The following is a 112,506-nucleotide window of genomic DNA, read 5'->3' as shown; positions in this document are numbered from 1 at the left end:
AACTGACGCTCCTGGATATCGCGACCTACCGCGCGCAGTTCCTCGAGCTCCATCGATCCGCGCCAGTACGCCTCGAGCGCACGCTTGAGCTCTCGGTGCGGACCGATCCTCGGGTATCCGAGAACGCTCGACCCGAATCCATCGGTGACGTTGACCATGACCGCCGATACTCCCTTTCGATCACACGCTGCGCTCGACATAACACCGGATGCGCAAGCGCGCCCGGCAACAGCAGCTTAGGCCGCGAGAGCGACCCTTCGCCGTTCCCCCTGCAAACACCCCGGAAAAGGCCGAAGGCCACCGGCATCGCGTCTCAGCTGATGTCGGTGGCCTCCGGCGAGCAAACTTCTACTTGCCGTACTGGTAGAACCCGGCTCCGGTCTTCTTACCGAGCAGACCGGCTTCCACCATGCGCATCAGCAGCGGCGGGGCGGAGTAGAGCGGCTCCTTGAACTCGGAGTACATCGAGTCCGCGATGGACTTCACGGTGTCGAGGCCGACGAGGTCGGTCAGCGCCAGCGGGCCCATCGGGTGGGCACAGCCGAGCACCATCGCCTTGTCGACGTCGTCCTTGGTGGCGAAGCCCGACTCGACCATCCGGATGGCCGAGAGCAGGTACGGCACCAGCAGCGCGTTGACGACGAAACCGGAGCGGTCCGCCGAGCGCACGATCTGCTTGCCCAGGATCTCGGCGGCGAACTGCTCGGCGCGCTTGGCGACCGGCTCGCTGGTCTTGAGCGTGGTGACCAGCTCGACCAGCGGCAGCACCGGCACCGGGTTGAAGAAGTGCAGACCGACCACGCGTTCGGGGTTCGCGGTGGCGACGGCGATCTTCATGATCGGGATCGAGGAGGTGTTGGAGGCGAGCACGGCGTTGGGGTCGGTGACGACCTTGTCCAGCTCGCTGAAGATGGCCGTCTTGACCTCTTCGTTCTCGACAACGGCCTCGACCACCAGCTGACGGTCGGCGAAGTCGCTGAGATCGGAGGTGAAGCGCAGCCGCCAGGCCGCCTGCTCCCGCTCGCGTTCGGTGATCTTGCCGCTGCTCACGCCACGGTCCAGCGAACGCAGGATCCGGGCGCGGCCCGCAGCGGCGAGTTCACGGGTGGTCTCGTAGACGAGGACGTCGACGTGCGCGCGTGCGCACACCTCCGCGATGCCGGCGCCCATCTGTCCGGCGCCGATGATGCCAACGCGCTGAATCTTCTCGCTGCTGCTCACGTCCCGCTCCTGCTGTGTGTCTGGCTGTGGGGTGGCTGGGGAGGTCATAGCGACCAAAGTATAGGGATGCCCTCCCACGCCAGGGCTGTATGGCGTGGGAGGGCGTACACCCCTACCGGAGTAGAGGAAAGGTGTTGCCGGTCAAAGCAACCCCGAGGGGGATCAGTGGAACTGACCCTCTTCGGTGGAGCCCTTCAGGGCGGCGGTCGACGTGTTGGGGTCGACGGTGGTGGCGATGGTGTCGAAGTAGCCGGCACCGACCTCACGCTGGTGCTTGATGGCGGTGAAGCCACGCTCGGCGGCAGCCTTGAACTCGCGCTCCTGCAGGTCGACGAACGCGGTCATGCCCTCGCGAGCGTAGCCGTGCGCCAGGTCGAACATGCCGTAGTTGAGCGAGTGGAAGCCCGCCAGGGTGATGAACTGGAACTTGAAGCCCATCGCGCCGAGCTCACGCTGGAACTTCGCGATGGTCGCGTCGTCCAGGTGCTGCTTCCAGTTGAACGAAGGCGAGCAGTTGTAGGCCAGCAGCTGGTCCGGGAACTCGCTGCGAACCGACTCGGCGAACTTGCGCGCGACCTCGAGATCCGGGATACCGGTCTCCATCCAGATGAGGTCGGCGTAGGGGGCGTAGGCCTTGGCACGCGCGATGCAGGGCTCGATGCCGTTCTTCACACCGAAGAAGCCCTCGGCGGTACGGGTGCCGTCCAGGAACTCACGGTCGCGCTCGTCCACATCGGAGGTGATGAGGGTGGCGGCCTCGGCGTCGGTGCGGGCGATGATCACCGAAGGCACGTCGGCGACATCAGCAGCGAGCCGGGCAGACGTCAGAGTGCGGATGTGCTGCTGGGTGGGGATCAGCACCTTGCCACCGAGGTGGCCGCACTTCTTCTCCGAGGCGAGCTGGTCTTCCCAGTGCACACCGGCGGCGCCGGCCACGATCATGGCCTTCTGCAGCTCGTAGGCGTTCAGGGCGCCACCGAAGCCGGCCTCGGCGTCGGCCACGATCGGGGCCAGCCAGTTCTTGACCGACTCGTCGCCCTCGACCTTGGAGATCTCGTCGGCGCGCGACAGCGCGTTGTTGATGCGACGCACGACCGCGGGAACCGAGTTCGCCGGGTACAGCGACTGGTCCGGGTAGGTGTGGCCGGACAGGTTGGCGTCACCGGCGACCTGCCAACCGGACAGGTAGATGGCCTTCAGGCCGGCGCGAACCTGCTGCACGGCCTGGTTGCCGGTGAGGGCGCCCAGCGAGTTGATGTAGTCCTCGTTGTTCACGAGGTCCCACAGGATCTCCGAACCGCGACGGGCGAGGGTGTGCTCCTCGACGACGTTGCCCTGCAGCTTGGAAACCTGCTCGGCGGAGTAGGTGCGGGTCAGGCCCTTCCAACGCGGGTTGGTGTCCCAATCCTGCTGGATTTCCGCTGCGGTCTTCGGGGTGCCGGGGAGAGACATCTCTTGACTCCACTTCCTCGTGTGGTCGGTGCTCCACGCAGTCGGCGTGCGAATCAACCGGTGGCTGAACGCTTTCGGTTGCACATCTCGTACTGCTGGAGCAATTTGCAGGCTTGCTAGGACTTACTAGGGCCCAAGGGGTGTACTTCCAAACAATGGCACACCCAGAAATGGCCGTCTACCTGTTGGTTGTGTGAATCTCAGCTAGTTTTGCCGACGCGTTTGCTAACTTTGCGAAATTAGCGGGCTAATTGCAAGGACTCCGCCTACCAGCGAGTAGGGCTGACCTGGAGTTTTAGCATAACGCTCGTACTGTTAGCGATCATCAGGTGGGCGCGCGCCGACACTCCCGAGCCTGGCAGTCTGTGAGTCGTTTCACACACCACGCCGGACACGAATGATGTGCGTGTCGTCACTCGATTCGGTCACGACGCGGGTAGTGATCCCCTCGCCTCCGGAAGTGGACACTCATCCACCGAGGCGAGAGAGTGGGCCCATGAGGATTCCGAGGATCGCGGCGGCATCGCTGACCGTGTTGGCGGCGGCACTGAGCCTGGCGCCGGTGGCGAGCGCGCAACCGACCGAGGCGGCAGGCACCGTCGTCGGCGTCGAGTCACTGTCGGCCGCGGCCACCCTGCCCGGATCGGCCCGCGCCGAACGCCTGCTCTACCGCTCGACCACCGCGGGCGACCAGCCGACCACCACCAGCGCGGCCGTGTACTTCCCCGCGGGCGAGGCTCCGCAGGGCGGCTGGCCGGTGATCGCGTGGGCGCACGGCACCGTCGGACTCGGCGACGACTGTGCCTACAGCGTGGCCGGGCCCGCCGCGGTCGAGCGGGACTGGGCCTACCTCGGCACCTGGTTGCAGCAGGGCTACGCGATCGTGGCCGCCGACTACGCGGGCCTCGGCGGACCCGGCGAACATCCCTACCTGAACGGCATCGCCGAAGCGCACAACGTGGTCGACGGGGTCAAGGCCGCGACCGAGCAGTACGCGTCGCTGTCGAACAAGTGGGCCGTGGTCGGCCAGTCCCAGGGCGGCGGCGCCGCGGTGTTCACCGCCCGCTACGCCACCGAATTCGGCGGTCCCGACCTGGACTACCGCGGCGCGGTCGGCACCGGCGTGCCCGCCTACATCGAGGACGTCATCGGGCTGATCGGCCCCGGCGTGCCCCCGATCGCCCTGAGCTCGCACCTCACCGCGTACGTCCTCTACATCCTCAGCGGCCTGCGCACCTCCTACCCCGACCTGGACATCGACGGCCTGCTCACCGACACCGGCCGCACCTGGCTCGCTCGCGCGCAAACCGGCTGCATCGGCCCCCTCGGCGACGAACTGGCTGCCGCGAAGCCCTCGGTCGGCAGCATGTTCGCCCGCCCGCTGTCGTCGATCCCCGACGTCCACGGCCTGCTCACGCGCTACATGGGCCTGCCCGAATCCAGCTTCGACCGCCCGCTCTTCCTCGGTCAGGGCCTTCGGGACACCGACGTGGTCACCCCCGAAACCCTCCGCTACGCCGCGGTCCTTCAGGTCAACCGCCAGCCCGTCACCTTCCGCACCTACCCCACCGACCACGACGGCACCGTCAACGCCTCCCTGGTCGACTCCCTCCCCTTCGTCAGCGCGTTGTTCGCCTGACGCCGAGCCCGACCGCGGCCCCGCGCTACGCCAAGTAGCGTGGGGCCGTTGCGGTTTCGATACGTAGAGTCGCAAGGGTGAGAATTATTCGATCCGCCGCCCTGGCCGCTTTCGTGCTGCTGCTCGCACCGGCTTTCGCGCACGCCGACCCGCCGCCGCCGATCTTCACCCCGGAAGAGCAGTGCGAGACCACTCGCACCCTGGTCGACAATGTCCGCGCCGCGAAACCGGATGCGACGCCGGAGGAGATCGCGGACGCGTTCGTCAACTACATGGACTCCATGGGCGCCTACAACCGCGTTCCGCAGGCCAAGGAATCCGATCGCCAGATCACGCTGAGCAATATCGAACGCTGCGGTTTGGCCTAGGCGCCGACGTCGACCCCCGTGCGGGGTCGACGTTTCGCATCAGTTGCCCAGGAGTCGGACGCCCGCCGGATGCACCTTGCGCCAGTGTTCGGCGATGTCGATGCGCCGGGTTATCCACACCCGGTCGTGGGATTGGACGTGGTCGAGGAAGCGTTCCAGGGCGGCGGTGCGGGCGGGACGGCCCGCGATACGGCAGTGCAGGCCCACGGAGAGCATTTTCGGGGTGTCCTCGGCCCCTTCGCGGTAGAGGACGTCGAAGGCGTCGCGCAGGTGGGCGTAGAACTCCTCGCCGTTGGCGAAGCCCGCCGGGGAGGCGAAGCGCATGTCGTTGGTGTCGAGGGTGTACGGAACCACCAGGTGGTTATGGCCGCGCACCTCGGTCCAGTAGGGCAGGTCGTCGGCGTAGGAGTCGGAGTCGTAGACGAAACCGCCCTGTTCGACGACCAATTCGCGGGTGTTCGGGGAGTCGCGGCCGGTGTACCAGCCCAGCGGTGCGGAGCCGGTGAGCTCGGTCAGGATGCGGATCGCCTCGGCCATATCGGCGCGTTCGATATCGCGATCGATCAGCTGATAGGACTTCCATTGCAGGCCGTGGCAGGCGATTTCGTGGCCGAGTTCGGAAAAGGCCGCCACGGCTTCGGGATTGCGTTGCATGGCGCGCGCCACCGCGAAGACGGTGAGCGGCAGGCCGCGCCGTTCGAAGGCGCGCAGCACCCGCCACAACCCGGCGCGCGAACCGTATTCGTAGAGCGATTCCATGCTCATGTGCCGGTTCGGGAACGCATCGGCGGGTGTCATCTCGGAGAGGAAGGTCTCCGAATGCGGCGAACCGTCGAGGACGTTGTTCTCCCCGCCCTCTTCATAATTCAGCACGAACTGCACGGCGATCTGCGCGTCGTCGGGCCATCGCGGGTCGGGCGGATTCGGCCCGTACCCGATGAAATCACGACTCATGCGGAGAGCTCCCCGTAGAGGCGTAGCCGCGCGAGCCCGCCGTCGGGGTAGATATCGAGGCGCACCTCCACGACCGAGGCGGCCGCGGGCTGTAGCGCGAACCGGTGGCGGGTATCGGGCAGCAGGTCGGTGCGTGGCAGGAGCTCGACTTCGGTTCCGTCACTGGTGAATCCGGTGAGCGAGGCCGCGCCGGGGCTGTTGCCGAGGAAGCAGGAGGTGTCGATCTCGGCCAGCCGGATCGCCCCTGGCCCGGCGAGTTGGATTCGTACCCAGTCGTTTCCATCGTCGCGGCGGCGGGCCGTCTCCCAACCGTCGCCCATTTCCCTGGCCAGGCCGGGGTAGAGCATCTGGTTGGGCGAGCTATAGAACCGGTTGGAGCAGTCGAGCACGAGGGCGCCGTTCTCCAACGCGGCGAGATCGAGTGGGCCGAGGCCGAGCAGCGCGGGATCGGGGCGACCTTCGCCGTGCACGCGCAGGCGGGCGACGCCGCCGTCCGGATGCATGGTGAGTTTCACATGGGTCCAGCGGTTCTCGTCGTCGACGGCGAACGGATTGCGGCTGTCGCCACCGACCTTGACGCGGTCGAGCAGGGTCACCCAGTCGGTGCGGGCGGCGATCTCCTCGGCGGGCGGATAGCCCTCGATCGCCAGCGCCGACAGCGACACCTCGGGCGGGAAGTTGCCCTTGAACCAGGCGGTGTCGACCACGACGCCACGGATCACGCCGGGTACGCCGAGGCGCACGACGGCCGAGTCGTCGCCGGGCTTGCCGCGGTGCCTACGGGTCTCCCAGCCGTCGTAGACCTGGCCCTTGTGGCCGAACGTCGCCGGCTGGTACTCCGACGGACCCGGGCTGACCAGGTTCTCCTTCTCCGCGAAGAATTCGTCGTTGGCCCAGATCACGGAACCGCCGAGGGTGCGGACGGCCAGATCCGGGAGCAGGGTGAAATCGTCGCTGCCGGTGAATCGGCTCACGGGTGCCTCCTGGGGTCGAGTGCCATATTATTGGTATACCGCTATTCGTGGCGGTCGTGTCACGTCGCGCGCACCCGTCGAGCGGCGAGATCGAGCAGAACCTCGCTGGTCAGGCCCGATGCATCGGCCAGCAGCTCGGCCTCGGTGAACGCACCGGCACGCAGGCCGCGCAGCACGGTGCTCGCCAAGGCCTCGGCGGTCGCCGGCTCGTCCATGACGCCCCCACCACGCCGGTCCAGGTAGGCGATCAGGCGCGGCACCGCCACCTCGGACGCGCCGCGGAAGAAGTCGTAGGTGGCGAGCCAGCGGGTGATCAGGTGGCCGGGGTGCATGTCCCAGCCCTGGTAGTAGCCACGACGCAGGGCCCGGTCGACCAGGCGGTGGTGGTTGGCCATGGCGCCTTCGGGATCGACGTCGGGGACGATCTGGGTCGAGCCGTCGCAGATCCACACCCCCGTCTGCGCGGCGGCGACCTGCATCACCGACTTGGCGTAGTCGGCGGCGGGATGATCGAGGGCCTGATCGGTGGCCGCGATGCCGCAGGCGGCGGTGTAGTCGTAGGTACCGAAATGCAGCGCGCTACAGCGGCCGTCGGCCAGGTGGATCATCTTGACGATGGGCACGGTGCCGTCGGGTGCGACGATCGCCTGCGGGCTCTCGATCTGGAGCTCGAAACGCAGCGACCGTTCGGGCAGGCCGTGGCCGCGCTCGAGTCCGGTGCACAGGTCGACGATCGCCGACACCTGTTCGGCCGCACGGATCTTCGGCACCGTGAACACGAATCCGGGCAGCGCGCCACCCGCCCCGTCGAGGACGAGTTCGAGGGTGCGCAACGCGCGCCGACGTTCGTTCGCGGCCAGCCCTTTCGTCCGAACACCGAACGAGACCGGTGCGCCGGGCTTGTCGGCCCACGCCGCCAGCGCCTCGCCCGCCGCCTTCGCGGCCGCGTCCTCTTCGTCATCGGCCCGGAATCCGTAGCCGTCCTCGAAGTCGATGCGCATGTCCTGCACCGGCCGGTCCGTGAGTTGGCGTCGGACGGCCGGGAGCGAACCGGTGACGTCGAGACCGACGAGGAAGTCGGCGTGGCGATGCAGCAGCTCCAGGGCGGCGGCACCCCACTCGGCGGGGGTCTGTGCGGTGGCCCGGTCGGCCGGAACGTAGGCGGTGTGCACGGGCTGCACCCGGTCACCCGCTCCTGGGTAGCGCACGCGTAGTTCGGCGTCGACGGAATCGAGCACCGAATCGATGCGGGCTCGAATATGTTCGGGCAGGCGAGTATTCACCCGGCGGTTCCTTCCTCGATGGCCCGCCACACACGGTCGGCGGTCATCGGTAATCGGTAAGGGCGGACACCGACGGCGTCGCGGATCGCGTTCGCCAGGGCGGGGGCCACCGGGTTGTAGGGGGACTCACTCATCGATTTGGCACCCAGCGGGCCCAATTCGTCACTGGTTTCGGCGAAATAGACCTCGGTGCGGGGCAGATCGGCGAACTGCGGAATGTGATAGTGGCGCAGCGTCCGCGTGGTCACCACGCCGGCTTCGGACCGCATGTCCTCGTAGAGCGCGGTCCCGAGCGCCTGGGCGACGCCGCCTTCCACCTGCCCACGCAGCTGCACCGGATTGAGCACCGTGCCCGCGTCGGCGACCTGGACCGACTGCAATATTCGCACCGCACCGGTCGCGGGCCGAACCGCCACGCGGAACGCGTGGACATTGAAGCTCACCGAGCGCGGGGTGCCCGCGTGGGTGCCGTGGGCGATGAGCTCCCCATCGGCGAGCAGTTGCGCCGCGGTGAGCAGCTCGTCGCCGCAGCGCACGCCGCCCGCTTCGAGCAGACAATCGCGTTCGGGGTGACCGCTCACCTTCGCCGCCCTGGCCAGCAGCATCGCGTGCAGTTCGAGCGCCGCCGCGTAGGAGGCTTTGCCCGCGACCATGGTGCCGGTGGAGCCGAACGCGCCGGTGTCGTGGCCGACCACGTCGGTGTCGGACTGGCGGATCACGATCCGCTCGGCGGCGGTGGCCAGTGCCGTCGCCGCGAGCTGGGCGTGGACGGTGGTGGTGCCGTTGCCGAATTCCGCGGTGCCGACGCCGATTTCGTATCGGCCGTCGGAGCGCAGGCTCGCCGTGGCATCGGCATGGTGCCCGCGCGGGGGCACGGTCGCGATCATCGCCACCGCCATCCCCTCACCTACCTGCCAATCCGGTCCGGGCGCGGCGACGCCGTTGCCGCGAAGCAGCGCCCGCTGGGCGGTGTCGAGGCACTGGTCGAGACCGTAGCTGCCGAAAGTCAGGTCGGACTCGTCGATTTCGGCGGCGGTGAACTGGTCGCCCGGGATCACCACGTTGCGACGCCGGAATTCGAACGGGTCGATGCCGAGTTCGCGGGCCAGTTCGTCGATCGCCGATTCGACGCCGAAGATCACCTGGCCGAGCCCGTAGCCGCGGAACGCGCCGGAGGGAACGTTGTTGGTGTACACCGCCTGTGCGTCGACCCGCTTGTTCGGGCAGCGGTAGACGGCCACCGATTCGCCGACGGAATGGAACATCACGCCCGCGCTGTGGTTGCCGTAGGCGCCCGCGTCGGCGAGCACGTCCACCGCGAGCGCGGTCAGGATGCCCGCGTCGTCGGCGGCCGCGGTGACCGCGACCCGCATCGGATGACGGCATGTGGCCGAGGTGAATTCGTCGGTGCGAGTGAATTCGTAGTGCACGGGATGCCCGGTACGCAGGACAGCCAAGGCGATCAGGTCCTCGGCCAGCATCTCCTGCTTCGCCCCGAAGCCGCCGCCGACGCGAGTCGCGAACACCCGCACGCGGTCCCGGTCCAGCCCGAACAGGTGGCAGAGTTCGTCGCGCACCAGGAACGGCACCTGTGTGCTCGAGCGGACGACGAGCCTGCCCGCGTCATCGAGCCAGCCGATCCCGCCGTGGGTTTCCAAGTGCACATGCTGCACGCGCGGCGAATTCCACACGCCGCTCACCACTTTCGCGGCCTGCTCGATACCCGCATCGACATCACCGACACCACCGTGGATCTCGGCGATCAGATTGCGTCGCGCGTCGGCGATCCGTGCCGAGTCCGGCTTGTCGGCGTGCAGCAACGGCGCGCCGTCGGCCAGCGCCGCCTCGGGCTCGAATACCGCGGGCAGCGCCTCGTACTCCACGTGCAGCGCCCGCACTCCCGCACGTGCGGCATCCAGCGTCTCCCCCACCACCGCGGCTACCCGCTGCCCCGCGAACCGGACCGTGCTGTCGAGCACGAAGGTGTCGTCCGGATCGTCCTCGCGCAGTTCGTGGCGAGCCGTGGAGAACGCGGTTCGCGGACCATCCACATGCGTCAACACCGCGTGCACACCCGGCACAGCCCGCGCCGCGGCCACGTCGATGGAGACGATCCGCGCATGCGCGTGCGGACTGGCCAGCACAGCCAGATGCCACGGAGCCACCGGCGGCATCTGCGCTCCGGCTCCCGGAACCACATCCATCGTGAAGGCCTCCCCACCCCGCACGATCCGCGCCCCCGCGGGCGCCCGCACCCCGTCCCCGATCTGCCCGGGCCGATACTTCCGCCGCATCACCCCACCGACGCGCGCCGCCGCTCCCAACACGGCGGACACCCCGACTTCCGGTCCCTCCTCGGCGGACACCGTGGTGACCTCGCCGGTCGGTCGCCCGCCCGTCACGTACGACTCGACACCCGGCCCCGCCGCGACGACCGACCCTGTCACGGACCGTGCGCCATCCGGCTTGGAAACACTCGCCGTGTCATCGAGAGGTCGCTGCTCCGCGAGTTCAGCCAGGCCCTCGGTCACCGACTCGACAGTTGTGCACAGTGCTGCACAGGGTGCGGCCAAGGCGTCGGCAATGGCGCGATATCCCGTGCAGCGGCACAGGTTTCCCTTCAGCAGCTCGGCGCTTTCGGCATCAGCGACGGCCTGAGCAGGCAAGTTGTCCACAGCTGTGTCGGGACGGGCAGCGGCCAGACCCGATGCTGTCACCACCATTCCGGCGGTGCAGAAACCACATTGGAAGGCGGCGTTCTCGACGAAGCTGCGCTGCACCGCGTTCGGGTCGTCGGCATCGCCGAGTCCCGCTGCCGTCGTCACCGTCCGGTCGGCGGCGCGGTGGGCCGGGATCAGGCAGGAGTGGACTGGTTCGCCGTCGAGCAGCACCGAGCAGGCTCCGCAGTCGCCGGAGTCGCAGCCCTTCTTGACCGCGAGCTCGCCGTGTTCGCGCAGCAGCGTGCGCAGGCACTGGCCTGGCCGCGCGGTCACTTCGACCGCGCGGCCGTCGATATCGAGCCTCATGAACCACCTCCGTGTTCCGTGGTCAGCACGATGCGGCCGCGCAGGCCGCCTCGGGCCAGTCGGGTGTGCGCGTCGGCGGCGTGCTCGAGCGGCAGGGTGTCGGCCACGCGCAGGGCGAGGTCGTAGCCGGCGAGCGTGGCGAGAGCGGCGCCGTCGGCGCTGATCCATGCGTGGTGAACGCGGATGCCGCGCAACGGAATCGGGTCGGCGCCGCCGACGACGGTGACGAAAGAGCCCCGGTTGCGCACCGCGGCAAGGGCTCCGGCGCTCAGGCCCGCCGTGTCCAGGACGGCATCCACACCACCGGGCACCAGCGCACGGACCGCCTCGGCCAGGTCTGGCGTCTCCCGCGGTAGCACCCACTTCGCACCGAGTCCGCGCACGAAGTCGGCGTCCTCGGCGCCGACCTGTGCGATCACCCTGAGCCCACGCCATCGCGCGGCGATCTCGACCGCGAAACCGCCGACCGCACCGGCCGCGCCGGTCACCAGCACACTGTCGCCTTCGGCGAGATCGAGCAGGTCGAGCGCCTGAAAAGCGGTGAGCCCGTTGAGCGGTAGCGTCGCGGCCTCCGCCGCAGAGCGGCCGACGGGAGCCGCTGCCACCGCCGACGCGTCGAGCACGAGGTAGTCCGCGTAGCTGCCCAGCGACCGGTCGAGCAGATCACGAAGCCCGATCACGGGCTGCCCCACCGCGAAACCGGTCACCCCGGCGCCGATCTCGTCGATCTCGCCCGCCACGTCCCAGCCGATCCCGGTCACCGGTCGCGGCGCCATCAGACCGGCTTCGACCAGCGCACCCGCCCTGGTCACCGCGTCGACCGGGTTCACCGCGGCGGCCGACACCCGGATCCGCACCTGACCTGGCCCCGGAGCGGGCACCGGCACCTCGACGAGTTCGAGGGCTTCCGGTCCGCCGAAGGTATGGACGACAACTGCGCGCATGCTGATTTCTCTCTTCCGTAGGTACTGACCGAACCTAGGGAGAGCTACTCTCTATCGGGAAGTACGCACTGTGAAGTGCGTACCGCACGCGAGGGAGAGCGATGGGCACGCGGACCGCCGCCGAGCGCCGCGCCGAAGCGGGCGCGGCCTACAACGCCTACGTGGCCGAATGCCCGGCGCGTCAGCTGCTGGACCGGATCGGCGACAAGTGGGTGAGTCTGGCGATCATCGCCCTGGCAGACGGTTCGCTGCGCTACAGCGAGCTGAACCAGCGGCTGGCGGGCGTGAGTCAGAAGATGCTCACCCAGACCCTGCGCAATCTCGAACGCGACGGCCTGGTCACCCGCACCGTGCTGCCCGAGGTGCCGGTTCGCGTCGAGTACCGGCTGACTCCGCTCGGCGAGGACTTGCTGCCGGTGATGCGCACGATCAAGGGCTGGGCCGAGCAGCACATGGATCGGGTGCTCGCCGCTCGCGCCGCCTACGATGCGACTCGCTGAACTCACGACGCCTCCCTGAGTTCGGCGGCCACCTCGGCGGCCAGCAGCCCGGTCACGTGCTCGCGCCAGTCCGGCGCACCGTGGGGATCGTCGAACCACACGTCGGCATCGATATCGGCCAGCGCGTCGTTCAGCTCGGATGACGAAGGGACGGAGTCGAAGTCGAGGACGATCGGGCGAACGGTCGCCGCGGTGATGGTGATCGCGCACCGGTCGTCGGTCCCCTGCCTGCCCATCACCACCGACCCGGAACGCCCGAGCGGAGCCAAGGCCACCTTGCGAAAGCTGGTGCGCGCCACCAGGCTCGAAGCGGGAACGAGGAACGAGCGCACGACAGCGCCCGATCCCAGCAGGTTCTCCCCCGGTCCGGTGACGAAGTCGCGCAGCGAGATTCGACGCTCGCCACCGCCACGCGGCCAGATCACCGCGGTCGCGTCCAAGGCGACGAGCGCGCCGAGCACCGCGCCGGCGGGCAGTGACAGACACACGTTCCCGCCGACCGTCGCCGTGCGCCAGATCTTGTGCGAGGCCAGCAGTGCCCGGCAGGACTGCGCGAACAAGGCCGTCCCCGGCCACTCCGGCCGCATGGTCGCCGTGCCGAGTTCCCGGCCGGGACGGGCGCCGGCGAACTCCGCCAGCGTGCAGGTCGCGGCGATCTCCAGCCCCGGTGCGGACTCGGTCAGCGGCGCCCAGCCGAGGGTGGTGATGTCGACGAGCGTGTCGAGATGATCGTGCGGTTCGGAGAACAGGTGAGTACCGCCCGCCAGCACCGCGCTTCCCGCTCCGACCTGCGCCAGATCGGCGCGTTCGCGGGCGAGAACAATCTCGGAAACAGTGTCCAGATCCACGTTCACCTCGCTAACCTCACCGGCCACAGTAGGGGCCGGGAGTTGCCACGATGTTGCACGAAACCCGCGCCAGATTGCGCCGCGGTTAACCCGGTGTACGCCATCCAGTGTGCGCCGATCCGGGCAAAACCGCAGATCAGCACGCCGAAGCGCGCGTTGCATCAGCACACGCCCCGGCCGGGCCGCATCACGCACCGGCGAGCAACGTCGCCTGCGCCCGGGCCACGTCGGCCCCGACCGATCCCTCGTCCACCGTCAGCACGACATCGTCGCGAACGACCTCGCGCCCGTTCACCAACAGCGCGGCCAGCGGCGGCGCCGATCCCAGAATCAGCGCGACAACGGGATCTTCGATGCCCGCGTGCGCGGCCGTATCCAGCCGCCACAGCGCCAGATCCGCCAGTTTGCCCGGCTCGATGGACCCGATCTCCTCGGCCCGCCCGAGTACCCGCGCACCACCCATGGTCGCCAGTTCCAGCGCCGTACGCACCGTCATCGCCCGTGGACCGCCGATCGCCCGCGCGTACAGCAGCGCGTTGCGCGGTTCCTCGATCATCGAACTCGACTCGTTGCTGGCCGCACCGTCGACCCCGAGGCCGACGGGGACACCGGCCGCCACCAGGTCGGCGGTCCGCGCGATCCCCGCGCCCAACCGGCCGTTGGAGGTCGGGCAGTGCGCGATCCCGGTCCCGGTGCGAGCCATCGCCGCGATCGCCGGGTCGTCGAGGTGCACGGCGTGGGCGTACCAGACGTCGTCGCCGAGCCAGCCCAGCCGCTCCATGTACTCGGCGGGCGTGCACCCGAACTTCTCCTGGCAGAAGTCCTGCTCGTCGAGGGTTTCGGCGAGGTGCGTGTGCAGCCGGACGCCCGCGGAACGGGCCAGCGCCGCGGACTCGCGCATGAGATCGGCGGTCACCGAGAACGGCGAGCAGGGGGCCAGCGCTACGCGCACCATCGCGTCGAAGGACGGGTCGTGCCAGTCCCCGATGGCCGCCGCACTCGCGGCGAGGATGTCGTCGATCGACTCGACCACGGTGTCCGGCGGCAGCCCGCCCTTGCTCTGGCCGAGGTCCATCGACCCGCGCGCCGGGTGGAAGCGCAGCCCCACCTCGGCCGCCGCGCCGATCTCGGCGGCGAGCAGGTCACCGCCGCCGCGCGGGAACACATAGTGGTGATCCGACGACGTCGTGCACCCGCTGCGCGCCAGCGAGACCAGCGCGCCGGTGGCCGCGGTCCGCACCGATTTCTCGTCGATCCGCGCCCACACCGGATACAGCGTGGTCAGCCACTCGAACAGCGTGTTGTCGGCGGCGAGCCCACGGGTGATCCATTGGTACAGGTGGTGATGGGTGTTGACCAGCCCGGGAGTGAGCACGCAGCCACGTCCGTCGATGCGCGCGACCTCCGGGCCGAACGCGGGCGGGTCCCCCGCACCGACGGCATCGATCTTGTTGCCGCGCACGGTGACCCAGCCGTCGCGATACTCGGTGCCCGCCGCGTCGACGGTCACCACCGCACAGCCGTGGATCAGCAGATCGGGCGCGCTCATGGCTGCCACGCGATCCCCGCATCGGGCGCGTCCGCGCGCGCCAGGGTGGCGTGGATCGAGCCGTACGGCCGGTCGGCCGCCCAGAAGACCTCGCCCTTGTTCTCGATGTCGAACCGCGCGAGGTCGTAGTCGAAGTGATGCTTGTTCGGCGCCGACAACCGGATCTCGGCCAGCATCGGAAAACGTTCCAGCGCGGCCGTTCCCATCGCGTACAGCGTCTGCTGCAAGGCCTTGGAGTACGTGGTCGCGAAGAGCTCCAGCAGTGTGGCGCGGATTCCGGCGTACACCTCGTCCCAGTCGAATCCGCCGGTCTCGACGAACCGCCACTGGACCACCAGCGAACTGGCGAGCACGCGATCGTGGGTCGGCGCGAGGGTCGTGTACTCGTCGGTGAGGAAGTCGGCGAATTCCGATCCGGTCGACTTGAGCAGCACCAGGTCCTTGATCCCGCCGATCACCCACCGCTGCTGCTCGGCGCCCTTGCCCGCCACGGTCACCGCGGCCGTCCGAACCTCGGGCCCTTGGCGCACCCAGGTGTGATCGTGTTCGGCACCGTCGACCGAAACCCGCTGCCAGCCGTAGGAGTCCACGTCGATGCGCGCACTCGACACCGGATCGACCGAGTCCACGAAATGCTTCCCCAACGCGATCGCGTAGTCCTCGATGGTGTCGAGGCCCGGCTTCTTCGAATACACGAAGGCCATGTGTTTCTGGGTGTCGGTGGGCAGGACATGACGCTGGTCACCATCGGTGTATGCCGCCTCGAAATCGCCGCGCAGGGCGGTCGAGACGTTCACGTCGCGAATCTCGTGGCGCGCGTTCTCTTTGTAGAAACGCACAACCCGATTCTCGGACTTGCCGTATCGATTGTCGGTCAACACGATCGGACCGGTCAGTGCCATCTCAGCTCCCTCGGTAGGTGGAATAGGCGAACGGCGACAGCAACAGCGGCACATGCAGATGCGGCTGCTCACCCACGGTGAACGCGACGCAGACTTCCGGATAGAAGGTCTCGGTGCCCTGTGCCGCGAAATAGCTGCCGGTGTCGAAGAACAATCGGTAGTCACCCGGATTGAGTCCGGCCGCGAGCTCTTTCACCCGGCCGTCGGCATCGGTGAGCGCTTCGGTGAGCCGCTGGTCGTCGCGCAGGAGCCACACCGCGACGCCCGCGGCGGGCACGCCGCGCACGGCATCGAGGACATGGGTGCTCAGGCTCGTCACGACGCCACCAGCCCCGCCAGGCGCAGCCGGTTGATCTTGGCCAGTTCTGCTCGCATGACCTGCCTTTCGGTAGACGGATCGTTGTCCAGGCGCGCCCGCAGGACCGCGAGTAATTCCTCGCCGCCGCGGCCTGCCGCGCAGACCAGGTAGATATGGCCGAACTTCGCCTCGTAGGCGCGGTTGCCCTCGGCCAGGGCCGCGCGTACCTCGTCGCCCGCCACCCCGGACTGTTCGCGCGCCGATGCCGCCGAGGTCGGGCGGTCGCCGATACGCGGGTGACCGGCCAGCGCCTCGTCGATATCGGCGTCGTCGAGCGCGGCCGCCGCCGCGTCGGCGGCCGCCAGCAGCGACTCCGTGGTCGCATAGGGGCGCGCGCCCGCGATCGCCCGCGCCCAGCGCGGCGCCGAGCAACAGCCAAGCAATGCCTGTTCTGCCATCGCCGCAGGTAGATCGTTGAAACCCGCGAGGCTCAACCCTTCGCTCGTCATCGATCCAGCATCGCGCGATCCCCGCCGTGTCGCCACCGATGTGCAGTCCATCACGTCGGCGTGTCGTCGCCGGTGCGCTCCCCTGCTGTAATCGAGCGGCAACATTGGGTCATTACCTTCGCTCACATGCCCCCACTCGACCGTTCCGCGCACGCCTCGTGCACGGGCATCGTCTTCGCGGCCGGTGCGGGCACGCGATACGGCAAACCCAAGGCACTCGCCGAAAACGGCGCCTGGTTGCGCTCGGCGATCACCGCTCTGCGCGACGGTGGCTGCGATCCGGTGATCGTCATGCTCGGCGCGACGGGACCCGATCCGGCCGGCCTCGGACTGCCCGCGGGCGCCGAATGCCGGTGGGTCGCCGACTGGGCGACCGGACTCTCCGCGACGGTGCGCGAGGGCCTGCGCGCCGCCACCGAAACGGACGCCCGGTACGTGGCGTTCCTGCCCGTCGACATCCCCGATATCGGGGCCGATGTGGTCGCCAGAGTGCTCGCCGCGGCACGCTCGAGCAAGAGCGGACTTGCCCGTGCTGTGTTTCACAACACACCTGGACACCCCGTTGTGATCGAGAACAAGCACTGGGAAGCCATTTCCGAAGTAGCCGCAGGCGATATCGGGGCCGGTTCCTATTTGGGCGGTCGACAGGATATGGTGTGCGTCACGTGCGACGACTTGGCGACAGGGACCGATCGCGATTTCCCGGAAGTCGGCGCACGGTGATCGGAGTTGTGAGATATGCGCGATATCGTCGATGACCTTCTGCGAGTGTGGCATTCGGGCCGTACGGGCGGCCTGGCCACCGTGGTCCGTACCATCGGCACCAATTCCCTGCCCATCGGCTCTTCGATGCTCGTCACCCCCAACGGTGGCGTCTTCGGATCCATTGCCTCCGGACGGCTGGAAGAGACCGTCTACGACGCGGCATTGGAAGCGGGTCGCACCGGCGTCCGGCAACTGCGTCGCTACAGCATGCTCACCGGTATGGAATCGAGTGCCGACGACGGAACACTCGTCGATATCTTCGTAGAACCGTTCTCCTGCCGCGACTTTCCCGAATTCCCCACTATCGCCGCCGATATCCAAGCCCATCGCCGGGTCACCGTGTTCACCGTGGTGTGGAATCAGGATCCCGACGTCATCGGCCAGCATCTGGTCACCGATCGCAAGCACGCGACCGAACTCGTCGCGCTGCCCGAGTCGGATCTGTTCGTCGCCTCGTACTGCCCGCCGCCGCGCCTGATCATCTTCGGCGCCAACGCCTATGCCGCCACCCTCGTCGCGCAGGCGCGGATGATCGGCTACCGGGTGACCATCTGCGACTCGCGCCCCGAGTTCGCCGACCCGGCCTCGTTCCCGGGCGCCGAAGTGGTCGTCGACTGGCCGCATCGCTACCTCAACACCCTCTCGGCCGCGGGCGAGGTCGACAGCAGCACCGCCATCGTCGTGCTGGCCAACGAGCCGCGCTTCGAGATCCCGCTGCTCACCGTCGCCCTACGACTACCCGAGCTCGGATACCTTGCCGCCCTCGGCACCCCCGCCGACCAGGCCCGTCGCCTCGACGACCTGCGCGCGGGCGGCTTCGACGAGCCGACTCTGTCACGCGTGCACGTACCGGCCGGCCTCGAGTCCGGCCCGCGCACCCCGGCCGAGACCGCGGTCTTCATCACCGCCGACTTCCTCGCCTCCCGCGCGGGTCTGCGCCTCGCGGCTCAGCGCGACTACGGCTCGACCGCCGCCGTGGGCATGGCTATTTGATGTACCCGGTCGGCGCCGCGAGGCAGCGGCGCCGACCGAGTTCTATTTCAGGCCCGGGTTCTCGGCGTACACCTCGCGCAGCACGGACAGGTCGAAGAGCTGGTCGGCCTTGATGTCGATTTTGGCGGTACGCAGCGCGGCGATGTTCTGCTCGATCAGCGCGTCCGACATCGTCAGCAGGCCGTCGGTCCTGGTCGACGCCGAGACGACCAGGTCGTTCTGTGCGGTGGCCTCCTTGGTCTGCTCGGCCAGATCGAGTTTCAGGTCCTTGCCGTAGACCTCTACGGCCAGGCGCGCGGACTCGGCGGGGTTGGCGACAGCGTCCTTCCAGCCCTTGATCTGGGCGGTCAGGAAGGCCTTGAGCTTGTCGCGCTCGTTGTCGATGGTGTGCTGGCTGACAGTCAATGTCTCCGCGACCAGCGGCAGGCCGAAGTCGGCGAACAGGAAGTGATCGTTGGCGAAGCCCTTGGCGGCCAGGGTGATCGGCTCGTTGGTCACGTAACTCACCCAGCCGTCGACCTCACCGTTGGCCAGCGGGGTCGGATCGAACTGCGCGGGCACCACGGTGACATCGCCGGGACTGATGCCGTTGGCCGCCAGCAGAGCACTGAAGATGAGCTGATTGGTGTCCTGCACGCCGATCTTGCGGCCCTTCATCTCCGCCGGAGATTTGATCGGTTTGCCCGCCGAGCTCACGATCGCGAACGGGTTCTTCTGATAGGTCGCGCCGACGATCTTGGCGGGTAGTCCTTCCAGTACGGCGGGCGCGGTGGTCTGCGGCGCGGAAAGGCCGAGCCAGATCTTGCCGGTATCGAGACCGGCTTCCACCGAGGTCGACGCCGCGCCACCCGCGACGAGATCTACCGCACCGAATCCCGCATCCTTGAAATAGCCCTTCGAATCGGCGAAATACTCACCCGCGAATTCGATGTTCTTGATCCAGGACAACTGGACAGCGACCTTGCCGAATTTCGAGCCGTCGTCGGTCGAGCCGTTCGAGGAAGTGGCCGAACTACCGCCACAGGCGGCGAGCAGCCCGGCACCGCCGAGCGCCGCGCCGGTCAATGCGGAAAAGCGGAGAAAGGAACGACGGTCGATACTGTTCATACGCAGAATGTAGGTTCGGCGCGTTTCGTTCTCTTTGCCGCCACGTTCCGCCGCTATTCCTTACTTTCCCGCGCTCGGTCCGAAGCGCGCGAGCACCACGTTCTCGATCACGCCGACGATCGCGTACAGCAGTACTGATACCACCGTGACCACCACGATCGACGCCCACAGCCGGTTGTACTGGAACATCGGGATGGCCCGCACCAGGCTCGCGCCCAATCCTGTTCCACTGCCGAGCCATTCACCCAGCAGGGCGCCGATCAGCGCGCCGGGCACCGAGACTCTGGCCGCGGCGAACACCGACGGCAGCGCGGCGGGCACCGCGACCATCCGCAGTCGCGTCCACCGCGTGCCGCCGTAGGCGGTCACCAATTCCATTGCCTGCCTCGGCGCTTCGCGCAGGCCCGTCATGATCATCACCAGGGCGGGGAAGAACACGACGATCGCCGTCAGCACCGTCACCCCCGCTGTGCCACGGCCGAAGATCAGCACGACGATCGGACTCAGGGCAACCAGCGGCACCGACCGCAACAGCATCGCGACCGGCATGAACGTCTGCCGCACAGCCGAATACAGCACGAACAGCGCGGCGACGCCGATCGCGCCGAGCATTCCGACGACGAAGCCCGATGCCGCGTCACCGAGGGTGATCACGAGGTCGTCGACGATCGCCTGGCGCGCTGCCGGCGCGCCCGCCGAAGTGACCAGGTAGGCCCAGACATCCGACGGCGTCTTGCCCACTCGCGGCCCGATCTGCGGGAACAGGCGAAGGAACAGCGTCCAGATGACGAGCAGCAGAATCAGCGACGTCGCCAACGGCAGCAGAAAGCGGCCGATCCGGCGCACAACGGTGGTGGTCATCGCCCCTCCTCCACCGTCGTCCACGGCGTGATCAGTCGGGCCGCGCCCGCCACCAGCAAGTACCCGAGTCCGGCCAGGGCGGCCGCGGCGATCGCCATGCCCCAGGTGCGCGGCACGTTGTAGGCGGTCTGGGCCGCCGTGAGCGCGACCCCGATACCGCTGTCGACGCCACCGAGATACTCACCGATGATCGCGCCGAGCACGGCCGACGGCGCGGCGATCTTCAAGGCGGCGAACGTATTCGGCAGCGCGGCGATGGCTTGCACCCGATACAGCTGCTGCCAGCGGCCACCGCCGTAGGCGCGCACCAGATCCAGGCTCGCCGGATCGGCCGAGCGCAATCCGCTCACCGCGCCGACCATGGTGGTGAAGAAGCAGTACATCGCGGCCAGGAACACCGTGGGCGTGCGTCCGCCGAACACCACCAGGATGATCGGGCCCAGCGCCACCAGCGGCGTGCAGTAGCTCAGGATGGCCAGCTGGGTCGCGAGGGGTTCGATCCGCGGCACCAGCATGATCAGCGCCGCGATCCCGATCGCCAGCACGTTCCCCCAGAGGAAGCCCTGCAACGCCCCGATCGCGGTGACCTGGAAGTTGGGCCCGTAGAGCCCCCACCCGTCCGACCACATGACCGAAAGGACCCGCCACGGTGAGGGAATCGTCCCGCCCGCGGTTCCGGCGGCGGCCAGCGCCCACCACAGGGCGATCAGCGCCACCACGCCCAGCGCCCCGGCCACCCGGCCCATGTCGGTCGGGATACGCCGGGCTGTCGCCACACTCATACCACTCCACCCCGCCCGAACAGCAGCTCGGACAGGTAGTCACAGAGCTTGTGGAATTCGGGGGTGCGCATCATCTCCGGTGTGCGCGGTCGCGGCAGGTCGATCTCGACCAGTTCGAGCACCCGGCCCGGTCGCGGACTCATCACCGCCACCACGTCGGAGAGGAACACCGCCTCGCCGATGCCGTGGGTGACCATCAGTGTGGTCGCGGGCTTCTCGGTCCAGATGCGCAGCAGTTCCAGGTTCAATCGCTGCCGGGTCATGTCGTCGAGCGCGCCGAACGGTTCGTCGAGCAACAACACCGACGGCTGCACGACCAGCGCTCGCGCGATCGAAACCCGTTGGCGCATACCGCCGGACAACTGCGCGGGCTTGGCCTTCTCGAACCCCTCCAGCCCGACCAGCGCGATCAGTTCGGCGATCCGGTCCGGTTCGGCGGGCAGCCCGGCCACCTGCAACGGCAGCCGGATGTTCGACTCCACACTGCGCCACGGCAGCAACGCCGAATCCTGGAACGCGATACCGAGCTCGGCTCCACCGCGCAATTGTTCCGGGGACATGCCGTTGATCCGCGCGCTGCCCGCACTCGGTTCGTCCAGGCCGGCCAGAATCCGCAACACCGTCGATTTGCCGCAGCCCGAGGGCCCGAGCAATGACAGGAATGCACCGTGAGAAGTCCGCAAATCGACCGAGTCCAGCGCGTTGACAGTGTTGCGGCCCACCGTGAAGGTCTTGCTCAATCCACTGATCTCGATCCCGGTGGTCGCGCTACCGGAGATTTCCTTACCCATGCTCGTCACCATAAGAGCGCCTGGTTGCGGCGGCATTTCCGAATCACAGCCCAGATTGCGCCCCCGTAAACCGTGCTCGAGGTCACCATAAAAGTGAACCGGTAACGATTCGGTCCTGTGAGAGGACATAGAGTGTCGGAGGATCTGACAGCCCTGCAGGCGTCGAGCGCATATGCTCTCGGCGACCGGGGGAAGCACTGCGATGACGTGCCCGACAGGGCCCGTGGACTGGAACCGACTGTTCGATGAAGCTCTCTGCACTACGTACCGTGGCCGCGCTGCGCACCACCGCCGTGGCTCTGACCGCCGCATTGTCGGTGGCCGTTGTCGCCGGCGGCGCCGCGAACGCCGAACCCGAGAAGCCCTCAGCCGTGTCGTCCATCGTCAAAGACGGACGCGTGTGGCATCTGAAGGTGTACTCGGCGGCGATGAAGAAGGACATCACGATCGACGTGCAGCGTCCCGTCGACGAGTCCAAGCCCGCCCCCAACTTCTACATGCTCAACGGCCTCGACGGCGGTGAGGGCACCGCCAGCTGGGCGGCGCAGACCCAGGCGCTGAGCTTCCTGGCCGACAAGCAGGTCAATGTGATCCAGCCGATCGGCGGCCGCGGCAGCTACTACACCGACTGGAAAGCCGAAGACCCGAAGCTGGGCCTGAACAAGTGGAGCACCTTCTTCACCCAGGAGCTCCCGCCGCTGCTCGACGGCGCACTGAACTCCACCGGCCTGAACTCGCTGGCCGGGCTGTCCACCTCCGGCACCTCGGTGCTGCAGCTGGCCGAGGCCAACCCGGGTCTGTTCAAGTCCGTCGCCGCCTACAGTGGCTGCGCGCAGATCGCCGACCCGATGGGCAAGCAGGCCGTCAAGTTCTCCGTGGAGACCTGGGCCGGTGGCAAGACCGCGAACATGTACGGCCCGGACAACGATCCCGCGTGGGTCGAGAACGACCCGGTCGTCAACGCGGAGAAGCTGCGCGGCACCAACCTCTACATCTCCAGCGGTAGCGGCATGCCGACCAACGCCGACGTGGCCTACTACCTCAACGGTTCGCCCGGCCCGATGGGCGTGATCAACCTCGGTCTCGGTATCGGCATCGAAGCGGCGACCAACGCTTGCAGCCAGAACCTGAAGACCAAGCTGGACTCGCTGGGTATCCCGGCGACCTACCAGTTCACCCCGATGGGCACCCACTACTGGCCGTACTGGGAGCAGGCGCTGCACGAGTCGTGGCCGCTGCTCGCACAGGGCATGGGTATCTGATTTCCCACTGAAAGCGGGAGGCATCCGGATTCGGATGCCTCCCGTTTCTGCGTTGTCGGCAGCTACGTGGTGGGCGCGACCGCGGTGCGCACCGTGAGCCCGGAGCGGATGAAATAGGCGATCTCCTCGCAGATCTCGTCGACCGAGATCGCGTCACCGGGAACGGTGGCGTGCACCATCTCCTGCGCGAGGGAATTCACCGCGCCGATTACCGCGAGGCCGAACAGGTGCAGGCTGCGCGATTCCGCTTCGCCACGTTCGGCGGCGCGCTGAGCTTCCCGGGTGAGCAGTGCCGAAATCGACCGCCGCTGCGCGCGCCGCCATTCCTCCACTACCGGACTCACCCCGACGACCTCGACATAGAACACCCGCGCCGCCCGGCGATCACGGCAGGTCACCGCGAGGAACGCGCGGAAACTCTCCACCACGCGTACCACCAGCGGCTGTTCGCTGGTGTGTTCCAATGCCTCGTCGAGGCGGCGTAGCGCGGCCGCGTTCAACCGGTCGACGAGGGCGATCAGTAATGCCTCGCGGCTACCGATGTCTTCGTAGAAACTGCGGGTCGACACATTCGCGGTCGAACACAGTCGCTCGATCGAGGTCGACGAATATCCCTGGGTGCCGAATAGTTCCAGTGCCGCGTCGGTCAACCTGTTGCGGCGTAGCGCGACTCGCTGCTGGCGCGACAATCCACCGTAACTACGACCACTATCGGTTACATCCGCACGCCGAACCACGGATGCATGCTAGCGCGCGATCGCCGGACAGCCGGGCGATTCGCCATTGTCGCCGTGCGCGAATTCCGCTGGCGTATCGGAATTGTCGAAGTGGATGATCAATTCTGTTCGGTAGTGGGTTCGCCGTCGTCGAGTGGTTCGGCCAACGGCCAGCCACCGGCGGCCAGATGCGAAGCCACCCGCGAGACATCGTCGGGCGCGGGCTGCTGCTTCGCGAAATCGGCGATGGCGGCCGCGATTTCGGCCTCGCTGATCGATTCCCGATTCGGATTCGCCTCCACCAGTTTCTCCCCGATCACCCTCACCTCGTAGTCGGTGAGGTGGCGGTGCAGCACGGCGAACAACGCGACATAGTCCGACTGGGGAATACCCTGCGGATAGCCCGCGCGCAGCCACCCGAGCACACGCGAGAGCAGGTTGCCACGGACCGGCGGGGTCGCGGGAGTGGGGTTCGGATCGGTCATGGCTTCCTCACTCATGATTGGCCGAACAGGTGGATGCCGAACTGGTGGGCGATGAACGCCTTGGCGGTGAACAGGATTCCGGTGATCACCACGACGACGATGAGGACCAGACAGGTCACCGCACCCGCCAGCGCCGGATAGTTGCGCCGGACTCGGCCCTCGGCGTCGACGGTCTCGGCATTGCCCCACCACCGCACCGCGAAGGCGAAGACCGCGGGCACACCCGCGCCGAAGATCAGCGCGGCGAGCACCACTTCCCACAGTGAACTCAGATTGGTGATCACGGTGTGCATGATCGCTCCCCTCTACCCGGCATGGTTCTGGTCGATCGGCGCCTGTGCCGAGGTGGGTGGCTGATGGCCATCGGGCCATTCGTTCACATTGTGAGTGCCGACCGGGTCCCGGCGCGACCGGAGATAGATTCCGAGCGCACCGGCGATCAGGAGGCCGAACACCACGAGCACGCCGGGGAGTCCACCGATGACGTTCGCGATCGCCCAGCAGATCGCGCCGACGATGCCCGCCATCGGCAGGGTCAGCCCCCAAGCGACGGCCATCCGGCCCATCACCCGCCAGCGCACCTCGGCGCCCTTGCCGATGCCGGTGCCGAGGATCGCGCCGGTCGCGGTCTGCGTGGTCGACAGCGGCAGGCCGAAGTGCGCCGAGGTGAGAATGATCGCCGCCGAGGTCGACTCGGCGGCCAGGCCCTGCGGCGACTCGATCTCGACCAGGCCCTTGCCGAGGGTCCTGATGATCCGCCAGCCGCCGAGATAGGTGCCCAGGGCGATCGCGACGGCGCAGGCCGCCATCACCCACAGCGGCATGTGGTCGTCTTTGTCCAGCGTGCCGTAGGCGACCAGCGCGAGGAAGATGATGCCCATCGTCTTCTGCGCGTCGTTGGTGCCGTGCGCCAGCGAGACCAGGGAGGCCGAGCCGATCTGGCCCCAGCGGAAGCCCTCTTCGGTCTTCTCCCGGTCGACGCCGTGGGTGATCCGGTACACCAGGAACGTGCCGATCGCCGCCACGATGGCCGCGATCACCGGCGCGAGCAGCGCGGGCAGCACGATCTTGATCAGCACGCCGTCCGACCCCGATGCCCAGATCACACCGTTCCAGCCGAGCGCGGCGATCGTCGAACCGATCAGGCCGCCGAACAGGGCGTGCGAGGAACTGGACGGCAGGCCGAGCAGCCAGGTCAACAGGTTCCACAGGATGCCGCCGACCAAACCGGCGAACACGATGACCAGCAGGTCCTGCCCGCCCACGTCGTCGAGTTGCACGATTCCCTTGGCCACCGTCGCCGCCACCGACACCGACAGAAACGCACCGATCAGGTTCAGCACGCCCGAGAGGGCGACTGCCGTCTTCGGCTTCAGCGCACCGGTGGCGATCGAGGTCGCCATGGCGTTGGCCGTGTCGTGGAATCCGTTGGTGAAGTCGAATGCGAGAGCGGTGACGATGACGATCAACAGGACCATTAGTTCGGCGCTCACCGGAACAGTGTGTCGTATGCCGCCGCCGGATTGCCAAACTGTTGCGGGTAAGTCGCACGACCAGCGGCTGAGCTCAGCCGGAGGCCACGCCGAGCGCGCGCACGGCCTCGATGGTGTCGGCATCCCCCGGTTCCTTGTCCGGCCGGTACCGCACCACCCTGGCGAAGCGCAGCGCGACTCCGCCCGGATATCGGGCACTGGTCTGGACGCCGTCGAGCGCGATCTCGACGACGAGTTCGGAGCGCAGGTACACGGCCTGGCCGTCGCGGTGGGTTTCGTGGCGCGGGAATTCCTCGGTCTGCCAGCGCAGCAATTCGTCGGTGAGGCCCTTGAACGTCTTGCCGACCATCACCGGCTCACCGGTCTCCGGATCGCGGGCCGCCAGATGCAGGTTGGACAGGAAACCGGTGCGGCGTCCGTAGCCCCATTCGGCGCCGATCACCAGTAGGTCGAGGGTGTGCGCGGGTTTGATCTTCTGCCAGGCCTTGCCGCGGCGGCCCGCGGCGTACGGGGCATCGAGCGCCTTGACCATCACGCCTTCGTTGCCGACCGCGAGCGCGTCGTCGTAGCAGTCGGCGGCAGCCTCCGGGGTGGGTGCGATCAGCGCGGGGATGCTGTGTTCGCCCGCAACCTGTTCCAAGGCAGTGCGGCGGACGCGCAGAGGTTCGTCGATGAGGTCGGTGCCGTCGAGATGCAGGCAGTCGAAGAAGTACGGGTGCAACCGGCGTGGATCGCCGATGGTGGCGAACCTGCTCATCGTTTCCTGGAACGGGCGTGGGCGGCCCGCGTCGGTCAGGGCGAGGGTTTCGCCGTCCAGGACCACGGTGGCGCAGTCGAGAGTCTTGACCAGGTCGACGAGTTCGGGGACACCCGAGGTGATGTCGCGCAGGGTTCTGGTGAAGACCCAGACCCGGTCGCCGTCGCGGTGCACCTGGATGCGGGCGCCGTCGAGCTTGTGTTCGACACTGATGTCGGAGCCCAGCTCGGCGAGAACCTCGTCCAGCGAACCGCCGGGTGAGGCGAGCATCGGCGCTACCGGACGTCCTACTTCGAGGCGGAACGCGGCCAGGGCTTGCTCGCCCCCGGCGAGCGCGGCGATCGCGGTGGCGGGGAGCCGGCCCGAGAGCATATGGGCTCGGCGCACCACGTCGACGGGGATGCCGGTGGACTGTGCGAGCGCCTCGATCACGATCGCGGTGAGCGCGCCCTGCCGGAGTTCGCCGGTGAGCAGGCGGACCAGGAAGGACTGTTCCTCCTCGGTCGCGGCGGTGAAGAGCGCGGTCAGCAATTCGCGGCGCCGGTTGGTCGAGCCCTTGCCGTTCAGCCCGGTGAGCTGGGAGAAGATATCGTCCACCGCGCCGACGGTGAGGCTCGCCTCGCTGCTCGGCGGTGTCTCGAGTCCGGCCACCGTGCGCCACCCGGCCCCGATCCGGGCCTGCACCAGCTCGCCGGACAACCACGCCACCACGGTCCCGATCTCGGACGGGCCCGCGGCACCGAAGAGCTCGGCCAGCGCGGCGGTTTTCGCCTTGCGCGACCGGGTCGCCCGCACGGCCGCGGAGGCCGTGACGACATCGCTGAACAGCACCTCACGACAGTATCGCGAGGGTGTGACACAGAGCTCGAGCCCGGTTGTTAAGAATCCATTGGCAAGCCTGCGAAACCGCCCCTAAACTGGACATATGGCCAAGACCTATGTCGGAGCGCGGCTGCGCCAGCTGCGTACCGAACGTGGGCTGAGCCAGGTGGCGCTCGCGCAGAAACTGGAGATCTCGGCCAGCTATCTGAACCAGATCGAACACGACGTGCGACCGCTCACCGTGCCGGTGCTGACGCGCATCAACGAGGTCTTCGGCGTCGACCCCACCTTCTTCTCCGCCCAGGACGACACCCGGCTCATCGCCGAGCTGTCCGAAGTGGTGATGGACGCCGAGCTCGGCATCGAGGCCGACACCCAGCAGATCGCCGACATGGTCTCCGCGCATCCGTCGATGGCGCGCGCCCTGGTGGCCATGCACAACCGCTACCGCAACACCAGCGCGCAGCTGGCCGCCGCCACCGAGGACCGGTTCGCCGACGGTTCCGGCAGCGCCGCGATCAGCAAGCCGCACGAGGAAGTACGCGACTACTTCTATCAGCGCCAGAACTACATCCACGAATTGGATACCGCCGCAGAGGATCTCACCGCGCGCATCCGGTTCCACGGTGGCGAGGTGAGCACCGAGATCGTGCGTCTGCTGCGCGCGCACGGCGTGCGGATCAGCGAGCGCATCGACCTCGGCGAGGGCGTGCTGCACCACTTCGACCCCGAGACCAAACAGCTGGAAATCTCCCCGCACCTGTCCGGCGGACAGCGCACCTTCAAGCTCGCGGCCGAACTGGCCTACCTCGAATGTGGACCACTGCTCGAAAAGCTGGTCGACGAAGGCAATTTCGCCTCCGACGCCTCACACAAACTCGCGATGCTCGGACTGGCGAACTACTTCGCGGCCGCGATGGTCCTGCCGTACACGCACTTTCACGAAGTAGCCGAGAACTTCCGCTACGACATCGAGCGCCTGTCGGCGTTCTTCTCGCAGAGTTTCGAAACCATCTGCCACCGCCTCTCGACCCTGCAACGACCGACTCTGCGCGGGGTCCCCTTCTCTTTCGTGCGCGTCGACCGCGCAGGCAATATGTCGAAACGCCAGTCCGCCACGGGTTTCCACTTCTCGGCCAGCGGCGGCACCTGCCCGCTCTGGAACGTCTACGAGACCTTCGCCTACCCCGGCAAGATCATGACCCAGATCGCCCAGATGCCCGACGGCCGCAAATATCTCTGGATCGCGCGCACCGTGGAACGCCGCGCCACCCGCTACGGCCAACCCGGCAAGACCTTCGCGATCGGCCTCGGCTGCGAACTGCGCCACGCGGGTCGCGTCGTCTACGCCGACGGCATCGACCTCGGCGAAGCCAACGCCACCCCCATCGGCGCGGGCTGCCGAGTGTGCGTGCGCTCCAACTGCCCTCAGCGCGCCTTCCCGCCGCTGGGCAAGGCCCTCGACATCAGCGAACACCGCAGCTCGGTCTCCCCGTACCTCATCAAATAGCCGCTCAGAAGGCTTCCTCCGGGACGGCCATGATGTCGTTGTCGATGGCGGCGAGGATGTTCTTGGTAGCGGTGAGTTCGGGGAGGACATTCTTGGCGAAGAAACTCGCCGCGGCGACTTTGCCCTGGTAGTAGGGGCGGTCCCGCGGTGCGGCGTCGGAGGCCAAGGCGGCGGCGGCGATGTCGGCCTGGACCAGCAGGCGCCAGGCGATGAGGAGATCGCCGACCGACATCAGGAAGCGAACCGAGCCGAGGCCCACCTTGTAGAGCTCGGTGGGCTCGGTGCGGCCCGCCATGGCATAGCCGGTGAGGGTGGCGGCCATCGCGCCGACGTCGGCCTGGGCGGTGCGCAGCAGGGCGCGCTCGGTGGCGAAACGGCCGGTGTCATTGTCCAGGTAGACGCCGATCTGCGCGTTCACGTGGGATAGGGCGACACCACGATCGCGAATGATCTTGCGGAAGAAGAAGTCCTGGGCCTGGATCGCCGTGGTGCCCTCGTAGAGCGAGTCGATCTTGGCGTCACGGATGTACTGCTCGATCGGATAGTCCTGCAGATAGCCGGAGCCGCCGAAAGTCTGCAGCGACTCGGCGAGCAACTGGTACGCGCGCTCGGATCCCACGCCCTTGACGATCGGCAGCAGCAGATCGTTCACGCGGTGCGCGGTCTCCGGATCGGCACCGGATACCAGCTGCGCCACATCCGCGTTCTGATGCGCGGCGGTATACAGATACACCGCTCGCAGCCCTTCCGCGTAGGCCTTCTGCATGGCCAGCGACCGGCGCACATCAGGGTGCTGGGTGATGGTGACGCGCGGCGCCGCCTTGTCGGCGACCTGCGTCAGATCCGCGCCCTGCACCCGCGTCTTGGCGTACTCGAGCGCGTTCAGATACCCGGTCGACAACGTCCCGGACGACTTCACACCGACCGTCATCCGCGCGTTCTCGATCACCTTGAACATCTGTGCGATGCCGTTGTGCACGTCGCCGACCAGCCAGCCCTTGGCGGGCACCGCGGTGCCGCCGAAGGTCACTTCACAGGTCGGCGAGGACTTGATCCCCATCTTGTGCTCGACCCCGGTCACGTACACACCGTTGCGGTCGCCCGGTTCCAGCGTCTCGGGATCGAAGAGGAACTTCGGCACGTAGAACAGCGAAAGCCCCTTGGTGCCGGGGCCGGCGCCCTCCGGCCGGGCGAGCACCAGGTGGAAGATGTTCTCGGCCGTATCACCCACGTCACCGCCGGAAATGAACCGTTTCACCCCGTCGATGTGCCATGACCCGTCGGGCTGCGGCACAGCCCTGGCGCGACCGGCGCCGACATCGGATCCGGCATCCGGTTCGGTGAGCACCATGGTCGCCTGCCACCCGCGCTCGAACCCGCCCCGCGCCCAGCGCTTCTGTTCGTCGTTGCCGATCTCGTAGAGCACCGAGCCCATCATCGGGCCCATGTTGAAGAAGCTGGCCGCCGGATTGGCACAGATGATGAGCTCGTTGATCGCCCACATCAGCGCGTTCGGGGCGGCGGTGCCGTCCATACCCGCCGGCATGGCGAGGCGATACCAGCCCGCTTCGTGCACCAGGTCCACCGTCTTGCGCAGCGGATCGGGCACGGTGATGTCGTGGGTATCGGGGTGGAACACCACCGGGTGCCGGTCGGCCTCGGCGAACGAGTCCGCGATCGGCCCCTCGGCCAGGTGTTTCACCTCGTCGAGGAGCTGGCGCACCGTATCGGAGTCCAGGTCGCCGTAGGCGCCGGTGTCCAGAACCTTGTCCAGGTTCAGGACCTCGAACAGATTGAACTCGATGTCACGCACGTTCGCCTTGTAGTGCCCCATCGGGCCCTCCTCGACTGACCGCACACGGCCCGATTGCCGTGTGGCTCGGCTGCTCGACGTCGTTCGAATCGAGCGTGCCGCATCGCCACACCCCTACGCAACCGTAGGCAAGCCGATCCTCAGACAGCCCCACGGCGAACAATTCACACGGACGAAACAGACGAAACGGGCACGTGACCGAGAGACATTCGGGTGCAACAAGTTCCCTCTACTGTCTCGAATCACGAATACAGCTTCTGTATACAACTCGGTGTACATCCAGTCTCCGGGGCAGACAGCGGCGGTATTCGTTGTGGCGCGTGTGGCGCCGCCGTTACACCTGATGAGGAGAACCGCCCCATGTCTGAATCCCGTTTGGTCAAGGCACTTGTCGTGCCTGCCGCGGTGGCCGTCGCCGGCCTGCTGCTCACCGGCTGTGGTGCGCGCGACGACGCGTCGACCGGCTCGACCGCCGCCTCCTGCGTCGACACCAGCAAGGACACCATCAAGGTGGGCTCGCTGCACTCGCTGTCGGGCACGATGGCCATTTCCGAAGTCACCGTGGCCAATTCGACCAAGCTGGCGATCGACCAGATCAACGCGGCGGGCGGTGTGCTCGGCAAGAAGATCGAGATCGTCCTCGAAGACGGCGCCTCCGACCCCAAGACCTTCGCCGAGAAGGCGGAGAAGCTGATCAGCTCCGACTGTGTCGCTTCGGTATTCGGCGGCTGGACCTCCTCGAGCCGCAAGGCCATGAAGCCCAAGTTCGAGAGCCTGAACTCGCTGCTCTACTACCCCGTGCAGTACGAGGGCCTGGAAGATTCCAAGAACATCTTCTACACCGGCGCCACCACCAACCAGCAGATCATCCCCGCGCTGGACTACCTGAAGCAGAAGGGCATCAAGTCCCTCTACCTGGTCGGCTCCGACTACGTCTTCCCGCAGACCGCCAACCGCGAGATCAAGGCCTACGCCGCGGCCAACGGCATCGAGATCAAGGGCGAGGACTACACCCCGCTCGGGTCCACCGACTTCTCCACCATCGTCAACAAGGTGCGTGCCGCCAAGGCGGGCGCGGTGTTCAACACCCTCAACGGCGACTCCAACGTCGCCTTCTTCCGCGAGTACACCAACGCCGGCCTGAAAGCCGCTGAGATGCCGGTGGTTTCGGTGTCGATCGCCGAGGAAGAGGTCGCGGGCATCGGCGCGCAGAACATCGCGGGCCAGCTGACCGCCTGGAACTACTACCAGACCGTCGACTCCCCGGCGAACAAGAAGTTCGTCGCCGACTACAAGGCCGCCTTCGGCGCCGACAAGCCCACCTCGGACCCGATGGAAGCCGCGTACGCCTCGGTCTACCTGTGGAAGAACACCGTCGAGAAGGCGAAGTCGTTCGCGGTGGCCGACATTCAGGCCGCGGCCGACGGCGTGAGCTTCGACGCGCCCGAAGGCACCGTCACCATCGACGGCTCCAACCACCACATCACCAAAACCGCCCGGATCGGTGAGATCCGCCCCGACGGCCTGATCTACACCGTCTGGGATTCCGGCAAGGCCATCACCCCGGACCCGTACCTGAAGTCCTACGAATGGGCCAAGGGCCTCAAGTAAACAGCCCGACAGATGTGGGACGCGCAGTGCGCGCGTCCCACATCGCCCCATCTCCAAGGAGTCCACTGCAATGGACGTGCTGATCAGTCAGCTCTTCACCGGGCTGAGTCTGGGATCCATTCTTCTGCTCGCCGCGCTCGGCCTTTCCCTGACATTCGGTCAGATGGGCGTCATCAATATGGCGCACGGCGAATTCATCATGGCCGGTTGCTACACCACTTATGTAGTGCAGCAAGTCTTCTCGTCGGCCGGAGTTTCGCTGGTCGTTTCCCTGCTGATGGGCTTCCTCATCGGCGGCCTGCTCGGCGCCGCCCTGGAGATGGGGCTGATCCGCTACATGTACGACCGACCGCTGGACACCCTGCTCGTCACCTTCGGTGTCGGACTCGTGCTCCAGCAGGCCGCGCGTGACATCTTCGGCGCGCCCGCCAAGAACGTGCTGGTGCCCGAATGGCTCAGTGGCGGTATCACTATCGCGGGCGCGGTCGTACCGAAGACCCGCATCTTCATCCTCGTGCTCGCGATCGTCGCGGTGACCACCCTGGCCGCCGTGCTCAAGACCACCCCCATGGGGCGACGGATTCGCGCCGTCGTGCAGAACCGCGGACTCGCCGAAACCAGCGGCATCTCCAGCAGATTCACCGATATCAGCACGTTCTTCATCGGCTCCGGACTGGCCGGTGTCGCCGGTGTGGCGCTCACCCTGATCGGTTCGACGAGTCCCACCATCGGCCAGAGCTATCTGATCGACGCGTTCCTGGTGGTCGTGATCGGTGGCCTCGGCCAGATCAAGGGCACGGTGATCGCGGCGTTCGCGCTCGGCCTGCTCAACTCGTTCATCGAATACTCCACCACCGCGTCCATCGCGAAGGTGATCGTGTTCGTGCTGATCGTCATCTTCCTGCAGGTCCGTCCGCAGGGCCTGTTCACCGTGCGGACGAGGAGCCTGGCATGACCGCACTCACCGAACGTCTCCGCGAATACCCGCGGCTCACCCCACTACTCGGTTTCGGCGTTGCCGCGATCCTGCTGTTCGCTGTCGCGCCAGCGGTTCTGAGCGACTTCCGCTTGAACCTGCTCGCCAAGTTCCTCTGCTTCGCCATCGTGGCGGCGGGCATCGGATTGGCCTGGGGCCGTGGCGGAATGCTCACCCTCGGCCAGGGCGTTTTCTTCGGCATCGGCGCCTACATCATGGCCATGCACATGCAGCTCGCCGACGCCGCCCGCCTCGGCAACGATGTCCCGGAGTTCATGGAGATCTCCGGGATCAGCGAACTCCCCGGTTTCTGGCAGCCGTTCAGCTCCGCGCCGGTCGCCATCCTCGGCATCCTGGTGCTGCCCGCGCTGGTCGCCGCCGTGCTCGGTTACGGCGTGTTCAAGCGCCGGGTGCGCGGCGCCTACTTCGCCATCCTGAGTCAGGCGCTGGCCGCGGCGCTGGCGATCCTGCTCACCGGTCAGCAGGCCATCGGCGGCTTCACCGGGCTGTCGGACTTCCGCTCCTTCTTCGGATTCCGGCTCTCGGACCCGGCCAACCGGCAGATGCTGTTCTTCATCGCCGCGGGCACCCTGCTCGTGGTGGTGGCCCTGATCCGTCAGCTCAACCGCAGCCGCTACGGCGAACTGCTCGTCGCGGTGCGTGACGCGGAGGAGCGGGTGCGCTTCCTAGGCTACGACCCGGCCAACATCAAGATCGTCGCGTACGTCGTGGCCGCGTTCCTCGCCGGGATCGCGGGTGCGTTGTTCACCCCGATCGTCGGCATCATCTCCCCCGCCGACATCGGCGTCATCCCGTCGATCGCCTTCCTGATCGGTGTCGCCATCGGTGGCCGCACCACGCTGCTCGGGCCGATTCTCGGCGCGATCGGTGTCGCCTGGGCGCAGACCTCGCTGTCGGAGCAGTTCCCGTCGGGCTGGACCTATATGCAGGGCATCCTGTTCATCGTGGTCGTCGGCTTCATCCCCGCCGGGCTGGCCGGACTGTGGCCGATGTTCAAGGGCTGGCTCGACAGCCGTAAGAAGCTGCCACCCGCGCCGGAAGAACCCGCCGCCGCCGTCGTCACCGAGGAGAAGGTGCAAGCGCGATGACACTCGAACCCAAAGCCGGCGGCAACGCGGGCATGGACAGCGACTACCTCGAAATCCGTGGTCTCACCGTCAGTTTCGATGGCTTCAAGGCCGTCACCGAGGTCGATCTCACGGTGCTGCAGGGTGACCTGCGGTTCCTGATCGGCCCGAACGGCGCGGGTAAGACCACGCTCATCGACGCCATCACCGGCCTGGTCCCGGCCACCGGTTCGGCGCAGAAGTCGGGCGTCGAACTGCTCGGCAAGAAGGTGCATCAGATCGCGCGCCTCGGCATCGGGCGCACCTTCCAGACGGCCAGTGTGTTCGAGCAGCTCACCGTGTTGCAGAACCTGGATATCGCGGCGGGCGCCGGGCGTTCGGCACTGTCGCTGCTACGCATGCGCAAGTCGGTGCTGCCGAGTATCGAAGAGGCTTTGGAGACAACGGGTCTCACCGACCTGCGGGACAAGCCCGCCGGGGTGCTCGCGCACGGGCAGAAGCAGTGGCTCGAGATCGGCATGCTGCTGGTGCAGAACGCGTCGGTGCTGCTGCTCGACGAGCCCGTCGCGGGCATGAGCGCCGAGGAGCGCGAGGAGACCGGAAACCTGCTGCGCCGCATCGGCAGTGATCGCGTGGTGATCGTCGTCGAGCACGACATGGACTTCATGCGGTCCTTCGCCACCTCGGTCACCGTGCTCGCGGGCGGCAAGGTGCTCAGCGAGGGCAGCGTCGAACAGGTGCAGGCCGATCCGAAGGTGCAAGAGGTCTATCTCGGCACCGCGACTCTGGTTGCGACAGACAAGGAGTCGGCCGATGCTTGAGCTACACGACATCCGTTCCGGATACGGGCGCACCGAGGTCATCCACGGCGTCAGCATGACCGTGCCCGACGACAGCGTCGTCGCGATCATGGGCCACAACGGCGCGGGCAAGACCACGCTGCTGCGCGCCGCGGTGGGGCTGCTGCCCACCAAGTCGGGGACCATCACCTTCGACGGCGAGAAGATCACCAAACTCTCACCCTCGCAACGGGTCAAGCGCGGAATCGGCTATGTGCCGCAGGGCCAGCAGAGCTTCGGGCAGCTGACCACCGCCGAGAACCTCCAGGTGGTCGCGGACGGGCGCAAGCGCGGCAAGGCGCTGATCGACGAATCCCTCGATCTGTTCCCCGCACTGAAGGACCTGCTCACCCGCAAGGCCGGCCTGCTCTCGGGCGGGCAACGTCAGCAGCTGGCCATCGCGCGGGCACTGATCACCGAACCGAAGCTGCTCATCCTCGACGAGCCGACCGAGGGCATCCAGCCGTCGGTGGTCGCCGAAATCGAGCGCACCATCATCGAATTGACGCAGCGCGGCGGTTTGAGCGTGCTGCTGGTGGAGCAGCACATCGGCTTCGCACTGCAGGCCGCGCAGCAGTACTACGTGCTGCACTCGGGGCATCTCGGCTCGACCGGGGCAGGCGGGGCAGGCGCGGAATCCGCGGTCCGCGCGGCGATGGCGATCTGATCGCAGCGGCGCACATGGCCGGGAGGGGATCGGGCGAGGACGCGCGTCCCGCGGGCGGCCCGCGGCGGGTGCCGCTGGCCGCCCGCGTCTACGACGAACTCCGCCACGACCTCGCCACCGGGGAACTGGCGCCGACCGAACGGCTGCGCGCCGAACGGCTGGCCCAGCGCTACGGCGTCTCGCGTACCCCGGTGCGCGAGGCGCTGGCCCGGCTCGAGGCCGACGGGCTCGTGCAGCGCCATCCCGACGGTCTCTACCTGTACCGGCCACGCCTGAACGAACTCGACGAGCTCTACGAACTACGAATCGTGCTGGAATCCCGTGGTTTTCAGCGCATCGCCGCCGGTGGTTCCGTACAGGTCCACATCCCGACCGAACACGACCTACCCACCGTGCGCGCCGAGCTGGCCCGCTGGCTCGAATACCGCGACACCCCACCGGAACCCGGACCCGACCTGGTCGCCGCCGACGAGCAGTTCCACACCGAACTGCTCAGGGCGGCGGGCAATTCCGCCCTCGCCGAGGCACTGTCCGCCGTCTACCTGCGGGTTCGCCCGGTGCGCACGATGGATGTGCCGACCGCCGAGCGGGTGGCGGCCATGACCGCCGACCACATCACCATCGCCGAACAGGTGCTCGCCGGTGACGACGAGCAGGCCCTGCACACCCTCACCGCCCACATCGATTCCTCCCGCGCGCACGTCCGGGTGCGCGCCGAGCAGGCGATCGCCTTCACCAAACTCGGTCGTGCCGTGCGGGATTGATCAGCATTCCGGCTGGAACGGCCAGCACTCGGTCTTGCGCGGAGTCGCCGGAGTGGGCGCACGGGTCGTCGAAGTCTGCGAGGTATCCGACATCGGGCGCGGATGCGGCGAGTCCTGGATCAGCGCCACGCCGACCACCACGAAGACGACGAAGATGCCGAGCAGCGCGGCGGCGAACAGTCCGATGCCGGCGAGCTTTCCCCGGCGCGACGGATCCGGCGGCGGGGCAGGCTCGCTGAATGTGCGCACCGGCGGCGCCACCGGAGTCGGCGCGGGTCGACGGGTGCCGAAGCCCTCCTCGGCCAGCTCGGCACGCGATGGCACCTCGACCACACCGAGCGCCGTGCAGGTGTTGAGCACACGCTCGACCGTCCATTCGCGCGGCCCCGCCGAGAACCCTTCCAGGTATACCCGTAGCTCATGCGCGTCGACGCTGTTCGCGACCAGCACGTCGAGACCCGGCCGCAGCGCGGTGCGCGCCGGCCGCACCACCACGCCCCGATACGGCACGAGCACCACCGCGCCGGACACATGTCTGCTGTCCTGCAAGGCCTGCTCCAGCGCGACCCGCACCGCGTGCACCCCGTGTTCGACCCGGTCGGTGAGACCGTTCGACGCGTCGGCTGCTAAATCCAGCGGACTGTCGCTGATCATCCAGGTGCCGTCGGCGGCGGCGGTGAGCAGACCGCTCTGCCGCCGCCGGAAACCCTTCACCTCGAGCACCGTGATCCCGCGCGGCGTCACGATCACCGCGCCGAGCCGCCGGTCACCCACCCGGCAGTCGACCAGCGCGAGCCCCGTACTCGGATAGGTGCGCAGGCAGTCCACGAGCTCGTGCTCGGCGCCGGTGAGCTCGGCACCCGGTCTGATCCGAACCAGCATGTTCGATGTTCCCCTACCAGTGCTGCGACTTCACACCGCCGCTGCGCGCTGCGGTACCCACCGATCATGACGCGCAACGGTTCCGAAAACCACTGGAAACCAAAGAAAACCGGCACGAATACAGGAGTGGCCCCTGGAGCCGATACCGGCGAGTACGCTCCGATCCTGGCCGACGATGTTCGAGAAGACAGGTGGACCAGAGATGGATTCAGCGCCCCTACCACGCGTTTCGCCGGGACGGTTCGGTGAACTCGGGCCGATCAACTGGGTTGTCTGGCAAGTACTTTCCCGCGCGGCGGGCACCGAGGACGCGCATCTGTTCAGCACCCTCGGTCGCACGGGCGGGCTCTTTCGCGGCTGGCTGCATTTCTCCGGCAAGCTCATGCCGGGTGGCAGGTTGCCGCGTGCCGAGGCCGAGCTGGTGATCCTGCGCGTCGCTCAGCTGCGCGAATGCGACTACGAGGCCGACCATCATCGTCGACTGGGCCGCAAGGCCGGGCTGTCGGCCGTCGAGATCGAGCGGGTTGCCGCAGGTCCCGAGGCCGAGGGCTGGAGTCCTCGACAGCGGGCGCTGCTCGATGTCGTCGATCTGCTGGTGACCACCCGGAATGTGGACGACGCGGCGTGGAACGCGCTGGCCGAGCACTACGACGAGCGGACGCTGATCGAGATCGTGCTGCTGATCAACCAGTACGAGGGTCTGGCGTCGACCATCACGACCTTGCGGATCGAGCGCGACACGTTCTGATTGTGTGACCCAGGTCATATAGCGAGACGCCGCAGAATCTCCCACAGTAAAGGCGTACAACGTACGGAGTTCATCGCCACCGAGGAGAACCCATGCAGATCAGCGCTTCCGCCCTCTCGCTCAATGTCGCCGACCCCCAGGCCTCGGCCCAGTTCCTGATCGACCACCTCGGCTTCGCCGAGAAGATGGCCGCCGACGGGTTCGTCAATGTGACGCGGGCCGACGCGGGCATGGACGTGATCTACCTGCGTACCGGCCTCGGCTCGTTCAAGCCCGCCCGCATCGCGGGCAGCGCGGGCGAGGGCCTGCTGGTGGTGTTCGTCGTCGACGACATCGACCGCGAATACGACCGCTTGCGGGCCGAGGGCGTCCCGATCGAGACGCCCATCGAAACCGAGGAATGGGGCGAGCGGTACTTCCAGATGACCGACCCCAACGGGATCGTCATCCAGCTCGTGCAATGGGTGTGATCAGCGGCGGGCGACGCGCAGCGCGGCCACGATCATCGGGATCTGCAACGGCAGCCGCGCCAGCACGCCTGCCTTGAAAGCCTTGGGCGCCTTCGGATTACCGACGACGTCCGCCGTCATCTGGATATTGGCCGGGAAGACACCGACGAACAGCGCCGCGGCCAGCCAGCCACCCAGCCGACGGGTGCGCGGCACGGCCAGCGCGGTCGCCACGCCCAGCTCGGCAACCCCGGACGCGTACGTGTACGTCCGCGGGTTGCCGGGCAGCTGCGGCGGCACGATCTTGTCGAACGGCTTCGGCGCGAGGAAGTGCAGGGTGCCCATGAAGAACAACAGCCCACTCAACCAGGAGTGCGCCGTTCCGCCTCTCCGGGTATTCGAGCCAGACCGCGGCGCGGGGCTAAGTGACGTTGGCGGGCGGAGGTCGCTCATCTGGTCAGGTTAGCCCGTGCCCGGTGAGTTACCCATGTGCTGCCGTCACGACGGTGGCGCCTACCGCGCGAAGACCGTGGCCGCGGGGGTTGCGGGGCGGCCGAGGAGCTTGGTCAGATCGCCGGTGGTCACCTCCAGCAGGCCCGCTCCGATGCCGGCATCGGCGTCGGCGAGGACGGCGGCGTACTGCTCCTCGAGACCCGCTGCGCGCAGGGCGGCCGCGTAATCATCCTTGGAGAGGTCCGCGTAAGAGACCGGGGAGCCCTTCGCCTCGGCGACCGCGGCCGCCAGGTCAGCGCCGGTCAGCGCCTCGTCACCGCCCAGTTCGTAGACGCGGCCCTCATGCCCCTCGCCGGTCAGCACGCGCGCGGCCGCCTCGGCGTAATCGGCGCGTGCGGCGCCGGAGACACGGCCCCGGGCCATCGCGCCGTGGAGGACGCCGGACCGGGCCGCGTTCGCGACGGCGCCGGCGTAGTTCTCCCAGTACCAGCTGTTGCGCAGCAGCACCGTCGGCACGGCGGCGCTCGCCAGCACCTCTTCGGTGCCGCGATGCTCGGCGGCCAGCAGCATCGGATTGCTGTCGGCGCGCGGAATGCTGGTGTAGGCCAGCAGTGCGACCCCGGCGCGCTCGGCGGCGCGAAGGACATTGGTGTGCTGGGCTACTCGCTTGCCGAACTCGGTGCCCGAGATCAGCAGCACCCGGTCCACACCGGCCAGGGCGGCGTCGAGGGCCGCCGGATCGTCGTAGGACGCCTGCCGTACTTCCGCACCGCGCGCGGCGAGGTCGGCCACCTTGTTCGGATCGCGCACGATCGCGACCGGCCGCTCCCCTGCGGCGAGCAGGGCCTCCACGACCAACCGGCCGAGCTTTCCGCCTGCTGCTGTCACTGCCACGGTCATTGCTGCCTCCATTGATATAAGCACTAACTATTAGTAAGCACTATGCCTTCAGTGGGCACTTGCGTCAAGTGGGTAAGATGGATCCATGCCCGAGACGACCCCCGCGGACCACGACCCCACGCTGGAAGCCGACGTCTTCGCGCGCAATTGCGGTTCCCGCCCCGTCTTGCAGAACATCACCGGACGGTGGGGTGTGCTCGCCCTGGTCGCGCTGCGCGACGGTCCCGTCCGATTCAGCGCCCTGCGCCGCCGGGTCGACGGCGTGAGCGAGCGCATGCTCTCGCAAACCCTGCAGGCGCTGGAACGCGACGGCATGGTCCATCGCGAGGTGCTCGAAGCGATCCCGCCCCGCGTCGAATACACACTCACGGAACTGGGCACGACGGTCGCGACCCAGCTGGAGTCGCTGATCGTCGTCGTGGAGTCCAATATGGACACCGTCCGCGCGGCGCAGGACACCTACCACCGCGCAGGCGGCATCGACCAAGCATCAGCTCAGCGCGCGAGCAGCTCCGAGACAGTGACGAATCGGTAGCCCTGCGCGCGCAATCCGCGCACGATCTCCGGCACCGCGGCAAGAGACTCCGGGCCGTACATGACATGCAGCAAGATGATCGATCCCGGTCGGGTTTCGGAGAGAGCGTCGCCGACGATGGCCTCCCGTGACGCGCCACCCGCGGAATCGGGCTCCACATCCCAGGTCACCGAGGTGCGATCGTGGTCGGCGAGGTAGTGCGGCAGCGTCCACAGTTTCTTGCCGTACGGCGGACGGAAACTGATCGGCCCCGGATACCCGGCGCGACGGATCTCGGTGTCGGTCCGCTCGATCTCCGCGCGCACGGTATCGCCGGAAACCAGCACCATGCGCCGGTGCGAATAGGAGTGATTCCCGATCTCGTGGCCCGCGCCCACGATCGCCGCACCGTATTCGGGATGCGCGGCCAGGTCCTCGCCGACCAGGTAGAAGGTCGCGGGGACTTGTAATTCCGCCAGCGTCCGCAACACGTCCGGCGTCCGCGCGGTGGGTCCGTCGTCGAAGGTCAACGCGACGACCTTCTCGTCGGTCTCGACCCGATCGACCAGCCGCCCCGCCACCTGATAGGACCGCGAATTCATCAACACATACAGACCAGCCAGCACCGCCGAAACCACGACGACGCCGACAATCCCGCCCACCAACCACCGACGCATGGACAGACGGTAACTCACCGGGCCGGATCAGCCCGGTGAGTTGTCCGGGTACCTACGCGATGACCTGGGTGATGTCGCCCGGGTTCAGGTAGTCGAAGAAACGGTGGGCGCCGTCTTCGGTCATGCGCACACAGCCGTGCGATTTCGAATCGACCGGTCCCACGTGGAATGCCATGTCGCCGTTGAAGAACGTGGCCCAGCGCATCGGCGCATTGTGCATCGTGCTCCAGTGGAATTCCCGCTTGAAGGAAATCTTGGTCACCGCGGGCGGCGTTTCGAATCCGGCCATGCCGTGCGAGATCGGCGTGGGTCCGAAGATCACCCGGCCGTTGTCGACCAGCCACGCCTCGTTCGTCGACAACCGCATGCACGCCCTGGCTTCGACGACCGGGCACGGCGATGCGGTGGGAACGATGGCGGGAACACCGGGAACGTCCGGGCCACCGGGGAAAAGAGGTTCAGCGACGGCCGGTGTCACCGTGCCGAGTCCGGCCACAGCGACTGCGGCTGTTGCCGCGATCCGTGCTGTCCAACCGAGAATGCTCTTGCTCATCGAGTCGTTGCCTCTCTGTCCGCCTCTCCGCGCCTTTTGCCGGTCGTTAGGTACGACGACAGCGCGGTGCCGGGCTGGCGGTCACGATGTAGTCAGCTTGTGGGCGTGCCCGGCGAGTTACCCATGTACTCACAAGATCAGGTGTTGCGACTAACAAGCGAACGAAAGAGCTACAGAGATCATCGGTTACAGGCTTCGATTCACCAAATCAACGCTTAGAAAAAGACCAAATAGAAACCAAAAGGGCCGAGCGCGCGATTCGCGCACCCGACCCTGTCGACTGATAAGTCAGAAGTTGATCATGTGCCCCGCGAGGCCGTGAATCGCTTCCTGCACCGCTTCGCTCAGCGTCGGGTGGGTGTGCACATTGCGGGCCACCTCGTTGACGGTGAGGTCCCACTTCTGGGCGAGGGTGAGTTCCGGCAGCAGCTCGGACACGTCGGGGCCGATCAGGTGGCCGCCGAGGAGCTCGCCGTGCGTGCCGTCGGCGATCAGCTTCACGAAGCCGGTCGGGTCGCCGAGGCCGTGTGCCTTGCCGTTGGCCTGGAACGGGAAGTTCGCGACCTTCACGTCGTAGCCCTCGTCGCGGGCCTGCTGCTCGGTGAGACCGAAGCTGGCGACCTGCGGCTGACAGAAGGTGGCGCGCGGCATCATCCGGTAGTCACCGAGGGTCATCGTCTCGGCGCCGCCGATGGTCTCGGCGGCGACCACGCCCTGCGCCTCCGCCACGTGGGCGAGCTGCAGCTTGGCGGTGACGTCACCGATCGCGTAGATGTGCGCCACGTTGGTGCGCATGTAGTCGTCGATCTCGATGGCGCCACGCTCGGTGAGTGCGACACCGGTGGTCTCCAGGCCGTAGCCCTCCACCCGCGGTGCGAAGCCGACAGCCTGCAGCACCTTGTCGACCGTGACGGTCTCGATCGCGCCGGACTTGTTGTCCTTGATCTGGACGGTGACCTTGGAGCCGTCGTCGTCGATCGACTGCACGGCCGCACCGGTGGAGATGGTGATACCGAGCTTCTTGTACTGCTTGGTGATCTCTTTGGAGACGTCGGCGTCCTCGTTGGGCAGCGCGCGGTCGAGGAACTCCACGATCCGCACGTCGACGCCGTAGTTCTTGAGGACGTAGGCGAACTCCATGCCGATCGCGCCCGCGCCGACGATCAGGATCGAGCCGGGTAGGTCGCGGGTGAGGATCTGCTCCTCGTAGGTGACCACGTTCTCGGAGAGCTGGGTGCCCGGCAGCAGCTTGGTGGTGGTGCCGGTGGCGATGATGACGTTGTCGAACGTGAGCGTCTCGGCGCCACCCTTGGTGAGGGCGACGTCGATCGAGTTCGGGCCGGTGAAGGTACCGAGGCCGTCGAACTCGTCGATCTTGTTCTTCTTCATCAGGAAGTGCACGCCCTTGACCCGACCGTCGGCCACCTTGCGGCTGCGATCGAAGGCGGCACCGAAGTCGAAGCTGACCTCACCGGAGATGCCGAAGGTCTTGGCTTCCTTCTGGAAGATATGGGCCAGCTCGGCGTTGCGCAGCAGTGCCTTGGACGGGATGCAGCCCACGTTCAGGCACACGCCACCCCAGTATTTCTGCTCGACAATCGCTGTTCGCAGGCCGAGTTGAGCGGCACGGATCGCGGCGACATATCCGCCGGGACCAGCGCCGAGAACGACGACATCGTAGTGGGAAGTCACGTCACCGAGCCTAACTCTGTTTCGAGGAGTTCACCCACCCGTCCCCCACATAGGTGAGATGTACTCCCGACCGGCCGCCGGTCACCGGCGACGCGGACGCGGCGAGGCCAGATCGGTAGCGCCGAGCACTTTGCGCAAGGTGGCGGCCATGGCCTCGAGTTCGGCGGGGTCCGCGTGGGCGCCGAGCCGGCGTTCGATGCCGTCGAGGTAGTGCGGCGCGGCCTCACGGAACCGCTGCCTGCCGAGTTCGGTGATGGCGACGATCGCGGACCGGCCGTCGTCGGGGTTGTCCTCGCGACGCAGGAGGCCGTTCGACTCCAGTTCCGCGACAAGGCGACTCACCCTGGTGCGACTGAGGACGACCTTCTCGCCGAGGTCGCTCATCCGCATCGGACCGGCGGCGTCCAGTTCGAGCAGGACGTCGTACCAGGTCAGTGGGAGTCCGGCGGCTTTGCGCAGTTCGGCGTCGAGCTCGGGAACGAGGGCGGCGTGCACCTGCAGCAGCGCGGCCCACGCGGCTACCGCGGGACGACGGGACGACTGTTCGTTCGGCACCACCCCACCCTAACCACTTGCGTGCGTGCGCACACAACTAGTAGCGTGTGCACGCACACAAATTCTTTCGAACGACATGAGGTGAACCCATGACCGCACTCATCACCCGCGACGAACTGGCCGCGGAAATCGCGGCGAACAGCGTGATCGTGCTCGACGCCCTCGGCCCCGAGTACTACGCGAAAGCCCACCTGCCAGGTGCGCTGAACCTGACCGGGGACGAGGTCGCCGACCGCGCCGCCGACCTGCTCCCCGACCGCGACGCTGCCATCGTGACCTACTGCTCGAACGCGGCGTGCGGCAACAGCGAGGCCGTCGCGATGAAGCTGGAAGCACTGGGCTACACCAACATTCGCAAGTACCGCGAGGGCATCCAGGACTGGTCCGACGCGGGCCTGACCATCGAAACCTCGGCCTGAACACAACGTCGGCCCGCCACCGCTCACCACCGCGCCCAGTACTGTCGGTCCGGTGAGCGGTGGTGCGTCGGCGGAGGGAATCGGTAGCCGGCTCGACGGCACGGCCTCGACCCATCTCGTCCGGCTGCTCGTTCAGGCGGCCAGGGCGGCGGGCGCGGCCGAGGACCAGCTGGCCCGGGTGTCCGGTATCGACGAGGTGAGTCTGCGCGGCGAGCTCAATCGGATCCCGATGGGTTCGCTGCTGCGATTGTGGGAATTGATCGCGCAGGCGCGACCCGGCGCCGGATCGGGGGCCGCGATCGCCGCCGCCGCACCACTGGGCTCGCTGAACACCTGGGACTATCTGGTGACAACCGGTGCGACGCTGACGGATTCGCTGCGCGCGGCGCAGCCCTACCACCGCCTGGTCACCGCGGCCACCGAGGGTTTCGACCTGTCCGGCGCCGGAGATCTCACCATCGGCTATCGCACGTCGGCCAGCGATCCGGTGGTGGCCTCGGTGGTCAACGAGTACGTGCTCGCCTACTACCTGCGCCGCGCGCGCGAAGCGACCGGCCGACCACTCGTGCCGACCCGGGTGAGCTTCGGCCACCCCGCACCGGCCGACCACACCGGACTCGTCGCCGTCTTCGGTACCGCCGACATCGAATTCGACGCCGAGGCGGACGCGATCACCTTCCATGCCGACGACGCCAACACACCGCTCACCCGCGCGGATCCGATGCTGGCCGACTTGATGCGCAGCCACGCCGACCTGGTCCTGGCCTCCGCCCGCCCGATCGCCGACCCCCTCGACGCCTTTCGCATCGCCCTCGGCGCGGCACTGGACGCGGGCGACCCGGCCCTGCCCCGCGTCGCGAAAAGCCTTGCCATGAGCCAGCGCACCCTGCAGCGACACCTCGCCGAACACGGCACATCCTGGCGCGACGAACTCGACCTGCTCCGTCACGAACGGGCGAAAACCCTGCTGGACCAGGGACACAGCACAGCCACCGTCGCCGACCGTCTCGCCTTCACCGACGACCGAGCGCTGCGCAAGGCCTTCCACCGCTGGACGGGCACCTCACCCACCGCGACCCGCTAGTCGCGCTCACCGGGCCGTAGCGCTCCCACGATCTCGTCGGCGAGCAGCAGGCCGGCCAGGCCGTGACCGTGTTTCTCGCGCCGCACGAGGGAGATGACGTTGTCGCTGAAGGCATCGCGCACCGGCCGGAAGGCCAGACGACCGTCGCGCAGTTCCTCGGCGATGTCGAACTCGCTGAGGAAGGCGATGGCCTCGCCGGACGTCGCGAGCCGCTTCATGGTCTCGATCGAGTTGGTGTGGAACGCGGGCTGGATATCGAGATCGGCTTTCGCGAAAGCCTCGGCGACGATGCCGTGGATCACCATCGAGCGATCGGCGAAGATCAGCGGAAACGGCGTGCACTGCGCGAGCGGAACCGTGTCCATGGCCGCCAGCGGATGGTGCGGGGAGACAACGACTCCGAGCCGGGTGTTGATCCGCCAGTAGGTCTCGAGCTGCGTCGAGGACGGGATATTGAAACCGAGACCGAGGTCGGCCTCGCTGTTCTCGACCGCCTGCACGATATCGAGGGTCGACATGGTGCGGATCGATATCCTGACCTGCGGATGACGGGTGCGAAACGTCGCCGCGGCGGTGGCCACGACGCTGCTGGCCAGGCCGGTCATCGTGGCGATCACGACCTCACCGCTGCCGAGTGCACGCAGATCGCGGATATCGGCCACCGTTTCCCGGTATTGCCGCAGCGTCTGCCGGATGTGCGCGAGCAGCGCCTCACCCGCCGGGGTCAGGCGCATGCCGCGGGGCAAGCGCTCGAACAGCGGCTGTTCGAGTTCGGCCTCGAACAGCAGAATCTGGCGGTTGATCGCCGAGGGCGCCACGTGAAGGCGGGCACCGGCCGCGCGGATGGACCCGAGACGCGCCACCTCGTCGATGTACTGCAGCAATCGCGAATGGAGCACCACGCACCTCCTCCTCGGAACTGTACGAAAATTTAGTACACCTCGTGCGAAAACGCATGCTTGTGGGCAACGGTGTTTGTCGCGTCCAATCAATACAGGCAAGCAACAGTGAATTTTCGAAGTGAGGACCACCATGGCCCAGCAGAATTCGACGACCGACGACATCACCGAGGTCGCCGCCCAAGATGACCACGTACGGATGATCTTCGGCATCTTGGAAGGGGAGCAAGAAGCCGACCTGCTGCTGCGCAATCTGCATATCGTCGATGTGCACACCGAATCCGTTTACCCCGGTTCGCTCTTGGTCCACGGTGAGCGCATCATCGCCCTCGATCCCGACGAATCGATCGTGCGCTACCGCGAATCCTTCGACGGCGAGGGTCTTTACGCGATTCCGGGCCTGATCGACGCGCATCTGCACTTCGAATCCCAGCTCGCGCATCCGGCGGCATTCGGCGAGGCGATCGTGCCGAGCGGAACGACCACCGTTTTCGGGGAAACGCTCGATTTCGCCAGTGCCGCAGGGGAAGAAGCCATCGACGCCGCCCGTGCGCTGTTCGCCGACCACGAGAAGCTGCCGTACCGGCTCTATGCCTTCGCACCGGGAAAGAAGACCTCACCCGAGGTCACCGAGGCCATGCTGGCGATGGATCCGGTGATCGGCCTCGGCGAACTGGCCCACCTGTCCTATATGACCGGCAACGCCGACGATTTCCGCAAGTCCGCGCTCGGACGTGCGAACGCGGGATTCGTGAACTGCCACTGGGGCGTCACCTCACTGTCGGACATGCTGCTGAATTACATGCCCGCCATCGGCGTCGACAACAACCATGACGTCTGGAACGAAGACGATATCGAGAAGAGCATCCGCTACGGGCTCAACACCCAGATCAAATTCGGTGTCGGCAGTCCCGAGGTTATTCGAACGATGCTGCGCGCCATCGTGAAACGCCGCTGGCCCGCCGAGAACTTCCAGCTGTGCGCCGACAATATCTCGGTGGATCGGGTGCTGCGGCAAGGCCATATCGACTGGGTCATCTCGCTGGCCGTCGAGATGGGCATGCCGCCGATCCAGGCGATCAAGATGGGCACGCTCTACACCGCGCGCTCTTTCCACAAGGACCGCGACCTCGGTTCGCTGAGCCCGGGCAGATTTGCCGACATCGTGCTGACCGACAGCCTGTCCAAGATCAACCCCCGCTATGTGTTCAAGGGCGGCAAGCTCGTCGCCAAGGACCGTCGCCTGCTCGAGCCGGTCGGCATCGACTACTCGGTCCTGGCCAAGCAGCCCCGGCCCGGCCTCGGCGACCTGCGCGCCGAGCAACTCGAGCTCACCCCGATCGAGGTCTCCGACGACGGCACGCGGGCGAAAGTACTGCTTTTCGACGTGTACGGGCGCGGGCATCTCAAGTTCGCGCAGGAGGTCTGGGTTCCGGTGCGCGACGGCGTTGTCGTCCCCGAGTACGACGGCGTGCGACTCAACCGGATCTCGGTCGTGCAGCGCTACGCCGACGGGCAGCGCCACATAGTCAACGCGCTGTTCACAGGCGTTTCGCTCGACCGCGGCGCGGTCTCGACCTTCTGGCCCGCTCCGGCGGCCTACTTCGTGGTCGTCGGCAGCGACAGTACCGAGATGCGCGAGAACCTCCGGCACTTGGACGGTCTGGTCGGCGGCTGCGTCGTGACCGAGGACGCGCAGGTGAAAGCCGTTCTGCCGCTGGACTTCTACGGGGTGATGGCCGATATGGACCTCGCCGAACTCGTCGAGGCGACCCGCTCGATCGACGACGCGCTGGCGAAGCTGGGCAACCACAACGAAGGTGAGCCGGTCGTCAACAAGCTACTCACCCTGTTCATCTCGCTCGATCGCTTCGGCTTCATGAAATAGCCTCGGCTACCAGAGCAAGGGATCCACCGCTATGCAACACGACACCGACGCGGCAGTCATCGACAACGGAAACAAGGTCCGCCGCTGGATCACCTACGTCGCCGGAATCTATATCCTCACGCTCGGTCTCAGCCTCGCCATCAGGGCCGGGATCGGCATCTCCCCGCAGAGCAGCCTCACCCGCACGATGACGCTGGTGTTCACGCCGCTGAGCCAGGGCAACTACAACCTCATCCTCGAGGTCATCATGCTCGGGCTGACCTTCCTGGTCAGACCGAAGGCCTTCAAGGCCGGCTACCTGCTCTCGATGATTCCGGCGCTGGTCCTGGCACTGCTGCTCGACGTCAACCTGTGGCTCACCGAGTGGATCCACCTCGAGCCGTACGCGGCCAACGTTGTTCTGCTGGTCTTCGCCGACGCGATGCTGGCCCTCGGCCTGTTCATGATGATCCGCGCGAACCTGATCCTGATGCCGATCGATCTGTTCGTGAACACGATCCAGCAGAAGACCGGCCGGAAGTGGGGGAACATCAAGACGATGTTCGACTGCACCCTGCTGGCGCTGTCGGCGGGCATCGGCCTGCTGTTCCTCGGCGCACCGCATTTCATTCGCGAGGGCACGATCGTCAACGCGATCCTCGTGGGGCAGTACGTGAAGGGGTACTTCTTCCTCTACGAGAAGTTCGTGGCGCGCAAGCGCTCGGCCGTGCTGGTGCCGGCGCCCGTCGCCGACTAGGAGAAACCACCACCGCCCGGTCTGTCGTGAACGGACCGGGCGGTGGCGTGCGCGGACCTGGGAAGGCGAACGCGGCCGCCATAACGTAGTCATCACCGGCGAGAAACACCGGCTGACCTCGAAAGAAGGCTCGATCATGTCGAACACGGCCACCCGCGCACTGCCCACCCGCACCCGCGAGATCCACCTCGCCGCCCGCCCGAACGGCGCCCCGGTCGCCGGCGATTTCGCCCTCGTCGAACGGGAACTGCCGGAGCTCGCCGAGGGCCAGATCCTGGTCCGCAACACCTGGATGTCGGTCGACCCGTACATGCGCGGCCGGATGGACGACAAGGCTTCCTACATCCCGCCGTTCGAACTCGGTGCGGCCCTGGACGGTTCCGCCGTCGGTGAGGTGATCGCCTCCCGCTCGGCCGATATCGCGGTCGGCGCGACGGTCTCGCACTTCGCGGGCTGGCGCGAACACGCCATCGTCGACGCCGCGACCGCCACCCCGATCGACCCGGAACTCGCGGCGCCGCAGCACTTCCTGAGCGTGCTCGGCACCACCGGCCTCACCGCCTACGCCGCACTCACCGACGTCGCCCAGGTCAAGCCCGGTGACACCGTGTTCATCTCGGCCGCGGCGGGAGCGGTGGGCAGCGTGGCGGGCCAGATCGCCAAGGCGCTCGGCGCGAAGCGGGTGATCGGCTCGGCCGGCGGCCCCGTCAAGACCCGAAAGCTGCTCGAGGAGTTCGGTTTCGACGCGGCGATCGACTACCGCGCCGGTGATCTCGGCGGTCAGCTCACGGCCGCCGCACCCGACGGCGTCGACGTCTACCTCGACAGCGTCGGCGGCGAGCACCTGAAGGTCGCCATCGAGGCGCTCAACCAGCACGGCCGGGTCGCCCTGGTCGGCGCGATCAGCGGCTACAACGGCACCACCGCCCAGCAGACCCCTGACCTCTACCTCGCGGCGACGAAGGAGATCACCCTGCGCGGCATGCTGGTGACCAGCTACTTCCCGATCTTCGGCGAGTACATCGCCAAGGCCGCGGGCTGGCTCGCCGACGGCACCCTGACCACCACCGAAACCGTCTACGAGGGCCTCGACCAGGCCCCCGCCGCCTTCCTCGGCGTCCTCACCGGCGCCAACACCGGCAAAATGCTCGTCCGCCTCGCCTGAGCGACAGCCGCAACGCCCCGCCGCGCACCGAACCCGGTCCGGCGGGGCGATCGTCATTCACGCCAGACGTGGCTCGCTGCCCGGGCGAAGTTGCCGCCGAAGATCGCCGCGCGCTCGGTGGGCGTGAACCCACGGGCGGCGAGGAGCTCGTCCAAGCCCGGCACCTCGGATTCACCGAGAAGGTCCTCGGGCGGGGTCCACTGGAGCGGGCCCCACTTCGTGTAGGACTCGGAGAACGCACCGGGGTTGTCGCGGATCTCGTCGTTGAACTCCTGACCGTCGAACGAATAGTCCGACCCGATCCCGATGTGGTCGATCCCGACCAGATCGACGCCGTACCTGATGTGGTCGGCGATCGCGGTGACCCGCTCGGCGCGCGCGGCGGGCTCGTTGCGGCCGAGGAAGATGCCGACGCCGTTCACGCCGATCACCCCGCCCGTGGCGGCACACGCTCGCGCCTGCTCATCGGTGATGTTGCGCGGATGCTCCCACAGCGCGGCGAAATTGGAGTGGCTGTAGATCATCGGGACCGCGGTGTGTGTGGCGATGTCGAGCCCGGTGCGGCGCGAGCAGTGCGAGCCGTCGGCGAACATCCCGACCTCGTTGAGCTTGCGCACCAAGTCTTTTCCGTACCCGGTAAGCCCGGTGTCGTCGGTGTCGAGGCAACCGCAACCCGCCGCGTTCGCATGGTTGTAGGTGGGCAGCAGCGAACGCACGCCGAGGTCGTAGAACAGCTCCACATTGTCGAGATCGCCGTCGAGCGGCCCGGAATCCTCCAGATCGAAGGCCAGCGAGATCACCTGCGGCGCGCCGATATCGCCTACCCGATCCACCAGCCGAAACCGCGGATCCGCCCCCGCGTCGTCCCGGAACCGGTGCAGCAGGGCCAGCGAATCGTCCTTGGTCTGCGCCGAATACCCGACGTTCACCGACAGATACGACCCCAGCGGATACCGAGCCAGTTCGGCGATCCGCGCCGTGTGCCGCAACGGCAGACAGCAGTGCTGCTCCCACAGGAACACATCCACCTCCGGTTGACTCGTGACCTGCGATCCTACGTTTCGCGGCGCATTCGACACCGGACCGACGCTAACGCGACGTCTGATCCGTTCGATACATCGGTACTGCTCCGCTAGCCCGTAAGGCCCCAGATCAAAGGCGGTGCGACATGCGTCGCTTCCTCGTCCTGCTCGCCACCCTCGCCGCCTGCGTCGGCCTCTCGACCCTGCCCGCGGCCGCCACCCCGTCCTACTGCGGACTCGCCTGGGGTTCACAGGACAAGACGTCCTCGAACTACTCCACCGCCACCGTCGCCGATGTCCGCGCGGGCCGCCACGAGTGCTTCGACCGACTCGTCATCGACCTGTCCGGTCCTGTCGCCGGTTACCGCGTCGGGTACGTCGGCACCGTCACCCAGGACGGTTCCGGCGCGACCGTCCCGCTCCGTGGCGGCGCCTTCCTCCAGATCGCGGTCCTCGCCCCCGCCTACGACAACGCGGGCAACAGCACCTACAACCCGTCGAACCGCACCGACCTGCTCTCGACGAGCGGCTATCCGACCTTCCGCCAAGTCGCGTTCGCCGGCTCCTTCGAAGGCCGGACCACCTTCGGCCTCGGCGTCCGCGCCCGCCTCCCGTTCCGCGTGAGCACCCTCGACGACCCGGGCCGCGTGGTCGTCGATGTCGCCCACTACTGGTGACCGCACGCGCCTGACATCGGCGCGGGTCGCAGCGCGCCCGACAGGCGAATCCGCACATCGGCAACAATGTGAGGATGAGCGGCGTTGAAGAAAACGTGACCGATCCCTATCTCTGGCTCGAGGACGTGACCGACGAGGGCGCGCTGGACTGGGCGCGCGCCCGCAACGACGTGGTGGGGCGGCGGTTCGCGGCGACCGACCGATTCGCCGAGATGGAGCGTCGCGTACTGGCGATGCTCGACGACGACACCAAGATCGCCTATCCCGGCAGGCGGGGGCCGTGGCTGTACAACTTCTGGCGTGATGCCGAGCACCAGCGCGGGTTGTGGCGGCGGACCACGTTCGAGTCCTACGCCACCGAGACCCCCGAGTGGGATGTGCTGATCGACGTCGACGCGCTGGCCGAGGCCGACGGGGAGAACTGGGTGTGGGCGGGCGCCGCGGTCCTGCGGCCGTCGCAGGAGCGCGCGATCATCCACCTGTCCCGTGGCGGCGCCGACGCGACCGTCGAGCGCGAATTCGACCTGACCACACGGCAATTCATCGCCCCCGAGGACGGCGGGTTCTTCGTCGCGGAGGCGAAGTCGCGGATCGGCTGGATCGATGCCGACACCGTCTACATCGGCACCGATTTCGGGCCGGGATCACTCACCGATTCCGGATACCCGCGCATCGCCAAGCGCTGGCATCGTGGCACCGCATTGTCCGCTGCCGAAACGGTGTTCGAGGGCAAGTCGAGCGACGTGTCGATCGGCGCCGGATACGACCGTCACCCCGGCTACGAGCGGCACTACCTGCACCGGTCGACGGACTTCTTCAACAGCGAGGTGTCGCTGCTCGACGACGGCGAATGGCGGCTGATCGAGACCCCCACCGACGCGGACGTGGACTGGTACCGCGACTGGTTGCTGGTGCGCTTGAAGACCGAGTGGACACCGGGCGAGACCACCTTCGCTCCCGGCAGCCTGCTGGTCACCGATCTGAACGAATTCCTCGCGGGTGCGCGGGAATTCGAAGTCCTCTTCGCCCCGGATCCCCACACCTCACTGGAATCGTGGGGATGGACCGAGAACCACCTGATCCTGACCACCCTGCACGATGTGCAGACCGGATTCCGCGTGCTCACCCCCGGCCCGGACGGCTGGGCGAGCAGCGAGCTCGCCGACTCCCCCGCCATGTCGTCCACCTCGGTGGCCAACCTCGACCCGCTCGAGGGCGGCGACGAGTTCATGCTCACCACCACCGGTTTCACCACGCCGACCACGTTGCTCAGCAGCGCGATCGGCGATACCGCGGTGACCTTGAAGCAGGCTCCCGGCTATTTCGACGCCACCGGCATCGAGACCGAACAGTTCTTCGCCACCTCCGACGACGGAACCGCGGTGCCCTACTTCGTGATCCGCCATCGCGACCGGCGCGGCACACCGGGCCCGACGATCATGAACGGCTACGGCGGCTTCGAAATCTCGAAGACCCCGGCCTATCTCGGCTCGGCGGGCATGAACTGGCTCGAACGCGGCGGCACCTACGTGATGACCAACATCCGCGGCGGCGGTGAGTACGGCCCCGAATGGCACACGGCCGCACTGAAAGAGCACCGCCACCGCGCCTACGAGGACTTCGCCGCGGTCGCCCGCGACCTGGTCGCCCGCAGGGTCACCACCCCCGATCGGCTCGGTGCGATCGGCGGAAGCAACGGCGGTCTGCTGATGGGCGTGATGCTCACCCGCTACCCGGAACTGTTCGGCGCCATCGTCTGCCAGGTGCCGCTGCTGGACATGAAGCGCTACCACCTGCTGCTGGCGGGCGCGTCGTGGGTCGCCGAATACGGCGACCCGGACAAGCCGCAGGAGTGGGCCTACATCAGCGAGTACTCGCCGTATCAGAACACCGACACCGGCAAGCAGTACCCGCCGATCCTGCTGGCCACCTCCACCCGCGACGACCGGGTCCATCCCGGGCACGCGCGAAAGATGGCCGCGCTCCTGGAGTCCCAGAATCGCACCGTCTGGTACTACGAGAACATCGAGGGCGGTCACGGCGGCGCCGCCGACAACAAGCAGTCGGCGTACCTGTCCGCACTGGTCTACGAGTTCTTCATCCAGATGCTGATCGAGGGACGCCGCTCGGCCTGAGGGTCAGCGGTCGCGCAACCACTTCTCCACCGCGTCGACGGTGGAGTCCGGATTGGTGATCCAGCCGTTGTGCCCGAGGGCCTCCGGCTGGAACCACCGGGTGACCTGTGTGCCGGGCAGCTTGCCCAGCAGGTGATCCGCGGAGGTCTGCGGGGCCATGTCGTCACCGGCGACGGTGATCGACAGCACCGGGAACTTCAGCCGCGACATCCGCTCGTCGTAGTCGATATCGGCGCCGACGGGCACGAAGCGCCCGGTACGCGCCAACCTGGCCCAGTCCGACATGAGAACTTTGGACTGCCTGCCGTAGGCGCGCTTGCCGAGCAGGTCCCCCGGCCAGAACCCGGCCAGGTTCGACGCCACCGCCACCGCCGCGGTGCCCACCAGTACGCCAGGACCGAACACCCCACGATACCCACGGAAATACGGCGTGCCGGAAGCGACCAGGATCAGGCCACCGAGTCTGCCGCGCACCCGGGCCGCGTACATCGCCGCGAGTTGCCCGCCCATGCTGTGGCCGAGCAGGTACGGCGTGCTGGCGGGGAATCGGTTGCGCACCGCGGCCAGCATCGCCGGGAAGTCCACCGAGACCAATTCGTGGTAGCCGTAGGTGCTCTCGGCATCGGGACGGTGGGTGCTCTCGCCCTGACCACGCAGTTCGCCGATGGCGACGTCGAATCCACACGCGGCCAGCCGGTGTCCGAAATACTCGTAGAACTCGCCGGGCACGGCCAGGCCGGGGACGATGACCACGACCGCGCGTGGGGCGTCCGGGGTGACCGGATGCCGGTGCGCGCCGGTGGCGGGAATGAGCCGCACCGGCAAGGTGCTGCCGTCGGGTACCTGGATCGGGACGATCTCGACCCGCGCCATCAAGCCCCGACCGCGCCCAGGATCACCCGGCTCAGCACCTTGATCACCTCGTCGAGCGGCGGGCGCGGGTCGCTGCCGCTCCAGCCGTCGACCACGTAGTTCACCGCGCCGATGATGGCGAGCACTCGCAATTCGTAGTCGCCGGGCGGGATTTCGCCGTGCATGGCCGCGTCCTCGGCGGCGCTGGCCAGCAGCGAACCCCACACGCGGCGCAGTTCCAGGCGGAACTTCTCGACCTTGGGGCCTGCTCCGACCACCTCGACCAGCGCCACCCGCGCCTTGCGGGGATCGTTGCCGATCGACTCGACGTAGGCCCGCACGGCCGCATCGATCTGCTCGAGTACGGTCGCCTCGGACTTGTCCTCGAGCGCGGTAGCCACCGCCTCGCGCGAATGCCGGTCGATCTGCTCGTACAGCTCCAGCAGCAGGGATTCGCGACCGGTGAACTCCTCGTAGAACTGTCGAGACGATAGTCCCGCGTCCTTACAGATCGCACCGACCGAACTGTTGGCATACCCGTCGCGCGCGAAGACCGTCAGGCCTGACTCCAGAAAACGCGCACGCCGCTGGCGTTGCCGGTCCTCTACGGGTTGCCCGGCATACATTCGTCCCGTATTCGCATCCTGTGACATTGTCGCTGACAATACCGAAGGGCCTGATCCCCTCGTCATGGATCAGGCCCTTCGGCTGCCCAATCGGCCAACCGCGCGTTAGCCGAAAGATGGCTACAGACGGCTCAGTTGCCCGAGCCCTGCACCGAACCGGTGCTCAGCGAGCTGGTGAGCAGACCGAGCAGCAGGGTCAGGAGGTTGCCGTTGCTGCTGTCATCAGTGATGTTGTAAAGCATGTGTCACTCCAAGTCGATGTTTTGTGACTTCGTTGTCACTGGCCATTTGCCGTCTCGGACGATACCCAGTGACAATGTGAAGCGGGAGTGTTTTAAAGGAATTTTCTAGAATTTTTTGTCATGGGACACAAGACCAAGGAACTCGGGGCGCGCGCAGACCCGACATGAGCCGATTCACTCATGAGAACGAAGCCGTCGACAGCACGAGATCGTGAATATCGGCATCGCCGACACGTCATCGACGCGCTGGGGCCACCGCAATGTGAAACGTGAGTGTACCGAAGCGCGGTACTCGCATCCGCCGAACCGGGAAGTAACCGTCGCGGCGAGCCCAGCTCGGCGGATCCGATAGCAACCGATGTGACTGCCGGACAGTCGAATACGGCGTACTCGGATCAGCGCACGGTGCGACAAATCATTGCCGGCGAGCGCTGGGCACGGTACTCCTGTTCCCATGACCACTCCGCTGAGCGGCGGGCTCGAGCCCGTCGGCGACTACTGAAACGACGGGCCGGGGGTGAGCGCCGACAGGCAGAACAGCCGCGACAATCTGTGCCGTAGGGATTCTCGGCGCCGGACAGCTCTACGTGGCGCTGCCGATGCTCGGCGACCCGACCGAGGCGCAGGACACCGGTGGCGGCGCGGCGACCCGGACAATCCCTGCTTTCGGGCTCGCCTACCGCGCGGGCCCTCCGGTCACCGACCCGCCGTGGAACCGAGGGAGCCCGGTGATCGCCGGGAGTCCGACGGCCTTGTCCACCCCTGCGGTGATCGCGGTGCGGAATTCGAACACGGGTCCGGCCGTGAGGGGTTCGCCTCCGTGTTGTGCGCGCCGCGGTTGGTTCTGCGCTACCTCAGCCGCCGTGCCCGGGTTGCGGCCCGCCTGCAAAAATCCGCCTACAGGCGGAGGCCGGTCCCCATGGGGGTGCCTATGCTGAGCGTGACAGCCCGTCACGCATACCCGGAGGCACCGTTGCCGAACACTCTCGAAGCCAGCATCGACATCGCCGCACCGCCGGAGAAGGTCTGGTCGGTACTCGCCGATCTGCGCCGCATGTCCGAGCTCAGTCCGACAACCCTGAAGATGGTCGCGCTCGGTGGCGTTCGCGACGGCGCCTTCACCGTCAACGTCAACAAGGTGGGCTGGAAGGTCTACCCGACCACCTCGCGGATCGTGCGCTTCGAGCCGAACAAGGCGCTGGCGTTCCGGATGAACGAGAACCGCACGGTCTGGGCCTACGAGCTCGAGCCGACCGCCACCGGCACCCGCGTCGTCGAGACGCGCACCGTCGACGCCAAGGGCCTGCCGGGCTGGCTGCGGGGAACGATCAAGGTCGCCATGGGCGGCGAGGAGAAGTTCGAAGCCGACCTGGTCTCGGGGATGCGGGAGACCCTGAGCAAGGTGAAGGTCGCCGCCGAGCGCTGACCTCGATCAACGCCTGAGCCCGCCGGACCTTTCCGGCGGGCTTTTTTCGTCACGGCAGACTGTCGCGGATCTCGTCGAGTGCCTGCGCGCTGCGCGTGAGCAGTTCCTGCACCGCCGCCAGTTCGGCCTCGGTGAATCGATCGGCCAGTGTGCGCTCCACCGCGATCGCGCGGGTGTCGGCATCGGCCATCACCGAGCGCCCCGCCTCGGTCAGGCGGGTTTCCAGCACGTTCTTGTGCCACTCGTGCGGTGTCCGGTCCACCAGGCCGCGCTCCTGCAGGTTGGTCAGGACGGTGTTCATCGTCGGCGGGGTGACGCCCGCCAGCCGGGCCAGGGCCGCGGCCGAGATGCCGGGGTTCTCCGCGAGGTGCAACAGCGCACTGTACTGCGCAACGGTCAGCCCGGCCGGTTTCAGCGCGGCCGTCTTGGTCGCGATCAGGGCTTGCTCGGCACGCTTGATATACGAGCCGAGCCTCTCGGCGGCGGGCATGGACGTCATGGGTTGCATGATATCCGCCCATCACTTCATAACTCTCTTGACGATCATAACGACCCTTATTTACATTACTGCCTATCGCTTGATGTTCAGCGTTACATCACTGAGAGGCTTCATTATGTTGCGAACCATCGCCGTCGCCACCGCGTGCCTGGCCCTGACCGCGTGCGGGACCTCGCCTGCCACACCCACGCTGAGCACGGCCTACGAACTGCCGGGCAACGCCGTATATCCCGAGGGCATCGGCTTGGACGCGCGCAACGGTGACACCTATGTCGGGTCGTTCTCGGACGGAACGGTGTATCGAGCGTCGGCCGGCGCCTCGCGCGCGGAGGTGTTCCTGCCCGCGGGCGCCGACGGCAGGAAGACGGCGAACGGCGTGAAGGTCGATCGAAACGGCCGGCTGTGGGTGATCGATTCCGGTGTGGGCGTGAGTGTTTACGACACCGGGTCACGTGCGCTCCTCGCGAAGTTCCACGTGCCCGGTGACGCACCACATTTCGTCAACGACCTCGATTTCGGGGCCGATGGATCCGCCTACCTGACCGACAGCATGCGCAATGTCGTCTACCGAGCGATCATCGGTTCCGGCAGCGACGAACTGACCGTGGCCTACGATCTGACCGCCACACTCGGACCGCGCGACCCGAAGGTGTTCGAGCTCAACGGAATTGTCGCCGACCCGGCCGGGACGTATCTGATCGTCGTCGCCATGTCAGCGGCCGAGCTGTACCGCATCGACCTCACCGGCGGCCCGGAATCGATCCGCGAGATGGCGCTCACCGGTGGCGATGCGCGCCACGGCGACGGCTTGGACCTGCGCGGGGACACCCTGTGGATAGTTCACAACCTCGACAACACCATCAGCCGCTGGGCCCTCGCCGACAACGGCGCCACCGCCACCCGCACCGGCGAATTCCACGATCCCGCGCTGAATGTTCCTACGACAATGGTGCATTCGGGCGAGAAGGCGCTGATCGTCTCCTCACAGTTCGACAAGGGCGGACCGCTGGGGGCGCAGGGCACACCGGGGACGTTCGTGGTTTCCGCCGTCAGTGGGATCTGATGAATTCGCCCAGCACGGAGACGAACTCGTCCGGTTGCTCGACCTGGGGCGAATGGCCCGCGTGTTCGACCAGGTGGGTGTCGGCGCCCGCCGCGGCGAAGCGGGCGAGGGTCTCGGTGCTGTCGTAGAGGTTGTCGTGACGACCGTGGACGGCGAGGACGGGCTGGTCGAGAGCTTGCGCGCGGATGTCGAGCGGGGCCGCCGCGAAGTCGGCGGCACGGCCACCCACCGCGTAGGCGAGGCCGCCGGGAAGAGCGGTGCGGAAGTCGCGGACCAGCGCTTCGGCCAGGCCGGGGGCCGAGTCGTAGCGGAATCGGGGCGCGAAGACCGAACGGTTCGCCAGGCGGATCACCGGTCCGGGTGTCCACCGTTGCGCCAAGCGCACCGACCACGGACGGACCACCCATCGCGCGGCGGTCGGGATGCTCGCGGCCCGGTAGTCCGGGGCCTGGCCCACGACCACCACGCGAGCCACCCGGTGCGAGGCAGCGGCCAGTTCCAGCGCGATCTCGGCGCCGAACGAGTGGCCGACCACCGTCACGTCGGTGAGGTCGAGTTCGTTCATGAGTGCGATGACCGGAGCGGTGCGGGCCGCGACGCTGAAGTCGCCGTCGGCGCCCAGGTCGTGCATGTCCACGCGGATCACCCGGAAGGTCGAGACCATCCGCTCGGCGACCGCGGCGAACCAGTCGACCGAGCCGGGGATGCCGTGCAGGAACACGATCGCCGGTGCGGTGGGTTCGCCTTCGTCCACAACCAACACGTCAACCACCCTAGTCGGCGCGGACGCGGTCCTCGACGCACGGCCGAATAGGCTCGTGCCATGTCTACCGCCCTGCTGTACGGCCTCGGTACCGCGGTCCCGCTGCTGATCGGGGTGGCGGTCGGGCTGCGGTGGACGCTGCCGAAAGCCGTGCTCGCCGCGATGATGGCATTCGGCGCGGGCACGATGATCGCGGCGATATCGGAGGAGCTCTTCGCACCCGCCTTCCACCGCGACGGTGCGCTGCTCGCCGGCACCGCGCTGTTCGCCGGTGCGGGGATATACGTGGTCGCCAACCATCTCATCGAGAACAAACTGGGGCCCGCCGCCATCGGCTGGGCGTTGCTGCTCGGGACGGTGCTCGACGGCGTGCCGGAGAACCTCGCACTGGGTGTATCCCTCAGTGGCGGAGCAGGATTGGTGTTGGTGGTCGCCATCGCGGCGGGCAATGTGCCCGAAGCGGTCAGCGGGGCGGTACTCATGCGCGAGCAGCACGGGTTCGAGGCGGGCCGGACCTTCGCGCTCTGGGCGGTGACGGCCGCGGTGCTCGTCGCGGTGACCGTGCTGGGAAACGCTTACGCCGACTCGGTTTCCACGACCGCGATCAGCGCGGTCCAAGCGTTCGCGGGCGGCGCCACGATCGCGGTGCTGGCCGACTCGCTCATCCCCGAGGCCTACCGCGAAGGCGGCTGGTGGGTCGGAATGGCAACTGCGGCAGGATTCTTCGTCGCTTTCGCCATCGGCTGAGCCATTCCGCCCGGTCGCGGCCAGAATTTCCGCTCCGTACCGGTGGCAATATTCCGCCGGTTCGCATACGCTTCGCCGCGGATGAAAACGCCTCATGGAGGGACGAGTGATCACTCCGAACAGGCCGGAGGACGTAGCCGATGCTCGGCACGCGGTGCCGTTGACCCAACTGATACACCTGATGGCGGAGTATCAGCATCTCGGCGCGCACCGTGACACCTTCCTCGCCACCCCCGCCGACGACACCTTCGTGCGCGGCTGCGGCATCGTCGCGGGCTGTATCGCCACCATCGGCATCATCGTCGCGGCCGTCGGCGGATGGCAAGGCGGTGTGGCACTGCTCGTGATCGCCGCCGCGCCCGTCCTGCTCGCGCTGCACCGCGGGGTGATCAACCGGCAGAACCGCGCCGCCCGCATCGACCTGTTCGACCAGGGCGTCACCGTCTACCGCTCGGGTCAGCGCGTGGCCGGATTCCGGTGGGACAGTACCGAAGTGCGTCAGCAGGAGATCCCCTTCCACGACACCACCCCCGTCGCCTACGTGCTGGAACTGTCCGGCCCCGGCGGCGTGGAAGCGACCATCGACGAAGAGGGTTTCGCCCGCGCCCGCGAATGGGCCCGCGCCATCCAATCCGCCGTCACCGCAACCCAACTCCCCGCCGCGGTAGCCGCCATCGACAACGGCGAAACCGTCCCCTTCGGCGACCTCTCCCTCTCCCTCGACGCCCTCACCTTCCGCGGCGAAGCCCTGTCCTGGGAAGACATCCAACTCATCGACGCCCGCAGCGGCCACATCCGCATCAAACTCTCCGGCGTGTGGATGTCCCTCGCCCCCGTCAGCACCATCCCCAACTTCTACATCTTCAACGAACTGGCCGAACGCCTCCGCCTCACACCGGTCGGCTGAGCTCGCCATCCCTGCGGCCGCCGCCGTAGTCACTCCCCTTTTGTACGCCGAAGGCCGGCCCACCGTGGTGGACCGGCCTTCGTGACTTGCGTTGGAACTAGCTGATCAGCGGATCAGAAGTCCATGCCGCCCATGCCGCCGGTGGGGTCGCCCGCGGGGGCGGACTTCTCCGGCTTGTCGGCGACTACAGCCTCGGTGGTGAGGAAGAGCGCGGCGATGGAGGCCGCGTTCTGCAGGGCCGAGCGGGTGACCTTGACCGGGTCGGCAACGCCGGCGGCCAGCAGGTTCTCGTAGACACCGGTGTCGGCGTTCAGGCCTTCGCCCTCGGGGAGGTTGGAGACCTTCTCGGCCACGACGCCGGGCTCGAGGCCCGCGTTGAAGGCGATCTGCTTGAGCGGAGCCGACAGCGCGACGCGCACGATGTTGACACCGGTCGCCTCGTCAGCGGTCAGACCGCTGAAGCCGTCGAGCGCGGGGGCGGCCTGCAGCAGCGCGACGCCACCACCGGCAACGATGCCCTCTTCGACGGCAGCCTTTGCGTTGCGCACGGCATCTTCGATGCGGTGCTTGCGCTCCTTGAGCTCGACCTCGGTAGCGGCACCGGCCTTGATCACCGCGACGCCGCCGGCCAGCTTGGCCAGACGTTCCTGCAGCTTCTCACGGTCGTAGTCCGAATCCGAGGACTCGATCTCGGCGCGGATCTGCGCCACGCGGCCCTTGATGGCCTCCGCGTCGCCCGCACCCTCGACGATGGTGGTCTCGTCCTTGGTGATGACGACCTTGCGCGCGGTGCCGAGCAGCTCGATGCCGGCGGTCTCCAGGGAGAGGCCGACCTCTTCGCTGATGACCTCGCCACCGGTGAGGATGGCGATATCGGCCAGCTGGGCCTTGCGACGGTCACCGAAGCCGGGCGCCTTGACGGCGACGGACTTGAAGGTGCCACGGATCTTGTTCACGACCAGGGTCGACAGGGCTTCGCCCTCGACGTCCTCGGCGATGATCAGCAGCGGCTTGCCGGCCTGGATGACCTTCTCCAGCAGCGGCAGCAGGTCCTTCACGGTCGAGATCTTCGACGACACCAGCAGGATGTACGGATCCTCGAGGACCGCTTCCTGACGCTCGGGGTCGGTCACGAAGTAACCGGAGATGTAGCCCTTGTCGAAGCGCATGCCCTCGGTGAGCTCCAGCTGGAGCCCGAAGGTGTTGCTCTCCTCGACGGTGATGACACCTTCCTTGCCGACCTTGTCCATCGCCTCGGCGATGAGCTGGCCGATGGCCGGGTCGCCCGCGGAGATACCAGCGGTAGCAGCGATCTGCTCCTTGGTGTCGATCTCCTTGGCGGTGTCGAGCAGCTTGGCGGTGACGGCCTCGACGGCCTTCTCGATGCCACGCTTCAGGCCGAGCGGGTTCGCGCCGGCCGCGACGTTGCGCAGACCTTCACGCACGAGCGCCTGGGCGAGCACGGTAGCGGTGGTCGTACCGTCGCCGGCGACGTCGTCCGTCTTCTTGGCGACTTCCTTGACCAGCTCGGCGCCGATCTTCTCGTACGGGTCCTCGAGGTCGATCTCCTTGGCGATGGAAACACCATCGTTGGTGATCGTGGGGGCGCCCCACTTCTTCTCGAGCACGACGTTGCGACCCTTCGGGCCCAGCGTCACCTTGACAGCGTCGGCGAGGGCATTGAGACCCCGCTCGAGACCGCGACGGGCCTCTTCGTCGTACGCAATTGTCTTGGCCATTGCGTTGAGATCCTCCACATGTCTATGGCTGACACACGAGACGACCACAGGTTGGATCGCCCCAAAGTTACGCTGGCCAGGTGCGGTGCCCGCGACGGACGACCGAGGGTGTCGATGGAACCCGATCTCACCACCCCGACCTGGCACTCAACAGTCACGAGTGCCAAAGCCATTTTTAGCACTCGGGTGACGAGAGTGCAAGGTCGCGCCCGACGCGGAGGACACACCGGGCGCGCCCCCGCGTTCTCAGCCCTCGTCCTGCACCGAAGCCAGAAACTGATTCAGCAGCTCGACGAGCTCGGCCTCGACGACGGCCTTGTCAAGGCCCAGACCGCTGAGTACGCCCGCGCCGTTCTCCTGTTCCAGCAGAGCCAACAGGATGTGCTCGGTGCCGATGTAGTTGTGGCCGAGGCGCAGCGCCTCGCGAAAGGTGAGCTCGAGGACCTTCTTCGTGTCACCGTCGAACGGGATGAGCGCGGGCACGTCACCGTCGGCGGCGGGCAGCGAGGCGGTCGCCGCGTCGCGCACCGCGTCCAGCCCGACGCCCCTGGCGACGATCTCCTTGGCGGCCAGACCTTCCGACTGGCCGATCAGGCCGAGGATCAGATGCCCGAGCGCGATCTGGCTGCTTCCCGAGGCGCGGGCCGCCTCCTGCGAGCCGACGACCACCTGCCGGGCCCGGTCGGTGAACTTGGCGAAGCCGGCCTGCGGGTCCATGGCAGCCGTGTCGCTCGGCCCCTTGGGCACGAATCGTTTCTGGACGGCCTGCTTGCTCACGCCCATGCTGGCGCCGATATCGGTCCAGGAGGCGCCGGAGCGGCGAGCCTGGTCGACGAAGTGGCCGATCAGGTGGTCGGCGGTCTCGCCGAGGTGATTGGCGGCGACCACCGCGTCGGAGAGTTGGTCGAGGACGTTGTCGGGGCGGGCCTTCTTGATGCCGTCGATGAGGTCGTCGAGGCGAAAGTTCGGAGTGCTCATGCGTCAACCATAGGTTGACGATGCCAGGTCGTCAACGATTGGTTGACGGCAAATTCCTGGCAGAGTGTCGCCATGGGGAGAATTCGGCGCTGGGCGCCGCGCGTGGTGGGGATCGTCGTGACGGTGACATGCCTGATCGGGGCCGGGCGGCTGTTGTGGCCGCAGCCGGGCCTGGACGAACAGCCGGGGTCGACCGCGCGCCAGTTGGCCTTCGTGCGTGACGCGCTCGACGAAGGATCGGATACCGCTGCGCAGCAACTGTTTCCAGAGGGATATGTCTTCTCGAACGTGCTCTACGGCCTCGCCTGGGTGCAGGCCGCGCACACCGATTCAGGACTGCGCGATGACGCGCTACGTGAATCGCGCTGGGCGCTGGCACGAGTGGAGTCCGACGAGGGTCGTGCGGTTTTCAGCCCCGGGTTGCAGCCCGCGTACGGGGTGTTCTGGGCCGGGTGGACCAACTGGTTGCGGGGCGCGATCCTGTCGCTCGATCACTCCGATACCGCTGCGGTGCAGCAGTTCTCCACCCGCAGCGCCGAGATCGCCCAGGCGTTCGCGGCGACGGACACGCCGTTTCTCCAGGCCTATCGAGGGCAGGCGTGGCCGGTCGATTCGACGGTCGCGATCGCTTCACTTCGCCTGCACGACAAGCTGTTCGGGGCGCGGTACACGGGGGTGATAGATCGCTGGCTCGCGCAGGCCGAGACCCGGCTCGACCCCGCGACCGGTCTACTGCCGCATCAGGTTTCACCGGCCGACGGATCGATGCTGACCGGCGCCCGGGCAACCTCACAGACAGCGATACATCGTTTCCTGCCGGAGATCGACCCGGCGTTCGCGCGCAGCCAGTACGCGCGCTATCGCGACCGGTTCGTCGCTCACCCCGGCGGTTTCGGCCCTGCCGTTCGCGAATACCCGAAGGGATTCGACGGCAGCGGTGATGTCGACTCGGGGCCGTTGGTCGCCGGGATCAGCCTGTCCGCCACCGTCGTCGCCGTCGGAGCGGCCAGGATGAACGGCGACAGCGCGTTAGCCGCCGCGATCGGATCGGAGGGCGAGCTGATCGGGTTGCCGGTCGATCTGCCCTGGTCCAAACGCTATGCGTTCGGACTACTGCCGATCGGGGACGCGTTCGTGGTGTGGTCGTCGACAGCGCGACCGCTGACGGCGGCGCCGGCGATGGTCGAATACGACCTGCGCTGGTGGTGGCGGCTGCCATGGCTGGCCGTGCTCGGCCTGATCGCCCTCGTGCCATGGGCATGGACGCCGGCCCGTCTCCTCAGAGGACGGGCCGAGCGCCACGCGATCGGACTTACCGCAACCCCACGGTGAAAGCGGTTCCGCGCACGATCAGTTCCTTCATCACCACACCGATGCGACCGGTGAACACCGTGTTCGTGGGGGTGTCGTCGGCCTTGACGAGCTGCAACACCGCGTCACGGCGACCGAGGCTGATGCACTGCGCGACGTAGCGGCCCTCCATCGGCTCCGGTTCACGACCACGCGCCCGCGCCGTGATCGCCCCGACCACGTACTGCCCGGCGGGAATCGCTGTCGCACAGGCCATCCGCAGCGGACGCCCGTCGACCCCCGTCATCAGCGCGGCGTCGCCGACGGCGTAGATGTCGGGGTGCGACACCGAGCGCAGCGTGTTGTCGGTGCGGATGCGACCGTCGGCCGCGACCTCGAGACCCGCGCGCCGAGCCAGGTCGGGAACGGTGAACCCGGTGGTCCAGACGGTGGTGGCGGCGGGCACCAGGGTGCCGTCGGCCAGCCGCACGGCATCGGACAGCACCTCGACAACCTTGACACCGGAACGGATCTCGACGCCGAGACGGGTGAGCGCGGCACGGATCGCCTCGTGTGCGCGCGGCGAGAGCCAAGCACCCGGATCCTCGGTACCGAGCAGGCTGATCCGCGAATCCGGCTGCGACTCAGCGAGTTCGGTGGCCAGTTCGATGCCGGTCGGGCCCGAGCCGACGATGACGATCTGACCCGACAGTTCCGTCAGGTCCTCGGCGGTGGCGACGAACTTCGCGTGCTCGGCCGCACCGGGCACGGCGTCGCGGTCGGCCTGGCTGCCGAGCGCGTAGACGAGGGTGTCGTAGTGCAGCGTCCACTCACCGTCGAGGGCGACGATCTTGCGGTCCGGGTCCAGGTCGGTGACCCGTGCCTGGAGGAAGTCGATGCCCTTGCGTCCCAGCGACTTCCGCAGGTCGAGCCGCTTGACCGGCTGGCCGGCGGCGGCCTGGTGCAGACGCACCCGCTGCACGAATTCGGCGCGGCCGTCCACGACGGTGATCTGGGTGTCGCGAGTCTTCTTCGCGAGGGCGCGGGCCGCGGTGAGTCCCGCGTACCCGGCGCCGAGGACGACGATCCGATGCTGACCGGTCATGGTGTGGCTCCTTCTCTCGAAATGCCTACACACACCAGACTGATCAGCCCGCGAGTTCCTGACAGGCTCTCGAAGTGACCTGCATCACACAGTGACGGCGCCTAATTTGATCGGGTTCACGACCGTGCGAACCGCCGCGATCGAGCCCGCTTCGTCGAAGTCGAACACGAGTACACCGGCCGGAATCTCGTCCTGGATCAGGATCAGACCCACATCGCCGTTGATCTCGGTGAATTCGAACCGCGACGTGGGGCTGAGGAAGCGCCGCAGGTTGGACAGGTAGCGGGCGACCACGTCGCCACCGACCACCGGGATCTTGGCCGCGACCACCCGGCCGCCGCCATCGGCGACCGACACCACGTCGTCGGCGAGCAGTTCGCGCAGACCGTCCACATCGCCGGTCGAGGCCGCCTGCAAGAACTTCTCGATCATCGTGCGCGCGTGCTCGGCCGACACCACGAAGCGCTGTTTACCGGTACGCACCCGCTGACCGGCCCGATGGAAGATCTGCTGGGTGTTGGCCACGGTGAGATCGAGCATCTCGGCGATCTCGCCGTGGGAGTAGCCGAAGGCCTCGCGCAGCACGAACACGGCGCGTTCGATCGGGCTGAGCCGTTCCATCGCGGTGAGCACCGCCAGCGACACCGATTCGCGTTCCTCGACGGTGCCCAGCGGACCGAGCGCGCCGCCGCCGGTCGGTACCGGCTCCGGCAGCCACTGCCCGACATAGGTCTCGCGCCGGGCGCGAGCCGAAACGAGCTGGGTACGACACAGATTCACGGTGACGGTCGTCAGCCACGCTTCGGTACTGGCGATCTCGGCGTGGTCGGCCAGCGCCCACCGCAGATAGACCTCCTGCACGACGTCCTCGGCCTCACTCGCCGCACCGAACATCCGGTACGCGAGTGAAAACAGCCGCGGCCGATGCTCCATGAACTCGGCGACGCCGTCGGATTCCACCTGTGCCCCTTTGCCAGACTGCCCAGTTCCGCAACGGTACAGCGGTACTCGCCGCAGGTCATCACGGTGTGGGCGGCATCTCGCCCTCGGCTGTGTACTACTCGTCGTTGCGCGGGCGACGCAGACGCAGGCGCGCCGATCCACGGATCACCGGACGGCGAATCGCGGGCATCCGTCGCTGCGCACGCCGCTGCGCACGCCGCTCAGCAGGCTTGTGCTGCCAGGTTTCCGGCCGCGCGGCCACCCAGCGGGCGGACCGCCAGGCGAACGGGATGTGCGCGAGGTAGAGCGCGACCAAGATCAGCAGCAACACGATCGGGTAGGTGACCAGCAGCGCGGCGGCCAGCGCGGTGAGCACCAGCAGCCCGGCCGCGGCCTGCGGAGCGACCGACACCGACTTCATCGCCAGGGTCGGGATGGTGCTCACACACAGCAGCGCGGCGAAGACCGTCCAGGCGGCGACGAACGCGAAACTGTCCCACCAGCCGTCGCCGAACTGCACCTTCAACGCGATCGGCACCAGCGCGATCAACGCGCCCGCGGGCGCGGGAACACCGACAAAGTACTCACGCGCCCAGTTGGGGCGGGAGTCGTCGTCGAGCAGGGTGTTGAAGCGGGCCAGACGCAAGACCAGGCTCACCGCGAACAGCAGCGCGACGATCCAGCCCGCGCTGTTGCCGTCGAGCAGGGTCACGTAGATGACCAGCGCGGGCGCGACGCCGAACGAGATCGCGTCCGAGAGCGAATCGAGTTCGGCGCCCATCTTGCTGGTGGCGTCGAGCATGCGCGCGAGCCGCCCGTCGAGCGTGTCGAGCACGGCGGCGGCACCGACCATCGCCAGCGCGATCCCGAGTTCACCGTCGAGCCCGAACTTCACCGCCGACAGGCCGGCGCACAGCGCGAGAATGGTGACGACGCTCGGCAGCAATCGCACCGAGCGGGGCCGTTTGCGAGGTGCTGTGCGAGCCTGTTCGATCATCCCAGCACAGCCAGGACTGTTTCGGCCCCGATCGTGCGCTGCCCGGGGGCCACCAGCAGTTCGGTGCCGACCGGGAAGTACGTGTCGACGCGAGACCCGAACCGGATCAGGCCGTAGGTGTCGCCGATGGTGAGCAGGTCACCGACGCGGGCATCGCAGACGATGCGCCGCGCCAGCAGTCCGGCGATCTGCACCACGACGACCTGCTTGCCGTCGGCGGTGTCGATGACCATGCTGTTGCGCTCGTTGGCGTCGGAGGCCTCCGGCAGATCGGCCGAGAGGAACTTGCCCGGCTGATGCAGCACCTCGCGCACGGTTCCGGACACCGGAACGCGCTGCACGTGCACATCGAGCACCGACAGGAAGATGCTGACGCGCGGCAACGGCTTGTCACCGAGTCCGAGCTCGACGGGCGGCACCGCGGTGTCGACCAGCGCCACTTCACCATCGGCGGGCGCGACCACGATGCCCGCCCGGTTCGGCGGCACGCGATGCGGGTGCCGGAAGAAGGCGGCGCAGGCGGCGGCGGAGGCCAGACCGGCTCGACGCACCCATTTGTTGCGTCCGCCGATCACCGCCACCGCCAACGGCACCGCCACGAACGGCAGTCCGGCGGGATGTAGTGGGGGTACAGCGGCCCGCACCAAGTCGACGACATGTCCGACGCCGGTGGTATCGGGCGTGCCGGGCGGGGTGGGGCGGCGTGCCACGGGCTCCCTCTTTCGTGTGATGACTACAAGCGATCACACCTTACGGGAAGCCCGGGGCAAGCACCTGTGGTCAGTGGACCGATTTACGCCCGGTGAACAGCTTCACCAGGTACAACAACACGCAGGCGCCCACCAGACAGGTGATGAAGCTGAAAATCCAGCCCGCGCCTTCGACATCGACGCCGAACAGACTCAGCACGAAGCCGCCGAGTAGCCCGCCGATGATCCCGACGACGATATTGAGCAGGATGCCCTGCTGTGCGTCGGTCTTCATGAACTTGCTCGCGATCCAACCGGCCAGACCGCCGATGATGATCCAACTGATGATGCCGAGTCCGAGCATGCTGTCCTCGATCCCTCGAAGGGTCGGCGAGCAATCGCCTTGTCACCAAGATACCCCCGGCTCCCTGTGACAATCGACACTCTGATCATGAGGCGCTAATATGAGGAAGCCTCATGTCTGAGCGTTCACATGGTGTCCACGTACGGGTCACGGGCGATGAGGGACAGATTTCGATGCTTCGGGTACACCCAGCGGTGCTGCCGCAGGTTGACAGGTACATAGGAGACGCACAATGGCTCGAATCGCCCAAACGACGGGTACTGAGCACACCGCGATCCTCGGATTGGGCGTCTACCGCCCGGCTCGGGTGGTCACCAACGACGAGGTAGCGGGGCCGATCGACTCGAGCGACGAGTGGATCCGCACCCGGTCCGGGATCAACACCAGGCGCTTCGCCTCGGACGAGGAAACCATCCAGTCCATGAGTGTCGCCGCCGCGCGCGACGCGATCGCCGCCGCCGGGGTGCAGGTCGACCAGATCGACTGCGTCATCGTGGCGACGTCGACGCATCTGGTGCTCACCCCGGCAATCGGCCCGCGCATCGCCACCGAGCTCGGCATGACCGGCTCGGCCGCCTTCGACATCTCGGCGGGCTGCGCGGGGTTCTGTCACGCACTGGGCATGGCATCCGACTTCGTCCGCACGGGGACCTCGAAACACGTGCTGGTGATCGGCGTCGAAAAACTCAGCGTGACCATCGACTTCACCGACCGCGCGACGGCCTTCCTGTTCGCCGACGGCGCGGGCGCGGTCATTGTCGGCCCGTCCGCCGAACAGGGCATCGGCCCGACGGTGTGGGGTTCGGACGGCACCCAGCACCATGCCATCGGCCAGACCAAGGACTGGGTGGAGTTCTTCGACGAGATCGAGGAGAAGGGCACCGACGCGGTGCGCCCCTACCTCACGATGGAGGGCACCGCGGTGTTCCGCTGGGCCGCGCACTCGCTGGAGAAGGTGTGCCGCGACGCGATCGACCGCGCGGGCCTGACCACCGGCGACCTCGACGCGATGATCCCGCACCAGGCCAACGGCCGGATCATCGAGATCATGGCCAGGGTGCTCGAGCTACCGGAGCACTGCGCGCTCGCCAACGACATCGAGGATTCTGGCAACACCTCGGCAGCATCGGTCCCCCTCGCGATGGAGGCGCTGCTGCGCAAGGGCGAATCGAAGCCGGGCGACACCGCGCTGCTGATCGCCTTCGGCGCCGGGCTGTCCTATGCGGCACAGGTTGTCACCATGCCCGCCTGGAAATAGCTGATCAGCGAATTCCCGCAAAACCGGGGTGGCCTGCGCCGAAGCAGGCCACCGACCGGTTGGCTCGCCGTGTCCACCTTGTCCCGCTTGCACCAACTCGGACATGCTGGCAAACTTTTCGCTACCGACGTTTGCTGATCGACGAAGCTCAGCCTCCAGCGTTCCCGTCGTCAACCCGAGGTGATCGGCCGTGAAACTGCGCTCACTCCTGCCACGCAGGCACATCAACGAGGTCCCGCTCCTGCCGAGCATCGGACCGGACGACGCCTTCGCGCTCCCCAGCGCGTTCGTGCCCCGCGGCACCCGCCTCAAACGCGAGGAACGCCTCGAACGCCTCCTCACTCCCACTGAGCTCGACCTGGTCCTGCACCACCAGCTCTGACGGCTACCTCACAGCAGGGGGATACTCGATCGGGTGAGCACTCCCTCGGTAACCAAACCGGCCATTCTGAGCGTTGACGACGATCCCGGCGTATCACGCGCCGTGGTGCGGGACCTGCGCCGCCGCTACGGCGCCGACTACCGGATTCTGCGGGCCGAATCGGGACCGCAGGCACTCGAGGCGCTGCGGGAGATGAAACTGCGCGGGCAGCCCGTGGCGGTGCTGATCGCCGATTACCGGATGCCCGGCATGGACGGGATCGAATTCCTCGAGCAGGCGATGGACCTGCACCCCTACGCCCGCCGGGTGCTGCTCACCGCCTACGCCGACACCGACGCCGCGATCGACGCGATCAACGTCATCGATCTCGACCACTATCTGCTCAAGCCGTGGGATCCGCCGGAGGAGAAGCTGTACCCGGTGATCGACGGGCTGCTCGATGTGTGGCGCAGCGCCGAGCAGCGACCCGTGTACGAGACCAAGGTCGTCGGCGATCGATGGTCGCCGCGGTCCTCGCAGGTGCGAGAGTTCTTGGCGCGCAATCAGTTGCCGTATCGGTGGTACCCGGTCGACGAGCCGGAGGGCACCCGGCTGCTGGAGGCGGCGGGCGCCGATCCGCTGACCTGTCCGGTGGTGATCACGGCCGCGGGCACCGCGCTGATCCAGCCGACCGACAGCGAGCTCGCCGAAAACGTCGGGCTCACCGTCGAACCCAGCGGTGACTTCTACGATCTGATCGTGGTCGGCGGCGGACCCGCCGGGCTCGGCGCGGCGGTCTACGGTGCGTCGGAGGGATTGCGCACGGTGCTGGTCGAGCGCACGGCCACCGGCGGACAGGCGGGGCAGAGCTCGCGGATCGAGAACTACCTCGGATTTCCCGACGGGGTGTCGGGCTCACAGCTGGCGGATCGGGCGCGGCGGCAGGCGGCGAAGTTCGGCGCGGAGATCATCACCACGCGCGATGTGGTCGCGCTCGAGGTCAACGGTTCGGCACGCACGGTGCGGTTCGCCGATGGCGGAAAGCTGTGCGCGCACACGGTGCTGATCGCGACGGGCGTGGACTATCGACGCCATCCGGCGGCGGGTGTGGACGAATTCACCGGGCGCGGTGTGTATTACGGATCAGCGATGACCGAGGCGTCCGAGTGCGCCGATCAGGAGGTCTACATCGTCGGCGGGGCCAATTCGGCCGGGCAGGCCGCGGTGTTCCTGTCCCGCAACGCCCGTCGGGTGCACCTCGTTGTCCGGGGCGACTCGCTCGACCGGTCGATGTCGCACTATCTCGTCCAGCAGATCGCGGACATCCCGAACATCGTCGTGCACACCGAGACCGAGGTGGTCGGCGTCGACGGTGATACACATCTGGAACGAATCATGCTGCGCGACAACAGCACCGGCATCGAAGACAAGGTCGACGCGCAACGGCTGTTCCTGTTCATCGGCGCCGCGCCACAGACCGGCTGGCTCGACGGCGTCGTCACCCGTGACGCCGCCGGATACGTGCTGGCCGGGCCCGACCTGATGGTCGACGGCGCGCGACCACCCGGCTGGGAACTGCCGCGCCCACCGCAACACCTCGAGACCAGCGTCCCCGGCGTGTTCGTGGCGGGCGATGTGCACGCTGAATCCGCCAAGCGGGTCGCCTCGGCGGTCGGCGAGGGCGCGATGGCGGTCATGCTCGTCCACCGGTACCTGGCATGAGAGGTCAGCGGCCGGAGGCGGTAGCGGAGCGTAACCACGCAGGCCGCCCGATCATGCCCATCGAGACAGCATGAGTGAGGACCATATGATCTGCGATCCGGAAGAACTGCGCACCCTGTTCCTGTTCGAGAAGCTCGACGACTCCCAGCTCGCCGAACTGTGCGCCATCGGGCGCATCGAGTGCGTCGACCCGGGCCCGGTGTTCCGCGAGGGCGAACCCGCCACCTGCTTCTACGTGCTGATCGACGGCGAGGTCCGGCTGACCAAACTGTCCGGCGGTATGGAGATCGAGATCAACCGCACCGACCATCGCGGGGTGTACGCGGGCGCCTGGATGGCCTACCTGGGCGACCGGACGAACCAGGACTACAACGGCTCGATGTATGTGCTGCGCCGCTCCCGGTTCCTGGTCATGGACGCGGCCGACTTCTCCAGGATCATGCACGAGTGGTTCCCGATGGCTGTGCACCTGCTCGAGGGCGCGTTCTTCGGCGGGCAGAAGTCGAGCCAGCGGATCGCCGAACGGGAACGGCTGCTCGCCCTGGGATCGCTGTCGGCCGGGCTCACCCACGAGCTCAACAATCCCGCCGCCGCCGCGGTGCGCGCCACCTCCGGCCTGCGCGAACGCGTCGCCGGGATGCGGCACAAGCTGAAGATGATGGCCGAGGGCAAGTTCCCGGCCGACGCGCTGGTCAAGCTCGTCGAGATGCAGGAGCAGGCCGCCGATCAGGTCGCCAAGGCACCCGATCTCAGCCCCCTGGAAGCGGCCGATCGGGAGGACGCGCTGGCCGAATGGTTCGAGGAGCGCGGCATCGCCGACGGCTGGAATCTGGCGCCGACCTTCGTGCAGGCGGGCCTGGACACCGACTGGCTGGAGGGCGTGCACGCGACGCTGGAAGCCTGCCAGGCGCCGGTGTTCGAGGGCGCCGTGCGCTGGCTGAACTACACCATCGAGACCGAGTTGCTGATGAACGAGATCTTCGACTCGACCACCCGCATCTCCACTCTCGTCGGTGCGGCCAAACAGTATTCGCAGATGGATCGCGCGCCCTATCAGGTCGTCGACCTGCACGAACTGCTCGATTCCACCCTGGTGATGCTCAACCGCAAACTCGGTGACGGCATCCGCGTGGTGAAGGACTACGACCGCGGTCTGCCGCCGATCCCCTGCTTCGCCGCCGAACTCAATCAGGTGTGGACCAACCTGATCGACAACGCGGTCTACGCGATGGGCGGCGAGGGCACCCTGACGATCCGCACCTTCCAGGAGAACGACTGCGCCGCCATCGAAATCGGGGACACCGGGCCGGGCATTCCGCCCGAGGCGCGGGGCCGGATCTTCGAGCCGTTCTTCACCACCAAACCGGTCGGCGACGGTACCGGCCTCGGCCTCGACATCTCGTTCCGGATCGTGGCGAACAAGCACAACGGTGACATCCGGGTGGAATCGGAACCCGGCAACACGCGCTTCATCGTGCGCCTGCCGTTGCACCCGGCGGCGGAGGATGTCAGCACACCCACTACAGGAGGTCAGGATGGCTGAAGCGGGAATCGATCCGAGCGTGCCGCCCAGCGGCGCCGGTTGCGGCGAGTGCGACGCGAGCGGCGGCTGGTGGGTGCATCTGCGCCGCTGTGCCGAATGCGGGCATGTCGGCTGCTGTGACAGCTCCCCCAGCAAGCACGCGACGAAGCATTTCGAGGCCACCGCGCACCCGTTCATGCAGAGCTACGAACCGGGCGAGGACTGGTTCTACAACTTCGCCAGCGGCGAGATGTACAGCGATGGTCCCGAACTCGCCGCGCCGACCAGCCATCCCACCGATCAGTCCGTCCCCGGCCCGGCCGCTCGGGTCCCCGCGAACTGGCAATCGCTGCTGAGCTGAGCGACGACTAGGGCTTCATCCCGGCGGCGTCGGCTACCGGCTTGTCGGCATTGGCCGGGACGAGGCAGACCAGCTTCACCGTGCTCAGCGCCACGTTGGGGCTGCCCTCGAACGGACCGCCGGGGTGTGCCGCGAGGATCTGATCGATCGCCTTCTTCTCGCCGTCCGGATCGAGCGATTTGAACTGCGTGCAGGTGATGTCGGCGCCCGCGGCGGCCGAGGTCGGCGCCGCGCTCGACGTGGGCGCCTTGGTGGTGACAGGCGCGCTGGAGCTCGGCGTGCCCTTGCGCAGCCCGCTCGCATCAGCGGAGTCGTCGGACCCGCACCCGACCAAGGTCAGGGTCAGAGCCCCGGCGGCCAGAACGGCGAGGGAGATTCGGTTCATCTGCTGCTTTCCCCGGTAGATCGCGGCGCCGGCACCTCCGGCGCGTCCGGTGCAGCGTACCGACTGGCGGCGATTGTTCGTCATGCCCGCCAGAATGGCCTTCTGACCTTGCGGTCGGCCTATCGATTCCTGATCGCGCCGCGAAGGGCAGAATGGGGCGGTGGCTGAACTTTCGCTCACCGCCCGGCTCAATCCCTCCGCAGCCGACGCTCGTCGCGGGGTGGTGCGCCTGCATCCCGAGACGCTCACCGCGCTCGGCCTGCGCGAATGGGACGGCATCGCGCTGATCGGCGCGCGCAGGACCGCGGCGGTGGTGGCGAAGGCGCCCGCCGACAGTCCGCCGGGGGTAGCGCTGCTCGATGACGTGACGCTGTCGAATGTGGGATTGCGGGAGAACGCGGCGGTGACCGTCGCCCCGGTGACCGTCTTCGGCGCCAGGCAGATCTCGCTGAGCGGCTCGGCGCACGCGATGGCCAGTATCCCCGCGGCCACCCTGCGGCAGGCGCTGCTGGGCAAGGTGGTGACCGTGGGCGACACGGTGTCGCTGCTGCCGCGTGATCTCGGACCCGATATCAGTTCCTCGGCGGCCACCCAGGCCCTCTCACGTGCCTTCGGGATCGCCTGGACCACCGAACTGCTCACTGTGACGGCGATCGAGCCGATCCCGGGACCGGTGAGCGTGCAGCCGAATTCGGCCGTCGGCTGGGGTGCGGGTGCGGCCGCGATCCAGCACACCGTGGAACGTGACGGCGACATGCGCCAGCTTTCGGGGAGCACGCCGGGCCGGCAGTGGTTCCCGGAGCCGGAACGGCCGGGATCTGCCGCCGTGAAGGTGAGTTCGGGGAACGCGCCGATCCAGATCGAGGATCTGGCGGGGGTGCAGAGTCAGGCGGCCAAACTGGCCGAATGGCTGAGCTTGGCGCTCGATGAACCCGAGTTGCTCAAGACGCTCGGCGCACCGGCGCATCTCGGTGTCCTCATCACCGGTCCCGCCGGGGTCGGCAAGGCCACCTTCGCCAAAGCTGTTGCCGCACCGCGCCGCATCGTCGAGCTCGACGGCCCGAGCGTCGGCGCCGCCGAGAGCGGCACCCGACTGCGTGAGGTCGCCGAGGCGGTGGCCGATGTCGCCACCGGGCAGGGCGGCGTGCTGCTGATCACCGATATCGACGCGCTGCTGCCCGCCGAGGCAGAGCCCGTCGCCACCCTCGTTCTCGACCAGCTGAGGGCCGCGGTGCGCGCACCGTGCGTCGCCCTGCTGGCCACCACCGCCCATCCGACACAGGTGGATTCGCGTCTGCGCGCTCCGGACCTGTGCGATCGCGAACTGGCGTTGCCGCTGCCCACCGCGGCGATCCGGCGGGCGCTGCTGGAACAGCTGCTGCGCAAGGTGCCGGCGGGAAAACTGGACCTCGATGTGATCGCCTCGCGCACCCCGGGTTTCGTGGTGGCCGACCTGACCGCGCTGTGCCGGGAAGCGGCCGTGCGCGCGGCAGGCCGGGCCAGCCGCGAGCACACCGAACCCGAACTCGTCCAGGACGACCTGATCGGCGCGCTCGACGTGATCCGGCCGTTGTCCCGTTCGGGCACAGAGGAATTGGCGATCGGCTCGCTCGACCTCGACGACGTCGGCGACATGATCGAAACCAAACAGGCACTCACCGAAACGGTGCTGTGGCCACTGCGCCACCCCGACTCCTTCGCCCGGCTCGGCATCGAACCGCCGCGCGGGGTCCTGCTCTACGGGCCACCCGGCTGCGGCAAGACCTTCCTGGTGCGGGCGCTGGCGGGGACCGGCCAGCTCAGCGTGCACGCGGTGAAAGGCGCTGAGCTGATGGACAAGTGGGTCGGCTCCTCCGAACGCGCGGTGCGCGAGTTGTTCCAGCGGGCCCGCGACTCGGCGCCCTCGCTGATCTTCCTCGACGAGGTCGACGCGCTCGCCCCCCGCCGCGGCCAGAGCAGCGACTCCGGGGTGTCGGACCGGGTGGTCGCCGCACTGCTCACCGAACTCGACGGGGTCGAGCCCCTGCGCGATGTGGTGGTGGTCGCCGCGACCAACCGGCCCGAATTGATCGATCCCGCACTGCTGCGGCCGGGCCGGCTCGACCGCCTCGTCTTCGTGCCGCCGCCGGACGGCCCGGCCCGGCTCGAGATCCTGCGCACGGCGGGGCGCTCGGTCCCGCTCGCCGAGGACGTCGACCTGGCCGCGCTGGCAGAAGACCTCGACGGCTACTCCGCCGCCGACTGCGCCGCGCTGCTGCGCGAAGCGGCGCTGTCGGCCCTTCGCCGCGATATGGCCGCGGCCGACGTCACCGCCGAGGACGTCGCCCGCGCCCGCAGCACCGTGCGGCCCTCGCTCGATTCCGCTCAGGTCGAGTCGCTGCGCCGCTACGCCGAGAGCAGGACCTGACCACGCCCGCACCGCGCCGACAGCGACATCCCAGCTAGACGGGGTTTTCGGCGAGTATCGTCGAGCTGTGCCCAAAGTCGGGGATGGTGTGGATGCGGTCACGGCGTTCGCGGGCGCCGCGGTCGCGGGGATGGCGCTGTTCGTGCCGTTCACTTCCCGCACCAACACGGCGATCGACACGCCGTATCAGGTCGCCAGCATGGCCAACAGCGTGCCGAGGGCGGCGGCGCTCGGGCTGATCGTCGCCGTCGTCGTGGCCGTGCTGATCCGCCCGGCCAACCGGCCGGGGCTCGTCTGGCTCATCGCCACCTGCTGCGCCGTGGGGCTGGGGATCAATTACTTCGTCGGCCACACGATGACCTCGGCCGAGATACTCACCACCCAGAACTATGTGAATTCGCTCGTCGGTGGCGTGATCTTCGGCGCCCTGTGCCTGTGTTCGCTACAGCTGCGCTGGGCCGCGCTCGGTTTCGCGCTCGGCACGGTGACGGTATTCGTGTACGGCGAAGTGATCACGCTGGTCACCTCGAACATGTTGTCGACGACGGACCGGGGTGTGCACAGTCCGTCGGCTCTGATCATCGTCGCCATCGTCTTGCTCGCGGTGAACACCCTCCGGCACCGGCGCAGCATCAGGTCGCCCATCGTGCCGCCACTCACCGCCGATGTGCCGATCGCCCCGATCGTGTCCGTGACGGTACTGGCGCTGACGGTGCTGCTCGCCACGGAACGGCTCCAGCGCGCGTTCGACGGACAGCGTGCGAACGCCTGGTACATCGCGCTGGCGGTCACGGTCACGATCGTCGCCGCCTTCGTCTCGGCCCTGCTGCTGCCCGGCCGCGACGGTACGGCTGTGCTGCTCGCGGTCAGTCTGGCCGCCGCGGGCGACTCGCTCTTCGACGCCGAGCGGATCGGCTGGAACCTCGTGCTCATCCTCGTCGCGGCGACGGCGGGCATCCTGACGGGCAGGCGCTGGGCGACGCCGTGGGCCGTCCTGATCGGCGCCGCCGCGCTCGCCACGTTCGCCACGTTCGCCGAACGCCTGCCGTGGTTGTTCGCCTGGACGATCGGCGCGGTGGTGCTGGCCGGTGTCGTCGGATATGCCTTCGGCTCGATCCGGATCAGCTACGGGCCCAGCGCCGTCCTCGGACTCGGCGCGCTGTACCTGCCGTCGATCCTGTGGTCGATTCCCACCCGCCTGCGGAACTGGCAGACCGGCCCGGACCCGATGGCCGAAGCCGCGGCGGGCCGCACCGCGCTGGCCATCACGATCGGCGCCGCGGCCGCCCTGGTGTTGCTGTACCGGATCCGGTCCGGCACACCGGCACCGACGGTCAAGCCATAGCCGTATCCGCCGCGACATGGCCGACGCGACATCCTCGGTGCCGCCGTCCACGCCGCCGACGCCCGTAGGATCGGGACGCGCTACTCGACCGCTACCTACCCGACGGAGGGGGAGTTGCTAGCCGTACTGCTCGTGCACGCACTGGCCGCCCTCCTGGCCCCGCTGTGTGTACGAGTGCTCGGCCGCAACGCTTTCTACCTGCTCGCCCTGGTACCGCTGGGCAGCCTGGGCTGGGTGATCGCGCACTGGGGAACCACTGTGCGCACCCACGTGCAATGGGCGCCGCAGATCTCGATGGACATCGATCTGCGTTTCGATGCCCTCGCTGCGGTGATGTGCACGCTGGTGCTCGGCGTCGGCGCGCTGATCCTGGCGTACTGCGGGCGGTACTTCGAGCGCGACGAGGCCAGGCTCGGGGTGTTCGCGGCCGAGCTGACCGGGTTCGCCGGCGCCATGTTCGGGCTCGTCACCAGCGATAACATGCTGCTGCTGTACGTGTTCTGGGAAATCACGACGGTGCTGTCGTTCCTGCTCGTCGGCCACTACGCCGAGCGTTCGGTGAGTCGACGGGCCGCGATCCAGGCGCTGCTGGTGACCGGCGCGGGCGGGCTGGCGATGCTGGTCGGCATCGTCATCCTCGGGCTGCGCTACGACAGTTTCCTGCTCTCGGACCTGCTCGCGACGACCTCGGTCCCGGCCGGGAGCGCGGTGTCGGTCGCGATCGGCTTGGTGCTGATCGGGGCGATCAGTAAATCGGCGATCGTGCCGCTGCACTTCTGGTTGCCCGGCGCGATGGCGGCGCCGACCCCGGTGAGCGCGTATCTGCACGCCGCCGCGATGGTGAAAGCCGGGATCTACCTGGTGGCCCGGCTGGCGCCGGCGCTCGCGCAGACCCCGCCATGGCATCTGATGCTGCTGCCGCTCGGCATCGCCACGATGCTGCTGGCCGGGTGGCGGGCGATCCAGGTGCACGACCTGAAGCTGGTGCTGGCGTTCGGCACCGTCAGCCAGCTGGGTCTGATGATCACGATGATGGGCATCGGCACGCCCGACGCGGCGCTGGCCGGGCTCGCCCTCCTGGTGGCGCACGCACTGTTCAAGGCATGCCTGTTCATGGTGGTCGGCATCATCGATCACGGCGCGGGGACCAGGGATCTGCGCAGACTGTCCGGGCTCGGCCGGCGTGCGCCGGTGCTGTGCGCGATCGCGGTACTCGCGACACTCAGCATGGCCGGGCTGCCGCCGCTGCTCGGTTTCGTCGGCAAGGAGTCGGCGCTCGGCGCGCTGTGGTCGGCCGAGGTCCTGAGCCCGCCGGTGCGGTTCGCCCTGCTGGCCGGGGTCACCGTCGGTTCGGCGTTCACCGTGGCCTACAGCATCCGCTTCGTCTGGGGCGCTTTCGGAGTCACCGCGAATCCCGAGCGCGTGGTCACCTGGCACGCACCCGGCCCGCTGCTGCTCGGCCCGCCCGCGGTGCTCGCGGTGGCCGGGCTGGCCGGCGGTCTCGACACCCAGGCGGTCGATCGATGGTTGAGCCCCTACGCCGAGTCGCTGCCGGGCGTACTCGACACCCATCTCGCCCTCTGGCACAGCTTCACCGGACCGCTCGCGCTGACGGTGGTCATCGTCGCGGCGGGTATCGCCCTGTTCCTGATCCGCGGCCGGATCGGCGAACCCGCGCACCCGCGCCTCGGCAACGCCGATCGCAACTACGACGCGGCCCTGCGCGCGATGGACCGACTGTCGTTGCGCATCACCGGAACTGTGCAGTCCGGTTCGCTGCCCGCCAGCCAGGCCACCATCCTCGGCACGCTCATCGTGTTGCCGACGGTCATGCTCGCGATCGGTACGCGGACCGGAGTGCAACTGCGACTGTGGGATTCACCGTTGCAGGCGGCGATCGGCGCGATCATGATCGCGATGGCGCTGGCCGCCACCGTCTTGCGCAACAGGTTGGCCAGCGTGCTCGTCGTCGGGGTGACGGGCTACGGCTGCGGCGTGATCTTCGCGCTGCACGGCGCCCCCGATCTCGCACTGACCCAATTCCTGGTCGAGACACTGACTTTGGTCGTCTTCGTGCTCGTGCTGCGCGCGTTCCCGGCGGAGATCGCCGAAAGCCAGGGCACGGCGTTCAAGTTCCGCCGGGCACTGCTGGCCCTCGGCGTCGGCATCACCGTCCCCGTACTCGCCGCGTTCGCCATCGCCGCCAGGCACGGCAACCCGATCTGGCATGCCATCCCCGATGCGGCCTATCGGATCGGCGGGGGCAAGAACGCGGTCAACGTCTTGCTGGTCGACATCCGCGCCTGGGACACCCTCGGCGAGATCTCGGTGCTCGTCGTCGCCGCGACCGGCGTCGCGTCACTGGTCTTCCGCAGCCGCCGCTTCGGCAGCGCACCCCGCGCCGCCGATTCCCCGAACTACGACCCCGACGCGGTGACCTGGCTGCCCGCCGCCCGCCTCCTCGATCGCCGCGATCGGTCGATGGTCCTGCAGATCACCACTCGCCTGGTGTTCCCCACCATCATGGTGCTGTCGGTGTACTTCTTCTTCTCCGGCCACAACGCGCCCGGCGGCGGCTTCGCGGGTGGCCTGGTCGCCGGATTGGCCCTGACCCTGCGCTATCTGGCGGGTGGCCGATACGAACTGGGCGAAGCGCTCCCGGTCGACGCCGGGCACCTACTCGGCGCCGGACTCACCCTCGCGGCGGGCACCGCGACCGCGTCGCTGCTGCTCGGCGCACCCCCGCTGTCCTCGGCGATCATCGAGGTGACGCTGCCGCTGCTGGGCCACATCAAACTGGTCACCGCCATGTTCTTCGACCTCGGCGTCTACCTGGTGATCGTCGGGCTGGTGCTGGACGTCCTGCGCAGCCTCGGCGCCCGCCTGGACAAGGAACTCGTATGAGTGCCGACCTCGTTCTGCTCATCACCATCGGCGTGCTCACCGCGTGCGGTGTCTACCTGCTGCTCGAGCGGGTGGTGTCGAAGATGCTGCTCGGGATGATCCTGCTCGGCAACGCGGTGAACCTGCTGATCCTCACGATGGGCGGCCAGGACGGGAAGCCACCGATTCTCGGCAGCGCCGACACCTCCCCCGACGGCATGGCCGATCCCCTGGCGCAGGCGATGGTGCTCACCGCGATCGTGATCACCATGGGCCTGGCGGCTTTCGTGCTCGCGCTGGCCTATCGCGCCTACATGCTGACCACCACCGAAGACGTGACCAACGACCCCGAGGACGCCCAGGTCGCCGCCCGCCGCGAACGGGAGGATCCCGAACAGTGACCCTGTCCCCGGAGCTGTTGCCCGCCATCGCCGCACTGCCCGTGCTGGTTCCGCTGCTCGCCGCCGCGGCGACGCTGGTGTTCGGCCGCCGCCCACGGCTCCAGGCGATGATCACGCTGACGGCACTGTCGGTGGTGCTGCTGATCAGCGCCCTGCTGCTGTATCTCGCCGACCGCGACGGCACCACCGCGGTGCAGGTGGGCGGCTGGCCGACCCCGATCGGCATCACGCTGGTGGTCGATCGGCTCAGCGCCGCCATGCTGCTGGTCTCGGCCTTCGTACTGCTCGTGGTGTCGATCTACGGTGCGGGACAGAACATCTCCGACGGTGACGAACACCAGCCGACCTCGATCTACCGGCCGACCTATCTGATCCTGACCGCGGGCGTGTCGACCGCGTTCCTGGCCGGTGACCTGTTCAACCTGTTCGTCGGCTTCGAGGTCCTGCTCGTCGCCTCGTTCGTGCTGCTCACCGTGGGCGCCACCGAGGAACGGATCCGCACCGGCATCGCCTACGTGATGGTGTCGATGGTGTCGTCGCTGATCTTCCTGATCGGCATCGGCCTGACCTACGCGGCGACGGGCACCCTGAATCTCGCGCAACTGGCCGTGCGCCTGGAAGCGACGCCCAGCGGCGTGCGCACCGCCTGCTACGCGGTACTGCTGGTCGCGTTCGGGATCAAGGCGGCGGTGTTCCCGCTGTCGAGCTGGCTGCCCGACTCCTATCCCACCGCGCCCGCTCCGGTCACCGCGGTGTTCGCGGGTCTGCTCACCAAAGTCGGCGTGTACGCGATCATCCGCACCCACACGCTCTGGTTCCCCGACGGCGCCTTCGACGACATCCTGCTGGTGTGCGGACTGGCGACGATGATCGTCGGCGTCCTCGGCGCCATCGCCCAGACCGATATCCGGCGGCTGCTCTCGTTCACCCTGATCAGCCACATCGGCTACATGGTGTTCGGCATCGGCCTGGCCACCACCGCCGGGCTCACCGGCGCGGTGTTCTACGTGGCCCACCACATCCTGGTGCAGACCGCGCTGTTCCTCGCTGTCGGACTGATCGAACGCCAAGCCGGGTCGGTGTCGTTGCGACGCATCGGCGGACTGGCCACAGCGAGTCCGCTACTGGGTGTGCTGTTCCTGCTCCCAGCCCTGAATCTGGGTGGCATCCCGCCATTTTCGGGATTCATCGGCAAGGTCGCGCTCCTGGAAGCCGGCGCCGCCGACGGCAGCGTACTGGCCTGGGTGCTGGTCGGGGGCTCGGTGCTCACGAGCCTGCTCACGCTGTACGCGGTGGCGCGGGTCTGGAGCAAAGCGTTCTGGCGCCCGCGCGAGGAGGCGCCGGAAGGTCATCTCACCGCGGCGAATCTGCCGACACTGGTGGAGGATTCGACCGATGTGCAGTACGAGGATCGCACCGATCCCGGCCGGATGCCCGTGCTGATGGTGCTGGCCACCGTCGGGCTCGTCAGCGCCGGGCTCGCGCTCACCGTGTTCGCCGGGCCGATCCTCGGTATCGCCGAACGTGCCGCCGGGGACCTGAACGATCCGTCGGTCTACATCGACTCGGTGCTCGGACCGGAGCTGCGATGAGCCGGCTCGTCAACCGCGACAACGCCCTTCGCCTCGGCGTCCTGATCTGGCTCACCGCCGTCTGGGTCGCGCTCTGGGGGGATCTGAGTCCGGCCAACACCGTCGCCGGTGTCGTGGTCGCGCTGATCGTGGTCTTCGCGCTGCCACTGCCGTTGGTCCCGGTGGCCGGGCGCTTCCACCCGCTCTCGTTTCTCGAGTTGATCGCTGTCAGCGTCTACTACTCGCTCGAATCGAGCCTGCAGGTGGCCTGGTTCGCGCTGCGGCCCAGCGGTCCGCCGGTCTCGGGCGTGCTGCGCGTGCACCTGGGTATCCAGTCCGATCTGGTGTTGGTGATGTGCGCCGACCTGCTCAACCTGATCCCCGGCACCATGGTCCTCGAGCTCGACCGCCAGCGCTGCGTGGTCTACGTCCATGTGCTCGATGTGGGCAGCGACGAAGCGGTCGCGAAGTTCTACCGCACCACCCGACGCCTGGAGCACCTGATGATCAAGGCCTTCGAACGACCGAGCGAACGCCGCCGCGTCGACCCCCCACCGGAGGTGTGATCATGACTGTCGTCGCCGTCATCGCCGCCATCCTGCTCACCGCCGCCGCGGTGATCACCAGCTACCGCGTACTCGCGGGCCCCAGCACCCTCGACCGGGTGGTCGGCATCGATTCACTGATGGCCATCGCCGCATCCGGGCTCGCGGTATGGGCCGCCTACAGCGACGACACCACGGTGATCCCGGCGATCGTCGCGCTCGCGCTGGTCGGTTTCCTCGGCTCGGCCGCCGTCACCCGATTCCGGGTCAGGGACGACCGATGAGCGGGTGGGAATGGGTATCGGCGGTCCTGATTCTCACCGGCTGCACGCTCGCGTTCACGGCGTCGATCGGCATCGTCCGTTTCCCCGATACCCTCACCCGCATGCACGCGGCCACCAAACCGCAGGTGGTCGGCCTCATGCTGGTTCTCGTCGGCACCGGGATCGACATCCGTGACGACATCAACGTCTGGATGCTCGTCCTCACCGGCCTGTTCACGATCATCACGGCCCCGGTCGTCGCCCATCTCATCGGGCGCACCGCCTACCGAGAACAACGCCACCGCGACGGGTTGTTCTAGGTAGCCGGCGTCGCGATCGGCTCGAGGGCCGGTTCGGGGGCAGTGGCGAACCAGGTGTTGTGGAAGGCGATGGCCACCGCGGCCAACAGCCCGATGACGATCGCGCCCGCGGCCACCGGATACTCCGCCATCGGCACCGCCAGGTACCGGTAGGACAGCAGCAGCGCCGCGAACACCGCGAGCCCGAAGCCCACCAACCGGATCCGGAAGCCGCCCCAACCCCGCTCGGGCGCGCGCAGCGCCGACTCGACGGTCAGACACAGCACCGCACCCGCCACGAGGTCGACGCCGTAGTGATACCCGAAGCCCAGTGTCGCGGTGACCGTGGCGGCCAGCCAGAAGGCCCCGCCCCAGCGCATCCAGACCGGGGCTCGCGACCCGTCGACATCGCGACGGGTGTGGATGAACAGCGACAGCGCCCACGCGGTGTGCATGGAGGGCATGCAGTTGCGCGGGGTGAACTCGTCGAAGGTCAGTGCGGCCGGGTTCGAGTCGAGCGGCGGCATCGCGGCGGGCCAGAAATTGCCCACCTGGAAACCGTGCCCGTCGGCACCGAACGCGAACATCGGCCCGACCACCGGGAACAGCACATAGAACAGCGGCCCGACCAGCCCGAGCACCAGGAAGGTGCGCACCAGGTAGTGGCTGGGCCACTGCCCGGTCGTGACCACCTTGCGCAACTGCCACACCGCCACCGCGATCGCGGCGACCGGCAATTCGATGTAGACCCAGTGCAGCACCGCGTACACCTCGGGCCCGAGCACATCCAGCACCCGCCCGACGACCCACGACGGATCACCGAGCGCGTGATCGGCGAGCAGCACGTATTCGTCGAGCACCGTGGGTCGCACCGCCGAAGTCAGGTGCAGCCACACATCACCGACCTTGGTGGCCAGCACCAGCAGCGCACCGAGTGCGGCGGCCTTCAACGCGTCGCTGCGCTCACGACCCCGCCAGCGCACTGCCGCGACGACCGCCAGCGCGGCCAGCACGATCGTCGGCCCGTTGCCGACGGTGAACGGCTTGCCGTCGATGAGTCGCAGCGCGACCCACACCGCGTCGATCCCGATGGCGGCGGTCAGCGCGAACACCCGGCGGCGCGTGGAGATCCCGACGAGCGCGAGCACCAGTCCCGCCCACGGCACCGACATCGACTTGGGCGTACCGACGAAGTCGCGAGCCAGGCTGGCCAGCGGTCCGTCGAAGCCGCTGACCGACGCGACGATCTGCAATCCGACCAGCAACGCGAGCACTGCGGCCACGCCGACGACGGCGAGTGTGCGTGGTTCACGCAGACGCGAACCGAGGGTGGCACCCCCCGCAACGGCGCGCGGATGTTCGACAAGCATCCGACCATCGTAAACGGCGGGTGAACGCCATCTCCCCGCGCAGCTGAACGCTACTGATCCAGCTCGCGCACCAGCGCGTCGACGACGGCGACCATGTCGCCCTGTGTCTGCGCGGCGACCCGGCGTTGCCGCTGGTAGGAGGCGCCGTGGCGGGGAATGTCGGCCACCGAGGCCAGCTCGTCGGCGCAGCCGAGACGCTTCGCGGTCGGCTCGAGCCGGGTGAGCAGATCCATCAGATCGTCGGTGACCAAACGCTCATTGCTGGCGTCGTCGACGATCACGATCGCGTCGAGCCCGTAGCGCGCGGCACGCCACTTGTTCTCTTGCACATGCCATGGCGGCAGCGTCGGCAGTTGTTCGCCGTTCTCGAGGCGCTGGTCCAGGTCGACGATCAGGCAGTGGATCAGCGCGGCCACCGAGGCCAGTTCGGCGCGGCTGGACAGCCCGTCGCACACCCGCACCTCGATGGTGCCCCACTTGGGCGCGGGCCGGATATCCCAGTGCATGCCACCGAGTTGTTCGAACACACCGGTTTTCATCTGGTCGTGCACGAAACCTTCGAACTGGCGCCAGTTCTCGAACTGGAACGGCAGCCCGGCGGTCGGCAACTGCTGGAACATCAGCGCCCGGTTGCTGGCGTAGCCGGTGTCGTCGCCGGACCACATCGGCGAGGACGCCGACAGCGCGAGCAGATGCGGATACGACAGCAGCAGCGAGTTCAGGATCGGAAAGACCTTGTCCCGGTGCGACACTCCCACATGCACGTGGACGCCCCAGATGAGCATCTGACGGCCCCACCACTGCGTGCGTTCGATCAGTTCGTCGTAATGCGGTGAGCGCGTGAGCTGCTGGGCCGACCACGCCGCGAACGGGTGGGTGCCCGCGCAGAACAGGTCGACCCCGAGCGGATCGGCCGCACGCCGCACCGCGTTCATGGTGCCGTGCAGGTCTTCGACCGCGCCGCCGACTGTGTCGTGCACACCGGTCACCAACTCGACCGTGTTGCGCAGCAGTTCCTTGGTGACCTGCTGGGTGCCGTCGTGGGCACGCAGATCGCCGACCGCGTCGAACACCGCCGAGGCGGTGTTGGACAGATCACGCGTCACCTTGTCGACGAGCGCGATCTCCCATTCGATGCCGATGGTCGGCCGGGGCGAACCGCGAAACGAAACCGACTCGAATGCCCCGGCCATGGGTGTGTCTCGCTAACCGACGACGCCGCACGCCACCCGGGCGCCCGCATCACCGGTGGTCAGGGTGGTCTCGTCCGGTCCGGTGCCACCCTCGCGGGTGTAGCGCGGCGGGATGTTGCCGAAGTTGTCGGCGCCGCCGTGGATGATCAGCGCCTTGCCCTTGACGTTGTCGAGGGTGACCGAGTCGGTCTGGGTGACCAGCTTCGCGGAGCCGTCGGCGCCGACCTGCAGCGAGGTGAGGTCACCGCTGGCCGGGTGCGCGGTGGCACCGCCGACCTGCAGATGCCCACCGGCCGAGGCGAAGTCGCCCTCACAGGTGCCGTTCTGGTGGAAGTGCAGGCCGTGGAAGCCGGGGGTCAGACCGCGCGCCTCGACGGTGACGACCAGGTGGCCACCCTCTTGGACGATGGTCGCGGTGCCGACCTCGGCGCCCGCGCCGTTCTTGAGCGAGGTCTTCAGGCCGCCCGGTACGCCACCGTGGTCGTCGCCGTGGCCGGGGGCCGCGGTCTCCGACGGTGCGGCGTGACCGCCACCGTGGCCGCCGCTTTCGCCCGCGGGCGCCGACGAGCTGGTCCACACCGGCGGCGTGGTGCCCTTGACGTCACTCGACTCCTGGCTGTTGGTGCAGGCTGCGAGCCCGAGCGCGGCGACCGCGAGCACCGGGGTCACAATGCGCCAGGACGGGCGACGAGTTGTCGACGTGGCCATCAGGGGACTCCTTATCGGACTGGGGCTATACCGCTCAAGATGATGCCACAGCGGCGACACGGCCTACGGCACCGCGTGCCGCGCCTGGTTCAGCGACCGGTCAGTACGACGACGACACCCGGCGAGGTGTCCCCCGACTTGGGCGCGACCGTCCCGCCGACCTGCTCGGCGATCTCGGTGGCCGCGGCCTTGTCGCGCGCGCCGCCGCCGTAATACACGGTGGTGGTGGTCAGGTTCTCACCGCTGTAGTTGCCGGTGCTCACGTTGGTCCAGCCCGCGGTGGTCAGTTCGCTCGCGGTGCGCGCGGCCAGGCCGGCGACCAAGCTGTTGTTCAGCACCCGCACCGACACAGTCTGATCCGCGCCGCCCGTCGCGGGTGCCACGGTGGTGGTCGTCGGCGCGACGGACGTCGTGGTGGTGGGGGCGGCGGCCGCGCTGGTGGTCGTCGGCGCGGGCGTGGTGGCAGGCGCCTGCGCGACCGCGCTGGAGGTGGTGGTCTCGGTCTGCTCCGCATCGGATGCCACCGCATCGGAGTTCGACAGCGACATCGCACCCAGACCGGCGAAGACAATGGCCAGCGCGATCAACACCATCGCCAGCGCGCGCAACGGCGGGCCGCCGGGGGTGGGGTTCGGGTTGCTCACCCGCCCAACCCTAGTCGCAACGAAGGGTGTGTGGCCGTCATGTCAGACCTGGAAACCGAGTTTGCGGGCGGCACGCGATTTCTGCCTGCTCGCTCGCAGTCGTCGCAGCCGCTTGACCAGCATCGGGTCGGCGGCCAGCGCCGCGTCGGAGTCGACGACAGCGTTGAGGACCTGGTAGTACCGGGTGGCCGACATGGCGAACAGCTCGCGGATCGCGTCTTCCTTGGCGCCCGCGTATTTCCACCATTTGCGCTCGAAGTCCAGGATGTCGAGCTCGCGACGACTCAGACCGGTGCTCTCGTCGGCGGCCGAATCCGGTTCGCCCGCAGTGGGGCCCTCCGAGATGTGCCGAGCTGCTGCGCCGTCCATCTTGCTCCCTCGCCGAGTATCACGAGATGGGTAGATACCGTCGTCATTCAACCACGGGTTCCCCGGATCCTTCGACCCCTGTCACGGCGTGTTGACTGAAGGCCAGTAGGGGTGGCGCGGCCCACAGGGGTCCGCCGATCGTCCGCCCGCGCCAGCGGCGATAATGGCGACCATGGCAATTCTCCCGATCGTGATCGTCGGTGACCCCGTTCTGCACAACCCCACCGCGAAGGTGACGGAGACCCCCGCGGAGCTGGCCGAGCTCATCGCGGATATGTACGACACTCTCGAAGAGTCCAAGGGTGTCGGCCTGGCGGCCAATCAGGTCGGCGTCGGCAAGCGCCTGTTCGTCTACGACTGCCCCGACTTCGACGCCACCGGTAATCCGATCCGCCGCAAGGGCGTGGTGGTGAACCCGGTGCTGGAGACCTCGGCGATCCCCGAGACCATGCCCGACCCCGATGACGACGAGGAAGGCTGCCTGTCGGTGCCCGGCGAGCAGTTCCCGACCGGTCGCGCGGACTGGGCGAAGGTCACCGGGACCGACGAGAACGGCGAGCCCGTGGAACTAGAGGGCACCGGTTTCTTCGCGCGCATGCTCCAGCACGAGGTGGGCCACCTCGACGGCTTCCTCTACGTCGACGTGCTGATCGGCCGCAATGCCCGCGCCGCCAAGAAGGCGATCAAGCGAAACGGCTGGGGTACACCGGGTTTGAGCTGGATCCCGGGAACCGTTCCTGATCCGTTCGGTCATGACGACTGACATTCCGCTCGGGCGACGGGTGGTGATGCGGTACCAGCTGCCCGCGGGTTATCCCCAACCGCTCACAGATGTGATCGGCGAACTGGTATCGCTGGAGCCGCCTGCGGTGCGCACCGCCGAGGGTGAGCTGGTGTCGGTGTCCGCCGATCGCGTCGTCGCGTTGAAAGCACTGGGGCCCCGGCCTATTCGAACCAAGGAGATCCGGTCGCTGGAGACCGCGGCGGCCATGGCCTGGCCGGGCAGTGCTCACCTGTGGATCGACGGCTGGCTGGTGCGAGCGGGTAACGGCTACACCGGACGCGCTAATTCGGCTGTCCCGCTGGGCGAGTCGGGCGTTCCCGCCGTGTTGTCGATCGACACCATGCACAAGATCGCGGACTGGTACACGAGTCAGGGGTTGCCGCTGCTGCTGCAACTGCCCGACCGGCTCGCCCCTGTCCCGCCGACCTGGAACACCTGGAGCGAGACCGTGGTCCTCGGTCTCGACATCGCGAATTTCGTCCTGCCGCAAGGTCCGTCGATGGTCCGGATCTCCGCCGAGCCCGAGGACGGTTGGCTGCGAACGCACCGCTATCGCGGCGAGATCCCCCTCGACACCGCCGTGCGCGAACCGGACCGGGCCGTGCTCACCTCGGTCCTGGACGGCACCCTCGGCTTCGCCTCACTCGGCCTGCCCGAGCCCCTGGCCATCGGCCGCGGCGCCGTGACCACCGCACCCGACGGCCGACGCTGGGTGGGCCTCACCTGCGTGGCCGTAGCGACAGCGCATCGCCGCAACGGACTCGGTGCGCTGCTGTGCGCCGAACTGATCCGGTGGGGTGCCGAGCAGGGTGCGAGCCACGCCTACGTCCAGGTAGAGGTGGGAAACTCCGGCGCGCTCGCCCTCTACCGCGAACTCGGCTTCCTGGAACACCACGCCTATCGCTACGCCGCCCCCCAGAGTCATTAGCCTCGAAAGGACCGTCACTTCCGTGCGTCTCGCCACTTGGAACGTCAACTCGATCCGCTCCCGCGTCGATCGGGCGATCGCCTTTCTGGACCGCCACGACATCGATGTGCTGGCGTTGCAGGAGACCAAGTGCCGTGACGATCAGTTCCCCTTCGAGCAGTTCGAGGCCGCGGGGTACGAGGTGGCGCACGTGGGCCTCAATCAGTGGAACGGTGTCGCGATCGTGTCGCGGGTCGGGCTCACCGATGTCGAGCTCGCGTTCCCCGATCAGCCCGGCTTCGACAAGGACGCGGGCGATTCGCTGATCGAATCGCCGGTGGTCGAGGCGCGCGCGATCGGAGCGACCTGCGGCGGGGTGCGGGTGTGGAGCCTCTACGTCCCCAACGGCCGTGCGCTCGCCGACCCGCACTACACCTACAAACTGAACTGGCTCTCGACCCTGCGCGCGAAGGCGGCCGGCTGGCTGGCCGACGACCCGGAGGCGAAGATCGCGCTGGTCGGCGACTGGAACATCGCCCCCACCGACGACGATGTCTGGGCGCCGGAACTGTTCGTCGGCAAGACCCACACGTCCGCGCCCGAACGCGAGGCGTTCCAGTCCATGCTCGACATCGGCTTCCGCGATGTGATGCGTCCGTTCGCCCCCGGCCCCGGCGTCTACACCTACTGGGACTACACCCAGCTGCGCTTCCCCCGCAAGGAGGGCATGCGCATCGACTTCATCCTCGCCTCCCCCGCCCTCGCCGACCAGATCAAGGACGCTTCGGTGGACCGCGAGGAACGCAAGGGCAAGGGCGCCAGCGACCACGCACCGGTGATCGCCGAATTCTGACGGACCCGCCACGCGTTCTCGGTTACGTTGGAGGTGGAAGTTTCAGCCTGCAACGTAGCGGGAGGTGCGCCTCATGTCGTTTTATCGTCGGGTCGGAACGGTGCCGCCGAAGCGGCATACGCAGCATCGGGATGAGCGCGGCAACCTCTACTACGAAGAACTGATGGGCGAGGAGGGGTTCTCCGGGGACTCCTCACTGCTGTATCACCGCGCGCTGCCGCCGGCGATCGTCGACGCGACGGTCTGGGAGCTGCCCGACCAGACGTTGACGCCGAATCATCCACTGCACCACCGGCATCTGCGGCTGCCACTGCTGTTCCCCGGCGATACGGCGACGACGACCGACCCGGTGACCGGGCGCAGGTTGCTGCTGGCCAACGCCGATGTGCGGATCTCGTACGTGGTCGCCAAGGGCGCGTCCCCGCTCTACCGCAATGCCATCGGCGACGAGCTGGTGTACGTGGAATCCGGTGCGGCCGTGGTGGAAAGCGTGTTCGGGATCGTGCCGGTCCACCAGGGCGATCAGGTCCTCATGCCGCGGGCGACGACCCACCGCTGGCTGCCGATGGGCGAGGAACCGTTGCGCGCGTATGTGATCGAGGCGTCGAGCCACATCACCCCACCCAAGCGCTATCTCTCGAAATTCGGTCAGCTACTGGAGAATGCGCCGTATTGCGAGCGGGATCTGCACGGGCCACTCGAATTGCTGCGCGTCGAGGACACCGATGTGGAGGTGCTGGTCAAGCATCGGGCCGGCACCGAGGTGATCGGCACCAGGCTGACCTACGCGACACATCCGTTCGATGTGGTCGGCTGGGACGGCTGCCTGTACCCGTACACGTTCAACATCGCCGATTTCGAACCGCTGACCGGCCGCGTTCATCAGCCGCCGCCGGTGCATCAGGCGTTCGAGGCCACCAACTTCGTCATCTGCAATTTCGTACCGCGCAAGGTCGACTATCACCCGCTGTCGATTCCGGTGCCGTACTACCACTCGAATGTGGATTCCGACGAGATCATGTTCTATTGCGGCGGCAACTATGAGGCGCGCAAGGGTTCCGGTATCGCCCAGGGTTCGGTGTCGGTGCATCCGGGCGGCTATGCGCACGGCCCCCAACCCGGCGCTTACGAGCGCAGCATCGGGGCGGAGTTCTTCGACGAACTGGCGGTGATGGTGGATACGTTCCGGCCGCTGCAACTCGGCGAAGGCGCGCTGGCCTGCGAAGATCGCGCCTATGCGTGGACCTGGTCCGGTCGTGGGCCGGGGCTCGCATGAGTGAGTGCGCCGGCGTGGATGGCTCCCGATGACGGGCGTGCAGGTGTTGCGCGTCGAAATACCGGCCGACTCGCTGTTCGGGCCGGAGAACATGCCCTACGGCGTTTTCGCACCCCCCGACGGCGACTTCCGGGTCGGTTGCCGGTTGGGCGACATGGTGCTCGATCTGGCCGTGCTGCTGGAGGATCCGGTATTCGCTCGCTCCGATATGAACGCGTTCCTCGCGCAGGGTTCCGGCCGCTGGCGTGAGGTCCGCGAGAGGTTGCGCGCGCTCGCCGATACGGCACTGCCGATCGATGCCGTGTATCCCGTGCCTTCCGTGCGGATGGCGCTGCCGGTGCGGATCGGCGATTACGTCGACTTCTACGCCAGCATCGATCACGCCACCAACCTCGGCAGGCTCTTCCGTCCGGACAGTGAACCGCTGCTGCCGAATTGGCGGCACCTGCCGGTGGGTTACCACGGCAGGGCGGGCACGGTCGTCGTCTCGGACACGCCGGTCATCAGGCCGCAAGGCCAACGCCGAACTGCTTCCGGCGCACCTGATTTCGGGCCGTCGGAGCGGCTGGACATCGAAGCCGAACTCGGCTTCGTCGTCGGTTCCGGCTCCACGCTCGGCGCACCGGTCACCGTCGACGAGTTCACCGAGCATGTGTTCGGCGTCGCCCTGGTCAACGACTGGTCGGCCCGCGACATCCAGGCCTGGGAGTACCAGCCGCTCGGCCCGTTCCTCGGCAAGTCGTTCACCACGTCGCTCTCGGCCTGGATCACCCCGCTGGCCGCGCTGACACACGCCCGGGTGCCGCTACCCGCACAGGACCCAGAACCCCTCCCCTACCTGCGCGGGAGCGGCAACTTCGGCCTCGATATCGACCTGACCGTCTCGTGGAACGGTGAGGTCGTCGCGCATCCGCCCTACTCACGCATGTACTGGTCGCCCGCCCAGATGCTGGCCCACCTCACTGCCAACGGCGCCTCGATCCGGCCCGGCGACCTCTACGCCTCCGGCACGATCTCCGGCCCCGAGCCGTCCCAACGCGGCTCGTTCATCGAATTGTCCTGGGGCGGAACCGAACCCATCACGGTGAACGATCAGCACCGCACGTTCCTGGCCGACGGCGACGAGGTGACGATCACCGCCACCGCGCCGGGCACCGAGGGCAGGCGAATCGGCCTCGGCGAGGTCGGTGGCCGAATCCTGCGAGCACGCAACACCTGAAGCACCGCTAGCGGTTGTGGGCCCTCCTCCGCGTCCACCCAGGGGCGGAAATGGTACTTGACCCACTTCCGCCCCGAGGCGGTATCGGAAATAATTCGAGGCGGGATACGGTGACGGTTCGAACGTTTTCCGAGCAGAGGGCACCCGACGATGTTGACGAGAATCGCCCGCACCGCCGTTGCCCGGCCACGATGGGTGGTCGCGGTCGCGCTGGTGCTGATGGTGTTGTGCGGCGCGATCGGCGCCACCGTGCACTCGCATATGAAATCGGGCGGATTCGTCACCGAGGATCTCGATTCGGTCCAGGCCAGCCAATACCTGAGCGAACACTTCCCCGGCAGTGAGCCCAACTACGTCCTGACGGTCACCGCTGAGGGCGTGGCCGATTCCGCCGCCGCGCGGGCGGCCGCCGACCGCGCGCTGGCCGTCCTCGGCGCGCATCCGGAGATAGTCAGCGGCGTCCAGTCCTACTGGACCGCGCGCCCCGATCTCAAACAGGCGATGCTCAGCAAGGACCGCACGCACGCCCTCATCCTGGCCAGCATCGAGGGCGACGACGCCGAACTGCCCGAGCGGGCGGCGAAACTGAGCGAAGAACTGCAGGTCGAGAGCGGTCCGGTCACGGTCAAGGCCGGTGGGCTCGCCGCCTCCTTCGCCGATATCAACACCCAGATCAGCAAGGATCTGATCATCGCCGAGGCGATCGCGATCCCGATCACGGGCCTGCTGCTGGCGCTGGTGTTCGGCAGTCTGATGGCCGCCGCACTGCCGATCGCGATCGGACTGTTCGCCATCGCGGCGTCGCTGGGCATTCTGCGCGTGCTGACCTCGCTCACCGACGTGTCGATCTTCGCGCTGAACATGACCACGGCACTCGGACTGGCGTTGGCGATCGACTACAGCCTGTTCATCGTGAGTCGATATCGCGAAGAGCTGACGGCAGGCTCCACCCCGACCGCGGCGGTGACCCGCGCGATACAGACCGCCGGTCGCACCGTCGTGTACTCGGCGCTGGTCGTGGCACTCTCGCTGTCGGCACTGCTGGTCTTCCCGCAGTACTTCTTCAAGTCGTTCGCCTATGCGGGCATCGCGGTGGTTGCCGCCGCCGCGGCTGCCGCGGTGATCGTGCTGCCCGCGCTGCTCGTGCTGGTGGGTGACCGCATCGATTCGGGCGACCTGCGCGCACCGATGCGCCGACTGTTCCGGCTGACCCCGAGGACGGAAAAGGAACCGCGTCAGACCTTCTGGTACCGCCTGGTCACCGCGGTGATGAAGCGTCCGTTGTCGATCGCGCTGGCCACCACCGCGTTCCTGCTGCTGCTCGGCTCGCCGTTCCTGGGTGTGCAGTTCGGCTACCCCGACGACCGGTCGCTGCCCACCGATGTCGCCAGTCGCGAAGTGGGCGACATCCTGCGCACCGAATTCGATGCCGACCTGGCCTCGAGCGCGACCATCGTGCTGCCCGAATTCCGGGGCAGCACAGCCGAACTCGACACCTACGCCCGCGACCTGTCCAAGGTGCCCGACGTACCGGCCGTACTCAGCAGCGCGGCGGTGTACCGCAACGGGCTGCGGGTGGCCCCTGGCGTGCCCGAGATGACGGACCCGCAACACGGCGCCTACCTGTCGGTCGCCACCACGCTCGACCCCTACTCCGACGCGGGCGGCGACCAACTCGATACCCTGCGCGCCGTTCCCGCGCCGTCGAAGGCCCTGATCACCGGCCCGGCCGCGCTGAACCAGGACTCGGTCGACGCGATCACCGGCAAACTGCCGCTGGCCGGCGCGCTGATCGCGCTCACCACGCTGGTGCTGCTGTTCCTGTTCACCGGCAGCGTGGTGCTGCCGGTGAAGGCGCTGATCCTCAACATCCTGTCGCTGGCGGCGACCTTCGGTGCGATGGTGTGGATCTTCCAGGAAGGCCACCTGTCGGGCCTGCTCGGCTTCACCGCGACCGGCACCCTCAACCTGGCCATGCCCATCCTCATGTTCAGCCTGGCGTTCGGCGCGTCCATGGACTACGAGGTCTTCCTGCTGTCGCGGATCCGCGAGGAATGGCTGGCCGGACCCAAGACCACCGAGGGCAACACCGAGGCCGTCGCGATGGGCGTGGCCCGCACGGGACGCATCTTCACCGCCGCCGCACTGCTGATGAGCATCGTGTTCCTCGGCGTCGCCACCTCCGGCGTAGCGATGATGAAACTGTTCGGCCTCGGCTGCGCACTCGCGGTGATCAGCGACGCCACCGTCATCCGCGGCCTGCTCGCCCCCGCGCTCATGCGGATGATGGGCACCTGGAACTGGTGGGCGCCGAAGCCATTGGCGGTGCTGCACAGCAAGTTCGGGCTCGATGAAGCCGAGGACGACGCGCGCGACGCGTCGAAGCAGCTCGACTCGACAGCGGTGTAGCGAGCCTCGCGCGCGACCCGTCCGGTCCATCCCCGGGCGGGTCGCGATGTGCGGCGGGTATCGTCGGCGGCGCACTTCACACCAACGGGGGCTCGCACCAGCGGGCTGAGAGGACGGCTAGCCCAGATCGGGCGTTCAGGGCCGTCGACCGTATGAACCTGACCGGGTAATGCCGGCGTAGGGAGGAACTATCGTGGGCTCGAACACGTCTTCTGACAGGACGGTCGACACCGTCACCACCGGTCCGATCCAGGGCAGCGTCAAGCACTACCAGGAGGTGGACGGCCTGCGCATCCCGGTGCGCCGGATCAACCTCACCAACGGCGACCACTTCGATGTCTTCGACACCTCGGGTCCGTACACCGACGACAACGCGGTGATCGACCTCGAAGCCGGGCTGCCGAAACTGCGCGACGAATGGGACTCCCCGACCGTCGACGGCCCGCCGACCCAGCTCGCCTGGGCATGTCAGGGCATCATCACCCCCGAGATGCGGTTCATCGCCGCCCGCGAGGGCGTCTCGCCCGAACTGGTGCGCGACGAGGTCGCGCTCGGTCGCGCGGTGATTCCGGCCAACCACAACCACCCGGAACTGGAGCCGACCATCATCGGCAAGAAGTTCCTGGTCAAGATCAATGCCAATATCGGCAATTCGGCGGTGTCGTCGTCGATCGCCGAAGAGGTGGAGAAGATGGTGTGGGCCGCGCGTTGGGGCGCCGACACCATCATGGACCTGTCCACCGGCAAGAACATCCACGAGACCCGCGAGTGGATTCTGCGCAACTCCCCCGTCCCGATCGGCACCGTCCCGATCTATCAGGCGCTGGAGAAGGTGAACGGTGATCCCACCAAGCTCACCTGGGAGATGTACCGCGACACCGTGATCGAGCAGTGCGAGCAGGGCGTCGACTACATGACCGTGCACGCGGGCGTGCTGCTGCGCTACATCCCGCTCACCGCCAAGCGCGTCACCGGCATCGTCTCGCGCGGTGGATCCATCATGGCCGCGTGGTGTCTGGCCCATCACCAGGAATCGTTCCTGTACACGCACTTCCGTGAACTGTGCGAGATCCTGGCGCGCTACGACGTCACCTTCTCCCTCGGTGACGGCCTGCGTCCCGGCTCCATCGCCGACGCCAACGACGAGGCCCAGTTCGCCGAACTGCGCACCCTCGGCGAGCTCACCAAGATCGCGAAATCCTATGGCGTGCAGGTGATGATCGAAGGCCCCGGCCACGTGCCGATGCACAAGATCGTCGAGAACGTGAAGCTCGAGGAAGAGCTCTGCGAAGAGGCGCCGTTCTACACCCTCGGCCCGCTGGCCACCGATATCGCGCCCGCCTACGACCACATCACCTCGGCCATCGGCGCCGCGATCATCGCCCAGGCGGGCACCGCGATGCTCTGCTACGTCACTCCCAAGGAGCACCTGGGGCTGCCCAACCGCGACGACGTCAAGGTCGGCGTGATCACCTACAAGATCGCCGCCCACGCCGCCGACCTCGCCAAGGGGCACCCGCACGCCCAGGACCGGGACAACGAATTGTCCAAGGCCCGTTTCGAATTCCGCTGGCACGACCAGTTCGCGCTCTCGCTGGATCCCGACACCGCCCGCGAGTACCACGACGAGACCATGCCCGCCGAGCCCGCCAAGACCGCCCACTTCTGCTCGATGTGCGGTCCGAAGTTCTGCTCGATGCGCATCTCCGCCGACGTGCGCGGGTACGCGGAGAAGCAGGGGCTCACCGATGTGGCCGCCATCGAGGCGGGCATGGCCGAGAAGTCCGCCGAGTTCGCCGACCAGGGCAGCAAGGTGTACCTCCCGGTCGTCTCCTGACGCCCCGCACCCTCGTCGACGCCCGTCCGATCTCCGCGATCGGGCGGGCGCGCACGCGCGTGCACCCTGGATTTCGGGGCTTTCGCTCGCCCTGGCGATCGGTAACGTTGGCGATCGTGTCGACCTTCCGGCACGCCGAGCACTGGAGTGAATCAATGAAGCGCATCGTCGCCGGGGCCCTCGCGGCCGCCGCCCTGTCCCTCGCCGCCCCGCTCGGCACCGCCCAGGCCGCGTCCCTCCCGGTCGCCGACTCCGGTTCGTCGTCCATCGGCTGCACCTCCGACACCAGCCCGTGCGCCCTGCGTCCGCTGTTCGACCTGTTCACCGCTCTCTCGACGGGCAGCGCCTAGGCCACATCGCCGCGCGGGTAACGTCGGCCGGGTGGCCGATGCCTTCTACCGCCAAGACCCCGCGGACCCGAACCTGTACCTCTCGACCGAGCTGACGCGAGGCCCGTGGTCGCCGGACGCCCAGCATGCCGGACCGCCGTCGGCTCTGCTCGGGCACGTGATCGAGCGCTGCGAGCCGCGGCCCGGATTCCAGGTCGGGCGGGTAGCCGTCGAGATCCTCGGGCCGGTGCCGCTGGCTCCGCTCACCGCGCAGGCGAAGGTGGTGCGGTCGGGTCGCAGTGTCGAACTGATCGAGGCGACCTTGTCGTCGGAGCGCGGCCCGGTGATGCAGGCCAACGCCTGGCGGCTCAAGCTCTCCGAGCCCGCCCTCGATCTGCCCGCCGAGTTCCTGCCGACCGGAACCAGACCGCTGCCCGCGGCGACGGAGCCGGAGCAGTTTCCGTCCGATCAGGAGATCGGCTTCCACACCGGCATCGAATACCGGTTCACGGCAGGCTCTTTCGCCGCGCCGGGGCCCGCGGTCTGCTGGATCCGGTTGAAGTACCCGATCGTCGCGGGGACCACGCCGAGTCCGCTGGAGCGCACGCTGGCCGCCGCTGATTCGGGCAACGGGGTCAGTGCGGTCCTGGACTGGTCGAAGTACCTGTTCATCAACACCGATCTCACCGTGACCCTGCATCGTCAGCCGGTCGGCGAGTGGGTGTGCCTGGACGCGGTCACCCATCCTCAGCCGCACGGCATCGGCCTCGCCGAATCCGCGCTGTTCGACGAGACCGGGCCGATCGGGCGCAGCACCCAGACGCTGCTCATCGCGCCGCGGGGCTGATCAGGGGCGCGGCTTCACCAAGTCGGCGTTGCCGTGCTTGAGCAGTTCCGACTCGCCGGTGCTCGTGCGCCGGAACGGGTCGCCTTCACCGGTGGTGAGCAGACCGCGCAGGCTGCTGGTGATGTAGGCGCCCCAGGCGTTGGAGCACACCTCGTAGCATTCCCCGGCCGGCACCAAACCCACATGGGTGAACCGGATTTCGGTGCCGTCGGCGTTCTCGGTGATGTCGAAGACGATGTCGGTGTCCTCCCATTCGGTGGTGTCGGCGATGAAGGACAGGTGCGAGTCGGTGACGTGCCAGACCAGGCGCTTGCCCGGAATCGACGTGGTGGTCGTCATGGTGCAGCGGTGCAGGCCGGGGACCTCGAAGAGGTAGCTGTCACCGACCGTGCCGGTGCTGCCCTCGATGGTCTCCGACCACCAGGCCCATACGTTGTTGACGGCCGCGAAGGCCTCGTCGGGAGTCTTGTCGACGGTGATGGTGGCGGTGAAGTCGTTGTCGCTCATTGCGTTTCCTTCCGGCTCAGCCGTCGAGATGCCGGCGGAGCGCGTCGAGTGGGCCGTCCCAGTCACGCGACAGGGCGGCCAGAAATTGTTGTGCCACGTGCATCGGGGCGGAATCGAGGCGGTAGCGCACACGCCGCCGCTCCCCCGGTTCCGCGATCACCAGGCCCGCGTCCGCAAGCAGGGCAAGGTGTTTCGCGATCGCCTGCCGGGTGATGGGCAGCCGATCGGCGAGGTCGGTCGCGGTGGCCGGACCGAGTGCGGCGAGTGCGGCGAGTACCGACCGCCTGCTCGGATCGGCCAGCGCGACGAAGACCCGTTCGGCGGTGGCCTCCAGCTCAGGCCGCATCGAGGTACTCGACGAGCTCGCCCAGCTCGCTCTTCCAGCCCCCGACATTGCCCTCGAAGGCCTCCTTGTGCGCCTCGTCGGGCAGCTGGGCGAAGCCGGTCTCGGTGACGGTCAGCCGGGTGCCGTCGCCGACCGGCTCCAGGCTGAATTCGACATAGGTGCGTCGCGGGTCGTCGTCGGGCAGCCCGTTGATCGGCCAGGTGTAGCCGAACACCGAGGGCTCCTCGACCCGCTCCACCCGCATGTCGGCGGCGAACCCTTCCTTCCAGGTCATTCGCATGTCGCCACCCGGCCGCAGGTCGATCTCGGCGGTATTGCCGAACCAGCTGCCCAGCCCTTCCGCGGTGGTGATGGCCGCCCATACCTTGGCGGGCGGATGCGCGAGCTCGACGGTCCGGACGATCTGATCAGGGAATCCCATGATGCCTCCTCATGTATTGCAACTGACTGGTTGCAACTCAGAGTATTGCAACCTTTGGGTTGCGTCAAGGGTGCGTCCTCAGTGGTCGCCGGTGACGCGGAAGCCTTTCGGGACCAGCCAGACCGTGCCGACAGCCACCACCGCGACGACGGCGGCCGAGATGTAGGACGTGGTGGTGAGGGCGACGTCGAAGGCATGGCCGGCGGCATGGGCGAGTTCGTCGCGGGCGGGTTCGGGGAGGTCGGTGGCCACCTCGGCCGCCCCGCCGATCGAACCGCTCGCCTGGTCCAGCTTGTCGGCGGGGACGGGCAGGCCCGTCATGTGCTGACTGAAGATCCTGGCGTGCAGGCTGCCGAGCAGGGCGACGCCGAAACCGACGCCGACCTCGTAGTTGGTCTCCTCCACCGCACCCGCCTGGCCCGCCCGGTCCGCGGGCACGGCGCCGACCAGGACCGCGGCCGCCGCCGTCACGGCCATGCCGTCGCCGAGACCGAACGACACCAGCACCAGCGCCACCACCGGATAGGTGGTGGGTTCCGGACTCACCGCCAACAGCAGGAAGCCGAGGGCGACAGCGCCGAGACCGAAACCGAGCACCGCACGGACACCGAACTTCTCCATCAGAAACGGCGTGAGCAGGGAGGCGGTGAGCAGCGTGAGCGCGGCGGGCAACATCCGGATACCCGCCTGCGACGGGCTGTAGCCGTGGACGTATTGCAGCCACAGCGAGATCAGGAACATGGCCGCGCCGATCGCCATCATGGCCAGCAGCGTCGCGACGGCCGCCGCGGTGAACGCGCCGTTGCGGAACAGCCGCACGTCGAGCAGCGGGTCGGTGGCGGTGAGCTGACGACGGGTGAACCAGGTCAGCGCCGCGATGCCGATGACCAGGATCGTCCAGTCCACCTGACTCGCTTCACCTTTCGCGAGGTGCTTGATGCCCCACGCCAGGCAGACGATGCCCGCCACCGACAGCGCCGCGGCGAACCAGTCCAGGCTGCCCGCCTGCGGCGCACGATATTCCGGCAACACCCACAGCCCCACCACCACCGTCACGACCACCACCGGCACGTTGAGCCAGAACGCCGACGCCCACCCGAAGTGCTCGACGAGGAACCCACCGACGATGGGTCCGACCGTGGCGCCGACACCCGCGACCGCCGCCCAGATCCCGATGGCCATGGTGCGTTCGCGCACGTCGGTGAAGATGTTGCGGATCAGCGACAGCGTCGATGGCATCACCATCGCACCGCCGATCCCGAGCAATACCCGCCCGCCGATCAACTGGGCCGCGCTCGCGGCGGTGGCCGCGACCACCGAAGCGATGCCGAACAGCACGAACCCGCTGATGAACAACAGCTTTCGCCCCACCCGGTCACCGAGCGCACCGGTGGTGATCAGTAGCCCGCCGAGCACCAGCCCGTAGATATCGATGATCCACAGCTGTTCCAGCGGCCCGATCTGCAGATCCTCGATCAGCGACGGCAACGCGACATTGAGAATCGTGGCATCCATCGCCACCAGCAACAGGCTGGCGCACAGCACCCCGAGCATCACCCAGCGCACCGACCCGTAGGACTCGTCCCGCGCTTCGCTCACCCTGGCCACCTCACCGGCCGCTCGGCCCTCGACGTCCGTTGACGACAAGCTACCCACAACAGTGGTGCCCGCCCGGCAACGCTCGCGGCAGGTCCGGCCGCGATCCGAGCACGCGAAGGCCGACGCGGGCCGATCACCGATGGGTGCTCAGCCGGGCAGGACCGCCTCGATGAGGGCGCGCGCGGCGCGGCCCGTGCGTTCCCGGTCGCCCGTGATCACACGGTCCTGGATGATGCCGCGCAATCCGGAGACCAGCAGCGTGGACACCACCTCGGGATCCTCGGCCAGCCCGGTTCGGCGGAGCGCGGCGGCGAGCTCGGTGACAAAGGTGGCGATCGCGGCGTTGGCGTAGTCCTGGTACGGCGAGCCGGGGGCACACGCGGCACCGAGCACCTGCAGCAGCACCCGCACGCTGTCGGCTTCGGCACCATCGGAATTCACGTCGAAGAAGCCGATCAGCCGCTCGAGTAGCTGCGCGGGCTCCACGATGTCGGCGAACAGCGCGGCGAGGTCGGGTCGCTGTGTCGCCAATGCCTGGACCAGCAGTTCTTCCTTGGTTCCGAAGTAGTAGATCAGCATGCGCGAGCTGGTCCCGAGCGCCGCGGCCAGCGGTCGCAGCGAGAGCTCGGCCAAGCCGTGCGACGCGATATAGGCGACGACGCCGGCCAGCATCTCGGCGCGCTTGCGGTGGTCGAGTGGACGGGCCATGGGTTGACTGTAGCGAGTGCTACAGGTATTCATGTCAGCGTGACTGTACCGATCGCTTCAGAAACCCGGGACGGCGTGGTGGTGACCGCGTACGCGGCGACCACCGCACTGGCCGACACCATGGACGAGACCTGGTCGCGTCTGCTGCGCGGCGAGAGCGGAATCCGTGCGCTACCCACGGAGTTCCTCGCCGAACACGATCTGCCGGTGCGGATCGGCGGACCACTGGTCACCTCGCCCGACGCCGAGCTGACGCGGATCGAGCAGCGCAGACATTCCTACGTCGAACGCATGGCTCTGGTCCTCGGCAGACAGGTCTGGCAGGCGGCGGGCGCACCCGAAGTCGACCATGAGCGGCTCGCCGTGGCCATCGGCACCGGCCTCGGCGGCGGTGACGCGCTGATCGATGCCGTCGACGCGATGCGGGCGGGTGGCTACCGCAAGGTCTCGCCGCTGGCCGTGCCGATGGTGATGCCCAATGGACCCGCCGCCACAGTCGGGCTCGAAATCGGCGCGCAGGGTGGGGTTTTCGCGCCGGTTTCGGCCTGCTCGTCGGGGTCGGAGGCGATCGCGCACGCGTGGCGGCTGATCAGCACCGGCGAGGCCGATGTGGTGGTCACCGGCGGCGTCGAAGGACATATCGACCCGGTCCCCATCGCGGGCTTCGCGATGATGCGGGCGATGAGTACCCGCAACGACGAGCCCGAGCGCGCCTCCCGGCCCTTCGACCGCGACCGCGACGGTTTCGTCTTCGGCGAGGCCGGTGCGCTGCTCGTACTCGAATCCGAGCGGCACGCGAAGGCGCGCGGTGCGCGGATTCACGCGCGGGTGCTCGGTGCGGGCATCACCTCCGACGCCTTCCACATCGTGGCGTCCGATCCGGCGGGCACCGGTGCGGCGCGGGCGATGCGCAAGGCGATTCACACTGCGGGGCTGCGGGTTTCCGACATCGATCACGTGAACGCGCACGCGACGTCGACATCGATCGGTGACGCTTCCGAAGCGGCGGCGATCACCGCGGTCGCTCCCGATGCCTCGGTGTACGCGCCGAAGTCAGCGCTCGGTCATTCGATCGGCGCGGTGGGCGCGCTCGAATCGGTGCTCACGATCCTGAGCCTGCGTGAGCAGATCGTCCCGCCCACACTGAATTTCGACAACGCCGACCCGGCGATGGATCTCGATATCGTCGCCGGGGCGGCCCGACCGCACAAGATCGACTACGCCGTCAACAACTCGTTCGGATTCGGCGGCCACAATGTCGCGCTCGCGTTCGGAAAAGCGTAGCGGCGCGGGACTTACGCCTTGTCGAAGCGGGTGTCGACGTAGGACTTGAAGTCGACCTTGCCGGGGATGGCTTTGGCCTTGGTGAAGGCGTCGGCGATTTCCTGTTCGGAGGCGATGACCTGGTCGGTGAGTTTGATCGGCTCCTTGATCGAGCGGGTCCAGGTGGTGCGGGAGGCGTCGACGCTGATCTGGGTCAGTTCGGCGTATTTGGTCGACCAGGTGTCGAGGTTGTCCGCGGACCACTTGGTGGCGGCGGCGTAGCGCTGGAAGAAGTCGGCGAGGGCGGCGGACTTGCCCGCGTCGGCGACGGTCTTGTTGCCCGCTACCCAGAAGTTGTAGCCGTTGGCGGCCTGGTCGGCGGTGGCGATCGACTTGGCGCCGATCTCCTTTTCCGCGATGGCGGTATAGGGGTCCCAGGTGGCCCAGGCGTCGACGTCACCGCGGGTGAGCGCGGTGTAGCCGTCGCCGGGTGCGAGGTAGACCGGCTCGACATCGCTCAGCGACAGGCCCGCCTTCTGCAGTTGCAGCAGCAGGTTCGCATTGGCCGAGCTGCCCTTGTAGACGGCGACCTTCTTGCCCTTCAGCGCCGCGACGGAGGCGATCGTCGAGTCCTTGCCGACCAGGATCGCGTCACCCTTGCCGGTGGCCGAGAGCGCCCCGACGATCTTGATGTCGGCGTCGGCGGCCGCGCCGAAGATCACCGGGGTATTGCCGGTTTGGGCGATGTCGATGCCACCCGCGCTCGCCGCCTCGACCAGCGGCAGACCGGCGGTGAAGGTGGAGAATTCGATCTTGTAGGGCAGGTTCTCCAGCTGTCCCGATGCCTTCAGCAGCACCTCGATCGAAATCGCCTTCTGATCACCGACTTTCAGCGTGACGGTGCTGAGGTCGACCGGGCCCGAGGGTGCGCTCTCGGTCGCCGCGTCGTCACCGCAGGCGCTCAGTGTGAGCGTTGCGGCAACGGCGAGCGCGAGGCCTGCCAGACGGGACATCGGAGTGCGTTTCACTGGAACAACTTTCGTGCGTTGGTGCGGAGGGGTTCAGCGTGTGACGCCGAGCAGCGCGAGCAGTCGCGTCGCGTATTCGGCGACTTCCGGCGCGGCGGCGGTGCGTGGGCGTGGCAGCTCGATGGGGACGTCGGCGGCGATTCGGCCGTCGTCGAGGACCAGAACACGGTCGGCCAGGGTGATCGCTTCCAGCACGTCGTGGGTCACCAGCAGGACGCCGAATTCGCGCTGGGCGTGCAGGCCCAGGAGCAGCTCGTGCATCGTCAGCCGGGTCAGGGCGTCGAGTGCGCCGAAGGGCTCGTCGAGCAGCAGCAGAGTCGGCTCGGCCACCAATGCCCTTGCCAGCGCGGCACGTTGGGCCTCACCACCGGACAGGGTGAGCGGCCACGCGTCGGCGCGACCGGCGAGGCCGACTTCGGCGAGCAGGTCGCGGGCGGCTTGCTCGTCGGCACGTCGATTGCGCGGCTTCGGCCTGCCGAGGGCAACATTGCGCACCACCGGCTGCCACGGGATCAAGCGGGGTTCCTGGAAGACGATCGTCGGCCTGCCTTCGACGGACACCTCACCGCGAGTGGCGGTATCGAGGTCGCCGAGGATCCGCAACAGCGTGGACTTGCCGGATCCACTGCGCCCGACCAGCGCGACGATCTCGCCCGCGCCGATCTCGAGATCGATCCCGTCGAGCACGGTGCGCTCACCGAATCGCTTGCTGAGACCGGTGATTCGCGCGGCAGCGACGCGGGCCGACCGCGAGGAGATGGGGGTGACAGTCGTGGCGGCGGCAGCGGTCATGGTGTGAACCTCGCGATCGAACGGCGGCGGGTAGCGGGCCTGCCCACTCGCAGGACGGGGTGGGTCCTCGAGTCGGCGGAAGGTGCGGACATCAGCGGTGCACCGCCGGGCGCCAGCGCAGGGCGCGGCGTTCGAGCAGTCGCACGATCGAGTCGGTGAGCAGGCCGAGCAGGCTGTAGACCACCAGGCCGAACACCACGATGTCGGTGCGCAGGAATTCGCGGGCGTTGTTGACGACGAAGCCGAGTCCGGCACTGGCATTGATCTGTTCGGCCACGATGAGCGAGAGCCAGGCGATGCCGAGACTCTGCCGGGCGCCGACCAGGATCTGCGGCAGGGCGCCGGGGAGCACGAGCAGGCGCAGTCGTTCGGCGAGTCCGAGGTGCAGGGCGCTGCCGAGTTCGAGCAGTTTCGGGTCGAGCTGGCGGATGCCCGAGAAGGTATTGAGGTACAGCGGGAAGAACACGCCGAGGGCGATCAGGTAGACCTTGGGTTCCTCGCCGATGCCGAACCAGATGATGAACAGCGGGATCAGGCCGAACAGCGGGATGGTGCGGATCATCTGCAGCGGCGGGTCGACCGCGTACTCACCGATCTTGCTCAGGCCGGCGAGCACGCCGAGTACCAGCGCGAGAACCGCGCCGAGCGCGAAGCCGTACAGCGCGCGCTGGCCGGAGACCAGCAGGGCCTCGGTGAGCTGGCCGGACCGGTAGGTTTCCAGACCCGCGTCCAGCACCGCGGACGGCGCGGGCAGTTTCTTGGCCGGGATCGAGCCGCTGGCGCTGGCGAGTTGCCAGATGACCAACACCGCGATCGGCGAGAGCGCACGCAGGAACCCCGGGCGACGGTACAGCGGGATCCGTCGCTCGCCGGTTTCGGTGGGCCTCTCCAACAGCATGCGAGCATGGTGCCCGCCCGAAGCGGTATACCGACAGGGTTCGGATCAGCTCGAGGATTTGTCGGCTCGACTGGAGATCTGCTGCACCGCCCAGCCATTGCCGTCGGGATCGCTGAAGAACACGAAGCCGACATTGTCGAGCGGATGCGGGACGGGCCGCGGATTCTTGCCCAGCTCCTGCACCTCGCTGACCTCGACTCCCCGCGCCACCAGCTCCGCGTGCGCCTGCTCGATATCGGGAACCACGAGTTGCAGGCCCTTCAACGAGCCCGGCGGCATCTCCGGCACCGCCCCCTTGCCGATGACGATCGAGCAGCCAGAGCCGGGTGGGGTGAGTTGCACGATGCGCACGTCGTCGGAGATCACCGTGTCATGGTCGACGGCGAAGCCGAGCTGACGCGCGTAGAAATCCTTGGCCCGATCGATATCGGTAACCGGGACGATCACAACTTCCAGGGTCCAGTTCACTACGCGCCTCCGCGTTGCCGTCCGGGATGATGCGCCAAGTCTGCCAGTTCCGCGCTCCGGAGCAGAGCCGGATCGGTCGCTCGTCGCGGTCAGGGTCTGCGTTCCCATCGCCAGGCGAATTCACCGGTCGCCGGGGGTGGGCCCGGTAACTCACCCTCGGCGGTGAGCCCGTCCACCATCAGAGCGAGGACACGTTGGCGCAGTTCGGCGGTGCGTACCGGGTCGGGCATGGTGATGGCCGAGCAGGCCTCCAGGATCAGGCCGAGGTCGAGGGCGTCGACGTCGGGCCGGAGGCGACCGCTGGCGTGGGCGCGGCGGACCAGCTCCTCGCCCGCCTCGCCCGAGTGCACGACATCGGGCAGCATCGACTCGTCGGGTGTGAAGGTGCCCGCCAGACGCACGGTGAGCGAGTGCACGTCGGCCTCGACGACCCGTTCCAAGAATCCGACGAACCCGCGCCAGCCGTCCGAATCCTCCAGCGCGGCGTCCGCTTCCGCGTTGAATCGCCGCAGCCCTTCGTGACAGAGGGTGCGCAGCAGTACCTCCTTGCTCGGATAGCGCCGGTAGAGCGCGCTGATCCCGACGCCCGCCCGTTCGGCGACGGCGGCGATCGGCGCGTTCGGATCGTCGAGGAACACCGCGCGGGCGGCGTCGAGGATCAGTCCGTCGTTGCGCGCGGCCTGCGCCTTGCGGCCGGGCAAGCGGGGCTGATCTGCGGTTTCGGTCTGCTTCGCCATGAATATCAGCCTACCACTTGAAACGGAATGCTCCGTTCTGTTAAGGTTGGAACAGAACGAAACATTCCGTTTCAATTAGAGGAGTCGACATGGCCACCGCCACCATCACCCCGTTCCGCATCGACATCGCGCAGGCCCGCCTCGACGATCTCGCCGACCGGCTGCGCGGCGCCCTGTACCCCGACGAGCTGCCCGGCGTCGGCGATGCCTACGGCGTCCCGGCCGGTCGCGTCCGCGCTCTCGCCGAGTACTGGCTCGAGAAGTTCGATTGGCGCGCGCTGGAATCCGAGCTCAACGCCTACCCGCAGTTCACCACCGAGATCGACGGCGAGGACATCCACTTCCTGCACATCCGTTCCTCGCGCGCCGATGCGACGCCGGTGATCCTCACCCACGGCTGGCCCGGTTCGATCCTCGAATACGTCGACGTGATCGCGCCCCTCACCGAGCCGGAATCGGCCGACGCGCCCGCCTTCCACCTGGTCATCCCCTCGCTGCCCGGTTTCGGCTTCTCCGGCCCCACCCGCAGCACCGGCTGGAACCGCTACCGCACCGCCCGCGCCTGGGCCGAGCTGATGACGCGCCTTGGCTACCAGCGCTACGGCGCCATCGGCAACGACGGCGGCTCGATGGTCTCCCCCGAGATCGGCCGGATCGCGCCCGACAATGTGATCGGCGTGCACGTCACCCAGCTGTTCTCGTTCCCGTCCGGCGACCCGGCCGAATTCGAGGGCCTCTCCGAGGCGGATATGGCCGCGCTGCAACATCTTCAGTGGTTCCACGAGAACAAGATGGCCTTCAACACCCTGCACAGCCAGCAGCCGCAGACCCTGGCCTACGCGCTCGCCGATTCCCCGGTGGGTCTGCTCGGCTGGAACGCGCAGCTGTTCGGCGAGTCGCTCGACGCGCAGTTCGTGATCGCGAATGTGGCGCTGTACTGGCTCACCGGGACGGCCGGTTCGTCGCTGCGCTTCTACTACGAGGACGCGCACGCCGCCGAGCAGCCGACCGAGCCGACCACGGTCCCGACCGGGCTGGCCATGTTCGCCGGCGATTTCCAGTCGATCCGCCGCTTCGCCGAGCGCGACCACAGCAAGATCGTCAGCTGGCATTCCTACGACACCAGCGCGGGTACGGGCGGCGCGAACGACGCGGCCGGGCACTACGCCGCGCACGAGGCGCCCGAGGTGCTGGTCGGCGACATCCGCGAGTTCTTCGCCGGGCTCGCCTGATTCGCTTCAGGTGCCGCGGCCCACGCTCCCCTCATCGGTGCGTGGGTCGCGGCCCATTCGAATCATGCACCAGCGCAGTGTGATACGCGCACCAAAGATGCCAATCAGTGATGCTCGTGCAGATCGGCCCAGGCCGGGAACGGATCCGCGTAGCCGGTCCACGCGCTCGGGCCCGCCGCGAACTCCGCATCGGTGAGCAGTGCGGCGTCGAGTTCGCGCCGCACGGCGGGGGCGTCGAGGCGCACCCCGATGAACACCAGCTCCTGTCCGGCGGGCACTTCCAGTTCCGACCACCACGCGCCGGGCTCGAAGGTCAGATTCGGGCCTGCCTGCGACCAGATCGCCGCCAGCTCGGGGCGGCTCGCGATCCAGCAGAATCCCTTGCTGCGCAACATCCCCCGCAATCGCTCCAGCGCGGCGGCGAGGCGTTGCGGATGGAAAGGCCGGTCGGCGAGGAAGGTGAAGCTGCTGATCCCGTATTCCTCGGTCTCGGGAGGGTGTCCCCCCGCCAATTCCTCTGCCCAGCCCTCGGATTCGGCCGCGACCACCGGGTTGTAGCGTCCCGTGGCAAGCACTTCGTTCAGATCCACGACGCCCCCTTCGGTTCGCAGCACGTGCGCTCGCGGGTTGAGCCTGCGCACCGTCGCCTCGACCGTGGCCGCGGCGTTCGCGCTGACCAGGTCGGTCTTGTTGATCAACAGCACGTCGGCGAATTCCACCTGATCGACCAGCAGATCCGCGATCGAGCGGGCATCACCCTCGCCCGCTTCGAGATCGCGTTCGGCGAGCGCCTGTCCACGGACGAGTTCGGCCAGGAAGGTCGAGGCGTCGACGACGGTGACCATGGTGTCGAGGCGGGCGATGTCGCCGAGGCGGAATCCGTCGTCGAACTCCCAGTCGAAGGTGGCGGCCACCGGCATGGGTTCGGAGATACCGGTCGACTCGATCACGAGCTGGTCGAAGCGGCCCTCGCGCGCCAGGCGGGCGACGGCCTCGATCAGGTCCTCGCGCAGGGTGCAGCAGATGCAGCCGTTGGTGAGTTCGACCAGTTTCTCCTCGGTGCGATCCAGGTGCCCCTGGCCCGCGACCAGCGCCGCGTCGATATTGACCTCGCTCATGTCGTTGACGATCACCGCGACCCGGCGGCCGTCGCGGTTGGCGAGGATGTGATTGAGCAGCGTGGTCTTGCCGGCGCCGAGGAAGCCGGACAGGACGGTGACGGGCAGAGGTGTCAGGGTGTTGGTCACCGTTTAATGATAATGGTTTTCATTTGCAGTGCCCAGGTGGGGTCTCGCGACGGCGAGTGCGGTCGTAGGGTTGGGGCGTGAAGATGTTGCCGCTGACCCCCGATGGCCAGACCCCCGTTCGCGCGCTCACCATCGCGGGCACCGACTCCGGTGGCGGCGCGGGCATCCAGGCCGATTCGCGCACCATGGCGCTGTGCGGGGTGCACGCGTGTGTGGCAGTGGCCGCCGTGACCGTGCAGAACACGGTCGGCGTCAGCGGTTTTCACGAGATTCCGCCGCAGATCGTGGCCGATCAGGTGCGTGTGGTCGTTCGCGATATCGGCATCGGCGCGGCCAAGACCGGCATGCTCGCCTCCACCGCGATCATCGAGGCCGTCGCCGAAGTGTGCCGCGAGCTCGGGATCGGGCGCGAGGGCACCATCCCGCTGGTGGTCGATCCCGTCGCGGCTTCCATGCACGGCGACCCACTGCTGCACGCGGAAGCCCTGGAGGCAGTGCGCAATACGCTGATTCCGCTGGCGACCGTCGTCACCCCCAATCTCGACGAGGTGCGCCTGATCACCGGCATCGAGGTGGTCGACGACGCCACCGCGCGCAAGGCCGCCGAGGCATTGCACGCGCTGGGCGCACAGTGGGCGATCGTGAAGGGCGGGCACCTGCGCGCCTCGGAATTCAGCACCGACCTGCTCTACGACGGCGACACGTTCCGTGAGTTCAGCGCGCCGCGCATCGCCACCGGCAACGATCACGGCGGTGGCGATACCCTGGCCGCGGCGATCGCCAGCGCGCTCGCCAACGGCTACTCGGTGCCCGACGCGGTGGAGTTCGCCAAGGAGTGGACCTACCGCTGCCTCGCCGCCTCCTACGATCTCGGCGCAGGCCACGGCCCCGTCTCACCGCTCTGGAGACTCCACGCCGACGCATGATCGGCGCAGCCGCGCCGCGTTCCTCAGCCGCGCACGGGCGGAGCGAAGGCGCAGGTACGCCTAGCGTGGCGTCACGAACTTGTCGGTGCCCAGGTTCATACTGAACTCATCGCACCCCCGCCGACCCCAAAGGCGTGATCGGCGAGAACAACGGAGTTCGTGTCGGGCGCGAGGTTTCAGTGGAGACCGAAAGCGATGTGCAACGGTTTCGACGGGTCGATCTTGACCCCGTTGAAGCGGGCGTGCGCCTGTGCCAGCGCCGAGATGCTCTCGGCCAGATAGTCGACGAAGCGCTCTACCGGCATCGCCGATACTTCGCGCTGGTTCGCGCCGAGCCACCAGTCCGTGGCCGAGGCGACCGCGCCGAAAATCGAATAGTTCACCAATTCGATCCCGGTCACGTCGATCGATTCCGTCGGCAGCAGGCCCGCGAAGAATTCCGCCGCCCGTCTCGCCGATTGGCGGGCCGCGACCAGCGCGCGTTCGGTTTCCTTGGCCTGCTGGCTGAAATGGCTGTGCAGCATGAACCGGAAGACATTCGGGTGCGCCGACACGACCGCCACGTATTCGGTGGCCGCGGTATGGACGAGTTCGCTGATCGAATCGTCGGTGAGATTCACGCTGGTGAGCACGCGCTCCCAGAGCATGTCGCGGACCCGGTCGACGATCGCGTTGTAGAGGTCGGTCTTGTCCTCGAAATGGCGATACAGCTTCGGCTTGGCCGCACCGGCCTCCTTGGCGATATCGCCCATGCTCACATCGGGCCCGATCTGATCGAGCGCCCGGAACGCCGCGTCGACGAATTCGATACGCACCTGCACGCGATGCTCACGCCAGCGTTCGGTCCGCGCGTCGACACGACGCCGCGGCGCCTCGTCCGTCTTGGGGTAACCGCGCGTCACGGTAGTAATACTAGGACGGGCCGTACCGGGGGTTACGCACCCCACCGAGAGCGGGAACACATTTGCTGAAACAGCAAGATTTCTGGCGGTCATCGGAGCCGCCGATGCACTATCGGAC

General features: G+C 67.7%; 115 protein-coding genes and 1 riboswitch (1 of these 116 only partly in view). Of the genes, 54 read left to right on the top strand and 61 right to left on the bottom strand.

The genetic code is table 11. The features are described from left to right. From metE to aceA, 3 genes are all read right to left on the bottom strand, one after another. Positions 1-158, bottom strand: partial view of a 5-methyltetrahydropteroyltriglutamate--homocysteine S-methyltransferase gene (gene metE / locus ACFVJ5_RS23345; protein ID WP_379223038.1) — the beginning only. It extends 2,167 nt beyond the left edge of the window; the window shows 158 of its 2,325 coding nt (coding positions 1-158); the start codon lies at positions 156-158; its stop codon lies off the left edge, out of view. A 190-nt stretch (positions 159-348) separates the two neighbouring features. Beyond that, positions 349-1,221 (bottom strand): 3-hydroxybutyryl-CoA dehydrogenase, encoded by an 873-nt coding sequence (locus ACFVJ5_RS23340; protein ID WP_266293923.1) that lies wholly within the window; start codon positions 1,219-1,221, stop codon positions 349-351. A 162-nt stretch (positions 1,222-1,383) separates the two neighbouring features. Continuing rightward, on the bottom strand, positions 1,384-2,673 hold the full coding sequence (gene aceA / locus ACFVJ5_RS23335) for an isocitrate lyase (RefSeq protein WP_266293925.1): 1,290 nt from the start codon (positions 2,671-2,673) through the stop codon (positions 1,384-1,386). 496 nt (positions 2,674-3,169) lie between these two features. Here aceA and ACFVJ5_RS23330 point away from each other — a divergent pair, with 496 nt between their 5' ends. Both ACFVJ5_RS23330 and ACFVJ5_RS23325 read left to right on the top strand, forming a co-directional pair. Further along, the gene (locus ACFVJ5_RS23330; RefSeq protein ID WP_379223036.1) at positions 3,170-4,312 is read left to right on the top strand and encodes a lipase family protein; all 1,143 of its coding nucleotides are present in this window, start codon (positions 3,170-3,172) and stop codon (positions 4,310-4,312) included. A 77-nt stretch (positions 4,313-4,389) separates the two neighbouring features. Next, entirely contained in the window at positions 4,390-4,680 is a 291-nt protein-coding gene (locus ACFVJ5_RS23325; RefSeq protein WP_379223034.1) for a hypothetical protein, read from the top strand. A 39-nt stretch (positions 4,681-4,719) separates the two neighbouring features. Here the strand turns inward: ACFVJ5_RS23325 and puuE are convergent, their stop codons facing one another. Further along, a complete protein-coding gene (gene puuE / locus ACFVJ5_RS23320; RefSeq protein WP_379223032.1) occupies positions 4,720-5,634 on the bottom strand; it encodes an allantoinase PuuE in 915 nt (304 codons plus the stop codon). Further along, positions 5,631-6,575 carry an allantoicase gene (gene alc, locus ACFVJ5_RS23315; protein ID WP_379223392.1) on the bottom strand — a complete coding sequence of 315 codons (945 nt, stop codon included), beginning with the start codon at positions 6,573-6,575 and terminating at the stop codon, positions 5,631-5,633. The genes puuE and alc overlap by 4 nt, the downstream gene beginning before the upstream one ends. On the opposite strand from alc, the gene ACFVJ5_RS23310 reads away from it, so the two are divergent. Then, the gene (locus ACFVJ5_RS23310) at positions 6,487-6,756 is read left to right on the top strand and encodes a hypothetical protein (RefSeq protein WP_379223391.1); all 270 of its coding nucleotides are present in this window, start codon (positions 6,487-6,489) and stop codon (positions 6,754-6,756) included. The genes alc and ACFVJ5_RS23310 overlap by 89 nt on opposite strands. Here ACFVJ5_RS23310 and ACFVJ5_RS23305 read toward each other — a convergent pair. Genes ACFVJ5_RS23305 through ACFVJ5_RS23295 form a run of 3 tightly spaced genes read right to left on the bottom strand, consistent with a single transcriptional unit; the run spans position 6,668 to position 11,861 of the window. After that, on the bottom strand, positions 6,668-7,891 hold the full coding sequence (locus tag ACFVJ5_RS23305) for a DUF6986 family protein (protein ID WP_379223030.1): 1,224 nt from the start codon (positions 7,889-7,891) through the stop codon (positions 6,668-6,670). The genes ACFVJ5_RS23310 and ACFVJ5_RS23305 overlap by 89 nt on opposite strands. Beyond that, positions 7,888-10,917: a molybdopterin cofactor-binding domain-containing protein gene (locus ACFVJ5_RS23300; protein WP_379223028.1), complete on the bottom strand. Its 3,030-nt coding sequence runs from the start codon at positions 10,915-10,917 to the stop codon at positions 7,888-7,890. Before ACFVJ5_RS23300 ends, ACFVJ5_RS23305 begins: the two co-directional genes overlap by 4 nt. Next, entirely contained in the window at positions 10,914-11,861 is a 948-nt protein-coding gene (locus ACFVJ5_RS23295) for an NADP-dependent oxidoreductase (protein ID WP_379223026.1), read from the bottom strand. Before ACFVJ5_RS23295 ends, ACFVJ5_RS23300 begins: the two co-directional genes overlap by 4 nt. A 101-nt stretch (positions 11,862-11,962) precedes the next feature. Between ACFVJ5_RS23295 and ACFVJ5_RS23290 the strand changes: the two genes are divergently transcribed. Next, entirely contained in the window at positions 11,963-12,361 is a 399-nt protein-coding gene (locus ACFVJ5_RS23290) for a winged helix-turn-helix transcriptional regulator (protein ID WP_379223024.1), read from the top strand. 2 nt (positions 12,362-12,363) lie between these two features. Here the strand turns inward: ACFVJ5_RS23290 and ACFVJ5_RS23285 are convergent, their stop codons facing one another. The 5 genes from ACFVJ5_RS23285 to uraD all read right to left on the bottom strand — a co-directional run bounded on the left by ACFVJ5_RS23285 (position 12,364) and on the right by uraD (position 16,467). Then, the gene (locus ACFVJ5_RS23285; protein ID WP_379223389.1) at positions 12,364-13,209 is read right to left on the bottom strand and encodes an FAD binding domain-containing protein; all 846 of its coding nucleotides are present in this window, start codon (positions 13,207-13,209) and stop codon (positions 12,364-12,366) included. A gap of 187 nt (positions 13,210-13,396) precedes the next feature. Beyond that, the gene (locus ACFVJ5_RS23280) at positions 13,397-14,758 is read right to left on the bottom strand and encodes an 8-oxoguanine deaminase (protein ID WP_379223022.1); all 1,362 of its coding nucleotides are present in this window, start codon (positions 14,756-14,758) and stop codon (positions 13,397-13,399) included. Further along, the gene (gene pucL, locus ACFVJ5_RS23275; protein WP_379223020.1) at positions 14,755-15,660 is read right to left on the bottom strand and encodes a factor-independent urate hydroxylase; all 906 of its coding nucleotides are present in this window, start codon (positions 15,658-15,660) and stop codon (positions 14,755-14,757) included. The genes ACFVJ5_RS23280 and pucL overlap by 4 nt, the downstream gene beginning before the upstream one ends. Position 15,661: 1 nt before the next feature. Beyond that, a complete protein-coding gene (gene uraH, locus ACFVJ5_RS23270) occupies positions 15,662-15,979 on the bottom strand; it encodes a hydroxyisourate hydrolase (protein WP_379223018.1) in 318 nt (105 codons plus the stop codon). Then, positions 15,976-16,467 carry a 2-oxo-4-hydroxy-4-carboxy-5-ureidoimidazoline decarboxylase gene (gene uraD / locus ACFVJ5_RS23265; protein WP_379223016.1) on the bottom strand — a complete coding sequence of 164 codons (492 nt, stop codon included), beginning with the start codon at positions 16,465-16,467 and terminating at the stop codon, positions 15,976-15,978. Before uraD ends, uraH begins: the two co-directional genes overlap by 4 nt. Positions 16,468-16,593: 126 nt before the next feature. Between uraD and ACFVJ5_RS23260 the strand changes: the two genes are divergently transcribed. Further along, positions 16,594-17,190, top strand: coding sequence for an NTP transferase domain-containing protein (locus tag ACFVJ5_RS23260; RefSeq protein ID WP_379223014.1), 597 nt, complete (start codon positions 16,594-16,596; stop codon positions 17,188-17,190). A gap of 15 nt (positions 17,191-17,205) precedes the next feature. Beyond that, a complete protein-coding gene (locus ACFVJ5_RS23255) occupies positions 17,206-18,225 on the top strand; it encodes an XdhC family protein (protein WP_379223012.1) in 1,020 nt (339 codons plus the stop codon). A gap of 42 nt (positions 18,226-18,267) precedes the next feature. Here ACFVJ5_RS23255 and ACFVJ5_RS23250 read toward each other — a convergent pair whose 3' ends face one another. Genes ACFVJ5_RS23250 through ACFVJ5_RS23235 form a run of 4 tightly spaced genes read right to left on the bottom strand, consistent with a single transcriptional unit; the run spans position 18,268 to position 21,766 of the window. Continuing rightward, positions 18,268-19,332 (bottom strand): ABC transporter substrate-binding protein, encoded by a 1,065-nt coding sequence (locus tag ACFVJ5_RS23250; protein ID WP_378655632.1) that lies wholly within the window; start codon positions 19,330-19,332, stop codon positions 18,268-18,270. A gap of 60 nt (positions 19,333-19,392) precedes the next feature. After that, positions 19,393-20,193 (bottom strand): ABC transporter permease, encoded by an 801-nt coding sequence (locus tag ACFVJ5_RS23245; RefSeq protein WP_379223010.1) that lies wholly within the window; start codon positions 20,191-20,193, stop codon positions 19,393-19,395. Further along, positions 20,190-20,975, bottom strand: a complete 786-nt coding sequence (locus ACFVJ5_RS23240; protein WP_379223008.1) for an ABC transporter permease — start codon at positions 20,973-20,975, stop codon at positions 20,190-20,192. The genes ACFVJ5_RS23245 and ACFVJ5_RS23240 overlap by 4 nt, the downstream gene beginning before the upstream one ends. Beyond that, entirely contained in the window at positions 20,972-21,766 is a 795-nt protein-coding gene (locus ACFVJ5_RS23235) for an ABC transporter ATP-binding protein (protein WP_379223006.1), read from the bottom strand. Before ACFVJ5_RS23235 ends, ACFVJ5_RS23240 begins: the two co-directional genes overlap by 4 nt. A gap of 245 nt (positions 21,767-22,011) precedes the next feature. Between ACFVJ5_RS23235 and ACFVJ5_RS23230 the strand changes: the two genes are divergently transcribed. After that, the gene (locus tag ACFVJ5_RS23230; RefSeq protein WP_379223004.1) at positions 22,012-23,028 is read left to right on the top strand and encodes an alpha/beta hydrolase; all 1,017 of its coding nucleotides are present in this window, start codon (positions 22,012-22,014) and stop codon (positions 23,026-23,028) included. Positions 23,029-23,090: 62 nt separating this feature from the next. Here ACFVJ5_RS23230 and ACFVJ5_RS23225 read toward each other — a convergent pair whose 3' ends face one another. From ACFVJ5_RS23225 to ACFVJ5_RS23205, 5 genes are all read right to left on the bottom strand, one after another. After that, positions 23,091-23,717 carry a TetR/AcrR family transcriptional regulator gene (locus ACFVJ5_RS23225; protein WP_358186529.1) on the bottom strand — a complete coding sequence of 209 codons (627 nt, stop codon included), beginning with the start codon at positions 23,715-23,717 and terminating at the stop codon, positions 23,091-23,093. Between the two features lie 146 nt (positions 23,718-23,863). Continuing rightward, entirely contained in the window at positions 23,864-24,229 is a 366-nt protein-coding gene (locus ACFVJ5_RS23220; RefSeq protein WP_379223002.1) for a DUF3349 domain-containing protein, read from the bottom strand. Between the two features lie 11 nt (positions 24,230-24,240). After that, on the bottom strand, positions 24,241-24,522 hold the full coding sequence (locus ACFVJ5_RS23215) for a hypothetical protein (RefSeq protein WP_378991133.1): 282 nt from the start codon (positions 24,520-24,522) through the stop codon (positions 24,241-24,243). A gap of 12 nt (positions 24,523-24,534) precedes the next feature. Beyond that, positions 24,535-25,722 carry an anion permease gene (locus ACFVJ5_RS23210; protein ID WP_379223000.1) on the bottom strand — a complete coding sequence of 396 codons (1,188 nt, stop codon included), beginning with the start codon at positions 25,720-25,722 and terminating at the stop codon, positions 24,535-24,537. A gap of 73 nt (positions 25,723-25,795) precedes the next feature. Then, on the bottom strand, positions 25,796-27,310 hold the full coding sequence (locus ACFVJ5_RS23205) for an ATP-dependent DNA ligase (protein WP_379222998.1): 1,515 nt from the start codon (positions 27,308-27,310) through the stop codon (positions 25,796-25,798). A gap of 94 nt (positions 27,311-27,404) precedes the next feature. On the opposite strand from ACFVJ5_RS23205, the gene ramB reads away from it, so the two are divergent. Beyond that, entirely contained in the window at positions 27,405-28,811 is a 1,407-nt protein-coding gene (ramB, locus tag ACFVJ5_RS23200; RefSeq protein ID WP_056814684.1) for an acetate metabolism transcriptional regulator RamB, read from the top strand. A 4-nt stretch (positions 28,812-28,815) separates the two neighbouring features. Here ramB and ACFVJ5_RS23195 read toward each other — a convergent pair whose 3' ends face one another. Continuing rightward, positions 28,816-30,645 (bottom strand): acyl-CoA dehydrogenase, encoded by a 1,830-nt coding sequence (locus tag ACFVJ5_RS23195; protein ID WP_379222996.1) that lies wholly within the window; start codon positions 30,643-30,645, stop codon positions 28,816-28,818. A gap of 339 nt (positions 30,646-30,984) precedes the next feature. Here ACFVJ5_RS23195 and urtA point away from each other — a divergent pair, with 339 nt between their 5' ends. The 6 genes from urtA to ACFVJ5_RS23165 all read left to right on the top strand — a co-directional run bounded on the left by urtA (position 30,985) and on the right by ACFVJ5_RS23165 (position 36,569). Further along, positions 30,985-32,235 (top strand): urea ABC transporter substrate-binding protein, encoded by a 1,251-nt coding sequence (gene urtA / locus ACFVJ5_RS23190; RefSeq protein ID WP_056814694.1) that lies wholly within the window; start codon positions 30,985-30,987, stop codon positions 32,233-32,235. A 70-nt stretch (positions 32,236-32,305) separates the two neighbouring features. Next, positions 32,306-33,190: an urea ABC transporter permease subunit UrtB gene (gene urtB, locus ACFVJ5_RS23185; RefSeq protein ID WP_266293973.1), complete on the top strand. Its 885-nt coding sequence runs from the start codon at positions 32,306-32,308 to the stop codon at positions 33,188-33,190. Continuing rightward, on the top strand, positions 33,187-34,320 hold the full coding sequence (gene urtC, locus ACFVJ5_RS23180) for an urea ABC transporter permease subunit UrtC (RefSeq protein ID WP_379222994.1): 1,134 nt from the start codon (positions 33,187-33,189) through the stop codon (positions 34,318-34,320). The genes urtB and urtC overlap by 4 nt, the downstream gene beginning before the upstream one ends. Beyond that, positions 34,317-35,120, top strand: a complete 804-nt coding sequence (gene urtD, locus ACFVJ5_RS23175) for an urea ABC transporter ATP-binding protein UrtD (RefSeq protein WP_379222992.1) — start codon at positions 34,317-34,319, stop codon at positions 35,118-35,120. Before urtC ends, urtD begins: the two co-directional genes overlap by 4 nt. After that, positions 35,113-35,805: an urea ABC transporter ATP-binding subunit UrtE gene (urtE, locus tag ACFVJ5_RS23170; protein WP_056814706.1), complete on the top strand. Its 693-nt coding sequence runs from the start codon at positions 35,113-35,115 to the stop codon at positions 35,803-35,805. Before urtD ends, urtE begins: the two co-directional genes overlap by 8 nt. A gap of 14 nt (positions 35,806-35,819) precedes the next feature. Continuing rightward, entirely contained in the window at positions 35,820-36,569 is a 750-nt protein-coding gene (locus ACFVJ5_RS23165; RefSeq protein WP_379222990.1) for a GntR family transcriptional regulator, read from the top strand. Here ACFVJ5_RS23165 and ACFVJ5_RS23160 read toward each other — a convergent pair whose 3' ends face one another. After that, positions 36,570-37,451: an NERD domain-containing protein gene (locus ACFVJ5_RS23160; RefSeq protein ID WP_379222988.1), complete on the bottom strand. Its 882-nt coding sequence runs from the start codon at positions 37,449-37,451 to the stop codon at positions 36,570-36,572. Positions 37,452-37,653: 202 nt separating this feature from the next. On the opposite strand from ACFVJ5_RS23160, the gene ACFVJ5_RS23155 reads away from it, so the two are divergent. Further along, entirely contained in the window at positions 37,654-38,199 is a 546-nt protein-coding gene (locus ACFVJ5_RS23155; RefSeq protein WP_379222986.1) for a carboxymuconolactone decarboxylase family protein, read from the top strand. 92 nt (positions 38,200-38,291) lie between these two features. After that, a complete protein-coding gene (locus ACFVJ5_RS23150; protein ID WP_379222985.1) occupies positions 38,292-38,669 on the top strand; it encodes a VOC family protein in 378 nt (125 codons plus the stop codon). On the opposite strand, the gene ACFVJ5_RS23145 is transcribed toward ACFVJ5_RS23150, so the two are convergent. Next, a complete protein-coding gene (locus tag ACFVJ5_RS23145; protein ID WP_379223387.1) occupies positions 38,670-38,993 on the bottom strand; it encodes a hypothetical protein in 324 nt (107 codons plus the stop codon). Positions 38,994-39,161: 168 nt separating this feature from the next. Beyond that, positions 39,162-40,001, bottom strand: a complete 840-nt coding sequence (locus ACFVJ5_RS23140; RefSeq protein ID WP_379222983.1) for an NmrA family NAD(P)-binding protein — start codon at positions 39,999-40,001, stop codon at positions 39,162-39,164. Between the two features lie 85 nt (positions 40,002-40,086). Between ACFVJ5_RS23140 and ACFVJ5_RS23135 the strand changes: the two genes are divergently transcribed. Further along, positions 40,087-40,536, top strand: a complete 450-nt coding sequence (locus ACFVJ5_RS23135) for a winged helix-turn-helix transcriptional regulator (RefSeq protein WP_379222981.1) — start codon at positions 40,087-40,089, stop codon at positions 40,534-40,536. On the opposite strand, the gene ACFVJ5_RS23130 is transcribed toward ACFVJ5_RS23135, so the two are convergent. The 4 genes from ACFVJ5_RS23130 to ACFVJ5_RS23115 all read right to left on the bottom strand — a co-directional run bounded on the left by ACFVJ5_RS23130 (position 40,497) and on the right by ACFVJ5_RS23115 (position 43,992). Further along, the gene (locus ACFVJ5_RS23130; protein WP_379222979.1) at positions 40,497-41,192 is read right to left on the bottom strand and encodes a polysaccharide deacetylase family protein; all 696 of its coding nucleotides are present in this window, start codon (positions 41,190-41,192) and stop codon (positions 40,497-40,499) included. The genes ACFVJ5_RS23135 and ACFVJ5_RS23130 overlap by 40 nt on opposite strands. Before the next feature lie 52 nt (positions 41,193-41,244). Next, a complete protein-coding gene (locus tag ACFVJ5_RS23125; RefSeq protein ID WP_379222977.1) occupies positions 41,245-41,745 on the bottom strand; it encodes a L,D-transpeptidase in 501 nt (166 codons plus the stop codon). Between the two features lie 288 nt (positions 41,746-42,033). Beyond that, on the bottom strand, positions 42,034-43,437 hold the full coding sequence (gene lpdA, locus ACFVJ5_RS23120) for a dihydrolipoyl dehydrogenase (RefSeq protein WP_379222975.1): 1,404 nt from the start codon (positions 43,435-43,437) through the stop codon (positions 42,034-42,036). Between the two features lie 81 nt (positions 43,438-43,518). Next, the gene (locus tag ACFVJ5_RS23115) at positions 43,519-43,992 is read right to left on the bottom strand and encodes a MarR family winged helix-turn-helix transcriptional regulator (protein ID WP_379222973.1); all 474 of its coding nucleotides are present in this window, start codon (positions 43,990-43,992) and stop codon (positions 43,519-43,521) included. Positions 43,993-44,081: 89 nt separating this feature from the next. Here ACFVJ5_RS23115 and ACFVJ5_RS23110 point away from each other — a divergent pair, with 89 nt between their 5' ends. Beyond that, positions 44,082-44,411 carry a rhodanese-like domain-containing protein gene (locus ACFVJ5_RS23110; RefSeq protein ID WP_379222971.1) on the top strand — a complete coding sequence of 110 codons (330 nt, stop codon included), beginning with the start codon at positions 44,082-44,084 and terminating at the stop codon, positions 44,409-44,411. A gap of 52 nt (positions 44,412-44,463) precedes the next feature. Further along, a complete protein-coding gene (locus ACFVJ5_RS23105) occupies positions 44,464-45,495 on the top strand; it encodes an AraC family transcriptional regulator ligand-binding domain-containing protein (protein ID WP_379222969.1) in 1,032 nt (343 codons plus the stop codon). Here the strand turns inward: ACFVJ5_RS23105 and ACFVJ5_RS23100 are convergent. Beyond that, complete coding sequence (locus ACFVJ5_RS23100; protein ID WP_379222967.1) at positions 45,492-46,397, bottom strand: LysR family transcriptional regulator; 906 nt, start codon at positions 46,395-46,397, stop codon at positions 45,492-45,494. The two genes, ACFVJ5_RS23105 and ACFVJ5_RS23100, sit on opposite strands and share 4 nt — an antisense overlap. Positions 46,398-46,515: 118 nt before the next feature. Here ACFVJ5_RS23100 and ACFVJ5_RS23095 point away from each other — a divergent pair, with 118 nt between their 5' ends. The 3 genes from ACFVJ5_RS23095 (at position 46,516) to ACFVJ5_RS23085 (ending at position 50,183) form a co-directional block, all read left to right on the top strand. Continuing rightward, entirely contained in the window at positions 46,516-48,282 is a 1,767-nt protein-coding gene (locus ACFVJ5_RS23095) for an adenine deaminase C-terminal domain-containing protein (protein ID WP_379222965.1), read from the top strand. A 31-nt stretch (positions 48,283-48,313) separates the two neighbouring features. Continuing rightward, on the top strand, positions 48,314-49,018 hold the full coding sequence (locus ACFVJ5_RS23090) for a YitT family protein (protein ID WP_379222963.1): 705 nt from the start codon (positions 48,314-48,316) through the stop codon (positions 49,016-49,018). Positions 49,019-49,154: 136 nt separating this feature from the next. After that, positions 49,155-50,183 carry an NADP-dependent oxidoreductase gene (locus tag ACFVJ5_RS23085; protein ID WP_379222961.1) on the top strand — a complete coding sequence of 343 codons (1,029 nt, stop codon included), beginning with the start codon at positions 49,155-49,157 and terminating at the stop codon, positions 50,181-50,183. Positions 50,184-50,236: 53 nt separating this feature from the next. Here the strand turns inward: ACFVJ5_RS23085 and ACFVJ5_RS23080 are convergent, their stop codons facing one another. After that, positions 50,237-51,211, bottom strand: coding sequence for a dipeptidase (locus ACFVJ5_RS23080; protein WP_379222959.1), 975 nt, complete (start codon positions 51,209-51,211; stop codon positions 50,237-50,239). A 140-nt stretch (positions 51,212-51,351) separates the two neighbouring features. On the opposite strand from ACFVJ5_RS23080, the gene ACFVJ5_RS23075 reads away from it, so the two are divergent. Further along, positions 51,352-51,882, top strand: a complete 531-nt coding sequence (locus ACFVJ5_RS23075; RefSeq protein WP_379222958.1) for a hypothetical protein — start codon at positions 51,352-51,354, stop codon at positions 51,880-51,882. A gap of 74 nt (positions 51,883-51,956) precedes the next feature. Beyond that, positions 51,957-54,017 carry a prolyl oligopeptidase family protein gene (locus ACFVJ5_RS23070; protein ID WP_379222956.1) on the top strand — a complete coding sequence of 687 codons (2,061 nt, stop codon included), beginning with the start codon at positions 51,957-51,959 and terminating at the stop codon, positions 54,015-54,017. Positions 54,018-54,020: 3 nt separating this feature from the next. Here ACFVJ5_RS23070 and ACFVJ5_RS23065 read toward each other — a convergent pair whose 3' ends face one another. Both ACFVJ5_RS23065 and ACFVJ5_RS23060 read right to left on the bottom strand, forming a co-directional pair. Next, positions 54,021-54,890, bottom strand: a complete 870-nt coding sequence (locus ACFVJ5_RS23065) for an alpha/beta fold hydrolase (RefSeq protein WP_379222954.1) — start codon at positions 54,888-54,890, stop codon at positions 54,021-54,023. After that, a complete protein-coding gene (locus ACFVJ5_RS23060; RefSeq protein ID WP_378916482.1) occupies positions 54,890-55,522 on the bottom strand; it encodes a TetR/AcrR family transcriptional regulator in 633 nt (210 codons plus the stop codon). The genes ACFVJ5_RS23065 and ACFVJ5_RS23060 overlap by 1 nt, the downstream gene beginning before the upstream one ends. 1,188 nt (positions 55,523-56,710) lie before the next feature. On the opposite strand from ACFVJ5_RS23060, the gene ACFVJ5_RS23055 reads away from it, so the two are divergent. Next, on the top strand, positions 56,711-57,163 hold the full coding sequence (locus ACFVJ5_RS23055; protein ID WP_379223385.1) for an SRPBCC family protein: 453 nt from the start codon (positions 56,711-56,713) through the stop codon (positions 57,161-57,163). Between the two features lie 49 nt (positions 57,164-57,212). Here ACFVJ5_RS23055 and ACFVJ5_RS23050 read toward each other — a convergent pair whose 3' ends face one another. Beyond that, the gene (locus tag ACFVJ5_RS23050) at positions 57,213-57,662 is read right to left on the bottom strand and encodes a MarR family winged helix-turn-helix transcriptional regulator (protein ID WP_379222952.1); all 450 of its coding nucleotides are present in this window, start codon (positions 57,660-57,662) and stop codon (positions 57,213-57,215) included. 115 nt (positions 57,663-57,777) lie between these two features. Between ACFVJ5_RS23050 and ACFVJ5_RS23045 the strand changes: the two genes are divergently transcribed. Then, positions 57,778-58,725: an SMP-30/gluconolactonase/LRE family protein gene (locus ACFVJ5_RS23045; RefSeq protein ID WP_379222951.1), complete on the top strand. Its 948-nt coding sequence runs from the start codon at positions 57,778-57,780 to the stop codon at positions 58,723-58,725. On the opposite strand, the gene ACFVJ5_RS23040 is transcribed toward ACFVJ5_RS23045, so the two are convergent. Beyond that, positions 58,712-59,488 carry an alpha/beta fold hydrolase gene (locus tag ACFVJ5_RS23040; protein ID WP_379222949.1) on the bottom strand — a complete coding sequence of 259 codons (777 nt, stop codon included), beginning with the start codon at positions 59,486-59,488 and terminating at the stop codon, positions 58,712-58,714. The genes ACFVJ5_RS23045 and ACFVJ5_RS23040 overlap by 14 nt on opposite strands. 60 nt (positions 59,489-59,548) lie before the next feature. On the opposite strand from ACFVJ5_RS23040, the gene ACFVJ5_RS23035 reads away from it, so the two are divergent. Next, positions 59,549-60,235, top strand: a complete 687-nt coding sequence (locus ACFVJ5_RS23035) for a ZIP family metal transporter (RefSeq protein WP_379222947.1) — start codon at positions 59,549-59,551, stop codon at positions 60,233-60,235. A gap of 106 nt (positions 60,236-60,341) precedes the next feature. Further along, positions 60,342-61,142, top strand: coding sequence for a DUF6585 family protein (locus ACFVJ5_RS23030; RefSeq protein ID WP_379222945.1), 801 nt, complete (start codon positions 60,342-60,344; stop codon positions 61,140-61,142). Between the two features lie 113 nt (positions 61,143-61,255). Here ACFVJ5_RS23030 and groL read toward each other — a convergent pair whose 3' ends face one another. Together groL and ACFVJ5_RS23020 are read right to left on the bottom strand one after the other, a co-directional pair. Beyond that, positions 61,256-62,881, bottom strand: coding sequence for a chaperonin GroEL (gene groL / locus ACFVJ5_RS23025; protein ID WP_266294031.1), 1,626 nt, complete (start codon positions 62,879-62,881; stop codon positions 61,256-61,258). Positions 62,882-63,127: 246 nt separating this feature from the next. Next, positions 63,128-63,859, bottom strand: coding sequence for a Clp protease N-terminal domain-containing protein (locus ACFVJ5_RS23020; protein WP_379222943.1), 732 nt, complete (start codon positions 63,857-63,859; stop codon positions 63,128-63,130). A gap of 72 nt (positions 63,860-63,931) precedes the next feature. Here ACFVJ5_RS23020 and ACFVJ5_RS23015 point away from each other — a divergent pair, with 72 nt between their 5' ends. Then, positions 63,932-65,191, top strand: coding sequence for a hypothetical protein (locus tag ACFVJ5_RS23015; protein WP_379222941.1), 1,260 nt, complete (start codon positions 63,932-63,934; stop codon positions 65,189-65,191). Here ACFVJ5_RS23015 and ACFVJ5_RS23010 read toward each other — a convergent pair. From ACFVJ5_RS23010 to ACFVJ5_RS22990, 5 genes are all read right to left on the bottom strand, one after another. Further along, positions 65,172-66,254: an NAD(P)/FAD-dependent oxidoreductase gene (locus tag ACFVJ5_RS23010; RefSeq protein ID WP_379222940.1), complete on the bottom strand. Its 1,083-nt coding sequence runs from the start codon at positions 66,252-66,254 to the stop codon at positions 65,172-65,174. The two genes, ACFVJ5_RS23015 and ACFVJ5_RS23010, sit on opposite strands and share 20 nt — an antisense overlap. Before the next feature lie 84 nt (positions 66,255-66,338). Continuing rightward, positions 66,339-67,214: an RNA polymerase sigma-70 factor gene (locus ACFVJ5_RS23005; protein WP_379222938.1), complete on the bottom strand. Its 876-nt coding sequence runs from the start codon at positions 67,212-67,214 to the stop codon at positions 66,339-66,341. A gap of 97 nt (positions 67,215-67,311) precedes the next feature. After that, positions 67,312-68,193, bottom strand: a complete 882-nt coding sequence (locus ACFVJ5_RS23000; RefSeq protein WP_379222936.1) for a CDP-alcohol phosphatidyltransferase family protein — start codon at positions 68,191-68,193, stop codon at positions 67,312-67,314. Continuing rightward, positions 68,190-68,903 (bottom strand): phosphatidylserine decarboxylase, encoded by a 714-nt coding sequence (locus tag ACFVJ5_RS22995; RefSeq protein WP_379222934.1) that lies wholly within the window; start codon positions 68,901-68,903, stop codon positions 68,190-68,192. The genes ACFVJ5_RS23000 and ACFVJ5_RS22995 overlap by 4 nt, the downstream gene beginning before the upstream one ends. 70 nt (positions 68,904-68,973) lie before the next feature. Further along, positions 68,974-69,246 (bottom strand): GlsB/YeaQ/YmgE family stress response membrane protein, encoded by a 273-nt coding sequence (locus ACFVJ5_RS22990; RefSeq protein ID WP_101465422.1) that lies wholly within the window; start codon positions 69,244-69,246, stop codon positions 68,974-68,976. Between the two features lie 232 nt (positions 69,247-69,478). Here ACFVJ5_RS22990 and ACFVJ5_RS22985 point away from each other — a divergent pair, with 232 nt between their 5' ends. From ACFVJ5_RS22985 to ACFVJ5_RS22965, 5 genes are all read left to right on the top strand, one after another. Then, on the top strand, positions 69,479-70,504 hold the full coding sequence (locus ACFVJ5_RS22985; protein WP_378633836.1) for a beta-ketoacyl-ACP synthase III: 1,026 nt from the start codon (positions 69,479-69,481) through the stop codon (positions 70,502-70,504). Between the two features lie 190 nt (positions 70,505-70,694). Beyond that, positions 70,695-70,886, top strand: coding sequence for a hypothetical protein (locus ACFVJ5_RS22980; protein WP_378633833.1), 192 nt, complete (start codon positions 70,695-70,697; stop codon positions 70,884-70,886). 33 nt (positions 70,887-70,919) lie between these two features. After that, entirely contained in the window at positions 70,920-72,587 is a 1,668-nt protein-coding gene (locus ACFVJ5_RS22975; protein ID WP_379222931.1) for an FAD-dependent oxidoreductase, read from the top strand. Between the two features lie 70 nt (positions 72,588-72,657). Then, complete coding sequence (locus ACFVJ5_RS22970) at positions 72,658-74,130, top strand: ATP-binding protein (RefSeq protein WP_379222929.1); 1,473 nt, start codon at positions 72,658-72,660, stop codon at positions 74,128-74,130. Beyond that, complete coding sequence (locus tag ACFVJ5_RS22965; protein WP_379222927.1) at positions 74,123-74,470, top strand: UBP-type zinc finger domain-containing protein; 348 nt, start codon at positions 74,123-74,125, stop codon at positions 74,468-74,470. The genes ACFVJ5_RS22970 and ACFVJ5_RS22965 overlap by 8 nt, the downstream gene beginning before the upstream one ends. Positions 74,471-74,477: 7 nt before the next feature. Here the strand turns inward: ACFVJ5_RS22965 and ACFVJ5_RS22960 are convergent, their stop codons facing one another. Continuing rightward, positions 74,478-74,939 (bottom strand): hypothetical protein, encoded by a 462-nt coding sequence (locus tag ACFVJ5_RS22960; RefSeq protein WP_379222925.1) that lies wholly within the window; start codon positions 74,937-74,939, stop codon positions 74,478-74,480. A gap of 76 nt (positions 74,940-75,015) precedes the next feature. Here ACFVJ5_RS22960 and ACFVJ5_RS22955 point away from each other — a divergent pair, with 76 nt between their 5' ends. The 8 genes from ACFVJ5_RS22955 (at position 75,016) to mnhG (ending at position 84,590) form a co-directional block, all read left to right on the top strand. Beyond that, positions 75,016-77,262 (top strand): AAA family ATPase, encoded by a 2,247-nt coding sequence (locus ACFVJ5_RS22955; RefSeq protein ID WP_379222924.1) that lies wholly within the window; start codon positions 75,016-75,018, stop codon positions 77,260-77,262. A 67-nt stretch (positions 77,263-77,329) separates the two neighbouring features. Further along, the gene (locus tag ACFVJ5_RS22950) at positions 77,330-78,607 is read left to right on the top strand and encodes a hypothetical protein (protein ID WP_379222922.1); all 1,278 of its coding nucleotides are present in this window, start codon (positions 77,330-77,332) and stop codon (positions 78,605-78,607) included. 114 nt (positions 78,608-78,721) lie between these two features. Continuing rightward, positions 78,722-81,511 carry a Na+/H+ antiporter subunit A gene (locus ACFVJ5_RS22945; protein WP_379222920.1) on the top strand — a complete coding sequence of 930 codons (2,790 nt, stop codon included), beginning with the start codon at positions 78,722-78,724 and terminating at the stop codon, positions 81,509-81,511. Continuing rightward, a complete protein-coding gene (locus tag ACFVJ5_RS22940) occupies positions 81,508-81,891 on the top strand; it encodes a Na(+)/H(+) antiporter subunit C (protein WP_379222918.1) in 384 nt (127 codons plus the stop codon). The genes ACFVJ5_RS22945 and ACFVJ5_RS22940 overlap by 4 nt, the downstream gene beginning before the upstream one ends. Beyond that, on the top strand, positions 81,888-83,483 hold the full coding sequence (locus tag ACFVJ5_RS22935) for a Na+/H+ antiporter subunit D (protein WP_379222916.1): 1,596 nt from the start codon (positions 81,888-81,890) through the stop codon (positions 83,481-83,483). Before ACFVJ5_RS22940 ends, ACFVJ5_RS22935 begins: the two co-directional genes overlap by 4 nt. Next, on the top strand, positions 83,480-84,028 hold the full coding sequence (locus ACFVJ5_RS22930; protein WP_379222914.1) for a Na+/H+ antiporter subunit E: 549 nt from the start codon (positions 83,480-83,482) through the stop codon (positions 84,026-84,028). Before ACFVJ5_RS22935 ends, ACFVJ5_RS22930 begins: the two co-directional genes overlap by 4 nt. A gap of 2 nt (positions 84,029-84,030) precedes the next feature. Further along, positions 84,031-84,291, top strand: coding sequence for a monovalent cation/H+ antiporter complex subunit F (locus tag ACFVJ5_RS22925; RefSeq protein ID WP_379222912.1), 261 nt, complete (start codon positions 84,031-84,033; stop codon positions 84,289-84,291). Further along, positions 84,288-84,590, top strand: a complete 303-nt coding sequence (gene mnhG / locus ACFVJ5_RS22920; protein WP_379222910.1) for a monovalent cation/H(+) antiporter subunit G — start codon at positions 84,288-84,290, stop codon at positions 84,588-84,590. Before ACFVJ5_RS22925 ends, mnhG begins: the two co-directional genes overlap by 4 nt. On the opposite strand, the gene ACFVJ5_RS22915 is transcribed toward mnhG, so the two are convergent. The 5 genes from ACFVJ5_RS22915 to ACFVJ5_RS22895 all read right to left on the bottom strand — a co-directional run bounded on the left by ACFVJ5_RS22915 (position 84,587) and on the right by ACFVJ5_RS22895 (position 88,853). Beyond that, positions 84,587-85,939: a DUF5933 domain-containing protein gene (locus ACFVJ5_RS22915; protein ID WP_379222908.1), complete on the bottom strand. Its 1,353-nt coding sequence runs from the start codon at positions 85,937-85,939 to the stop codon at positions 84,587-84,589. The genes mnhG and ACFVJ5_RS22915 overlap by 4 nt on opposite strands. 50 nt (positions 85,940-85,989) lie before the next feature. After that, positions 85,990-87,132 (bottom strand): glutamate--cysteine ligase, encoded by a 1,143-nt coding sequence (locus ACFVJ5_RS22910; RefSeq protein WP_379222907.1) that lies wholly within the window; start codon positions 87,130-87,132, stop codon positions 85,990-85,992. 12 nt (positions 87,133-87,144) lie between these two features. After that, entirely contained in the window at positions 87,145-87,840 is a 696-nt protein-coding gene (locus tag ACFVJ5_RS22905) for a superoxide dismutase family protein (protein WP_379222905.1), read from the bottom strand. A gap of 89 nt (positions 87,841-87,929) precedes the next feature. Next, complete coding sequence (locus tag ACFVJ5_RS22900; protein WP_379222903.1) at positions 87,930-88,484, bottom strand: LytR C-terminal domain-containing protein; 555 nt, start codon at positions 88,482-88,484, stop codon at positions 87,930-87,932. A gap of 42 nt (positions 88,485-88,526) precedes the next feature. Next, positions 88,527-88,853 (bottom strand): DUF3263 domain-containing protein, encoded by a 327-nt coding sequence (locus tag ACFVJ5_RS22895; protein ID WP_379222901.1) that lies wholly within the window; start codon positions 88,851-88,853, stop codon positions 88,527-88,529. Positions 88,854-89,025: 172 nt separating this feature from the next. Here ACFVJ5_RS22895 and ACFVJ5_RS22890 point away from each other — a divergent pair, with 172 nt between their 5' ends. The 9 genes from ACFVJ5_RS22890 to ACFVJ5_RS22850 all read left to right on the top strand — a co-directional run bounded on the left by ACFVJ5_RS22890 (position 89,026) and on the right by ACFVJ5_RS22850 (position 99,314). After that, on the top strand, positions 89,026-89,616 hold the full coding sequence (locus tag ACFVJ5_RS22890) for a peptide deformylase (RefSeq protein WP_101468384.1): 591 nt from the start codon (positions 89,026-89,028) through the stop codon (positions 89,614-89,616). Then, the gene (locus ACFVJ5_RS22885; protein ID WP_379222899.1) at positions 89,606-90,565 is read left to right on the top strand and encodes a GNAT family N-acetyltransferase; all 960 of its coding nucleotides are present in this window, start codon (positions 89,606-89,608) and stop codon (positions 90,563-90,565) included. Before ACFVJ5_RS22890 ends, ACFVJ5_RS22885 begins: the two co-directional genes overlap by 11 nt. A 22-nt stretch (positions 90,566-90,587) precedes the next feature. Continuing rightward, a complete protein-coding gene (locus ACFVJ5_RS22880) occupies positions 90,588-91,397 on the top strand; it encodes an exodeoxyribonuclease III (RefSeq protein WP_379222897.1) in 810 nt (269 codons plus the stop codon). Positions 91,398-91,470: 73 nt separating this feature from the next. Further along, a complete protein-coding gene (locus ACFVJ5_RS22875; protein WP_379222895.1) occupies positions 91,471-92,673 on the top strand; it encodes a homogentisate 1,2-dioxygenase in 1,203 nt (400 codons plus the stop codon). A gap of 28 nt (positions 92,674-92,701) precedes the next feature. Continuing rightward, entirely contained in the window at positions 92,702-93,892 is a 1,191-nt protein-coding gene (gene fahA / locus ACFVJ5_RS22870) for a fumarylacetoacetase (RefSeq protein WP_379222893.1), read from the top strand. A 150-nt stretch (positions 93,893-94,042) separates the two neighbouring features. Further along, positions 94,043-96,301 carry an MMPL family transporter gene (locus ACFVJ5_RS22865; protein WP_379222892.1) on the top strand — a complete coding sequence of 753 codons (2,259 nt, stop codon included), beginning with the start codon at positions 94,043-94,045 and terminating at the stop codon, positions 96,299-96,301. Positions 96,302-96,375: 74 nt separating this feature from the next. Then, a riboswitch (TPP riboswitch) is annotated at positions 96,376-96,502 on the top strand. After that, a complete protein-coding gene (thiC, locus tag ACFVJ5_RS22860) occupies positions 96,495-98,138 on the top strand; it encodes a phosphomethylpyrimidine synthase ThiC (RefSeq protein ID WP_379222890.1) in 1,644 nt (547 codons plus the stop codon). (Overlaps the previous riboswitch by 8 nt.) A 155-nt stretch (positions 98,139-98,293) precedes the next feature. Then, positions 98,294-98,488 (top strand): hypothetical protein, encoded by a 195-nt coding sequence (locus ACFVJ5_RS22855; protein ID WP_379222889.1) that lies wholly within the window; start codon positions 98,294-98,296, stop codon positions 98,486-98,488. A 31-nt stretch (positions 98,489-98,519) separates the two neighbouring features. Next, a complete protein-coding gene (locus tag ACFVJ5_RS22850; protein ID WP_379222887.1) occupies positions 98,520-99,314 on the top strand; it encodes a thioesterase family protein in 795 nt (264 codons plus the stop codon). On the opposite strand, the gene ACFVJ5_RS22845 is transcribed toward ACFVJ5_RS22850, so the two are convergent. The 5 genes from ACFVJ5_RS22845 to ACFVJ5_RS22825 form a co-directional block, all read right to left on the bottom strand. Next, entirely contained in the window at positions 99,315-99,821 is a 507-nt protein-coding gene (locus tag ACFVJ5_RS22845; protein ID WP_379222885.1) for an SRPBCC domain-containing protein, read from the bottom strand. A 16-nt stretch (positions 99,822-99,837) separates the two neighbouring features. Continuing rightward, positions 99,838-100,167 carry a helix-turn-helix transcriptional regulator gene (locus ACFVJ5_RS22840; protein ID WP_056814878.1) on the bottom strand — a complete coding sequence of 110 codons (330 nt, stop codon included), beginning with the start codon at positions 100,165-100,167 and terminating at the stop codon, positions 99,838-99,840. After that, positions 100,157-100,588 (bottom strand): SRPBCC domain-containing protein, encoded by a 432-nt coding sequence (locus tag ACFVJ5_RS22835; RefSeq protein WP_378633763.1) that lies wholly within the window; start codon positions 100,586-100,588, stop codon positions 100,157-100,159. Before ACFVJ5_RS22835 ends, ACFVJ5_RS22840 begins: the two co-directional genes overlap by 11 nt. Positions 100,589-100,666: 78 nt before the next feature. Further along, positions 100,667-102,187, bottom strand: a complete 1,521-nt coding sequence (locus tag ACFVJ5_RS22830) for an MFS transporter (RefSeq protein ID WP_379222883.1) — start codon at positions 102,185-102,187, stop codon at positions 100,667-100,669. Between the two features lie 147 nt (positions 102,188-102,334). After that, entirely contained in the window at positions 102,335-102,895 is a 561-nt protein-coding gene (locus ACFVJ5_RS22825; RefSeq protein ID WP_379222881.1) for a TetR/AcrR family transcriptional regulator, read from the bottom strand. A 39-nt stretch (positions 102,896-102,934) separates the two neighbouring features. Between ACFVJ5_RS22825 and ACFVJ5_RS22820 the strand changes: the two genes are divergently transcribed. Then, the gene (locus tag ACFVJ5_RS22820; protein ID WP_379222879.1) at positions 102,935-104,179 is read left to right on the top strand and encodes a KasA/KasB family beta-ketoacyl-ACP synthase; all 1,245 of its coding nucleotides are present in this window, start codon (positions 102,935-102,937) and stop codon (positions 104,177-104,179) included. A gap of 11 nt (positions 104,180-104,190) precedes the next feature. On the opposite strand, the gene ACFVJ5_RS22815 is transcribed toward ACFVJ5_RS22820, so the two are convergent. The 5 genes from ACFVJ5_RS22815 to ACFVJ5_RS22795 form a co-directional block, all read right to left on the bottom strand. Then, entirely contained in the window at positions 104,191-105,186 is a 996-nt protein-coding gene (locus ACFVJ5_RS22815) for an ABC transporter substrate-binding protein (protein WP_379222877.1), read from the bottom strand. 33 nt (positions 105,187-105,219) lie between these two features. Beyond that, entirely contained in the window at positions 105,220-105,978 is a 759-nt protein-coding gene (locus tag ACFVJ5_RS22810; protein ID WP_379222875.1) for an ABC transporter ATP-binding protein, read from the bottom strand. 91 nt (positions 105,979-106,069) lie between these two features. Then, positions 106,070-106,876 (bottom strand): ABC transporter permease, encoded by an 807-nt coding sequence (locus ACFVJ5_RS22805; protein ID WP_378633747.1) that lies wholly within the window; start codon positions 106,874-106,876, stop codon positions 106,070-106,072. A 45-nt stretch (positions 106,877-106,921) separates the two neighbouring features. Then, entirely contained in the window at positions 106,922-107,344 is a 423-nt protein-coding gene (locus tag ACFVJ5_RS22800; protein WP_379222873.1) for a VOC family protein, read from the bottom strand. An 89-nt stretch (positions 107,345-107,433) separates the two neighbouring features. After that, positions 107,434-108,081, bottom strand: a complete 648-nt coding sequence (locus tag ACFVJ5_RS22795; RefSeq protein ID WP_379222871.1) for a TetR/AcrR family transcriptional regulator — start codon at positions 108,079-108,081, stop codon at positions 107,434-107,436. An 89-nt stretch (positions 108,082-108,170) separates the two neighbouring features. Here ACFVJ5_RS22795 and ACFVJ5_RS22790 point away from each other — a divergent pair, with 89 nt between their 5' ends. After that, the gene (locus ACFVJ5_RS22790; RefSeq protein WP_379222870.1) at positions 108,171-109,313 is read left to right on the top strand and encodes an epoxide hydrolase family protein; all 1,143 of its coding nucleotides are present in this window, start codon (positions 108,171-108,173) and stop codon (positions 109,311-109,313) included. 104 nt (positions 109,314-109,417) lie between these two features. Here ACFVJ5_RS22790 and ACFVJ5_RS22785 read toward each other — a convergent pair whose 3' ends face one another. Next, positions 109,418-110,560, bottom strand: coding sequence for a GTP-binding protein (locus tag ACFVJ5_RS22785; RefSeq protein ID WP_379222868.1), 1,143 nt, complete (start codon positions 110,558-110,560; stop codon positions 109,418-109,420). A gap of 77 nt (positions 110,561-110,637) precedes the next feature. Here ACFVJ5_RS22785 and thiD point away from each other — a divergent pair, with 77 nt between their 5' ends. Then, positions 110,638-111,486 (top strand): bifunctional hydroxymethylpyrimidine kinase/phosphomethylpyrimidine kinase, encoded by an 849-nt coding sequence (gene thiD, locus ACFVJ5_RS22780; RefSeq protein ID WP_379222866.1) that lies wholly within the window; start codon positions 110,638-110,640, stop codon positions 111,484-111,486. 176 nt (positions 111,487-111,662) lie between these two features. Here thiD and ACFVJ5_RS22775 read toward each other — a convergent pair whose 3' ends face one another. Further along, complete coding sequence (locus tag ACFVJ5_RS22775) at positions 111,663-112,388, bottom strand: TetR/AcrR family transcriptional regulator (protein ID WP_379222864.1); 726 nt, start codon at positions 112,386-112,388, stop codon at positions 111,663-111,665. Between the last annotated feature and the right edge of the window lie 118 nt (positions 112,389-112,506).

It is taken from the genome of Nocardia sp. NPDC127606 (assembly GCF_042671725.1).
Taxonomy (GTDB): domain Bacteria; phylum Actinomycetota; class Actinomycetes; order Mycobacteriales; family Mycobacteriaceae; genus Nocardia.
This window is presented reverse-complemented; position numbering and strand designations above follow the sequence as displayed.

Bases quoted from the DNA above. Each gene is read 5' to 3' on its own strand.
- aceA (WP_266293925.1), bottom strand. From the start codon at position 2,673: ATGTCTCTCCCCGGCACCCCGAAGACCGCAGCGGAAATCCAGCAGGAT.
- ACFVJ5_RS23330 (WP_379223036.1), top strand. From the start codon at position 3,170: ATGAGGATTCCGAGGATCGCGGCGGCATCGCTGACCGTGTTGGCGGCG.
- puuE (WP_379223032.1), bottom strand. From the start codon at position 5,634: ATGAGTCGTGATTTCATCGGGTACGGGCCGAATCCGCCCGACCCGCGA.
- ACFVJ5_RS23300 (WP_379223028.1), bottom strand. From the start codon at position 10,917: ATGAGGCTCGATATCGACGGCCGCGCGGTCGAAGTGACCGCGCGGCCA.
- ACFVJ5_RS23295 (WP_379223026.1), bottom strand. From the start codon at position 11,861: ATGCGCGCAGTTGTCGTCCATACCTTCGGCGGACCGGAAGCCCTCGAA.
- ACFVJ5_RS23290 (WP_379223024.1), top strand. From the start codon at position 11,963: ATGGGCACGCGGACCGCCGCCGAGCGCCGCGCCGAAGCGGGCGCGGCC.
- ACFVJ5_RS23280 (WP_379223022.1), bottom strand. From the start codon at position 14,758: ATGAGCGCGCCCGATCTGCTGATCCACGGCTGTGCGGTGGTGACCGTC.
- pucL (WP_379223020.1), bottom strand. From the start codon at position 15,660: ATGGCACTGACCGGTCCGATCGTGTTGACCGACAATCGATACGGCAAG.
- uraD (WP_379223016.1), bottom strand. From the start codon at position 16,467: ATGACGAGCGAAGGGTTGAGCCTCGCGGGTTTCAACGATCTACCTGCG.
- ACFVJ5_RS23260 (WP_379223014.1), top strand. From the start codon at position 16,594: ATGCCCCCACTCGACCGTTCCGCGCACGCCTCGTGCACGGGCATCGTC.
- ACFVJ5_RS23255 (WP_379223012.1), top strand. From the start codon at position 17,206: ATGCGCGATATCGTCGATGACCTTCTGCGAGTGTGGCATTCGGGCCGT.
- ACFVJ5_RS23250 (WP_378655632.1), bottom strand. From the start codon at position 19,332: ATGAACAGTATCGACCGTCGTTCCTTTCTCCGCTTTTCCGCATTGACC.
- ACFVJ5_RS23245 (WP_379223010.1), bottom strand. From the start codon at position 20,193: ATGACCACCACCGTTGTGCGCCGGATCGGCCGCTTTCTGCTGCCGTTG.
- ACFVJ5_RS23240 (WP_379223008.1), bottom strand. From the start codon at position 20,975: ATGAGTGTGGCGACAGCCCGGCGTATCCCGACCGACATGGGCCGGGTG.
- ACFVJ5_RS23235 (WP_379223006.1), bottom strand. From the start codon at position 21,766: ATGGGTAAGGAAATCTCCGGTAGCGCGACCACCGGGATCGAGATCAGT.
- ACFVJ5_RS23230 (WP_379223004.1), top strand. From the start codon at position 22,012: ATGAAGCTCTCTGCACTACGTACCGTGGCCGCGCTGCGCACCACCGCC.
- ACFVJ5_RS23220 (WP_379223002.1), bottom strand. From the start codon at position 24,229: ATGACCGATCCGAACCCCACTCCCGCGACCCCGCCGGTCCGTGGCAAC.
- ACFVJ5_RS23215 (WP_378991133.1), bottom strand. From the start codon at position 24,522: ATGCACACCGTGATCACCAATCTGAGTTCACTGTGGGAAGTGGTGCTC.
- ramB (WP_056814684.1), top strand. From the start codon at position 27,405: ATGGCCAAGACCTATGTCGGAGCGCGGCTGCGCCAGCTGCGTACCGAA.
- ACFVJ5_RS23195 (WP_379222996.1), bottom strand. From the start codon at position 30,645: ATGGGGCACTACAAGGCGAACGTGCGTGACATCGAGTTCAATCTGTTC.
- urtA (WP_056814694.1), top strand. From the start codon at position 30,985: ATGTCTGAATCCCGTTTGGTCAAGGCACTTGTCGTGCCTGCCGCGGTG.
- urtB (WP_266293973.1), top strand. From the start codon at position 32,306: ATGGACGTGCTGATCAGTCAGCTCTTCACCGGGCTGAGTCTGGGATCC.
- urtC (WP_379222994.1), top strand. From the start codon at position 33,187: ATGACCGCACTCACCGAACGTCTCCGCGAATACCCGCGGCTCACCCCA.
- urtD (WP_379222992.1), top strand. From the start codon at position 34,317: ATGACACTCGAACCCAAAGCCGGCGGCAACGCGGGCATGGACAGCGAC.
- urtE (WP_056814706.1), top strand. From the start codon at position 35,113: ATGCTTGAGCTACACGACATCCGTTCCGGATACGGGCGCACCGAGGTC.
- ACFVJ5_RS23165 (WP_379222990.1), top strand. From the start codon at position 35,820: ATGGCCGGGAGGGGATCGGGCGAGGACGCGCGTCCCGCGGGCGGCCCG.
- ACFVJ5_RS23160 (WP_379222988.1), bottom strand. From the start codon at position 37,451: ATGCTGGTTCGGATCAGACCGGGTGCCGAGCTCACCGGCGCCGAGCAC.
- ACFVJ5_RS23155 (WP_379222986.1), top strand. From the start codon at position 37,654: ATGGATTCAGCGCCCCTACCACGCGTTTCGCCGGGACGGTTCGGTGAA.
- ACFVJ5_RS23150 (WP_379222985.1), top strand. From the start codon at position 38,292: ATGCAGATCAGCGCTTCCGCCCTCTCGCTCAATGTCGCCGACCCCCAG.
- ACFVJ5_RS23145 (WP_379223387.1), bottom strand. From the start codon at position 38,993: ATGGGCACCCTGCACTTCCTCGCGCCGAAGCCGTTCGACAAGATCGTG.
- ACFVJ5_RS23140 (WP_379222983.1), bottom strand. From the start codon at position 40,001: ATGACCGTGGCAGTGACAGCAGCAGGCGGAAAGCTCGGCCGGTTGGTC.
- ACFVJ5_RS23135 (WP_379222981.1), top strand. From the start codon at position 40,087: ATGCCCGAGACGACCCCCGCGGACCACGACCCCACGCTGGAAGCCGAC.
- ACFVJ5_RS23130 (WP_379222979.1), bottom strand. From the start codon at position 41,192: ATGCGTCGGTGGTTGGTGGGCGGGATTGTCGGCGTCGTCGTGGTTTCG.
- ACFVJ5_RS23125 (WP_379222977.1), bottom strand. From the start codon at position 41,745: ATGAGCAAGAGCATTCTCGGTTGGACAGCACGGATCGCGGCAACAGCC.
- ACFVJ5_RS23110 (WP_379222971.1), top strand. From the start codon at position 44,082: ATGACCGCACTCATCACCCGCGACGAACTGGCCGCGGAAATCGCGGCG.
- ACFVJ5_RS23090 (WP_379222963.1), top strand. From the start codon at position 48,314: ATGCAACACGACACCGACGCGGCAGTCATCGACAACGGAAACAAGGTC.
- ACFVJ5_RS23085 (WP_379222961.1), top strand. From the start codon at position 49,155: ATGTCGAACACGGCCACCCGCGCACTGCCCACCCGCACCCGCGAGATC.
- ACFVJ5_RS23075 (WP_379222958.1), top strand. From the start codon at position 51,352: ATGCGTCGCTTCCTCGTCCTGCTCGCCACCCTCGCCGCCTGCGTCGGC.
- ACFVJ5_RS23070 (WP_379222956.1), top strand. From the start codon at position 51,957: ATGAGCGGCGTTGAAGAAAACGTGACCGATCCCTATCTCTGGCTCGAG.
- ACFVJ5_RS23065 (WP_379222954.1), bottom strand. From the start codon at position 54,890: ATGGCGCGGGTCGAGATCGTCCCGATCCAGGTACCCGACGGCAGCACC.
- ACFVJ5_RS23060 (WP_378916482.1), bottom strand. From the start codon at position 55,522: ATGTCACAGGATGCGAATACGGGACGAATGTATGCCGGGCAACCCGTA.
- ACFVJ5_RS23050 (WP_379222952.1), bottom strand. From the start codon at position 57,662: ATGACGTCCATGCCCGCCGCCGAGAGGCTCGGCTCGTATATCAAGCGT.
- ACFVJ5_RS23045 (WP_379222951.1), top strand. From the start codon at position 57,778: ATGTTGCGAACCATCGCCGTCGCCACCGCGTGCCTGGCCCTGACCGCG.
- ACFVJ5_RS23035 (WP_379222947.1), top strand. From the start codon at position 59,549: ATGTCTACCGCCCTGCTGTACGGCCTCGGTACCGCGGTCCCGCTGCTG.
- groL (WP_266294031.1), bottom strand. From the start codon at position 62,881: ATGGCCAAGACAATTGCGTACGACGAAGAGGCCCGTCGCGGTCTCGAG.
- ACFVJ5_RS23020 (WP_379222943.1), bottom strand. From the start codon at position 63,859: ATGAGCACTCCGAACTTTCGCCTCGACGACCTCATCGACGGCATCAAG.
- ACFVJ5_RS23015 (WP_379222941.1), top strand. From the start codon at position 63,932: ATGGGGAGAATTCGGCGCTGGGCGCCGCGCGTGGTGGGGATCGTCGTG.
- ACFVJ5_RS23010 (WP_379222940.1), bottom strand. From the start codon at position 66,254: ATGACCGGTCAGCATCGGATCGTCGTCCTCGGCGCCGGGTACGCGGGA.
- ACFVJ5_RS23000 (WP_379222936.1), bottom strand. From the start codon at position 68,193: ATGATCGAACAGGCTCGCACAGCACCTCGCAAACGGCCCCGCTCGGTG.
- ACFVJ5_RS22990 (WP_101465422.1), bottom strand. From the start codon at position 69,246: ATGCTCGGACTCGGCATCATCAGTTGGATCATCATCGGCGGTCTGGCC.
- ACFVJ5_RS22985 (WP_378633836.1), top strand. From the start codon at position 69,479: ATGGCTCGAATCGCCCAAACGACGGGTACTGAGCACACCGCGATCCTC.
- ACFVJ5_RS22970 (WP_379222929.1), top strand. From the start codon at position 72,658: ATGAGTGAGGACCATATGATCTGCGATCCGGAAGAACTGCGCACCCTG.
- ACFVJ5_RS22965 (WP_379222927.1), top strand. From the start codon at position 74,123: ATGGCTGAAGCGGGAATCGATCCGAGCGTGCCGCCCAGCGGCGCCGGT.
- ACFVJ5_RS22960 (WP_379222925.1), bottom strand. From the start codon at position 74,939: ATGACGAACAATCGCCGCCAGTCGGTACGCTGCACCGGACGCGCCGGA.
- ACFVJ5_RS22940 (WP_379222918.1), top strand. From the start codon at position 81,508: ATGAGTGCCGACCTCGTTCTGCTCATCACCATCGGCGTGCTCACCGCG.
- ACFVJ5_RS22930 (WP_379222914.1), top strand. From the start codon at position 83,480: ATGAGCCGGCTCGTCAACCGCGACAACGCCCTTCGCCTCGGCGTCCTG.
- ACFVJ5_RS22925 (WP_379222912.1), top strand. From the start codon at position 84,031: ATGACTGTCGTCGCCGTCATCGCCGCCATCCTGCTCACCGCCGCCGCG.
- mnhG (WP_379222910.1), top strand. From the start codon at position 84,288: ATGAGCGGGTGGGAATGGGTATCGGCGGTCCTGATTCTCACCGGCTGC.
- ACFVJ5_RS22915 (WP_379222908.1), bottom strand. From the start codon at position 85,939: ATGCTTGTCGAACATCCGCGCGCCGTTGCGGGGGGTGCCACCCTCGGT.
- ACFVJ5_RS22910 (WP_379222907.1), bottom strand. From the start codon at position 87,132: ATGGCCGGGGCATTCGAGTCGGTTTCGTTTCGCGGTTCGCCCCGGCCG.
- ACFVJ5_RS22905 (WP_379222905.1), bottom strand. From the start codon at position 87,840: ATGGCCACGTCGACAACTCGTCGCCCGTCCTGGCGCATTGTGACCCCG.
- ACFVJ5_RS22895 (WP_379222901.1), bottom strand. From the start codon at position 88,853: ATGGACGGCGCAGCAGCTCGGCACATCTCGGAGGGCCCCACTGCGGGC.
- ACFVJ5_RS22890 (WP_101468384.1), top strand. From the start codon at position 89,026: ATGGCAATTCTCCCGATCGTGATCGTCGGTGACCCCGTTCTGCACAAC.
- ACFVJ5_RS22885 (WP_379222899.1), top strand. From the start codon at position 89,606: ATGACGACTGACATTCCGCTCGGGCGACGGGTGGTGATGCGGTACCAG.
- ACFVJ5_RS22875 (WP_379222895.1), top strand. From the start codon at position 91,471: ATGTCGTTTTATCGTCGGGTCGGAACGGTGCCGCCGAAGCGGCATACG.
- fahA (WP_379222893.1), top strand. From the start codon at position 92,702: ATGACGGGCGTGCAGGTGTTGCGCGTCGAAATACCGGCCGACTCGCTG.
- ACFVJ5_RS22865 (WP_379222892.1), top strand. From the start codon at position 94,043: ATGTTGACGAGAATCGCCCGCACCGCCGTTGCCCGGCCACGATGGGTG.
- ACFVJ5_RS22855 (WP_379222889.1), top strand. From the start codon at position 98,294: ATGAAGCGCATCGTCGCCGGGGCCCTCGCGGCCGCCGCCCTGTCCCTC.
- ACFVJ5_RS22845 (WP_379222885.1), bottom strand. From the start codon at position 99,821: ATGAGCGACAACGACTTCACCGCCACCATCACCGTCGACAAGACTCCC.
- ACFVJ5_RS22840 (WP_056814878.1), bottom strand. From the start codon at position 100,167: ATGCGGCCTGAGCTGGAGGCCACCGCCGAACGGGTCTTCGTCGCGCTG.
- ACFVJ5_RS22835 (WP_378633763.1), bottom strand. From the start codon at position 100,588: ATGGGATTCCCTGATCAGATCGTCCGGACCGTCGAGCTCGCGCATCCG.
- ACFVJ5_RS22825 (WP_379222881.1), bottom strand. From the start codon at position 102,895: ATGGCCCGTCCACTCGACCACCGCAAGCGCGCCGAGATGCTGGCCGGC.
- ACFVJ5_RS22810 (WP_379222875.1), bottom strand. From the start codon at position 105,978: ATGACCGCTGCCGCCGCCACGACTGTCACCCCCATCTCCTCGCGGTCG.
- ACFVJ5_RS22805 (WP_378633747.1), bottom strand. From the start codon at position 106,876: ATGCTGTTGGAGAGGCCCACCGAAACCGGCGAGCGACGGATCCCGCTG.
- ACFVJ5_RS22795 (WP_379222871.1), bottom strand. From the start codon at position 108,081: ATGGCGAAGCAGACCGAAACCGCAGATCAGCCCCGCTTGCCCGGCCGC.
- ACFVJ5_RS22790 (WP_379222870.1), top strand. From the start codon at position 108,171: ATGGCCACCGCCACCATCACCCCGTTCCGCATCGACATCGCGCAGGCC.